General features: G+C 44.2%; 90 protein-coding genes, 1 tRNA gene and 1 riboswitch (1 of these 92 running past the window's edge). Of the genes, 38 read left to right on the forward strand and 53 right to left on the reverse strand.

Going from position 1 to position 115,343, the window contains the following annotated elements; all coding sequences use genetic code 11:
* On the reverse strand, window positions 1-2,884 hold a 2,884-nt coding region (locus tag POW22_RS00005; RefSeq protein ID WP_272830284.1), incomplete at its 3' end, for a choice-of-anchor L domain-containing protein.
* A 346-nt stretch (window positions 2,885-3,230) separates the two neighbouring features.
* On the opposite strand from POW22_RS00005, the gene POW22_RS00010 reads away from it, so the two are divergent.
* The 3 genes from POW22_RS00010 (at window position 3,231) to POW22_RS00020 (ending at window position 6,624) form a co-directional block, all read left to right on the forward strand.
* Window positions 3,231-4,136 carry a NifU family protein gene (locus tag POW22_RS00010; protein WP_272830286.1) on the forward strand — a complete coding sequence of 302 codons (906 nt, stop codon included), beginning with the start codon at window positions 3,231-3,233 and terminating at the stop codon, window positions 4,134-4,136.
* 108 nt (window positions 4,137-4,244) lie between these two features.
* Complete coding sequence (locus tag POW22_RS00015) at window positions 4,245-4,445, forward strand: dodecin family protein (protein ID WP_272830288.1); 201 nt, start codon at window positions 4,245-4,247, stop codon at window positions 4,443-4,445.
* 64 nt (window positions 4,446-4,509) lie between these two features.
* Window positions 4,510-6,624, forward strand: coding sequence for a thioredoxin domain-containing protein (locus POW22_RS00020; RefSeq protein WP_272830289.1), 2,115 nt, complete (start codon window positions 4,510-4,512; stop codon window positions 6,622-6,624).
* Here the strand turns inward: POW22_RS00020 and tsaB are convergent.
* The 15 genes from tsaB to cyoE all read right to left on the reverse strand — a co-directional run bounded on the left by tsaB (window position 6,621) and on the right by cyoE (window position 19,757).
* Window positions 6,621-7,280 (reverse strand): tRNA (adenosine(37)-N6)-threonylcarbamoyltransferase complex dimerization subunit type 1 TsaB, encoded by a 660-nt coding sequence (tsaB, locus tag POW22_RS00025; RefSeq protein WP_272830290.1) that lies wholly within the window; start codon window positions 7,278-7,280, stop codon window positions 6,621-6,623. The two genes, POW22_RS00020 and tsaB, sit on opposite strands and share 4 nt — an antisense overlap.
* A 6-nt stretch (window positions 7,281-7,286) precedes the next feature.
* A complete protein-coding gene (locus POW22_RS00030) occupies window positions 7,287-8,573 on the reverse strand; it encodes an efflux RND transporter periplasmic adaptor subunit (protein ID WP_272830292.1) in 1,287 nt (428 codons plus the stop codon).
* Between the two features lie 3 nt (window positions 8,574-8,576).
* Window positions 8,577-10,019: a TolC family protein gene (locus POW22_RS00035; RefSeq protein WP_272830294.1), complete on the reverse strand. Its 1,443-nt coding sequence runs from the start codon at window positions 10,017-10,019 to the stop codon at window positions 8,577-8,579.
* Between the two features lie 63 nt (window positions 10,020-10,082).
* Window positions 10,083-11,243: an efflux RND transporter periplasmic adaptor subunit gene (locus tag POW22_RS00040; RefSeq protein WP_272830295.1), complete on the reverse strand. Its 1,161-nt coding sequence runs from the start codon at window positions 11,241-11,243 to the stop codon at window positions 10,083-10,085.
* 30 nt (window positions 11,244-11,273) lie between these two features.
* A complete protein-coding gene (locus POW22_RS00045; RefSeq protein WP_272830296.1) occupies window positions 11,274-12,533 on the reverse strand; it encodes an ABC transporter permease in 1,260 nt (419 codons plus the stop codon).
* A gap of 1 nt (window position 12,534) precedes the next feature.
* A complete protein-coding gene (locus tag POW22_RS00050; RefSeq protein ID WP_272830297.1) occupies window positions 12,535-13,779 on the reverse strand; it encodes an ABC transporter permease in 1,245 nt (414 codons plus the stop codon).
* A complete protein-coding gene (locus POW22_RS00055) occupies window positions 13,772-14,479 on the reverse strand; it encodes an ABC transporter ATP-binding protein (RefSeq protein WP_272830298.1) in 708 nt (235 codons plus the stop codon). Before POW22_RS00055 ends, POW22_RS00050 begins: the two co-directional genes overlap by 8 nt.
* 117 nt (window positions 14,480-14,596) lie before the next feature.
* Complete coding sequence (locus POW22_RS00060) at window positions 14,597-14,824, reverse strand: hypothetical protein (protein ID WP_272830299.1); 228 nt, start codon at window positions 14,822-14,824, stop codon at window positions 14,597-14,599.
* Window positions 14,824-15,357, reverse strand: a complete 534-nt coding sequence (locus tag POW22_RS00065; RefSeq protein WP_272830300.1) for a DUF420 domain-containing protein — start codon at window positions 15,355-15,357, stop codon at window positions 14,824-14,826. Before POW22_RS00065 ends, POW22_RS00060 begins: the two co-directional genes overlap by 1 nt.
* Window positions 15,354-15,983 carry an SCO family protein gene (locus POW22_RS00070; protein ID WP_272830302.1) on the reverse strand — a complete coding sequence of 210 codons (630 nt, stop codon included), beginning with the start codon at window positions 15,981-15,983 and terminating at the stop codon, window positions 15,354-15,356. Before POW22_RS00070 ends, POW22_RS00065 begins: the two co-directional genes overlap by 4 nt.
* A 3-nt stretch (window positions 15,984-15,986) precedes the next feature.
* Window positions 15,987-16,640, reverse strand: coding sequence for a hypothetical protein (locus POW22_RS00075; RefSeq protein ID WP_272830304.1), 654 nt, complete (start codon window positions 16,638-16,640; stop codon window positions 15,987-15,989).
* A gap of 202 nt (window positions 16,641-16,842) precedes the next feature.
* Entirely contained in the window at window positions 16,843-17,226 is a 384-nt protein-coding gene (locus tag POW22_RS00080; RefSeq protein WP_272830306.1) for a cytochrome C oxidase subunit IV family protein, read from the reverse strand.
* Window positions 17,227-17,244: 18 nt separating this feature from the next.
* Window positions 17,245-18,222, reverse strand: a complete 978-nt coding sequence (locus POW22_RS00085; RefSeq protein WP_272830307.1) for a cytochrome c oxidase subunit 3 — start codon at window positions 18,220-18,222, stop codon at window positions 17,245-17,247.
* A 45-nt stretch (window positions 18,223-18,267) separates the two neighbouring features.
* Complete coding sequence (locus POW22_RS00090) at window positions 18,268-18,852, reverse strand: cytochrome c oxidase subunit 3 (protein WP_272830308.1); 585 nt, start codon at window positions 18,850-18,852, stop codon at window positions 18,268-18,270.
* Complete coding sequence (gene cyoE, locus POW22_RS00095; protein WP_272830310.1) at window positions 18,849-19,757, reverse strand: heme o synthase; 909 nt, start codon at window positions 19,755-19,757, stop codon at window positions 18,849-18,851. Before cyoE ends, POW22_RS00090 begins: the two co-directional genes overlap by 4 nt.
* Window positions 19,758-19,882: 125 nt before the next feature.
* Here cyoE and POW22_RS00100 point away from each other — a divergent pair, with 125 nt between their 5' ends.
* Window positions 19,883-20,773 (forward strand): MBL fold metallo-hydrolase, encoded by an 891-nt coding sequence (locus tag POW22_RS00100; RefSeq protein WP_272830312.1) that lies wholly within the window; start codon window positions 19,883-19,885, stop codon window positions 20,771-20,773.
* Here the strand turns inward: POW22_RS00100 and POW22_RS00105 are convergent.
* The 11 genes from POW22_RS00105 to ruvB all read right to left on the reverse strand — a co-directional run bounded on the left by POW22_RS00105 (window position 20,770) and on the right by ruvB (window position 39,208).
* On the reverse strand, window positions 20,770-22,893 hold the full coding sequence (locus POW22_RS00105) for a gliding motility protein RemB (RefSeq protein WP_272830313.1): 2,124 nt from the start codon (window positions 22,891-22,893) through the stop codon (window positions 20,770-20,772). The genes POW22_RS00100 and POW22_RS00105 overlap by 4 nt on opposite strands.
* A gap of 81 nt (window positions 22,894-22,974) precedes the next feature.
* The gene (locus POW22_RS00110; RefSeq protein WP_272830316.1) at window positions 22,975-23,760 is read right to left on the reverse strand and encodes an energy transducer TonB; all 786 of its coding nucleotides are present in this window, start codon (window positions 23,758-23,760) and stop codon (window positions 22,975-22,977) included.
* A 145-nt stretch (window positions 23,761-23,905) separates the two neighbouring features.
* The gene (locus POW22_RS00115) at window positions 23,906-24,628 is read right to left on the reverse strand and encodes an energy transducer TonB (protein ID WP_272830317.1); all 723 of its coding nucleotides are present in this window, start codon (window positions 24,626-24,628) and stop codon (window positions 23,906-23,908) included.
* Between the two features lie 55 nt (window positions 24,629-24,683).
* Complete coding sequence (locus POW22_RS15420; RefSeq protein WP_419180987.1) at window positions 24,684-25,094, reverse strand: VanZ family protein; 411 nt, start codon at window positions 25,092-25,094, stop codon at window positions 24,684-24,686.
* Window positions 25,063-25,443 carry a glycine cleavage system protein GcvH gene (gcvH, locus tag POW22_RS00120; protein ID WP_272830318.1) on the reverse strand — a complete coding sequence of 127 codons (381 nt, stop codon included), beginning with the start codon at window positions 25,441-25,443 and terminating at the stop codon, window positions 25,063-25,065. The genes POW22_RS15420 and gcvH overlap by 32 nt, the downstream gene beginning before the upstream one ends.
* A gap of 27 nt (window positions 25,444-25,470) precedes the next feature.
* Entirely contained in the window at window positions 25,471-32,850 is a 7,380-nt protein-coding gene (sov, locus tag POW22_RS00125; protein ID WP_419180988.1) for a T9SS outer membrane translocon Sov/SprA, read from the reverse strand.
* 3 nt (window positions 32,851-32,853) lie between these two features.
* Window positions 32,854-33,435 carry a Holliday junction branch migration protein RuvA gene (ruvA, locus tag POW22_RS00130; RefSeq protein WP_272830320.1) on the reverse strand — a complete coding sequence of 194 codons (582 nt, stop codon included), beginning with the start codon at window positions 33,433-33,435 and terminating at the stop codon, window positions 32,854-32,856.
* Window positions 33,436-33,521: 86 nt separating this feature from the next.
* Window positions 33,522-35,816, reverse strand: a complete 2,295-nt coding sequence (locus POW22_RS00135; protein ID WP_272830321.1) for an NADP-dependent malic enzyme — start codon at window positions 35,814-35,816, stop codon at window positions 33,522-33,524.
* Between the two features lie 86 nt (window positions 35,817-35,902).
* Window positions 35,903-36,844 carry a tRNA epoxyqueuosine(34) reductase QueG gene (gene queG / locus POW22_RS00140; protein ID WP_272830322.1) on the reverse strand — a complete coding sequence of 314 codons (942 nt, stop codon included), beginning with the start codon at window positions 36,842-36,844 and terminating at the stop codon, window positions 35,903-35,905.
* Window position 36,845: 1 nt separating this feature from the next.
* On the reverse strand, window positions 36,846-38,186 hold the full coding sequence (locus POW22_RS00145; protein ID WP_272830324.1) for a cytochrome P450: 1,341 nt from the start codon (window positions 38,184-38,186) through the stop codon (window positions 36,846-36,848).
* Window positions 38,186-39,208 (reverse strand): Holliday junction branch migration DNA helicase RuvB, encoded by a 1,023-nt coding sequence (ruvB, locus tag POW22_RS00150; protein ID WP_272830325.1) that lies wholly within the window; start codon window positions 39,206-39,208, stop codon window positions 38,186-38,188. Before ruvB ends, POW22_RS00145 begins: the two co-directional genes overlap by 1 nt.
* Window positions 39,209-39,339: 131 nt before the next feature.
* On the opposite strand from ruvB, the gene POW22_RS00155 reads away from it, so the two are divergent.
* The gene (locus tag POW22_RS00155; protein ID WP_272830327.1) at window positions 39,340-41,535 is read left to right on the forward strand and encodes a DUF5916 domain-containing protein; all 2,196 of its coding nucleotides are present in this window, start codon (window positions 39,340-39,342) and stop codon (window positions 41,533-41,535) included.
* On the opposite strand, the gene POW22_RS00160 is transcribed toward POW22_RS00155, so the two are convergent.
* From POW22_RS00160 to POW22_RS00200, 9 genes are all read right to left on the reverse strand, one after another.
* Window positions 41,532-42,938: an MATE family efflux transporter gene (locus tag POW22_RS00160; RefSeq protein ID WP_272830329.1), complete on the reverse strand. Its 1,407-nt coding sequence runs from the start codon at window positions 42,936-42,938 to the stop codon at window positions 41,532-41,534. The genes POW22_RS00155 and POW22_RS00160 overlap by 4 nt on opposite strands.
* A gap of 89 nt (window positions 42,939-43,027) precedes the next feature.
* Window positions 43,028-44,851, reverse strand: a complete 1,824-nt coding sequence (locus POW22_RS00165; RefSeq protein WP_272830330.1) for a cytochrome c oxidase subunit I — start codon at window positions 44,849-44,851, stop codon at window positions 43,028-43,030.
* An 18-nt stretch (window positions 44,852-44,869) separates the two neighbouring features.
* Window positions 44,870-45,934, reverse strand: a complete 1,065-nt coding sequence (locus POW22_RS00170; RefSeq protein ID WP_272830331.1) for a cytochrome c oxidase subunit II — start codon at window positions 45,932-45,934, stop codon at window positions 44,870-44,872.
* Between the two features lie 30 nt (window positions 45,935-45,964).
* Window positions 45,965-47,317 (reverse strand): quinol:cytochrome C oxidoreductase, encoded by a 1,353-nt coding sequence (locus POW22_RS00175; protein WP_272830332.1) that lies wholly within the window; start codon window positions 47,315-47,317, stop codon window positions 45,965-45,967.
* Between the two features lie 26 nt (window positions 47,318-47,343).
* Entirely contained in the window at window positions 47,344-48,015 is a 672-nt protein-coding gene (locus POW22_RS00180) for a c-type cytochrome (protein WP_272830333.1), read from the reverse strand.
* Between the two features lie 4 nt (window positions 48,016-48,019).
* Window positions 48,020-48,556: a DUF3341 domain-containing protein gene (locus tag POW22_RS00185; RefSeq protein WP_272830334.1), complete on the reverse strand. Its 537-nt coding sequence runs from the start codon at window positions 48,554-48,556 to the stop codon at window positions 48,020-48,022.
* Between the two features lie 3 nt (window positions 48,557-48,559).
* Window positions 48,560-50,293, reverse strand: a complete 1,734-nt coding sequence (nrfD, locus tag POW22_RS00190; RefSeq protein WP_272830336.1) for an NrfD/PsrC family molybdoenzyme membrane anchor subunit — start codon at window positions 50,291-50,293, stop codon at window positions 48,560-48,562.
* Between the two features lie 25 nt (window positions 50,294-50,318).
* The gene (locus tag POW22_RS00195) at window positions 50,319-53,384 is read right to left on the reverse strand and encodes a TAT-variant-translocated molybdopterin oxidoreductase (RefSeq protein WP_272830337.1); all 3,066 of its coding nucleotides are present in this window, start codon (window positions 53,382-53,384) and stop codon (window positions 50,319-50,321) included.
* A gap of 27 nt (window positions 53,385-53,411) precedes the next feature.
* On the reverse strand, window positions 53,412-54,749 hold the full coding sequence (locus POW22_RS00200) for a c-type cytochrome (protein WP_272830339.1): 1,338 nt from the start codon (window positions 54,747-54,749) through the stop codon (window positions 53,412-53,414).
* A gap of 290 nt (window positions 54,750-55,039) precedes the next feature.
* On the opposite strand from POW22_RS00200, the gene POW22_RS00205 reads away from it, so the two are divergent.
* Window positions 55,040-55,381: an SPOR domain-containing protein gene (locus POW22_RS00205; RefSeq protein WP_272830340.1), complete on the forward strand. Its 342-nt coding sequence runs from the start codon at window positions 55,040-55,042 to the stop codon at window positions 55,379-55,381.
* A 53-nt stretch (window positions 55,382-55,434) separates the two neighbouring features.
* Here the strand turns inward: POW22_RS00205 and infB are convergent, their stop codons facing one another.
* The 3 genes from infB to rimP are packed head-to-tail and all read right to left on the reverse strand — an operon-like array spanning window position 55,435 to window position 59,870.
* The gene (infB, locus tag POW22_RS00210; RefSeq protein ID WP_272830341.1) at window positions 55,435-58,113 is read right to left on the reverse strand and encodes a translation initiation factor IF-2; all 2,679 of its coding nucleotides are present in this window, start codon (window positions 58,111-58,113) and stop codon (window positions 55,435-55,437) included.
* A gap of 45 nt (window positions 58,114-58,158) precedes the next feature.
* Window positions 58,159-59,391: a transcription termination factor NusA gene (gene nusA / locus POW22_RS00215; protein WP_272830344.1), complete on the reverse strand. Its 1,233-nt coding sequence runs from the start codon at window positions 59,389-59,391 to the stop codon at window positions 58,159-58,161.
* Between the two features lie 14 nt (window positions 59,392-59,405).
* Window positions 59,406-59,870 (reverse strand): ribosome assembly cofactor RimP, encoded by a 465-nt coding sequence (rimP, locus tag POW22_RS00220; RefSeq protein WP_272830346.1) that lies wholly within the window; start codon window positions 59,868-59,870, stop codon window positions 59,406-59,408.
* A 148-nt stretch (window positions 59,871-60,018) separates the two neighbouring features.
* Between rimP and POW22_RS00225 the strand changes: the two genes are divergently transcribed.
* The gene (locus POW22_RS00225) at window positions 60,019-60,840 is read left to right on the forward strand and encodes a universal stress protein (RefSeq protein WP_272830347.1); all 822 of its coding nucleotides are present in this window, start codon (window positions 60,019-60,021) and stop codon (window positions 60,838-60,840) included.
* Window positions 60,841-60,898: 58 nt separating this feature from the next.
* Here the strand turns inward: POW22_RS00225 and POW22_RS00230 are convergent, their stop codons facing one another.
* Both POW22_RS00230 and POW22_RS00235 read right to left on the reverse strand, forming a co-directional pair.
* Window positions 60,899-61,120 (reverse strand): hypothetical protein, encoded by a 222-nt coding sequence (locus POW22_RS00230; protein ID WP_272830348.1) that lies wholly within the window; start codon window positions 61,118-61,120, stop codon window positions 60,899-60,901.
* A gap of 133 nt (window positions 61,121-61,253) precedes the next feature.
* Window positions 61,254-61,790: a mechanosensitive ion channel domain-containing protein gene (locus POW22_RS00235; RefSeq protein WP_272830349.1), complete on the reverse strand. Its 537-nt coding sequence runs from the start codon at window positions 61,788-61,790 to the stop codon at window positions 61,254-61,256.
* Window positions 61,791-62,213: 423 nt separating this feature from the next.
* Between POW22_RS00235 and POW22_RS00240 the strand changes: the two genes are divergently transcribed.
* From POW22_RS00240 to POW22_RS00270, 7 genes are all read left to right on the forward strand, one after another.
* Complete coding sequence (locus tag POW22_RS00240) at window positions 62,214-63,668, forward strand: type III PLP-dependent enzyme domain-containing protein (RefSeq protein WP_272830350.1); 1,455 nt, start codon at window positions 62,214-62,216, stop codon at window positions 63,666-63,668.
* A 2-nt stretch (window positions 63,669-63,670) separates the two neighbouring features.
* Complete coding sequence (gene speB, locus POW22_RS00245; protein WP_272830351.1) at window positions 63,671-64,612, forward strand: agmatinase; 942 nt, start codon at window positions 63,671-63,673, stop codon at window positions 64,610-64,612.
* A complete protein-coding gene (locus POW22_RS00250) occupies window positions 64,593-65,576 on the forward strand; it encodes a deoxyhypusine synthase family protein (RefSeq protein WP_272830352.1) in 984 nt (327 codons plus the stop codon). The genes speB and POW22_RS00250 overlap by 20 nt, the downstream gene beginning before the upstream one ends.
* A 25-nt stretch (window positions 65,577-65,601) precedes the next feature.
* Entirely contained in the window at window positions 65,602-65,898 is a 297-nt protein-coding gene (locus POW22_RS00255) for a hypothetical protein (RefSeq protein WP_272830353.1), read from the forward strand.
* Complete coding sequence (locus tag POW22_RS00260) at window positions 65,879-66,700, forward strand: RMD1 family protein (protein ID WP_272830355.1); 822 nt, start codon at window positions 65,879-65,881, stop codon at window positions 66,698-66,700. The genes POW22_RS00255 and POW22_RS00260 overlap by 20 nt, the downstream gene beginning before the upstream one ends.
* A gap of 125 nt (window positions 66,701-66,825) precedes the next feature.
* Window positions 66,826-67,692, forward strand: coding sequence for a sigma-70 family RNA polymerase sigma factor (locus tag POW22_RS00265; RefSeq protein ID WP_272830358.1), 867 nt, complete (start codon window positions 66,826-66,828; stop codon window positions 67,690-67,692).
* Window positions 67,693-68,111: 419 nt separating this feature from the next.
* Window positions 68,112-68,465, forward strand: a complete 354-nt coding sequence (locus POW22_RS00270; protein WP_336407693.1) for a DUF6686 family protein — start codon at window positions 68,112-68,114, stop codon at window positions 68,463-68,465.
* 471 nt (window positions 68,466-68,936) lie between these two features.
* Here the strand turns inward: POW22_RS00270 and POW22_RS00275 are convergent, their stop codons facing one another.
* On the reverse strand, window positions 68,937-69,323 hold the full coding sequence (locus POW22_RS00275; protein ID WP_272830360.1) for a MerC domain-containing protein: 387 nt from the start codon (window positions 69,321-69,323) through the stop codon (window positions 68,937-68,939).
* A 198-nt stretch (window positions 69,324-69,521) separates the two neighbouring features.
* Window positions 69,522-69,827 (reverse strand): hypothetical protein, encoded by a 306-nt coding sequence (locus POW22_RS00280; RefSeq protein WP_272830361.1) that lies wholly within the window; start codon window positions 69,825-69,827, stop codon window positions 69,522-69,524.
* 200 nt (window positions 69,828-70,027) lie between these two features.
* Window positions 70,028-70,132: riboswitch (SAM riboswitch) on the forward strand.
* Window positions 70,133-70,181: 49 nt separating this feature from the next.
* Here POW22_RS00280 and POW22_RS00285 point away from each other — a divergent pair.
* The 3 genes from POW22_RS00285 to metF all read left to right on the forward strand — a co-directional run bounded on the left by POW22_RS00285 (window position 70,182) and on the right by metF (window position 74,903).
* Window positions 70,182-71,177 (forward strand): homocysteine S-methyltransferase family protein, encoded by a 996-nt coding sequence (locus POW22_RS00285; RefSeq protein ID WP_272830362.1) that lies wholly within the window; start codon window positions 70,182-70,184, stop codon window positions 71,175-71,177.
* Window positions 71,174-73,855: a methionine synthase gene (gene metH / locus POW22_RS00290; protein ID WP_272830363.1), complete on the forward strand. Its 2,682-nt coding sequence runs from the start codon at window positions 71,174-71,176 to the stop codon at window positions 73,853-73,855. The genes POW22_RS00285 and metH overlap by 4 nt, the downstream gene beginning before the upstream one ends.
* Before the next feature lie 91 nt (window positions 73,856-73,946).
* Entirely contained in the window at window positions 73,947-74,903 is a 957-nt protein-coding gene (gene metF / locus POW22_RS00295; RefSeq protein WP_272830364.1) for a methylenetetrahydrofolate reductase [NAD(P)H], read from the forward strand.
* Between the two features lie 141 nt (window positions 74,904-75,044).
* Here metF and POW22_RS00300 read toward each other — a convergent pair.
* A tRNA-Gln gene (locus POW22_RS00300) sits at window positions 75,045-75,117 on the reverse strand.
* Window positions 75,118-75,285: 168 nt separating this feature from the next.
* Between POW22_RS00300 and POW22_RS00305 the strand changes: the two genes are divergently transcribed.
* Window positions 75,286-78,600 (forward strand): glycosyltransferase family 117 protein, encoded by a 3,315-nt coding sequence (locus tag POW22_RS00305; protein ID WP_272830366.1) that lies wholly within the window; start codon window positions 75,286-75,288, stop codon window positions 78,598-78,600.
* Window positions 78,601-78,604: 4 nt separating this feature from the next.
* Window positions 78,605-79,246 (forward strand): polysaccharide deacetylase family protein, encoded by a 642-nt coding sequence (locus POW22_RS00310; RefSeq protein WP_272830367.1) that lies wholly within the window; start codon window positions 78,605-78,607, stop codon window positions 79,244-79,246.
* Here POW22_RS00310 and POW22_RS00315 read toward each other — a convergent pair.
* Both POW22_RS00315 and POW22_RS00320 read right to left on the reverse strand, forming a co-directional pair.
* Window positions 79,230-79,526, reverse strand: coding sequence for a thioredoxin family protein (locus tag POW22_RS00315; RefSeq protein WP_087523466.1), 297 nt, complete (start codon window positions 79,524-79,526; stop codon window positions 79,230-79,232). The genes POW22_RS00310 and POW22_RS00315 overlap by 17 nt on opposite strands.
* 55 nt (window positions 79,527-79,581) lie before the next feature.
* Window positions 79,582-80,817, reverse strand: coding sequence for a metallophosphoesterase (locus POW22_RS00320; protein ID WP_272830369.1), 1,236 nt, complete (start codon window positions 80,815-80,817; stop codon window positions 79,582-79,584).
* An 88-nt stretch (window positions 80,818-80,905) separates the two neighbouring features.
* Here POW22_RS00320 and POW22_RS00325 point away from each other — a divergent pair, with 88 nt between their 5' ends.
* The 7 genes from POW22_RS00325 (at window position 80,906) to polA (ending at window position 96,048) form a co-directional block, all read left to right on the forward strand.
* The gene (locus POW22_RS00325; RefSeq protein ID WP_272830370.1) at window positions 80,906-83,824 is read left to right on the forward strand and encodes a GH92 family glycosyl hydrolase; all 2,919 of its coding nucleotides are present in this window, start codon (window positions 80,906-80,908) and stop codon (window positions 83,822-83,824) included.
* Window positions 83,825-83,833: 9 nt separating this feature from the next.
* The gene (locus POW22_RS00330) at window positions 83,834-84,829 is read left to right on the forward strand and encodes an isoaspartyl peptidase/L-asparaginase family protein (RefSeq protein ID WP_272830371.1); all 996 of its coding nucleotides are present in this window, start codon (window positions 83,834-83,836) and stop codon (window positions 84,827-84,829) included.
* 326 nt (window positions 84,830-85,155) lie between these two features.
* Window positions 85,156-85,845 carry a LytR/AlgR family response regulator transcription factor gene (locus POW22_RS00335; RefSeq protein ID WP_272830373.1) on the forward strand — a complete coding sequence of 230 codons (690 nt, stop codon included), beginning with the start codon at window positions 85,156-85,158 and terminating at the stop codon, window positions 85,843-85,845.
* A complete protein-coding gene (locus POW22_RS00340) occupies window positions 85,846-87,753 on the forward strand; it encodes a sensor histidine kinase (RefSeq protein ID WP_272830374.1) in 1,908 nt (635 codons plus the stop codon). It abuts the gene before it with no gap.
* A gap of 148 nt (window positions 87,754-87,901) precedes the next feature.
* The gene (locus tag POW22_RS00345) at window positions 87,902-90,400 is read left to right on the forward strand and encodes a tail fiber domain-containing protein (RefSeq protein WP_272830375.1); all 2,499 of its coding nucleotides are present in this window, start codon (window positions 87,902-87,904) and stop codon (window positions 90,398-90,400) included.
* 120 nt (window positions 90,401-90,520) lie between these two features.
* Window positions 90,521-93,043 carry a tail fiber domain-containing protein gene (locus POW22_RS00350; protein WP_272830376.1) on the forward strand — a complete coding sequence of 841 codons (2,523 nt, stop codon included), beginning with the start codon at window positions 90,521-90,523 and terminating at the stop codon, window positions 93,041-93,043.
* A gap of 167 nt (window positions 93,044-93,210) precedes the next feature.
* Window positions 93,211-96,048 (forward strand): DNA polymerase I, encoded by a 2,838-nt coding sequence (gene polA / locus POW22_RS00355; RefSeq protein WP_272830377.1) that lies wholly within the window; start codon window positions 93,211-93,213, stop codon window positions 96,046-96,048.
* 3 nt (window positions 96,049-96,051) lie between these two features.
* Here polA and POW22_RS00360 read toward each other — a convergent pair whose 3' ends face one another.
* Window positions 96,052-98,709 carry a DUF5916 domain-containing protein gene (locus POW22_RS00360; protein ID WP_272830378.1) on the reverse strand — a complete coding sequence of 886 codons (2,658 nt, stop codon included), beginning with the start codon at window positions 98,707-98,709 and terminating at the stop codon, window positions 96,052-96,054.
* A 150-nt stretch (window positions 98,710-98,859) separates the two neighbouring features.
* On the opposite strand from POW22_RS00360, the gene POW22_RS00365 reads away from it, so the two are divergent.
* From POW22_RS00365 to tsf, 5 genes are all read left to right on the forward strand, one after another.
* Entirely contained in the window at window positions 98,860-100,293 is a 1,434-nt protein-coding gene (locus tag POW22_RS00365) for a T9SS C-terminal target domain-containing protein (RefSeq protein WP_272830379.1), read from the forward strand.
* A 214-nt stretch (window positions 100,294-100,507) separates the two neighbouring features.
* Window positions 100,508-100,951 (forward strand): 50S ribosomal protein L13, encoded by a 444-nt coding sequence (gene rplM / locus POW22_RS00370; RefSeq protein WP_272830380.1) that lies wholly within the window; start codon window positions 100,508-100,510, stop codon window positions 100,949-100,951.
* Between the two features lie 9 nt (window positions 100,952-100,960).
* A complete protein-coding gene (gene rpsI / locus POW22_RS00375; RefSeq protein WP_272830382.1) occupies window positions 100,961-101,341 on the forward strand; it encodes a 30S ribosomal protein S9 in 381 nt (126 codons plus the stop codon).
* 150 nt (window positions 101,342-101,491) lie between these two features.
* The gene (gene rpsB / locus POW22_RS00380; protein ID WP_272830383.1) at window positions 101,492-102,286 is read left to right on the forward strand and encodes a 30S ribosomal protein S2; all 795 of its coding nucleotides are present in this window, start codon (window positions 101,492-101,494) and stop codon (window positions 102,284-102,286) included.
* Window positions 102,287-102,339: 53 nt separating this feature from the next.
* Window positions 102,340-103,161, forward strand: coding sequence for a translation elongation factor Ts (gene tsf / locus POW22_RS00385; RefSeq protein ID WP_272830385.1), 822 nt, complete (start codon window positions 102,340-102,342; stop codon window positions 103,159-103,161).
* A 72-nt stretch (window positions 103,162-103,233) separates the two neighbouring features.
* Here tsf and POW22_RS00390 read toward each other — a convergent pair whose 3' ends face one another.
* Window positions 103,234-103,941, reverse strand: a complete 708-nt coding sequence (locus POW22_RS00390; RefSeq protein WP_272830386.1) for a spondin domain-containing protein — start codon at window positions 103,939-103,941, stop codon at window positions 103,234-103,236.
* A gap of 143 nt (window positions 103,942-104,084) precedes the next feature.
* Here POW22_RS00390 and pyrH point away from each other — a divergent pair, with 143 nt between their 5' ends.
* The 7 genes from pyrH to POW22_RS00425 all read left to right on the forward strand — a co-directional run bounded on the left by pyrH (window position 104,085) and on the right by POW22_RS00425 (window position 112,812).
* Window positions 104,085-104,792: a UMP kinase gene (pyrH, locus tag POW22_RS00395; protein ID WP_272830387.1), complete on the forward strand. Its 708-nt coding sequence runs from the start codon at window positions 104,085-104,087 to the stop codon at window positions 104,790-104,792.
* 47 nt (window positions 104,793-104,839) lie between these two features.
* Window positions 104,840-105,394: a ribosome recycling factor gene (gene frr / locus POW22_RS00400; RefSeq protein WP_272830388.1), complete on the forward strand. Its 555-nt coding sequence runs from the start codon at window positions 104,840-104,842 to the stop codon at window positions 105,392-105,394.
* Window positions 105,395-105,472: 78 nt separating this feature from the next.
* Complete coding sequence (locus POW22_RS00405) at window positions 105,473-106,699, forward strand: hypothetical protein (protein WP_272830389.1); 1,227 nt, start codon at window positions 105,473-105,475, stop codon at window positions 106,697-106,699.
* Window positions 106,700-106,766: 67 nt separating this feature from the next.
* The gene (locus tag POW22_RS00410) at window positions 106,767-109,169 is read left to right on the forward strand and encodes an efflux RND transporter permease subunit (protein ID WP_272830390.1); all 2,403 of its coding nucleotides are present in this window, start codon (window positions 106,767-106,769) and stop codon (window positions 109,167-109,169) included.
* A 59-nt stretch (window positions 109,170-109,228) separates the two neighbouring features.
* Entirely contained in the window at window positions 109,229-110,671 is a 1,443-nt protein-coding gene (gene asnS, locus POW22_RS00415; protein ID WP_272830391.1) for an asparagine--tRNA ligase, read from the forward strand.
* 81 nt (window positions 110,672-110,752) lie between these two features.
* The gene (gene rpoN / locus POW22_RS00420; protein ID WP_272830392.1) at window positions 110,753-112,207 is read left to right on the forward strand and encodes an RNA polymerase factor sigma-54; all 1,455 of its coding nucleotides are present in this window, start codon (window positions 110,753-110,755) and stop codon (window positions 112,205-112,207) included.
* Entirely contained in the window at window positions 112,207-112,812 is a 606-nt protein-coding gene (locus tag POW22_RS00425) for a hypothetical protein (protein WP_272830394.1), read from the forward strand. Before rpoN ends, POW22_RS00425 begins: the two co-directional genes overlap by 1 nt.
* Here POW22_RS00425 and POW22_RS00430 read toward each other — a convergent pair.
* From POW22_RS00430 to POW22_RS00450, 5 genes are all read right to left on the reverse strand, one after another.
* Window positions 112,807-113,472, reverse strand: coding sequence for an outer membrane beta-barrel protein (locus tag POW22_RS00430; protein WP_272830396.1), 666 nt, complete (start codon window positions 113,470-113,472; stop codon window positions 112,807-112,809). The two genes, POW22_RS00425 and POW22_RS00430, sit on opposite strands and share 6 nt — an antisense overlap.
* Before the next feature lie 124 nt (window positions 113,473-113,596).
* Window positions 113,597-114,091, reverse strand: a complete 495-nt coding sequence (locus tag POW22_RS00435; protein ID WP_272830397.1) for an ExbD/TolR family protein — start codon at window positions 114,089-114,091, stop codon at window positions 113,597-113,599.
* A gap of 27 nt (window positions 114,092-114,118) precedes the next feature.
* Window positions 114,119-114,727, reverse strand: a complete 609-nt coding sequence (locus POW22_RS00440; RefSeq protein WP_272830399.1) for an ExbD/TolR family protein — start codon at window positions 114,725-114,727, stop codon at window positions 114,119-114,121.
* A gap of 9 nt (window positions 114,728-114,736) precedes the next feature.
* Entirely contained in the window at window positions 114,737-115,177 is a 441-nt protein-coding gene (locus POW22_RS00445; RefSeq protein WP_272830400.1) for a hypothetical protein, read from the reverse strand.
* Between the two features lie 20 nt (window positions 115,178-115,197).
* A protein-coding gene (locus POW22_RS00450; protein WP_272830401.1) for a MotA/TolQ/ExbB proton channel family protein crosses the window boundary here: on the reverse strand, window positions 115,198-115,343 show its end. 655 nt of this gene lie beyond the right edge of the window; 146 of the gene's 801 nt are visible here — the last part of the coding sequence; its start codon lies off the right edge, out of view; its stop codon occupies window positions 115,198-115,200.

Below are 115,343 nucleotides of genomic sequence, written 5' to 3' on the forward strand. Positions count from 1 at the left end.
TGACAAAGATCGGTAGTGGAAGTACTTCCAACTCAAAAAGACCAATGGTCACACAGCCGTCGGAGTTTACTACCCGGACGTAGATCGTCTGTGGGTTACTCGTATTGGTATAGGCGTCTGCCGGAGTAATGGCAGGAGTTCCTGCCGAGGCATCTGCAGCCGTCTCGTGATAGGTGATGTCCAGACCTGTCGGGTCTGCAGCGATCTCAAAATCCCAAAGCGTGAGATCAAAGACTGTAAAGCCGTCCGCTACATCGTCGTCACACAGCTCGTAGGTGGGTAGCGGTGTAGCCAGAATCACGATCAGTTCCAGCTCCGTAATGTCAAAACAGCCTGTCAAGGTGTTTTCAATTCGTGCGTAAACCGTCTGTGGACTCGTTACGTTGGTATACGGACTGGCCAGTGCTGTGGCGGGATCGCCGATCTCGGCCTCCGCAAAACTGAAGTAGTAGTTCACAAACACCCCCGTCTGACCACCAATGATATCTGCATCGGCCTGAGTCAGATCAAACTCATCAAAACCATCCGTGTCCGTATCACATTCCTTAAGCGAGACCGGAGGGTTAGCAAATGGCGTGTCTAACACCACCAAATCAAAACTCTCGATCACAAAACAGCCCGTGGCCGTAACTTCTATACGCGTCCAAAGGGTCTGTGGATTGCTCGTGTTGGTATACAGCAAAGGAAGCGTTGGAGTGCCAGCCTCTGCATCTGCTAAAGAAACAAAGTAGTTCACCGTAAGCAGCGGATCGTCACCAGTCATCGCCGTGGTCACCGTGCTTAGATCAAACTCCGTAGTGTCATCCAAAGTGCCGTCGTAATCACAAAGCTCGTAAGCTACCGGTGGGGTGTAGACGGGTAATGGATCAATGATCAAGTCAAATTGACCAACAATACTACAACCATCGCTATTCTCTAAACGGACATAAATGGTCTGTGGATTGGATGTATTGGTGTAAGCGTCTGCAGGCGTGATCGGTGAGGTATCGGCATCTGCATCTGCCAAGGTTTCGTAATAATTAATAACCAATCCTGTCGGATCAGCAGTAACATTAGTATCCCAAGTGGTAAGATCAAAAACAAAGAGTTCATCAGCATCATCATCACAAACAACAAAATCCGGAATTGGATCCGCTAGTACAGGAGTGTCATAAACGATCAATTCCAACTCCACTATACTAAAACAACGCGTAATATCATTTTCAAGCCTTGCATAAATGATCTGCGGATTTGAGGTATTGGTGTATGGACTAGCAAGTCCAGGGCCACCACCCTCTGCACCAGCTAGGGTTTCATAATAACGAACATTCACCCCTGTTGCTCCGTCAATGATCTGGGCGTCGGCATCGGTGAGGGTAAATTCTGCAAAACCGTCGTTGTCTCGGTCACAAATGGTCAATGGATCTGGAGTTCCAGGAATAGGTGCCGGGAAAAACTCGACTAAAACCTCATCGCCTACCGTACAACCGGAGGAAAATATAGCCTCCAAGCGATACAAGCCAGGGGTGTCAATAATAATAGTAGGAGAAGTTTCTCCAGGAATTGCTTCAAACATGCCTGTGGCATCATTGAAAACGTACCATTGGTAAGTTGCTCCTGGGGATCCACCACCAGAACTCAAGGCTATTGTTTCTCCTTCACAAGGTGCAGAACCATCAGAAACTAAAATATCATCCCCTAAATTGATGTCAATATCAAAACTCCCTGCTTCAATGAATACAGCCGCGTCATAAAGGTCATCTTGGTTGTCTGCGATTACCAATTTAATGTTGTAAGGGTCTCCAGGGGTAACCATTCCCATTGCAGTAAGTACCGTAGTTTGACCATTAAAATCGATCGGCGCGGTGGTCTCATCTGCAAAAGGCAAAAAGTTATAGGTGTCAAAGTAGATCTCATTGACCGCTCCACATTGTCCTGGAACTTCTGGACGGATGTTCGTCACTTGAATAGGAATGGCCGTACCGGGCAGCACCGCCAAGTTTTCCACTGTACCCGTAGCCGTATTGGTCAAAATAAAGGCGAAGGAATCAGAGAAGCTACATTCAAAGTTCTGGTTGTATTCCTCTGAAGCAAAAATAAAGTCAAAGGCAATCTCTGGAATCGATGGAACAAAATCAAACTGTATATAGGAAGCATTGTTCAAATCACCAGGAGCAATTCCTAGGATAGCGGCAAGGTCTGCATCACCTGGCCAACCACCGGCTCCTAAAATTTCATCATTCGGGCCTTCTGCTGCCTCTGCAGATCCTGTGGTAAGGATAACACCTTCTGCAAACGGGAAACCACTCCCCTCAGCATTGAAATAACCAATACCATTAACATCACCAAAGTCCACTCCCGTACTTGAAGTATAATTGGAGCTTTCTGCACAGGGGCTATCGATCAAAATATCTTCTACCAACTCTTGGACCGTATAGGTGGTGGTGTCTACATCAATAAAGGGCGACAAAGGAATGTCCGTAGGAAGTATACAACTAATAGTTGCCTCCCAACCCGCACCAAATACCACAGTATTTGATTGGAACCTCAAAGTTAAACAACCTGTTGTGGTTGCCGGTGAGGTGTAAACCGTTCCGGGAGAGGTAGGACCACTGAAAGAACCAATGATTGGCGCTGTGGTGTCTGGTCCGTCATATATGGTAAGAATGTCTCCACCCGTCTCTGTAGCAAATACTGTAAAATCCAAACTAACGGCCATGCCCGCGGTATCTGGGCAAAAGGTGATTGTAAAGTCTTCACCATTAGCATAAGGCCCTGCAGTCCCGCCAGAATCTACAAAAGTTCCTGCGCAGGCATTGAAAGTACCATCCTGCATGACTATGGTCTGCGAGAAACCATAGGTACATGCCAAGAGGAAAAAGAGGGATAGTAATTGCTTTTTCATCGGTTTGGTCGGTTGTTGGTTATATGCTTAAAGCCTTGCCCTAAGTACGTTAGAGCCTTACAAGAAACTGAGATATTCTGACAATCGCAATTAATTCAGGGCCTAATACTGGGTGTAAAGTAGAATGTTCTTAAACCTACTTTGGCATAAACAGTACTTATACAACAGTTTAAAAGCAAAAAACCCGAATTATTTGCCAAAATTTTACAAAACACAAGAGATTGACAGCCATAGACTTCACATTAAAGGCCGAAGGGAAAAATTAACCTAAAAATGAACCAGAATTGCCCAAAAATACTTGAGTAACCCCGGCGGCATTTTGTAATTTTGCATAAAATTTATTCGCATGGAAAATCGTCGTGTCACCGTAGAGCCAACTTCACAGCCTGCAATTGTAAAATTCGTTACAGATACTTTCTTGACCCAATCAGAAAGTTTTGAATTTGCCAATATTGATGAGGCCGGTCGCAGTCCATTGGCTAAAGAGCTGTTCTTTTTACCTTTCGTAAAGACCGTTTACATCTCTCAAAATTTTGTGGCCATTGAGCGCTACAATATTGTGGAGTGGACCGACGTACAGGATCAAGTGGCCGATCAGATCGCAGAATATCTCGATTCTGGCAAACCTGTGATCACAGCTGCGGAGGCCCCAAAGAATGTTCCGGTTTCTGTGTATGCAGAAGTAACTCCTAACCCGGCGGTGATGAAGTTTGTTGCCAATAAGACCTTGGTGAACGACACTTATGAATTCAAAACCTTAGAATCGGCAAAGAACGCTCCATTAGCCTTGCGCTTGTTCCGCTTTCCTTTTGTGAAGGAAGTCTTTATGAGCGGAAACTATATTTCCATTATGAAATTAGAGGGAATTGAATGGCAAGAGGTCACCCAAGAACTTCGTGATTTTATCACCCAATACGTAGCTCAAGGCAAGACAATCTTGGACGATGCCATCTTGACGGAGGAACGTACTCCTGAAGCTCAAGTGGTGCCTATAAAACCACAAGAGCTCGAAGGGATTTCCAAGGAGATCGTTGAGATCTTGGATGAATACGTGAAGCCTGCGGTTGCTGGTGACGGTGGAAATATTGCCTTTGACTCATATGACGCTAACACTAAAACCGTAAAAGTAATTCTTCAAGGTGCCTGCAGCGGTTGTCCTTCAAGTACGGTGACTCTAAAGAACGGTATAGAGACCATGTTGCGCGAAATGCTGCAAGGCAAGGTGTCTTATGTAGAGGCGATCAACGGTTAAACACCTCTTTTTTCGATTAAATACATCTGGCTTAAAAATACACACTTCCCCTGCCTGATTGGCTCTGGGTAATACTACTTTGGTGCTGTAATACTAAACAAAAGAGTTATGGCAGTTTTAAAAGTTATCGAGGTTTTATCTAATTCTAATGAAAGTTGGGAAGATGCAACGAAGAACGCGGTAAAGCAAGCGGGTAAAAGTGTAAAGCACATTCGTTCGGTATATGTCCAAGAGCAGAGTGCTATTGTAGACGGAGATGAGGTTACTGAATTCCGTGTGAATGTTAAAATCACTTTCGAGGTTAAATAGACTTTGAAATTCGCTAAATTTATGCGCCATATCCTCACGGGTATGGCGCATTTTAATTCTACCCATGTTCAAGTCATTTCTCTTGTCGATCCTTGCCGGTTTGTTACTGCTTGCCTGCAACTCAAATCCTAATGCTGTGGAAGATTACGCTTACACCAATTCGCTGATCAACGAGACCAGCCCGTATTTGTTGCAACACGCTCACAATCCAGTGGACTGGTATGCCTGGAACGACTCTACGCTAGCCAAGGCAAAACAAGAGAATAAACTCATGCTTATAAGCGTGGGATATGCCGCTTGTCACTGGTGTCATGTAATGGAACGCGAATCCTTTGAAGATACCGCTGTAGCGGCAGTGATGAACGCGAACTTCATCAACATAAAGGTAGATCGTGAAGAACGTCCCGACGTTGATCAAATCTATATGAATGCCATTCAGCTTATGAAAGGTCGAGGGGGCTGGCCGCTTAATGTCATCGCCTTACCAGATGGTCGTCCGGTTTGGGCTGAAACCTATGTAGCGAAAGAAGAATGGAAGCGTGCCCTCTCACAGATACAAACCCTATATGAGGACAGTCCAGAGCGATTGGTGGATTATGCCGCACGCTTGGAAGCGGGCATTAAATCATTAGACCTAGTGCAGATCAATCGTGATGAGATTGACTTTTCAAGCCTCAAAACAGACAGCATAGTTACCGCGTGGAGCAGTCGATTTGACGAGAAGGACGGAGGGATTGCTCAAGCGCCTAAATTCATGATGCCCAACAACTATCATTTCCTGTTGCGTTATGCTGTGGAAACTAAAGACCAAGATCTTTTAGAGTTTGTAAAGCTAACACTCAAGAAAATGGCCTTTGGCGGCGTTTTTGACCATGTTGGAGGTGGTTTTGCGCGCTATTCTACGGATATGCGCTGGCACATTCCCCATTTTGAAAAGATGCTCTATGACAATGGGCAATTGGTGAGCCTGTATAGCGATGCTTATTTGGTAGATCCGAATCCGCTTTACAAAGAAGTGGTTTATGAGACCTTGAATTATATAGAAGCTGAAATGACTCATGAATCGGGTGCGTTTTATTCGTCCTTAGATGCCGATAGCAAGAGTCCAGAGGGTGAATTAGAAGAAGGTGCCTATTATGTCTATACCGAGGCAGAGATCGATTCGCTAATCACAGACCGCCCAGAGCTGTTTAAGTCGTATTACAACATCAACGATTATGGCAAATGGGAAGAAGAAGGCTCTTATGTGTTGATCCGTCAAGAAACAGATGAAGAATTCACAGCGGCTAACAACTTGAGTCAAGCAGAACTCAATGGTCTTAAATCCCTCTGGAAAGAAAGACTAGGAGCTTATAGAGACACTCGTCCAAGACCAGGTTTGGATGATAAGAGCCTCACCTCTTGGAATGGACTCATGCTCAAAGGGTATTTAGATGCCTATCGCGTTTTTGGAGAACCAAACTTTTTGCAAGCTGCGACTAAGAATGCCAACTTTATCAAAGACCAGCAGATCAAAGCAGACGGAGGACTATGGCACAGCTATAAAGACGGTAAGAGCACCATTAACGGCTACCTAGAGGACTATGCAGCCGTTATTGATGGCTTTATTGCCATGTATGAGATCACTTTTGATCAGCAGTGGTTGGACCTTTCTAAACAACTGATGGAGTATGCTCAAAATCACTTTGGTTATACAGATTCTCGCTTGTTTTATTTCACTTCTGACCAGGACGCTCAACTGGTAAGTAGAAGTATTGAGTATCGAGATAATGTGATCCCGGCCTCTAATTCTATTATGGCGCATAATCTTTTGAAATTGGGGCATTATTTTGACCAACCCGATTGGATCAAAGACGCGCAGACCATGTTGCATAATGTATTGCCAGAAGTAGCCGCCTATCCAAGCAGTTTTAGCAATTGGCTACAATTAGGGCGCAATTTCCAAAATGAGTTCTACGAATTGGTTGTTGTTGGCCCAGAGGCCGATGCTGTTTTGGCAGAGATCAACAAGACTTATATTCCCAACAAAATGATTGCAGCAAGCAGTAGCAGCAGTGATGCGCCGCTTTTGAAAAATCGTTTTATAGAGGGAGAGACCTTTGTCTACGTTTGCGTAAACAACACATGTAAATTACCCGTAAGAACTGCAGCAGAAGCCTTACCGTTAATGGGTTATTAACCTGGCTGGAAAGCCTTTAGGTAATCGGGCTCAAAATAAGCGAGATCGGCAAAATCTCCAGCTTCAAATTTGGCTTGAGCTAAAGCGATCAACTCCTTAGCAGAAGGTAATTTCCCATTGACAAATCGAGCATTTTCATGGGTACAGATCTCCGAAAATTTCTCATTCGCCGTTCCAATAAACACAACAGGACCTCGCTTTAAAAACTCAGAAAAACTATCCGAATTCAAAAGCTGGGGCTGCATGGGACTAAACACTTTATAGGTGTGATCATAAACGGCGGTATAGGCTTCCATACGGCGTGCATCCAACATAGCCACTAAATAACCCTGATCCGCATATAATTGGCGCACCAAACTGTCTAAGGTGCCAATGGTGATCAAGGGAATGTCCAAGGCAAAACACAAACCTTTGGCTGCAGAAACTCCAATTCTGAGTCCTGTATAAGACCCCGGGCCCGCACTCACGGCAACTGCCTCTAGATCATTCTGAGTGAGACCAGCTTCTTTAAGGATCTCATCAATATATACGTGCAACTTTTCTCCATGGGAGTATTTGGAGCCATAGTCTTCTTTGACTAGGACCTCACCCTTGGAATCGACAACAGCCACCGAACAATTCGTGGTGGCTGTTTCTAATGCCAGTATTACTGCCATAATTGTTTATTCTTCGCTTTCTCCTTCTTCTGGAGTGTCTGATTCTTCTTTGATCGCGTCACCGCACTTAAGCAGTTTGGTAACTGTATTGTACGGTCCCGTAACCACTACGTCACCTTCTTGCAGACCCGAAATGATCTCAATATTGGAATCATCTTGGATACCGGTCTCTACCACGCGCAGTTTAGCTTCTTCACCAGACTTTACGTATACGGTTTCAAATTTTTCTTGATCTCCAGACTGCGTTGTACGCACTGTTGGACCTTTAGTACAGGTGGTATCGGTCTTAACCACAATAGCACTGATCGGCACTCCAATGGCCTTCTCACGTTTGTTGGTAATGATATCAACCGTGGCGGTCATCCCTGGACGGAAAGGCGAAAAGAAATCAGGCTTGCCTTCCAAAAGATCTTGATACGAACTCGGAAGGATACGCACCTTTACTTTAAAGTTGGTCACCTGATCTGCAGTCAAGGTACTTTCTGCAGAGTTCGCGATCTCTGTAACGATCCCTTTGAACTCACGCTTTAAATAAGCGTCAACCTCAACTATAGTAGAGTCTCCAAGTGAAACTTTTACAATATCGTTCTCATTTACGTCTACCTCAACTTCCATATTGGAAAGATCAGCCACACGTAAGATCTCCGTACCTGCCATTTGCGCGGTACCTACTACGCGCTCTCCCAGTTCCGCGTCCAATTTAGAGATGGTCCCGTCCATAGGAGCGTAAATAGTAGTTCTGCCCAAATTGTCACGACTCTGCTTTACAGAAGCCGCAGCACTTTGCACGTTGTAAAAAGCAGATTGCTTGTTGGCCTGAGCCACCTCGTATTCCTGAACGGAACGGTCCCAATCTTGCTTAGAGATCACTCCTTTTTCAAAAAGTGATTTGTTTCTGTTGTAGTTCAACTCAGCATTCTTAAGGCTTGCTTCTGCCTGTGCCAAGTTTGCACGAACACTCTGCAAGCTAGCTTGAGTTTGATTTAAGGCTGCCTGAATAAGGTCTGGATTGATGCGAAGCAACAAATCTCCTTTATTGACCTGCTGACCTTCTTTTACCAAAAGTTCGATGATCTCACCAGATACCTCAGAAGAGATCATTACCTCTACCTCTGGTTGGATCTTTCCCGTAGCTGCCACCGTTTCAACGATGTCAATAGGTTCAATTTCGGTGAGTTCTACCTTACGGTAATCGCCATCACCACCAATAGTACCCGATTTGCGTAGCATTATCAAAGCGGCTAGTCCAAGGACCAGTACGGCAACAATGATGATTAGTGTTCTTTTACTCATGGTTTAGTATTTTAGCTCTGTAGCTGGGATTCCGAAGTAAAGTTCCAGAACCTTCAGCCTAAAAATATAATCGTATTTAGAACGGTTGACCTCAATCTGCGCGTTGTCATAACGCAACTTTGATTGACTGAAATCAAACGCATTGGTAATTCCTACGTCGTAGCGATCCTTAGCGTATTGATACGCCAATTCCTGCGATTCCAAGGCAACAATTGCCGCCTCATAAGCTTTCTTAGAACCTTCTGCATCTACATAAGCCTGGTATACATTAGACTCCAGATCGAGTTTAGCTTGCTCTAACAAGAACTCTTGACGCTTCAAGTTCACCTTACGGCGCTTCACGTTGTTACGCGTAGAAAAGCCGTTAAAGATAGGTACATTCATCTGTATACCGTACGAAATACCATCATTTAAGTACAATTGATCAACAAACGAACGCGGTGGTAATTCCTGAAGAATAGTGTTAGGCACAATTGCAGATACCGTTTGCCCGGTCTCGTTCACAAAACCGATCTCTTGGGTACGGGTCGGATCATTTGGATCGACAATTTGAGAAAATCGCGACAGATCAGACTCACGCGTATTGTAGTTAAAGAAGGCGTTGATTGAAGGATAATAGTTACTTCTAGCGATCTGCAAATCTTTTTGTGCAAGGTCTACATTGGCTTGTGCGATCTTCACCTCACTGCGATTCTCCGTAGCGGCCTGAAAGATCTCAGAAGCAGATTTTTCAATGATACCTTCATCAACTAGGCTATAACCTTCATCCTCAATGTCAAAGCTGGCGTAATCATCCAATAGTAAAAGCTGCGCCAAACTGATCAAAGAGATCTTTACGGCATTCTCTGCTACTACAATGTTCTGAAGTTCTGTAGCATTGGTCGCTTGGATCTCCAAAAGATCACCTTTAGGCAGAATACCACCGTCAACCAATTCTTGCGTTTGCGCAATAGATTGTTGGGTGACTAGATTCTGAGCCTTTAAAGCATTTACATTCGCTTTGTTCAAAAGGATCTGCAAATAGCTATTGGCAACCAATAAGGAGATATCATCCTTCATGCGGGACAGACCGTAATCAGCCGCAAGTTTAGCGATCTTAGCACGTTGCATGGTGCGCAAGTTTTGCAAACCAGCAAACACACGAACTCCCGCATTCACTCCCAATGAGAAGTTTCGAGAGGTCTGGGTCTCTAAGATACCTGTAGTAATATTTTGAGAAAGACCTGTGTTCCAGAAATTGGAAGCATTACCGTTCAAAGTGGGTAAGTAATTTCCAAAAGCGTCAACTTTATCTATTGCCGCATTCTCTATATCGAGCATACTTTGCTTGATGGAAATGTTGTTTTCCAAAGCATAGGTTACACATTCTTTTAACGTCCATTTTTTCTGACCAAAGGCCAAAGTGCTTACAAAAAGCGAAAGGAACAGGACAACAAGCTGCTTCATAATCAGTGTTAATTGTTGAATAAGTCTATGGATAGTCAAATGTGTTACACAAAGGTAACGAAATTAGCGGCCGCCAAACTGAGCAACCGGCTTGAGTTGATTCCAAACTTTGATTTTATCTTCTTTAGTGATTCCGGATTTTACTTCTACTTGGATGCCATCGCTAACACCCAACTCAAGATCTCTACGCTCAAATTGCTGATCTCCTGTTTCTACTTCAACAAAAGGCAATTGCGTTTTAGGATCGTATTGAACCAAGGCTTCTTTTACAGCCATTACACTGTCTGCACGTGCAAGGATAATAGAGGCGTTGGCACTCAATCCTGCACGAATAAATGTAGAGTCTACCTTGGCTAAGGTTCCTTTGATCTCAAACTGAATGGCACCATTCTCTGCTACTCCTTTAGGCGCGATATAATCCAATACGGCATCAAAAGTGGCATTTTCAATAGCTCCCACCGTGATTTCTAGCGGAAGGTCTTCCTTGATCTTCCCTACTTCACTTTCATCTACCTTCCCTTCAAAGATCATCTTCTCAACATCAGCAAGAGTAGCGATGGTGGTTCCGTCATTGAAGTTATTGGCCTCAATCACTTGATTTCCGGTTTTCACAGGAACGTCCAATACCATACCCGAAACCGTAGCGCGGATCTCGGTATTGGCTGCAGTTCCCAAACCAGCTGTAGTACCGGTTTTAATGATGTCAAAATTTTGACGGGCTGCATTCACGTTCACTTGTTCAGCGCGGTAACGCTGTTCTGCTTGGTTGTAGGAAATTTGCGCATTGTCAAACTCGTTTGCGGAGATCACCCCTTTGTCAAAAAGACTTTTTTGACGTTCGTAGATGTTCTTCTGATTCTCATAGGCCAAACGTGCTCCATCCAGCTGCGTTTGAGCAGATCGGATGCTGTTCTGAGCGGAGTTCAATGCAGAAACGTTAGGAACTACTTTCACCTTGGCGATTAGGTCTCCAGCGGCGACGAAATCTCCAGCTTCCACAAAGATCTCATCAATGATCCCGGAGATGTTCGGCTTAATTAATACTTCCTCTTTGGGAACTATGCTCCCTGTAGCGACAGTTTTCTTAACAATACTCGCAGTAGTGGCTTGTTCGGTCTTATATACTACCGGATCTTGCTTGTCCTTTAGATAGATATAACGAACACCGAATATAAATCCGACCAATATCAGTCCGAGTATTATGATGGTTCCTTTTCGTTTCATGATTTTTGAATTATTGTCTTGGTATTACGGTTATTCAATGCGCAAGGCATCTACTGGTTTCATTTGAGTGGCGCGTGTTGCGGGGATCAATCCGGCTAAGAGTCCAGAGATGATCAAAATGCTCAACGCGATTATAATTACGCCGATCCCTACACTTGGATTGGCAAAGTTTTCTACAGGGCCTACACTGTCTAATATGGTATTCATGATCCAGATGATTCCGGAGGCAAAGGAGATTCCGATCATTCCAGAAATGATGGTAAGTACCAATGATTCTTGCAACACTTGAGAGCGAATGTTCCATGGAGAGGCTCCTAAGGCGCGTCTCACCCCAATTTCTTTGGTGCGTTCTTTTACTACGATCAACATGATATTGCTGATCCCAATCACTCCGGAGAGCAATACTAAGGCTCCCACAAAATAGCCTACAACCGTCAGGATATTAAACAAGCCGGTGATCTTGGCAAACTCCTCTGCCAAGTCAAAATGCCCGATTGCACGCTTGTCATCTGGGTGTACCGTTCGCAGCTCGCGCATCATAGTCATAATACGTGGTTTCACACTGGTAATGCTTACATCATCGTGTGCGGTTATGGCCATCCAGCCAACATTATCGGCTCTGTTAAAGGCCTGAGAAAAAGTGGTAAATGGTACATAGATCGTATTAGCCTCTTGTTCGTTATCGCCTTGTGAGTTTGCGTTTTTGAAGGTTCCGACCACTAAGAAATTGATTCCGTTGATCTTGATGTAGCTTCCAATGACCTCTTCTCCTTTATCATAAAGAGAGCGGATCACATCTTGCCCAATTACGGCAATTTTACGTTTGGCTTCAATGTCTGAATAGCTCAGAAAACGCCCTTCCATAATGTCTAGGGGTTGCTGGTTGATAAACTCCGGATAGTCTCCGTAGATATCAAAAGCACCTGTCTTTTCATTGCGCGTAACATTATTGGAGCCTCTAAACCCACCCAATTGATTCCGCGGAGAAACATATTTAAGCTCTGGAATATTGTCTTTTAAGGCTTGAACATCGCTCAGCTTAAAATTGAAGTATCTGCCCTTGGGCAAACCTTTATAAGGCATAGACGTTCCTTGTGACCACATGAAGATGGAGTTGGTCGCAAAGTTTCCAAAGTCTGCTTGCACACCGTTCTTTAGGCCATTGGTTAAAGCCAACAGCAGCACCAAGATGAAGATCCCCCAAAACACACCAAAGGCGGTCAAGAAAGTTCTGAATCTATTGGCATTTAGAGCCTCTAATATTTCGTTCCAACGATCTCTATTAAACATCTTATTCGTCTCTTAAGGCTTCTATAGGTTTGATATTGGCTGCGCGTCTAGCCGGAATGAATCCAGCCAAGGCACCTGCTCCAATCAACACAAAAACGGTGGTGATGGAGGTATTGAAATCTACTTGAGGAGATTTGATAAAGTCCGTCTCCGCATAAGGAGCAACAAGTTCTAATAGGCCAACTCCCGCAAAGAGACCGATAAAACCAGCGATAGCGGTGATGAAGATCGCTTCTTGCATGATCATCCCAATGATGGATCCTGGCAAAGCCCCAATGGCTTTACGAATCCCGATCTCCTTAGTACGTTCTTTCACTACGATAAGCATAATGTTGCTTACCCCTACTACCCCAGCAATAATGGTTCCGATCCCGATGAACCAGAAAACCGCTCTAATGGTATCGATAAGGCCATAGATCTTTTTAGCTTCTTCTAAGGTGTTGAATACGCGAACCGCGCTGCGATCATCTGGAGCCACGGAGTGTCTGGCTTTTAAGTCTGACTCTAAACTCTCTGCCATGGCCGTAGATAGGGCAACAGCCTGGTCAAAATCTTCTGACATTTGCACCGTATAGGCAATGGAACGCAAACGGTCTCCAGCGTTGAAAACGCCTTGTGCTGTGGTCACTGGAATAAACACGCGGTTCTCTTCACGGCTTCCGCCCGGATCAGAAAACACACCGACCACTAAAAAGTTAATCCCAAAGATCTTGATCTGTTTCCCAACAGCGTCTTCTCCTTTAAAGAGATCGAGTTGGATCTGATTTCCGATCACCGCGATCTTGGCCACTTGATCCAGGTCGCTTTTATTGATGAAGCGTCCGGAAACCATTGTTTCATTTTCTATGAACTGCTGATCTGGATCTGAGCCTTCAATGCGGTAGTTACCAGATTCCTTACCGTAGGTAACCTGCCCGCCCCAAAGCGAGTATAAGGACGTACGGTATTCTATCTGTTCTTCGTATTTCTGATTGAGACTTTGATAATCTTCATTGCGCAGTTGCACATAACGGCCCGGATTTAGGCCCTTGTGTTCTTTAGAGGTCACTCCCGTCCAAATGGAGATACGATTGGTCGCGTCTTCTTCAAAAGCTGCACGTACTCCATTGGAAATTCCGGAATTGAATCCTAATAGGATTACCAGAATAAAGATACCGGAGGCTACCGATAGCCCCGTGAGGAAGGTTCGCAATTTATTCTTACGAATGGTTTCAAATATTTCTTCCCAGCGTTCTAGATTAAACATGAGCTGGAGTTTTGGCGCGTACCTGTTCTACTGTTTTATCGTCTAAGATCTTTCCATCCTTTAAATGGACGATACGCTTACACATATGGGCAATATCTTCTTCGTGAGTTACGACGAGTATGGTCTTCCCTTCATCATTAATCCCTTGAATGAGCTCCATAACCTCATAAGAAGTTTTGGTATCCAAAGCTCCCGTAGGCTCATCGGCTAGTAGAACTTTTGGGTCACTGGCCAAAGCCCTGGCAATGGCTACACGCTGCTTTTGACCTCCACTGAGTTCACTGGGAAGGTGAGTCGCCCAATCTGCCAAACCTACCTTTTCTAAATAGTGCATGGCCTTTTCTGTGCGCACAGAACGTTTCACTCCTTGATAATACAAGGGCATAGAAACATTGTCTAAAGCACTTTTGTAGGTGATCAGGTTGAAACTTTGAAAGATGAAGCCAAGGAATTGATTGCGATAGCGTGCCGCAACTTTCTCATTGAGATTTTTAATGGGGACATTGTCCAAATGATAGGAGCCTAGATCGGCCTCATCGAGCATTCCCAAGATATTCAAGAAAGTAGACTTTCCAGATCCTGAGGAACCCATTATGGCGATCATCTCGCCTTCATTCGCTTCGAAATTAATGCCTTTGAGCACATGCAGGGAATTATTCCCCATGTGATAGGACTTATGCAGATCTTTGATGGCTATCATAGCAAAGCACCTTAAGGTGTTGATTAATGAAGCCGCCTTGTTGTTGGTTACTTGACGGTCTTGGTAAATAGACCGCTAAATAAAAGTTTTGTTACAGGGAAGAATATTAAGGTCTTGTTAATTTTTAGTTTCCTGTGTTTTTCTTCGGCTGCGATAGATCGCATAACCGAGTCCGCCCATCAGAATATAAGGTATAGCCATCAGGTAAACGATCCCGTTGTTGATCCCGCGGGCAGCACTCTGAGTCTCTTCACTTTCCAAGACCGCACGACACATGGCACACTGCGCATTTGCATCCGCAGAAAAAAGTAACAGCAATACTAAAAGGAGAATCAACTTACGCATTAGGCTGGATAATAAGGAGAGATCATAAAATAAACAATAACACCCGTAACCGCTACGTAGAGCCAGATCGGGAAAGTAATCTTGGCTAATTTTCGGTGTTTGTCAAATTGCTCCGACAAGGCGCGCACATAGGTGAACAACACCAAGGGAATGATCCCTATGGAAAGCGTAATATGACTTATAAGGATAAAGAAATACAAATAACGCATAGCTCCTTCGCCTCCGTAGGCAACACTGTCTGAAGTCATATGATAAGCCACATACATCACTAAAAAGAGTGCAGATAAGCCAATGGCCGTCTTCATGAGTGTTTCATGAGCTTTTCTGTTTCCGTTTTTAATTTGAATTACCGCCAGGATAAGCACTATGGCTGTAATACCATTAATACCTGCATAGATCGGTGGTAAAAAGCCTAAACGCTCTACCCCAGGAATTCTTATCCCGAAAAGCACAGCCACAGCCACAGGAATAGCAATGGATAGTGCCCAGATTAATTTTTTGTATTTGAGTTCTGAGTTCGCGGAGGTGCTCATTGGTCTAAAAGTTGTTTAATATCATCTTTGAGCAATTGGATTTGCTCCAAATCAGTGCCGTTGTAGTATACAATTGGGTTGCCGTACTCATCAATACGAGAGCGAATATTTCCTTCTTGGTCAATCAATGCAAAAAATCCGGAATGCTCAAAGCCGCCTTCTGCGGTATCGTCTTGATTTACGTAGAGATTGAACCCGTTATTGGCCAATTTGTGAATCTCAAGTTTATCACCCGTCATCAAATGCCAGTTGGGATTGGTAATCCCATAGCTCTCCGCATAAGACTGTAATACCTCTGGGGTGTCATAGGTAGGATCTATACTGAAGGAAGCCACTCCAAAATTCGGATTGCCAAAAAATTCATCCTGTAACTTGACCATGTTTCTGCTCATGATTGGACAGATGGTAGGACAGGTCGTGAAAAAGAAATCAACCACATAAACCTTTCCTTCATAGTTGGCATTGGTAATGGTTTCACCGCGTTGATTGGTGAATTCAAATTGTGGAACCGGGCCAATAGTTGCGAGTTCTTGTTGATTCACACTCCCGACGATTTTAGGCACAGCCCAAATTCCGAAGATGAGAATGATAAAAGAGATCCCTATGTAAGAGTAGGATTTATTCATAGCTTAAAGCTGCTTGCGCTTGTATTTATCGTTCTTTTTAAGGGCTCTGCGGTACTCTGCCAAGATCACTTGAATGTCGTCGTCCATCTTGTCGTCCAACTCAGCCACATTGCTGGCATTGTATCCATAAAGCGTGCCCACATCCTCATCATCATTTCTACCGCGCAGGCGCTTGTCCTTATCCAAAATATAAACATAGTCAGAGCCGAGATCATCGTCTAACTTATAAGGGGAACCGAGCTCAGCTTTTAGCTTTATGATCTGCTCATCGGACAAGACCACAAATTGCCACTTCTCTGTTTCTTTGATCTTGCTGAGTTTTTCTTCAAGATCTGGAATAGTACCTTCTGCACCTTCTGGGATCAACCAAACAAATTGCAGGTCGTAAAATTCAGAATAGGGAGTATAGATCTTGTGTGCCAGATTGAACACATGGCCGTAACGGCTCTTAGCATCTTTACCAAGAAACCCCATAACGGTTATATTACTATCAAAAATAATGGAATCTCCACGCAAGCTTTTGGTTCCTTGTGGAAGCTCAGACACGGGCTCACCCAAGGTGGGAAGCATAGAGAAGTTGTGATCTGCAGCCGCAAAGAACATATAGGCTACCAAAGGCAAGATGAATAAAAATCCTAAAACAAAAAACTTCTTCATATCCAATTTAATAAAGAAGTGATTGAGACTTTTCTAAGTAGGTCGTTAAACACGAATCATCGGTGCTACGGTGCTGTAAAAAGACAAGGAGCTAATGCAAAAAAACGGGCTTAACCTGTAATTAAAAGTCTAAAGCACTTTCAAGTACAAAAATACAAAAAAGCCCCGCTAAAAGCGAGGCTTGGATTCGTTAATTCAACTGTTAAAAGTTGAATTTGATGTGGTTATTCTTGTAGACCTCAAAGATATAATCTCCTTCTAAAAGTACGATCAATACCAAGTAACAGATCAAGAATACAGCGGTCCAAACAACAGCGCGTCTCAATCCTTTGGTCTCATCACGCATGTGCATGAAGTCCCAAGTAATATAGTATGCTTTGAATAATGTCAAGATGATGAAGATCCAGTTTAGATACTTCATGGCTAAAAAGCGCCCTTCTACTAAGAAGGCCGGTTTATAGATACCTAAGGCAACTTCGATTATTGTAACAATAGAAAGTACAATGAATACACCCCAGATCTTGGAAACGTTGGACTTGAATTTAAGAAGTCCTCTGAATATCTCTAATTTATGCTCGTGTCCCATAATGCTTTATAATCGAATTTATACCAGATAGAAGAAGGTAAATACAAATACCCATACTAAATCTACAAAGTGCCAGTAAAGACCAACTTTCTCTACCATCTCGTAATGACCGCGGCGCTCGTAAGTTCCGATGATCACGTTGAAGAAAATAATGATGTTGATCACAACTCCGGAGAATACGTGGAATCCGTGGAAACCAGTAATGAAGAAGAAGAAATCAGCAAAGAGCGGTGATCCGTATTCATTGCGAATCAAGTTAGCTCCCTCTACAATCAGCTTTCCGTCTTTGTTTAGTTTGGCAATGGATTCCTCGCGGCTCAAAACAGTCTTTTCGCCTTCTTCTGTGAGGTATTGCGTTCTAATTAGCAAGTTATCGTTAGCTGCAAATCCAGCTTTTACGTCGTCTAGTGTGTAGGTTGATAAGGTTTCCTCATCCGTCTCATACCAAATACCGTTACTGCGTGTATGCTCAGCGCGCTGGGTAGATTCTCCAGCGATTTCTGATATAGCCACTCGGTTTCCGTCTGTATCTACAAACTGTAGTAGACGTCCACCATTGGTTTCAACAGCACCGTAGTCTCCTTTAATGAAGGTCTTCCATTCCCAAGCCTGAGAACCAACGAAGATCAAACCACCAATGATGGTCAGAAACATATAAAGAATGACCTTGTTCTTCTTCATTTGGTGACCAGCGTCTACCGCTAGTACCATCGTAACCGAAGAAAAGATCAAAACAAACGTCATGAAGGCCACGTAGTACATCGGGAAGTTTCCGTGTACAAAAGGAACGTGGGTAAACACTTCATCAGCGATTGGCCAAGAATCGATGAATTTGAATCGTGAGAAGCCGTAAGCGGCCAAAAATCCGGAGAAAGTAAGGGCATCAGAAACGATGAAGAACCACATCATCATTTTCCCATAACTGGCTTTTAGTGGTCGGTTACCACCACCCCAGACTTTCCCTTCAGTACCTGTTTCAACAACAGTAGTTTCCATATAAAGAAGTTGACGTTATGATTGAGGCAAAAATAATCAATTTTCTTATCTAACGAAATATAAAAAGCAAAACAAATAGATCCATAGTAAGTCTACGAAATGCCAGAAAGTACCTGCCAATTCTACCCCTAGCATATTGTCTTTATTATATCGCTGTTTAGAATGCTTATAAATCACTACTCCCAAGGCAATCAATGCCGCAAAAATGTGCAATAAATGCACAAAGGCAATAAGGAAGACATAGGTGTAGGTAATATTGCTCGATTCTCCTGTGAAATAGTATCCCAGGTCATAGGTGATCTGTCTAAAGCCGTAATACTGCAGACTAGCAAAGACCACTCCGAGAATAAAGGTGCTCACCAAGAAGAGCATTCCTTGACTGCGTTTTTCTTCGCGAATATTTCGCACGGCCAGCCACATAGTTATACTGCTCAAGATGATCACGGGAGTGCTCAAAAAGAAGGCATTCGGCATTTGAAAGTCCGCGATCCAATCGTCGCGTTCACTACTAACAATAAAGGCCGAGGTAAATGCCGCAAAACTCATCAATAAACTGATGATCCCAAACCAGAGCATCATGCGCTTGGCACGTCTGGCCTTATCCAATTCATACTGTTCTACTTCCGTCATACATTTAGGAATTTATCGACTACGTAAATTATCTGTAATAGGGTGATATAACTCACACTGGTGAGCATTAATCGTTTGGCAGTCTTAGCGTCTTGTTTGCGATACAGTTTTATGGCAGCAAGCAAGAACCATACGCCTAATAAGCCAATGATCACTGCAGCTACTGGGCTCACATAAAACAATCCTGTGATCCCCAAAGCCGGTATCAATGAACAGAGCACGGTCCATAAGGTGTACAAAACCACCTGAGTCGCCGTTCCTTTATCACGTTTTCCGTTAGGCAGCATATAAAATCCACCTTTTTTATAATCTTCATAGAGGAACCATCCTATCGCCCAAAAATGTGGGAACTGCCAGAAGAACTGAATCATAAACAGAGTTCCCGCCTCAATGCCAAATTCGTTAGTAGCAGCAACCCATCCTAACATGAATGGAATAGCTCCTGGGAAAGCACCAACAAAGACAGAAAGCGGTGTTTTGGTCTTTAGCGGTGTGTACAAACTCACATACATAAAGATGGAGATGGCTCCAAACAGCGCAGTCTTCGGGTTGATCACATAAAGTGTCCCTATTCCCAAGATGGTGAATAAAGTAGCAATGATGAAGGCCGTCTGAATACTCATGCGACCGGCAGGGATAGGTCTATTCTTGGTGCGATCCATGAGCGCATCGAGATCGCGCTCAATAATCTGGTTGTAAGCGTTAGAAGCTCCAACCATAAAATAGCCCCCTAAAGCGAGCATCAACAGTACTTTGAAATCAATAGCCGGCGCACCCAAAAGATAACCCGCTACGGATGAAAACACCACAGAAACCGAGAGTCTCACCTTGGTGATCTCGGCAAAATCGCGCAAGAGCGATGTTTTTTGTATGGTAACTTCTTGTGGCTCCAAAACCGATTGCATTCCGCTTTATTTTGCTCGTGCAAAGATACTCCATAAACTGCTGCCAGCCAATGCATGCTGAAAGGAAATTCCATTTTAACAGACTACCCTCAATGTTGCGTATCTTTAATCCAAAACCAAAAAACATGAAAATGCGGATCCGACAGTATTTCTTAGTGTGCTTTATGGCCATGAGCGCTTTAAGTTTTGGCCAAGACATGGCCGATGTAACTATCAAAACAATTCCTGTAAATGGACCGGTTTATATGTTAGAAGGTCGCGGTGGAAACATTGGAGTTTCTATTGGAGCCGATGGGGTCTTTGTAATTGACGATCAGTTTGCGCCTTTATCAGAAAAAATCTTGGCCGCCATTAAAGCCCTTAGCGATGCACCGCTGCAATATGTTGCCAACACGCACTATCACGGAGATCATTCGGGCGGGAACGCTAATATGCAACGCGCTGGCGCCACCATAGTTGCTCATAAAAATGTTCGTAAGCGCCTTGAACAACCAGATAGAAACGGGAACGATAGACCACAGGAAGCTCTACCAGTGATCACTTATAAAACGCAGATGTCTATTTATATCAATGGAGAAGAAGTGGTGATCCTTCACGTGGGTAATGCACATACCGATGGAGATTCCCTACTCTACTTTACGCAAAGCAATGTTCTGCACACCGGCGATACCTTTTTCAACGGACGCTATCCGTATATCGATTTGAATTCCGGCGGATCTGTAGAAGGTTATCTCGCAGCAGTAAAACGCGGTATGATGCTGGTAGACGAGGACACCAAGATCATTCCGGGTCACGGTCCTTTAGCCACCCGAGCAGACTATATGGCCTTTATGAAAATGCTAGAAGGGCTCAAAGAGAATTCGCTTAGAGCCATCAATGCCGGAATGAGCTTTGAAGAATTTGTGGCTGATGAAAGCATCACCGCCGAATACGACGCTCAGGGCTTTGGTAGTGGATTCATCAATCCACAGCGCATGCGCGAAACGCTTTATAAAAGCCTGAAAAAACAGCCTTAGAAGTCAAAGTACCAATTGAAGAGGTCTGTACGGATCCCAAGGTTAAACCAAGTGGAACTTGAAGCGAACTCCGTAGCCGTATCCACATCTGGAGTAAAATCACGGAACAAAAGCGAAGCATAGACTTTTAGGTTGGTAGCCGGATTGATCAAATATCCGCCTTGAAATTCTCCGATAAAAACCGAGGTCGTATTCCCTTGCCCGATCTCAATACCCGTGTCAAAAGGTCGGTCGGCCTCATCACGGTAAATATCGCCTCCATAGTAAAAGGAATCCTCTGTAGTGTTGAAATCAAAACCGCGCTCCCCAAAGGTCAATTTAGCCGATCCAAACCAACGCCCGTTAAAATAACGCGCAATTAAGATCCCTTCTCTGAAGTTAGCACCCCAAAGGTGCGCCATGGGTTGATTTTGATGCCCGTAGTTGAGCACAATGGTATTGTGTGAATAAGTATAAGGACGCACTTGGTTGTATTCTGCCTGCAGATAAAGATTCTTCACCCCAAAAGCATTGTAGTACTTGGCCCCCAATTGAAAACCGAGTTTGTTCTTCCAGCTTTGATCGCCGCCAAAAACATCTCCAGAAGAGAATTCATCTATAACCACTTGGCTGTAGGCGTTGATCTGATCTGAGAACTTATATTTTCCGCTCAAACCAATAATGGCGTTTCCTCCGCGGGAACCGGTTGTAAACTCAATGGCTCTGTAAAAGATCACCGGATTCAAATAGTTGAGATCAAAGCCGCGATCGTTATCGTTTTCCCACATAACAGCTTCAAACAGACCTATATTCAAGCGTTTGGTCACATTGATACTCAAATAATGGTTGGCCATGTATTTGGTTCTAAAGGAACCGTCCAAGGTCACCTCAGAACGTACATCGCGCAGCGACATCCACGTATTGGTGTATTTGAGCTTCCAGAAATTGGTGTTCAAGCGTAAATAAGGATATGGAGAAGCGTTGTCACTCAGAAGTAAAGAGCGGTAACCATCCCCAATAAAATTCTTTCCGTGTCCCAGTTGAATGTTGAAATGCTGGCTCGGCGCATAGGACAAATAACCCTCAGCCACGGGATAATCATAAGAATCCGTTCTAAAAGGCTCGGCAATATTACGCCCGGGAATAATGGCAGGGTTCCCTCCGTCAGGACGGAGCGACTCCGCATAACGATTAAAATAACCTGCAAAACGCCCTTGACTTTCATAGACCGCCGCAAAGAAGTTCAGTTTTTTGCCCAATCCACCTTGAAAATATACCAAACGGGTATTGTTATAGGTATCCACGCCGTCTCCACGTCCTACTTGAAGATCCACTCCGGGGTCAATGGTGAACCAATAGTCTTCACCCTTTACAATTCCCATATGCTCATTCCACCATTTTCTACCCAGCCAAGAGGACTTCTTTTTGAGTAGCTTCTGATTGGCAGCTTCAAAATTGTAGTATTTATTCACCTCCTCATACACATAAGGTTTCTGAGCGGTGTGGTTGTTTATGCCGACTTGATTCATGGCTGGATCAAACATGGCGTAATTCTGATGGGAAAGCGGAATGTTCAGCTGACTGGTGTACTCTTCATTCTGATAAGGAAAACTTTTGATATCCTCATATTCTGTATTGAACTGATCTTGCACTACCACAAGACTGGTATCATCTGAATCTGTAGTGCCTGTATTTGACGCAGATGCAGTGGTCTGTGTGATCTGCGGAGCTTGTAATGGAAGGTTTACACTAAACTGGAATTGTACATAGGTGGGTTTAGCGTTGTAAGTAGCCGGTTCAATTTTTGGCAATTCACCAAAGACGCGTTTTACCTCGTCCTTCAATTCCTGATAGGCCGCCTCTGTGTACAAAACCTTGAACTCACCTTCTGCAGTAACCTCTAAAAGAGAGACCATTACTCCTGAGTAATTCTCCTCACCAATTATCTCTGGTGTTTTGAAATTTTCGTAAAAGAACTGTTGCAATGTGGCGTTGAAACAATCGGCCAATGCAGCACCACTTTGTCCTTCACAAGACTCAAAGACGGGATACTTTTCAATATCTGATAGCGCTTCTTGCGCCTTTAGCGAATATGTAGTTAACAGCAGTAAAACGAGGAGTGAGCGCAGCGGTAAATTCATAAAACGTAGATAGGCTGTCGAAAGATACGTTTTTTTGAGAATCCTAAAAGTAGAAATCCCGCCAAGGAGGCGGGACTTCAATTAATCTTGTATCTGAAAGATGATCGGCAGTGAAAAGATCACGGGGACACTTTTTCCCTGATGCATCCCTGGATTCATCTGGGGCAGCTTTTTGATGACCTTAATGGCTTCATCACGCAAAGCGTCATTTGCTGTCCTGACCTTAATATCGGTAACCACACCATCTGGACCGATGGTGAACTGACACGCAATTCGAACCTTCCCAGAAAGGTTCTCTTCGGCACCGATATCATAATCAAAGCGGCGTTGCACAAATTTGTGGGTCATACGCGTAAAGCATTCCAATTGCTCTTCACGATCCGCGCCAGCATCACAACCTGGAAAGGTTGGGATCTGCATTACATTGTTGATGTAGATCGGTGTTGGTGGTTCCTCCTTAGGGGGATCCCCTTTGACCAAATTGGCTCCCGGGCTCACCTCTACAACAGGCGGATCCGTACTGATGTTTGGCGTTACGGTAGTGGCCACATCATTTTTGACCACCTCAATAACGTCGCGGACCTGTTTAGGCGGCTCTACTTTGGCCACAGGTTCTACCTTAGGTTTTACAGTTTCTACAATAAAATCCGTCATAGTAAACACCTCATCATCCGAATCATCGGTATACGTGATGGGTATCTCCTTAATTTCAATACGAACTGTTTCGACCACAAAAAGGACAAACAGCAAGCTAAAGATCAGACCAAATTGAAAATTTCGCGTGTGGTTCCAACGCAAATTTACCTGGCGTTTTTTTTGGATGGAAGTCAGTTGGTTAGTGTCTGTGTTTTTGGCATTTTGTTTCATGACTACTGACTTTTAGAAACACTGAGCTGAATCGGCTAGTACTTAGCCCAGCATTGATATGTTAAAGTTTTTAACATACAAGATTGATGCCAAAAAAAAATCCCGCTGGCAGAGCGGGATCTATTTGGTTGAAACTTTTTAGAAATTAATCCTGTACGGCAAAAAGAATCGGTAGTGAGTACAATACCCCTACAGCTTTTCCACGCTGCTTTCCTGGGGTCATTTTTGGAAGTCCTTGTACTACTTTGATAGCTTCTTGCTCCAGTCTTGGGTGTGGTGCACGAGCACGCACATTTACAACGTTTCCGTTGCGGTCAATCTTAAACTGTACTGCGATACGCTGACGTCCTGAAAGACCAAGTTCTCCTGCTAGTTCGGTATCGAACTTCTTGTTTACGAACTTGCTGATCTTTTCAGACATACATTTTTTCTTCGCATCATTGTTTCCAGCGTTTTCACAACCTGGATAAATTGGTACGTTTTCAATTACTGCAAAAGGAACGTCTGCGATAACTTCCTCCTCTACTTCTTCGATCTCTTCGATCTCAACGATCTCTTCTTCCTGATCTGTTTCAGTAGATTCAATTACCGTCTCCTCTACGTCTTCTTCATCTTCTACGATGTCGATAACCTCTGGTGCCGGTGGTGGCGGTGGAGGTGGTGGAGGTTGGTTCTGAATTTCAGTCACTGGTACTTCCTCTTCGAATTCTTCGTCGAGTTCCAGTTGATCTAGAGCCAAGGCGTCTTTGTCGTAAGTCTTATACTCTATGGCCTGCCATGCCAGTAAAAGCATTACAATCATTCCGATCTGAAAGAAGTAGATACTTCTTTTACGTAAATCTGCTTTAGGATTTTTCTTCGGTTCCATTGCGTTTCTGAATTAATATGCACGCTAAAATATAGAATTTCTAGCGCAAAAAAAATTAAACTTTGTTATTTAACCCGACTTTTGATCGCAAATAAAAAATTGCAGTCGCGCCAATGAACATTCCCACGGTATTTGCTACTACATCATAAGGATCAGCGCTTCTACTTTGGGTGATCTGTGCCTGTAAAAACTCAATTATTGTACCATAAATAAAAGAGCTGATTAAAAGGACCAAAAGGTAGGGCTTCCAAAAGCTCGGTGTGCTTCTGCGCAACCAATAGGCACCCCAGAGCACGGCCAGGCCAGCGTAAGCAACAAAATGCGCCACTTTATCTTGAAATGGAAACATGGGAACCTTTGGAAGATCCGTCTTTTCCAGAATAGAGACTAGCGTTAGAAAGGCTGAATAAATCAGTGCAAGCGCGAGTAGAAATCTAGGCGTCAACCAAGGCTTTATATCCGGCATCGTCAAGCAATTCTTCTACTTCTGACGTGTCACTGATCTTTACCTTGATCATCCACCCGTCTCCGTAAGGATCTGAATTCACCGTTTCTGGAGCATCCTCCAAGGATTCGTTGAACTCAATGATCTCACCAGAAAGTGGCAAGAAAAGGTCAGATACAGTCTTCACTGCCTCTACCGTACCGAAAACCTCATCTTTATCTAAGGTTTCGTCTACTGTTTCTACTTCTACATAAACAATGTCCCCAAGCTCTCCCTGGGCAAAGTCAGTAATCCCAACGGTGGCAACGTCTCCTTCAATTGAAACCCACTCGTGATCTTTAGTGTATTTGAGATTGGCTGGTATGTTCATTTCAACAATGGTATTATTTGATAGTATTTAGTTTCCAAAATTATAACGCAAGGTCAAACCTGTTCTGATCGTCGTCTGTGGGAAGGCGGTAGAAATCGCGTATTCCGAGAAGGTGTGATCGTAGTAGAACAAGGCGGTCAAATTCTTGCTCAAGGCGTAATCCGCAGTAAATTGTAAACCGTAAATGGTCTGTCCCGCAGTTACTTGGTTGTTTGCAATATCCAGGTAACGAATGATTGTTTTATTGTCGCGAATAGAAGCGTCTAGCTTGAAGTTCAAATCACTCTTAAGGATCTTCTTCTTGCCACCAAAATTGGTTCCAATGCGTAAATCCTTGATGCGGTATCCAAGCCCTACAATGTATTCTGTTCCTTGGATCTCTGTCAATAAGTTGTTTGCAAAGCTCAAAGATAATGCACGATCCGTTCGAACCTCAGCCAAAACTTTCACCGAGTTCTTCATCTCAAAATCTAGCTTGATCAATGGACTGAACTGCTCAGTAAGGTTTACGTTAGAAAGGATCAATCGGTTTTTAAAGTTTCCTGCTTGATCTACCTCCGTTGGATTGGCCTCATTGAAGTCCAAGTTGCTTTGGAACTGGTTTACTGTATATCCGGCGCGATATCCGTGCTGGATAGAGAAACGCTTAAAGTTCTTTTTGAACCATTTTAAACGCATCAGACCGGTGTACTTAATATCCCAGTTTGGCAGAGGCACATCTCTAAAGAGTCCTTTACGAACGTCATTGGCGTCTTGACCCGTATAAGCCGATAAGAACGCCGGTAAGAGTACTTCTTGATTGTTTCTTCCGAATCCAACAGGGAAGCCTGTAGACGGATCGGTTGGGAAATCATCGGTGCCGTAGAAATCACGAGCCAAACGGTTGGCCACAATTAGACGATTGCTTCTAAATTGATCAAAGGTCTGAGAGTTGAATTCATCGCTGCTTTGGAAAGCCGTTCGGATCAACATGGTTGAAATGTTGAAGTTTCCAAAAGTATTCGGCGTCAACGAACGGTAAAGTCCGTCTTCAATAATATAGTTCTCCGCATAAGACTCAGACAGGGTACGATTACCATTAAGATCGATCTTAAGGTCTGGCAAGAACTCAAAAGTCATCTGGTAGTCCAGTTGATTGTTCTTGGTGGTCGTATACTGCTGGTTAAATTCTGGGAAGATGGTTAACCATCCTTTACGAGCCGCAAGTGCTCGAACATCTGCCTGTCCACCAAATACGAATCCAGTGGTTGGCTTTAATGTTCCAATGAACCCAATAGACTGTAAATATCCAGGAAGGAAGGTACCGCGGTTCTCCTGATAGTTGAACTGCGCGCGTTTCAATCCTGTCACAATACCAATTACCGTATTCAAGGCCTGATCTCCTGCAGACAATCTAGACTTTGGTTTAGCAGCGTCTGGGTCTGCCCCTCCAGCTCCTGGAGGTGCTCCGGCCACTCCGCCTCCAGCATTGCCGCCTTTTCCTCCTCCATTACTGAACACAGAGGGATTCGCGCCGCCTTTGCTATCATCATCAGATGGAGCCTGCTTTTTCTTGATCCCTAAATAACGGTAAAAACTCGTGAAATCAAGCGTTGAATTGATTCGGTGCGTACTTGCATTCTGAATAGAGTTACCTAAGTTGTACGTGTCTTGAACCCCGTCAGAAGTAGTAATGGTAATATTATCAAACAAGTCCGATCCGTCTTGCCATTGATAATCCCCGGTATAGGAATAGGTTGCCCTAATGAATTCCAAGAATGGGAACTTATTGAACGGCAGATCGTAATTGAGCTGCAAGGATTGAAAATGTCGGTTGGGTTCTCCTAAGTCAAAGAAGCCGTCCCAGACGCCGGCATCCGGATCGTCTATGAGCCCTCCATCGTTCAAGAAATTATTGACAAAGTTGTTGCGGTTCGAGTTGAAATTGAAACGCAAAGATTTAGTCAGATTATAATTCAAAGTGAATTGGAAATCAAAGGTGTAATTACGCTGATACAATACGGGCAATTCAATGTTTCCATCGTCTTGGGCTCCAATGACCTCTCTAAACTTCTGCGAGTTGAACTGACGCATGAAGTTGGAGTTCACCGTAAGACTGGTCGGCAGATAATTTACGTTGAGATCTTTTAGGAATCTCCAGTATCGGCCTCTAAAGAGCGAATCGCTCTTCTTAAACGGTTCAAAGCTTTTTTGCGGGAAATTGAAATTATAGGTACCTCCCAAATTCACATTCTGACTCAAGGCCTCCTCGACCTCAAAGTCGCGGTGATTCTCTTCGTTATAACTGTAGGAGAAGGTAAAGTTCTCTACATCATAAGGCATTGGCGTCTTATCAGTGGTTCGGTCTTTACGCACCCCGATAAAGTTGATACTCTCTCTTTTGGTGTATTCTGTCGATTGACGCTTTCTCGCATCGGGATCATCAGCATTTTCAATACTGGTATCCAACTCTACATCCAAGAATTGCGGGTCATACTTTGGCGTAACCAATTGTTCGGATCTTCCGTAGTTGAATGGCAACTGGATTCCCCAAGTATTCGGCAACAGTTGTCCCAGGTTCACATTCGTAACTAAATCGTATGACTGAACATCTTCTAGGCTACGCTCTAAAGGTCCTTGTTCTAGGGATCCAAATCCAATGGTTGAACGTTGTCCGCTTGCGCTAACCGTTGCAAAATCAGCAATATTGGCGTCCATATTGGCAATAGCAGCCCAACCTCCACTGTTTTCTAGGTCTGAAAGGCGCAGTTCATTAAACCAAACTTCCCCTGCGATCTCGCGGTTGGATTGGTTTTTCAAACCGAGCATGATGGTACGTACCGCACCGAAACTCGGATTACCTTTAATACCAATACGCATCTCGTTCTCTGGTCCAACATCACCGCCCAATTCGCTCTCGGTAAAGAAGATCTCATCTGCTGCAGAGGTTCTCAACTCATTTGCACGAGCTTTTACTTCTTGCAGTAAGGTCAACGGAAGGTTCAAACGGTTTTCAATAGGCCAAATAGCTTCTGGATCTGATGTCCCGAAGGAAGTCGTATTCAGCGGAATCTGAATCTCGTAATAGTTCTGCGAAAGGTCATTACCCATTCGCATGAAGGCTACCATTTCACCGTCGGCCAGTGGAGTCTCCGTTTGGATGGATTCAGCGTGCAAGAACATCTCTAAGTTCTTGTACTGACGCATATCTACATTGAAATTCTTGTAGACCGCACGACCGTCATCAGGTTCGAGCCCCACTACCCTAATGGAAAGCGACTGCTCATTCTGACGAATATTGTTGTTGTTATTGACCAATTCTTCACGTTGTACTCCCGGAGGCAATACGTATGGAATCGGCACACGATTCTCGTTTTGTTCGATACTAACAGCCTCAGTTTCAAAGAGGGTGTCATCACCTTCATTAGGCTCGCCATCGGCTTGTAGGGTTTCTAAATAACGACGGTAGTCTCCGCGAACCAAGTCTAAGGTTCCAAAACGCAGTACGGTGTTCTCTTGGAAATCCGATAGAAACATACGCATGAATCGGATCGATCTGAAATCTGCAATACCATTGATCGCTCGGTCTGGAGCGCTAATTGGAATCTTATACTGGATCCAACGCACTGGAATGTCCGTGTTGTTCTCCAGGGTTACGGTCAGTTCTTTAACGTCGGTAATGAAATCCTGAGAAGCACCGTTAGTACCCGTATTATTCTCCACACTCATTCCAGGATAGATCGGTACTTCATACTCGAAGTAACTGTCTACCGTGTTCATGGTGTTATCTCGGTTGATATCTTCCACATCCGGTTGCGGTGTGGCACCTCGGTTGGTATTGGTTACGGTCTCTGGTGAGTTTCCTTCGTTACCGTTGTATTGTTTGTAGCGATCAATGATGTTCCCTTCTGCTTGCAGGAAGAATACATAGTTGTCATTCGCAGGATCTTCTAAACTGGCAAAAGCTGGGAAATTTGCGGCCTCCCCGGCATCGTTAATACCGTCATATCCAATATCCTGATTTTCGCGATCCGGCCCTGTTGTATCAAAGGTATAGATCAATGATTGTTGCGAAGGCACCTTACCGTAAACCGTTGGAATGGTATTGGCTGTTCCTCCATCTGCCGGAAGTCCGTTCTCGTATTGCTTGCGTCCATCTTTCAAGATATCTTCGGAAATATTCCCCAAGTTGAAGGTCAAAGTTCCGCGATCCGAAAGTGTTTCGTCATGCGCATACGGGTCCATCAACCAAAACTGAATGTACTCCACATTGGTACGTTCAAAATCGGTAGAGGTCAATTGACGGGAAATACCTCCAAAACGGCTTCCCGGATCAGGAAGTGTATTGGTTCCTCCCGCTACCGGGTTGTAGTTATACGGCCCACGTTCTGACGGGAAGTACGCCAAGTCCAATGAGAACAAAGCCTGAGTTTGCCCTTGTACAATATCAACCTCTGGAAAGATCTCGTCAATAAAAACACGACGGGTTGCAAAGCTAGAAAGGTCGTCATCGGTAATTCCATCCGGACGCTGACGGCTGTAAAAGACCGGGTCAATGGTATACCAAGCTAATTTTGCTCTGTTGTAGTTGTATGCTAGATCTCCGTTTGGCAATTCTCCACCAAAACCAACTGGCGTACTGGAAAGGAACCAGCTCAATGGCGTTTTGATATCTAAAGCCGTTTGTGCGCCTTCAAAGTCATCTACATAGGTAGTGACTGTTCCTCCAAAGTTGCTCACTTTAGGTGCCCCTGCAAAGAGGTAGGCGAATTCACCACGAAGCGAAACATTAGACTCTACGTCTGTGTCAATGTTTGGCAGGTGATTGACCATTCGTGTTAGGAATGGAACCTGGGTGGAGTAGTTCGCGTTAAGCCCTACAATGGTATTGTTGATCGGCTCGTAGCTGTAATTCGCTTTTTGAGTAATTGGCCGCTCGTTCAAATTCAAATAGGTAGCTCCAACCAAGAAGTTCTCGTTGAATTGGTGCTCAATATTCAATCCCGTAAAACGACGAGTTTGTTGTCCAAAGACGGAGTTGTTCTCCGTAGTGATCTCAATTGGGGTGTTGCTATTCAACAAGGCCTGATCCAAGATCTGTACACGTCCCAATTGATAGTTTACCGTATAGTCAACACCTTCAACCAAAACGCGACCTCCAGCAGTTACAGTAACTGATCCCTGTGGAATATTGAACCCTCCAATTGGGATCCCATCACCTGCTGACGACTTGTAGCGTCCTTTAAGTTGGAATTTGTTCTTCTCACTCGCATTCTGCTCAGCAAAGGTCTTTGTAGAGGCATAAAGCTCTCTAAATACATACTGATTCTGGTTGGCGTTATAGGTAGACTCCACATCATAGTTCTCTGGAGAACCCGGAGATTCCTTCAACTCGTTAAAGAGGTATTCCCCAAAAGGTTCCACCTTGGTAAAGATGATGGTTCCGTTTTGTTGATCCACGGTAAGTCCAGGCACAAAGTCAAAGAATCCGTCACCGCCTTGAACCGGGTCATTGTTGTAGTTCAACTGATCCAGATCAAATACTCTTAAAAGTGTAGTTTGATTGAGGTCTTCTGGGAAGATCCCTTCACCTCCTGGCGCTGGAGTAATGTAGTTCAGCGGAGAAGGATCCGTATATAAAATGTTCATTCTAAAGTCATCGCGCTCCAATTGGAAAGCACCAAGACTATAGATGTTTTTCATCATCAGATCCCAGGTAGGGGTTTCTACATTGATGATATTACTCTTCAAAAGTTTTAGGATCAAATTCTGCGGAGAACCTTCTGCAAAGACAATATTATCATCAATACCATCTACGTTCACATCATTCCCACCAGTCTGATCCACGTCGCTAGTATCGTTGATTCCGTCTCCGTCACTATCGGTTCCGTTGTCATCCACCCCATCGCCGTTGATGTCCACATCGGCAATGTTTGGAATCCCGTCCATATCGTCATCAGGATTAGTACCTGTAGAGTTCACCCCGTCGTTGGAGAATTCCCCAACCTGATAAACACGTCCGTTAATGGTGTACTGGAAAGCAACAGCCAAAACCTCATCGTTACTCAAGCGCTGGCTCAATGATACATAACCGAGCTTTGGGTGTAAGGTATATTCGTTTGGTTGCAGTTTACGAGCATTCTCTTGCTTGGCGTAATCAATTCCTTCACGCACCGGCAAACCTCCAAATCCAGCTTCCACAGAAGCTACATCACGAATCGCATCGTTTAAAATGCTCTCCTCCGGTCCGTTAATTCCAAAAGGATTGAAATCGTTGTTGGAGTTGTCTGGAAATGCTGTTGGCCCGGCATTGATAAAGCTTGGTGGCACAGTCAATAAACCGATCTTATCCGGATCTGATTCTCCCAGATCCTGAAGCGCAACAATGTTTCTTACGTTCTCTGTATTCTGTGTACGGTTGGTTACCCAAACTTCTGCACGCGTGATCTGAATCTGCGTGTTGATGAACGGATACTGTTCCAAGTTCGCGTCGTATCGATCTCTAAAGTATTGCGAAAGGAAGAAGTGACGATCCTCGTCATAGTCCAAAGCAAAGATCTCAAAGTCGGTCACGGTAGCACCACCTTCTGCAACTACAGTTCGAGTTTCAGACTGCTGTTCTGAGAATACTCCAGTGATTCGGGTTTTACCGAATTGCAATTCGGTCTTCACACCAAAAAGCGATTGTGCTCCAGTGATCAAACTGGTATTTAAAGGCAAAGCCACGTTACCCACCTCAATTTTGCGAACAATATCATCTTCTGTTGGAGTGTATTCTAACTTAATCTGATTTTGGAAATCAAAGGTCGATTCTGTGTCGTAATTCGCCGTTACTTGCAGACGCTTACCTACTTTACCCAGCAAGCTCAGGGAAATGCGCTGGTCAAAATCAAAGGTGAGATTGCTTCTGTTTCTCGGAGAGAACGCAGGATTATCCTGCTTGGTGAACAAGAGTCCGAGATCCATCTCTATCGAACCCTGTGGAATTACTTCTATGGTGTTGCCTCCAAATACGGTCTCAAAAAAGTTTGAGTTCACGTAAAAGTTGGGCAATAAATTCTTTTGGTCCTCTTCTGAACCTTCTTTTTTACCGTCTGCCGCGTCGATCTTGGTTTTGAAATAATCACGCATGGACTCTTGCAGTACCAAATCGTGATATTCCTCTGGTGTTAAAATGGTTGGATAGGTGATATTAAAAGAACCAACCTTTTGCGTGTAGATATATCGATCTGTAATTGGGTCGTAAGTGTAGGAGTCCTCCACGCTATTGGTGGGCAGCTCCATACGTCCCATGACAAAACCTGTTTTTGTAGAGTCCGTAACAGTCTCTGTTGGGTCCTGTGCCAGTGAGGTCGCGGTGGTTAGTATGCTAAAAAGGAATATCAGGCCCTTAAGCAGCCGTGCCTTGCGGTAATTTTCCCTGTTCAATTGTTATAAGTTTTTTAAAGCTAGTTTGATGATGGATTCAACGCTCGCATTTGGATCCTCTTGGACGATCTTAGACAGCACCTTATCGGTCTGTTTCCGACTAAAACCAAGAGTCTCTAAAGCAGATAACGCTTCATCTCTATTCGTATTGCTCGAAAAGTCCGAAACATCTTCCATTGCAAATACTTTCAAGATCTTGTCCTTCAAATCCAGGATGACACGTTGTGCCGTTTTTGCGCCAATTCCTTTAACGCCTTGGATAACCGCTACGTTACCCGTGGCAATGGCTTCCTGAACTTGTTTAGGGGGCAGCGAGGACAGCATGGTTCTTGCTGTACTGGCTCCAACGCCTGAAACAGAGATCAAAAGTTTGAAGATTTCGCGTTCCGAAGGTTCGAAAAATCCGTAGAGCGTATGCGAATCTTCCCGCACCATCATGTGGGTATAGAGCTTTACATTTTCCGATTCAGGGAGTAAAGAAAAGGTGTGTAGTGAGATATGAGCCTCATAGCCTACACCGTTGCATTCCACAACAACAGCGGTAGGGGATTTTTCTACTAGTCTTCCCTTGAGATGGGTGATCATTCGCTAACTCTGATAAAAACCCAAATATAGCATAATTATTCACATTGACTAGCGCGAATTTCCGTTAAAAATACAGGGGTTTTGGACTACTTTTTAGCCTGCTCTTTTGCCCGCTTTTCCTTTTGCTGAGCATCAATTACAACAACGGCGACCATATTGACAATTTCCTCCACGGTAGCACCCAATTGAAGGATGTGGGCAGGCTTCTTTAAACCGAGCATAATTGGACCGATGGAATCGGCATCGTCAAACTCTTTGAGCAGTTTGTAATTGCTGTTGGCAGCATCCAAATTAGGGAAGATCAAAGCGTTGACCTTTTTCTTGCCCAATTTAGAGAACGGATACTTATCCCCTCTCATTTCTGGATTGAGCGCAAAGTCTGTTTGCAATCCTCCATCTACGCAAAGTTGCGGCACATCTCTGTGCAAGATCTCCACGGCCTTTCTCACCTTTTCTGAGGAAGGATGTTTGGAAGTTCCGAAGTTGTTGTAAGACACCATGGCCATGGTTGGATTGACACCAAACATTTTCATGGTATACGCCGTCATATGAGCGATCTTGGCCAGATCTTCTGCAGACGGATCAATGTTGATCGCTGTATCTGAGATGAACAGCGGTCCGCGTTTGGTCAGCATCAAGTTGGTGGTGGCTACCTTGTCCACACCATCAAAACGGCCAATGGTCTCAATCACCGGGCGCACTACAGAGGAGTATGCTCTGGAATAACCAGAGATCAAACCTTCTGCATCGCCTTCATTGACCATCATGCAAGCAAAGTAGTTGCGCTCACGCATCAGCTTTTCAGCATCGTAAAGCGTGATACCGTTTCTGCGTCGCTTTTGCCAAAAGGTCTTGGCGTAGGACTTTAAAAGCGGCAAGGCATCATCTGCTTTTGGATCAATGATATCCACCTCAGCTTCAAAACCTATCTCTGCCATCAGTTCTTTGATCGTTGCCTTTCGCCCTAAGAGGATCGGGGTGGCAATTCCTTCTTCAAAAACAATTTGTGCAGCTTTCAAGACGTCTAAGTGATCAGCTTCTGCAAAGACGATCTTTTTAGGATTGGTTCGCGCACGATTCAATAGCAAACGAGTGATCTTGTTATCGTTCCCCATTCGGGCCAACAATTCATCTTCATAAGCTTGCCAATCATCAATTGGCGCAGTAGCCACTCCACTCTCCATTGCTGCTTTGGCTACAGCCGGAGGAATAGCGGTAATGAGTCTTGGATCAAATGGTTTTGGTATGATGTAGTCCTTTCCGAAGTTCAATCGCGTCTCGCCATAAGCGATATTCACCTGCTCCGGAACCGGTTGCTTGGTGAGTTCGGCCAAGGCTAAAGCTGCAGCCATCTTCATTTCTTCGTTGATCTTTGTAGCGCGAACATCCAAAGCTCCCCTAAAGATGAATGGGAATCCGAGCACGTTATTTACTTGATTCGGATGATCACTACGACCGGTAGCCATAATGATATCATCTCTGGTTTTGCAAGCCAAGTCATAGGCGATCTCTGGATCCGGATTGGCCAGGGCAAATACGATCGGCTTTGCGGCCATGGTTTGCAGCATCTCTGGGCTTACAATGTTTCCAATAGAAAGTCCCACAAACACATCAGCGTCTACAAGCGCCTCATCCAAAGTATCTATTTTGCGTGCTGTAGCGAACTCCTTCTTTTCTTTGGTGAGTCCTTCGCGATCTTGTCGGATCACCCCTTTAGAGTCAAGCATCACAATATTCTCTGGCTTAACACCGCAGGCAATATACATTCGCGTGCAACTTACCGCAGCAGCACCAGCTCCCGAGATCACTATTCGCACTTCACCAATTTCTTTCTCCGCAATCTCTAAAGCGTTTAGCAAAGCGGCCGTAGAAATGATGGCCGTTCCGTGCTGATCGTCATGCATGATTGGAATATCCAATTCCTCTTTGAGACGCGCCTCAATCTCAAAGGCCTCTGGAGCCTTAATGTCTTCTAAGTTGATCCCACCAAAGGTTGGCGAAATACGTTTTACCGTATCGATGAATTCATCGATGTTCTCGGTGTCAATTTCAATATCAAAAACGTCAATCCCCGCAAAAATCTTAAAGAGCAAGCCCTTCCCTTCCATAACAGGTTTAGAGGCCTCGGGACCAATATTCCCTAAACCTAATACGGCTGTACCGTTGGAGATCACCGCTACTAAGTTTCCTTTATTGGTGTATTTGTAGTTGTTGGCTTTGTCCTTTTCAATCTCCATACAAGGTTCAGCGACTCCAGGAGAATAGGCCAACGACAGATCGCGTTGGGTGCTGTATTTTTTGGTGGGGATTACTTCTATTTTACCGGGTTGTGGTTTGGCGTGGTAGTTTAGCGCTTCTTGGCGCTTTGTGGCTTTACTCATCCCAGAGGGGTTTTTTACAATGAAATTGAAGTTACAAATTTACCAATCCTCTAGGCAAATACGTTGAATTTGAAGGGATTTTTGATCTATTGCTGAGATTGCTGTGAGCTTAAGAAGGCAATGTTGCGCTGAAGGCCAGAGAACTTGGTACGTTTCACGGCGCTTTTCTTAAAGATTTCTCCAAAGACCTCCTCGGTAAGTTCCTTCCAAGCTGCTCTATCATTTTGAAGCAATTGAGGTTTGGGTTTAAACCTCGGTTCATTATGCGCTTTACTGAAGCGATTCCACGGGCAGACGTCTTGGCAAACATCACATCCAAACATCCAATCGTCCATTTGCCCTGAGAAATCTGACGGAATGGAATCTTTGAGTTCAATGGTGGCATAAGAAATACATTTGCTGCCGTCCACTACGTAAGGTTTGATGATCGCTTGGGTTGGGCAAGCATCAATACAAGCGGTGCAGGATCCGCAGTGATCGGTCACAGGGTGATCATAGGTCAACTCCAAGTCAATGATCAATTCAGCTACAAAAAAGAAACTTCCTGTTTTCTTGCTGAGCAGGTTGCTGTGCTTTCCAATCCATCCCAAACCGCTTTTAGCCGCCCAAGCCTTATCCAGAACTGGTGCAGAATCCACAAAGACACGCCCACCGACCTCACCGATCTCCTCTTGGATACAATGCATCAATTCTTTGAGTTTGTCTTTGACCACATAATGATAGTCTTCGCCATAGGCGTATTTAGAGATCTTAAAAGAATCTTTGCGTTGCTCCTCTTCTGGATAGTAATTGAACAGCAAAGAAACCACACTTTTGGCACCGAGAACCAATAGACTTGGGTCCAAACGCTTGTCAAAATGGTTCTCCATATAGGCCATTTTGCCGTGCATACCATCGCGTAGCCATTTTTCTAAGCGAGGCGCCTCGGCTTCAAGAAATTCAGCCTTGCTAATACCACAGCTCAAAAAGCCCAATCGTTTAGCGTGGGTTTTTATAATGTCCGCGTATGTATTTTGCTTGTTGTCCAATCTAAGATGCTCGAAATACTAAGATAGCATCTTTTGGTTTTAAAGTGATGAGCGGCCTAATGTCGATGGGCGACTTTTTGTGTTCGATGGTATGTTGGCTGAAAAGCTGGATCAGCGCCAAGATCATCTCATACATGGCAAAGTTATTCCCAATACACATTCTGGGACCGGCTCCAAAAGGAAAATAGTAATCACTGTGTTGTCTGGGTTGCTGTGGATCAAATCGATCTGGATCAAACTCCAAAGGACGTTCCCAATAAGTCTCGGAACGGTGAATCTCGTAAACAGAAAAGAGCACTGTAGAATCCTTAGGCAATCGATAGGCTCCGAGCTGATCTTCCTCATAATTTACACGATCAATAAAATAGGCAGGAGGATACAAGCGCATGGATTCTTGCAGCACTTGTTGGATATAGGTAGCGCCTTTTAGCATACTCATAATATCTTCACCAGAACTACTCAGTCGCACAGCCTCTTCTCGCACTTTCTTCAATGCCTCTGGATGTCTGGCCAAAAGCTCACAGGTAAAAGTCAATGCATTGGAGGTAGTCTCATGCCCGGCCACAAATAGAATTAGGATCTCATCAATAAGTTGCTCTTCCGCGATCTCCGTTCCATCCTCGTAACGCGCATCCAAAAGCATATCCAAGAGATCATCATATCGTTTACCGCTTTCGCGACGCTGGTTAACAAGTCCTTTGAGCATATCACGCGCTTCACCTACGGCGTCTAAATGCTTTTGAATTTTACCACTGCTCTTAAACCACCAAACCAGAAAGGGTTGGCGCAGCTCTTTGACCATCATTTGCTGAGCTTCTTCTGTGGTGCGCTGCAATTGGGCAATCTGCTCCGAGGTCACTCCGCCACTGAAAAGTGTTTTGATCACGGTTTGAAAAGCCAAGTCATTGAAAACACCGTGAATGTTTGCCGCTTGATTCAATTGAATATTCTGAAGCTCTTTAGCGATTACCGTTTGCATGGTGTCTAACAAATACTGCAATTGCTTTTTGTGAAAAGCGGGTTGAATTAATTTGCGTTGCCGCTGCCAATGATCACCCTCTGCAGTTAACAACCCACGACCCACGTACTTGGCGAGATCCTTAGTTTGGATCTTACTTTTGGTATAATTCCTTTGGTTTTTTTGAAGCGTATACCTCAAATACTCCGCATTCTTGGAAAATATGACCGTTGCTTTAGGACCGATCTTAAGCTCAAAGGAATCGCCCAAGCGTTTGAAGTTGGCATTGTGAAACGGAAGTGGATTCTTTACAATATTGGAAGCATGTCTTAAGAATCTTAAGAAGCTTACGGTTGGAAACTCTTTGAGACCCGTTTGTTTCATCAAAATAATCCGCCTTGAGTAGCGCCGCGCTCACGGCCCAAGTGTTTGTAAGCAGCTTCTGTAACTTCTCGGCCTCGCGGGGTTCTGACAATAAATCCTTGTTGGATCAAGAAAGGCTCGTAGACCTCTTCAATAGTTTCTCCAGATTCTGATACTGCCGTGGCCAAAGTGGTGATCCCCACAGGACCTCCCTTGAATTTATCAATGATGGTTGCCAAGATCTTATTGTCCATTTCATCCAAGCCATGAGCATCTACATTCAAGGCTTCTAAGGCGTATTTGGCAATTTTTATGTCGATGGTACCGTTGCCTTTGATCTGCGCAAAGTCACGCACGCGACGCAAAAGAGCATTGGCAATTCGCGGAGTCCCACGACTACGTCCTGCGATCTCAATTGCCGCTTCCATGGTGATGGGGACTTTCAAAATACCTGCACTGCGCTCAATAATGGTGGTAAGCAATTCGGTCTTGTAGTATTCCAGGCGAGAAGAGATCCCGAAACGCGCACGCATGGGAGCTGTTAACAAGCCGGAACGAGTGGTGGCACCAACAAGGGTAAAAGGATTCAAATTGATCTGTACCGTTCTAGCATTGGGACCAGTCTCGATCATGATATCGATCTTATAATCCTCCATTGCAGAATAGAGATACTCTTCCACAATGGGGCTTAGACGGTGAATCTCGTCTATAAATAGTACATCGCGTTCATCCAGATTGGTCAGCAGCCCTGCAAGATCTCCAGGTTTATCCAAAACAGGTCCAGAGGTTACCGTAATGCTTACGTCCAACTCATTGGCCAAAATATGAGCCAAGGTGGTTTTACCCAGTCCTGGAGGTCCGTGAAACAAGGTGTGATCCAAGGCTTCATCGCGCAGATTTGCCGCCTCAACAAAGATCTTTAAGTTGTCGAGTACCTGAGATTGGCCTGTAAAGTCATCAAAGGCCAGCGGCCGCAATTTGCGTTCTACATCTTGTTCTTCTGGAGTAAAATGTTCCCCGCTTGGGTCCAGGTGCTCGTTCATATAACAAATATACGAACTTGGGTTTTGCGAAGCACGTGGCGGAGGCCTTAATTTGAAATCACAAAGGACTGTTAATACCTCGGTTTGAGGGAATATTATTTGGTAATTTCGCTCCACAACCGACCATTAACATGCGAAGTAATCTAATTACCACTTACATCGCGCTTTTGACTGTATTTCAAACTGTGGCCCAAACCAAGGATGTCACGGTCAAATACATTTCCGAAGAAATTACCGTAGACGCCGTGCTGGATGAACCGGCCTGGCAAACTGCGGAGCCAGCGACCAATTTCTGGCAATATTTCCCAACCGACAGCATTCAAGCCCGCAACCAAACCGAGATCAAGTTTATGTTTGATGACCGCAAACTCTATGTGGGCATCAAAGTAGAAGCCATTGGAGACGATTATATAGTTCCTTCACTGCGACGTGACTTTAGAGCTGGAGGTAGTGATAATATCACCTTGATGTTTGACACCTTTAACGACGGAGTCAACGCCTTTTTATTCGGTTCAAACCCGGAAGGCGTATTGCGCGAAGCTTTAGTTTCTGGAGGCGGTACGGAATTGCGTGGGTTTACCACGAGCTGGGATACCAAATGGGTTGGTGAAACTAAAAAATACGACGGCTATTACATCTGTGAGTGGGCCATTCCACTATCGGCATTTAAATACAACGAGGGTGAAACCCGTTGGCGTTTTAATTCTTATATGTTCGACACGCAAGATAATGAGCGTACCACCTGGATCAGAATACCGCAAAATCAATTCATTTTTAACCTTGCCTATATGGGTGATATGATCTTTGAGAAGCCTCTTGGAAACTCAAAGAGTCCAATTTCTATCATTCCTTATGTAAACGGTTTAGTCGGCAAGGATTATGACATTGACGATCCTTTTAGCGAGTTTAAAGTGGGTGGTGATGCGCGTTTTACGCTTTGGAACAGTCTGAATTTAGACGTGACCATTAATCCTGACTTCTCTCAAGTGGAAGTGGATCAACAGGTCACTAACCTATCGCGTTTTGAGGTGAACTTACCGGAGCGCAGACAATTCTTTATTGAAAATAACGACCTCTTTGCCGACTTTGGAGATTCCAGAGACGCCAATCCATTCTTCTCCAGACGTATCGGAATTGCACGAGATCTGGATGACAACACCATCCAAAACGATATCATTGCCGGAACGCGACTCAGCGGAAAAGTCAATAACGATTTTAGAATTGGTTTCCTCAATATGCAAACTGCTGCAGACGAAGCCAACGAGATCTCTGGTAACAACAATATGGTGGTGGCGCTACAGCACAGGGTGTTTAGCCGATCAAACATCAGCGCGTTATTTATAAACAGACAAGCCACAGGCGACGAGGCTTTTTTAGATCCTGAAGACGAATACAACCGCGTTGTAGGTCTGGATTACAACTTGGCTAATGTAGACAACAGTTGGAGTGGAAAATTTTTCACTCACAAATCCTTTAAACGCAATACCGGAGATGACGACTACTCTGCCGGAGCTCGTATTCAATACAACTCTCGCAAATGGCGCATAAGAGCTAGTGGGGTTTTTGTTGGGGAAGACTTTAATTCTGACCTTGGATTCGTTAGACGAAAGGACATCTTTAAAATTAATCCACAAATTGAACATTTGTGGTTTCCTAAAAAAGGGGCCATCAATAGACACATCTTTAGCTTTACCCCCGTAGTGATCTGGCGACCGAATCTGGATTTCCAGTTGGCCGATTATTTTCTGATCTCGCGCTGGGAAGCTGAACTGAAGAATACCTCAAACATTCAGGCTACCATGCGTAACCAATACGTGTTTCTCTTTGATGAATTTGACCCATCATTGGCAGATGGGGTTCCCTTGCCTGCGAATTCTGAATACGAATACACCTCTTTTGATCTGGAATATAGATCCGACAATAGAAAGTCCTTTTTCTTTAATGTGAGAAGTACTTTTGGAGGCTTCTTTAACGGATCGATCTACACCCAGCGCTTGGATCTAAACCTGCGCTTGCAACCCTATTTGACCTTATCAGCAGAAGGACGCTATGATAAGATCAACCTGCCGGAGCCGTATTCAGATAACGAGCTTTGGCTTATTGGACCTAGGATTGACGTGACCTTTAACAAATCGCTTTTCTGGGCGACCTTTATTCAATACAATTCCAATCAAGGGAATTTAGGGATCAACTCCCGTTTACAGTGGCGCTTTGCTCCACTCTCGGATCTGTTCTTGGTTTATAACGACAACTACTTTACCGATGATGTCTTTGCACCGCGCTTTAGAACCATCAACCTAAAGTTGACCTACTGGTTGTACCTCTAAACCTTTACTTGCTTCCACTTTCCTTTTCGGAACCAAATGACTCCCACTGCAGCAATCAAAACCTCCGCGAGTGTAATGGCCAACAATACGCCTAATGGGCCCATCTCAAAATAAAGAGCAGCCGCATAGGCAAAAGGCAACTGAAACAACCAAAAACAAAAGAAATTGATCACCGTTGGAGTTTGGGTGTCTCCTGCCCCATTAAAAGCCTGAATAACCACCATTCCATAAGCATAGCACACATAACCAGCAGCAATGATGCGCAAACTTAAGGCACCATTAGCGATCACTTCTGGATCCTCACTAAAGATCTTTAGGATCCATTCGGCAAAAATCAAATAGAAGATAGAAACAAAGACCATAAAAACGGCATTGTACTTTCCGGTCTTCCAAACAGATTTAGCCGCCCGCTCCGGATTACCAGCTCCTAAGTTTTGACCTACCAAGGTCGCGGCGGCATTACTCATTCCCCAAGAAGGCATGAGTGTAAACATTAAAACGCGAATTGCTATGGTGTAACCCGCAAGTACTTCTGCACCGAATTCTGCCATGATGCGCATCAGAAATACCCAACTAGAGGTGCCAATAATAAATTGCCCAATGCCGCCTAAAGACACTTTGACCAGATTGATCATTTCTGAACCTCGAATCATTAGGTCCTTAAAGCCGACTTTAATTCGACTCCATCCATAGAAGAGGATCAATAATTGAAAGATCACCGCACTTCCGCGACCGATTGTGGTTGCAATGGCCGCACCTTGTACCCCAAAGCCGGGAACAGGCCCCCAACCAAATATCAGTAGCGGATCCAAAATAATATTCAAGACATTGGAAAAGATCAGCACACGCATGGCAACAGCAGCATCTCCTGCGCCTCTAAAGACCGCATTGATCAAGAACAGCAGCATGATGGTGACGTTACCACCCAAAAGGATCTGCGTGAAACGGTAGCCTTCTTCTACCAGGTCTGGCGCTCCGCCCATCAGCCTTAAAATATCCTTAGGAAAAAGTATACCAATGGCACTGATAAGCGCGGCAACGAGCACTCCGAGCATGATGGCCTGAACAGCAGTTCTTCGTGCTCCTTCTACTTGCTTTTCACCAATTCGACGAGCTACAATGGCTGTAACTCCCATACTGAGTCCAATAGCTATGGCATAGACCAAAGTGAGTACAGACTCGGTCAATCCTACGGTAGCAATAGCGTTTGCACCTAAACTCGACACAAAATAGGCATCCACCAAAAAGAAGATAGACTCCATCATCATTTCCAATACCATAGGTACGGAAAGCATAAAGATCGCTTTGCGAATACTGCCAGTTGTAAAGTCTTGTTGACTGCCCTTTACAGCTTCGCCCAGGAGCTTAAAATAGTACCCCAGGCCTTTTTTGGCGGTCTCCATAATGTTGTGTTAGTTGGTTGAAGGAGGTTAAATATAACAAAAAACCCTTCCGGAGTGGAAGGGTTTTAAGATTACTAAGGATACTTATCTTAGTGATTCATTTCTTCTTCATTGTCTTGAAGTGGAATGTGCTGCGGCGCGAAGTCTTGTCCTGGGATCACGTAATCTGACTCGTCTTTGTTCAGTTTACTGTAATCGTAAGCCCAACGGTGTACTTCTGGAATTGGTCCATCCCAGTTACCGTGAATGTGCTTCACTTCTGCAGTCCATTCTAGTGTGTTAGAGTTCCATGGGTTCTTAGGTCCTTTCTTACCGTAGAACATGGAGTGGATAAAGTTGTACAAGAATACCAACTGCGCAGCTCCTGTGATAAAGGCAAAGATGGAGATCACTACGTTTACGTCTGCCAAGTCGTCAAAGTATGGGAAAGCAGAGTTCGTGTAGTAACGTCTTGGTAGTCCCGCCATACCGATAAAGTGCATTGGGAAGAATACCCCATAAGCTCCAATTGCGGTAATCCAGAAGTGGACATAACCCAAGTTCTTGTTCATCATGCGGCCTTCGAACATCTTAGGGAACCAGTGGTAAACCCCAGCAAATAGTCCGTAGAGTGCAGAGATACCCATTACTAAGTGGAAGTGAGCTACCACAAAGTAAGTATCGTGTACGTTAATATCTAGTGCAGAGTCACCCAAGATGATACCGGTCAAACCTCCAGTGATGAAAGTAGATACCAATCCAATGGAGAATAGCATCGCCGGGTTGAGCTGCAAATTACCCTTCCAGAGGGTCGTGATATAGTTAAATGCTTTTACTGCGGATGGAATCGCGATAAGCAAGGTTGTAAAGGTAAATACCGATCCTAGGAATGGATTCATCCCTGAGATAAACATGTGGTGACCCCATACAATCGTTGATAAGAATGCGATAGCCAAAATCGAAGCAACCATGGCACGGTAACCGAAGATCGGTTTACGAGCGTTGGTCGCAATTACTTCCGAAGTGATACCCAAGGCCGGTAGCAGTACAATATATACCTCTGGGTGGCCTAGGAACCAGAACAAGTGCTCAAACAATACTGGAGAACCTCCTTGATTGTGTAACACCTCTCCTGCAATATAGATATCCGACAGGAAGAATGAAGTTCCGAAGCTTCTGTCCATCACCATCATAAGTCCAGCAGAAAGTAATACTGGGAAAGAGATAACACCGATGATCGCAGTTACAAAGAAAGCCCAGATGGTCAACGGCAAACGAGTCATTGACATACCTTTTGTTCTGAGGTTAAGTACCGTTACGATATAGTTCAGTGAACCTAATAGTGAGGAAGCGATGAAGATCGTCATGGATACCAACCATAAAGTCATCCCTGCACCAGAACCTGGAATGGCCTGTGGCAAAGCAGAAAGTGGTGGGTATACCGTCCATCCTGCAGATGCTGGTCCAGCTTCTACAAAAAGAGACATTACCATGATGACACTCGAAATAAAGAATAACCAGTATGAAACCATGTTCAGGAATCCGGAGGCCATATCTCGGGCCCCGATCTGTAATGGAATCAAAAGGTTGGAGAATGTACCACTCAATCCAGCCGTTAGTACGAAGAATACCATGATGGTACCGTGGATCGTAACTAATGCTAAGTATACTGAGGGGTCCATAATTCCGTCCTCTCCCCATTTACCAAGAAGTACTTCATAAATGGTGAATTGTTTATCTGGCCAAGCCAACTGCAAACGGAAGATCAATGACATTGCTATACCAATGATTCCCATAAACAGCCCTGTAATCAAGTACTGCTTAGAGATCATCTTGTGATCCGTACTGAAGATGTACTTGGTTATAAAGGTTTCTTTGTGATGATGCTCGTGCTCATCATGTGTGACCGGGTGTGCGTATCCTTGTGCTGACATACCTGTAAAAATTCTTTTTTAATTTTTCATAGTTGTGGCGAAGTTGTCTTGAGTCGAAAGCCATTCATTGAATTCGTCTTCCGTCTCTACAACGATCTTCATTTGCATATTGTAATGCGTGTTACCACAGATCTTGTTACAAAGCAATAAATAATCAAACTCATACAACTCTAAAGGCTCTTCGCCTGCAATTGCACGAGCTACGTTCTTTTCAGAGCGAATGGAGTTGATGTGCTCAACCTTCGCAATGATTTCATCGTCTAAACGCATCTCCTCGGTGGTCTTGGTAGGAGTAAACGAAAACTGAGTTACCATTCCTGGTACACAGTTCATTTGAGCTCTAAAATGCGGCATATAGGCCGAGTGTAGTACGTCCTGAGAACGCATTTTAAAGAGGATCTTTCTGCCTACTGGCAGGTGTAATTCATTAACAACGATATCATCCTGAGCATCCGGATCGGAAGCGTCAAGACCCAACTGGTTCACTCCTTCAATAAGGCGAACGTTAGCGTCTCCTAGAATGTTATCATCGCCTGCATAACGGGCACGCCAGTCAAACTGGTAAGCGTAAAGCTCAATCACTAGTGGATCGTCCTCGGTGTCAACATTCATGATGTCTGACCAGGTGAACAATCCGTAGATGATCAATCCCGCCAATACGATAACTGGAATAACAGTCCAGATAAATTCCAAACGGTCATTATCTGCATAAAAAGTAGCGCGTTGTCCTTTTTTACCACTGTACTTGAATGCAAAATAGTGCAACAACCACTGAGTGATAATCCCTACAATAAAGATGATAATCATGGAGATCAACCATAGTTGGTCAATGTCAACCCCGTGCTCTGAAGCAGAGTCTGGAAGCAGTACATCAGACCACTTGTAGAATGAAATGAACGCCAATACGTAGATAAAGATTACAAAGCCTAACATCAACTTACCGTTGATCTTATTGTCTTTATCATTAGCGATCTGAGAAGTGCTACTGTCCTCTCCTGCTTTAGACATGGAAAGGATCTTGCTCATCTGCCATACACTGACAGCGAAAAGGATGATTACTACTAAATATAAAAATGCGGTCATCGTTATAACTCTTCTTTAATAGTTTACTTATTAATAATGGAACTGTTTACTTTCTTTCAATAATGGGTTGGCCTTGGCCAATAATGGCGCCTTGGTCAGTGCAGTGAACACTACAAAGACGAACAACCCGAAGAAGAACATCATAGCTCCGATCTCTGGCATTCCGATATACCAAGATGTACCTACTGCTGATGGCATAACCATAACAAATACATCAATGTAGTGACCCGCCAGAATAATAATACCTGCCATGATCACAAACAAGTTAACTCGCTTGTAATCACTGTTCATAAGGATAAGGAGCGGGAACACAAAGTTCATAGCAACCATACCGAAGAACAAAATGTTGAAATCTTCAATTCGCGTAACGAAATACGTTACCTCTTCCGGAATGTTGGAGTACCAGATCAGCATGAACTGGGAGAACCATAGATAGGTCCAGAAAATACTGAATCCAAACATAAACTTCGCCAAATCGTGGATGTGGCTGTCGTTTACGAACTCTAAATATCCTTGAGATTTTAGCACCATGGTTATCATAGCGATCACGGTAATGGCACAAACCATCATACCCGCAAACACATACCATCCAAACAAGGTAGAGAACCAGTGTGGGTCAAAACTCATGATCCAGTCCCAAGACATCATCGATTCTGTCACGATGAAGAATACTAGGAATCCGGCAGAGAATTTAAATAGCTTTTTAAAGTAAGCTGGATCGTTGGTCTCGTCTAATTTCAAAGAATACTTTCTAGAGATCGCGCGATACAGGTTCCATCCTAGGATGAAGATCCCTGCGCGGATCAAGAAGAAAGGCGTATTCAAGAAACCGGATTTACCAGCGATGATCTTGTCAAATTTGTCGCTATCTGGATTTACTAGATCACCATCCATCCAGTGGAAAAGGTGATTGAAATGCAAAGCAGAAAGCAATAGCAGTACAAACAGAATAACTGTTCCTACCGGCAGATAAGCCGTGATTCCTTCCATCACTCTAAAGAGTACAGGAGACCAACCAGCTTGTGCTGCATATTGTATCGCGTAAAAGGCCAATGCTCCAAGAGCAATCATCATAAAGAAGAAAGCTGCAACATAAACAGCCGCCCATGGACGGTTTTGCAACTGTCCTAAAACGTGCTCGTAGTGGGCATCGCCCGAATGAGCACCTTCCTCACCGTGAGCTCCGGCAGCGCCGTGATCTCCTCCGTGAGCAGCAGTAGCATCTCCATGACCTCCGCCATGACCGTCATCGTGACTGGCCATCATGGTCTTTACCTCTTCTACATTTGAAGGAACCGCTAGGAATCCTCCAATCATACCCAAGGCACCAACCACCATAAAAATAATAGCGAAAAGTTTTAGTTTGTTAGGTAGCGTATACATATCGTAAATATCTCTTTTGTCTATTATTAATGTGATTCGTCTGTTGAATCGTGAGAATCGTCTGCATGAGACTCATCAACCATTGCATCCATAGAATCCATAGAATCCATTGCATCCTCCATTGGTTCTACCACTGTTAATGGCTCCCCTCCAGTTAAGGCTGCAGTAAGGTTTCTTACGTGCATGGTGATCTGCCAACGCTCCAACTCATTGGTTTGAGAAGCGTAAGATCCCATAGAGTTCAATCCGTACATCATTACGTGATAAACGTTTCCGTCTGTTACCACACGGTCTGCGTAAGAAGGAATTCCTAAGAACACTTCATTTTTCATAAGGATCCCTTGACCATCACCTTTGGTTCCGTGACATACTGCACAGTAAATATCATAAAGCTCTTTTCCTTTGTCCAAGTTCTCTTGAGTCACTGGATGTGGATTAGTAAGCTCCGCAGATGCCATTTCTTTTCCTTCTAAAGTGTTTGGATAGTCATACGGCATCCAACCACGTGGAATTGACCCCGGTGCTGGCAATAAGGCCGACTGACCATTCTCAAAGATCTCGTATTCCCCGTAGGTCTCGTAACCTATTGGTTCATACATATTGGGCATGTATTGGTAGTTTGGCTTGCTTTCGTCAAAACAACCCACCAACGACAATGCCGCTGCAAAAATTAAGGATAGGTTTAATAAACGCTTCATAGGTCTAGTGGTCTGATTCCTTTTCTACTATTTTAAGTTCTGTTGCTCCAGTTCCAGATAAGAACTTAGAGACTTCCTCCGCACTGTGTCCACCTAAATCAACTTCCATCAAGAAGTGATCATCTGTGGTACGCAAATCTGGATTTTCTGCTTTCTTAAACGGCCAAAGCTTAGAGCGCATATAAAAGGTAATTACCATAAGGTGCGCTGCAAAGAATACCGTCATCTCAAACATGATCGGTACAAAGGCCGGCATGTTCTCGATATAACTAAAACTTGGCTTACCCCCAATGTTCTGTGGCCAATCTTCAATCATGATGAAGTTCATCATCGTAACCGCTACAGAAAGTCCAACCAGTCCATACATGAAAGCACAGATGGCAAGTCGCGTGTCAGCAAGACCCATTGCTTTCTCTAGTCCGTGAACTGGGAAAGGGGTGTACACTTCTTCAATGTGATAGTGTGCCTTACGGGTCTCCTTAACGGCATTCAGCAGAATGTCGTCGTCAGTGTAAAGTGCATGAATTACTTTTGAAGCCATCCGTTATTGATTTTTAAGTTCGTTAGCTTGACCAGCCCAATCGTCGCGCTTAGCACGGCCAGGGAACTCGCCAATAATGCTGTCTAATAGATCGTATTCTGCATCGGTCATCTTGCTTACTTGATCAAAAGTATAGATACCGAGTTCGTGTAGTTTTCCTTCCATTTTAGGACCAACTCCAGAGATCTTCTTAAGGTCATCTGCAGTATCCGTGTCTGGATTAAAGCTTCCGAGTTTGCTCATCAGCGTGCTTATACCTGCTGCCTTATCTTCTTCTGATAAATCTGCTGCAGGAGCTGCTTCTACTTGAGCGGCAGCTGTATCTGGCATGGTGTAATGCGGAGCATCATCACCTTGTTCAGCTCTGAGGTTCTTATAGCGATCTCCAGAAGATTTGAGGATCGACTTCACCTCTGCTTGTGCAATTACTGGGAAGGTTCTAGCGTAGAGTAAGAACAATACGAAGAAGAATCCGATGGTTCCGATAAAGATCCCGATATCAACAAAGGTTGGTGAGAACATGGTCCAAGATGATGGCAAGTAGTCACGGTGCAATGAAGTTACGATGATCACGAAACGCTCAAACCACATTCCGATGTTTACCACGATCGAGATGAAGAAAGAGAACATGATACTTCTTCTGAGTTTTGGGAACCACATGAACTGTGGCGAGAACACGTTACAGGTCATCATTGCCCAATATGCCCACCAGTAAGGTCCGGTAGCACGGTTGAGGAATGCGTACTGTTCGTATTCAACTCCAGAGTACCAAGCAATGAAAAGCTCAGTGATATAAGCCACACCAACGATAGAACCCGTGATCATGATCACAATGTTCATAAGCTCGATGTGCTGAATAGTAATGTAGTTCTCCAAGTTAGACACCTTACGCATAATGATCAGTAGGGTGTTTACCATCGCGAATCCAGAGAAGATCGCCCCAGCAACGAAGTACGGTGGGAAGATCGTGGTGTGCCATCCAGGAATTACCGAGGTAGCAAAGTCAAAGGATACAATGGTGTGTACAGAAAGTACAAGAGGTGTTGCCAAACCAGCCAATACCAAAGATACTTCTTCAAAACGCTGCCAGTCTTTAGCGCGTCCAGACCATCCAAAGGAAAGGATGCTGTAAATTCTTTTAGTAAAAGGAGTAATCGCTCTATCGCGGATCATCGCGAAATCAGGCAAAAGTCCTGTCCACCAGAATACCAAAGAAACCGATAGATAGGTAGAGATCGCGAATACGTCCCAAAGTAGTGGTGAGTTAAAGTTTACCCATAGTGAACCGAATTGGTTTGGAATAGGTAATACCCAGTACGCCAACCAAGGACGTCCCATGTGGATAATTGGGAACAAACCAGCCTGAATTACCGAGAAGATGGTCATCGCCTCTGCAGATCGGTTAATTGCCATTCTCCATTTTTGACGGAATAAGAGCAGTACCGCAGAGATCAGCGTTCCCGCGTGACCAATACCTACCCACCAAACGAAGTTGGTGATATCCCAGGCCCAACCTACGGTCTTGTTAAGACCCCAAGTTCCAACTCCTGTAGAAACGGTGTAAACGATACATCCTATTCCCCATAAAAATGCAACCAGTGCAATGGAAAAAACTATCCACCATTGCTTGTTGGCAGTCCCTTCAACAGGTGCAGCTACGTCACGAGTGACGTCACTGTATGTTTTGTTACCTGTTACTAAAGGTCTTCTAATGGGTGCTTCGTAATGCGATGCCATATCCTTTGCTAAAATTATTTAGTAGTTACGATTCTTTAGTATTTCTCACCTTCGTTTGGTACATCACGTTTGGCTCAGTACCTACAGCTTCTAATAGGTGATACATACGACTGTCTTTTTTCTTCTTGTAGATCTCACTGCTGTGATCGTTGATATCTCCAAAGGTGATTGCTCCTGCAGAACATGCATTAGAACAAGCTGTTTGGAATTCACCGTCTTTAACAGGACGTCCGTCGCGCTTAGCATCAAGAATGGTCTTCTGTGTCATTTGAATACACATAGAACATTTCTCCATAACCCCGCGAGAACGTACTACAACGTCTGGGTTCAATACCATACGACCAAGGTCGTTGTTCATGTGGTAGTTGAACTCGTCATTCTCGTTGTACAAGAACCAGTTGAAGCGACGTACTTTATAAGGACAGTTGTTTGCACAGTAACGCGTACCCACGCAACGGTTATAAGCCATGTGGTTTTGACCTTGACGTCCGTGAGATGATGCAGCTACCGGACACACAGTCTCACAAGGAGCGTGGTTACAGTGCTGACACATCACTGGCATAAAGGCCACTTGCGGATTCTCTGCAGGATCTTCCATTTCTCCGAATCCTCCAAGAGAACCATTGTCTCCAAAGAGTCCAGACATATCGTCTTTCTTCTTTGTATCTGCCGCGAAGTCTTCTTCTGACGAGTAGTAGCGGTCAATTCTCAACCAGTGCATATCGCGGCTGCGACGTACTTCTGATTTACCTACTACAGGTACGTTGTTCTCTGCGTGACAGGCAATAACACAAGCCCCACAACCCGTACATGCGTTCAGGTCAATGGACATGTTAAAGTGGTGACCGATAGATCTGTCAAACGGATCCCAAAGGTCAGCGTCTGGAGAGGTCACAGGAATTTCCTGGTGATCCTTAGACACTTCTGGAATTGGGTTCCAATCGTGTACATCTCCGTCCTTATATACATCTAGAGTGGTCTCGCGAATGATATCGCGACCCATCATAGTATTGTGCAATTGTACACAAGCGAATTCGTGTTCTCCAGAGGTTTTCTCTACCTGAACACCTGCTTGCATCAAGTTGAATCCGTTGTAAAGCGCATAAGCGTTTACTCCGGTTTGCATTTCTTTCTGAATCGCGTTGGTCTGCCCGTAACCTAAAGCAAGTCCAACAGTACCTTTTGCTTGTCCTGGTTGGATATACACAGGTACTTTTTCAAGAGTAACATCACCTAAAGTAACTTTGGCGTAAGAACCGTTCAAAGCACCGTTAGCAACGTTCTCGTTGATGATTCCTTTGGCCGCAGCATCGGCTGCAGACATGGTTAAGTAGTTGTCCCAAGATGCACGAGTGATTGGATCTGGCATTTCTTGCAACCAAGGGTTGTTTGCCTGACGTCCATCACCAATTGCAGTGTTGGTATATAAAAGAAGTTCCATTCCGCTAGAAGCTCCATCTTGAGCTCCGTTAGAAGTGGCATCTTCTAAAGTAGTATCTACGTTCTCTGAACCAGCTACGTCCATAGCTACTTCAGCATCGCTCATAAAGACACCGTCTTGAAGCGCTTGATTCCAAGAAGTTCCTCCAAGGATAGACGCCCAAGTGTCCTTAATATAATCGTAATACGTTTGCTCACTCTCCATCCAAGCCAACAAAGTGTCTTGGAAAGAACGTGTGTCAAATAAAGGTCTGATGGTTGGTTGCTGCAAACTGAAGTATCCCTTCTTGATCTGCGCATCACCCCAAGACTCTAAATAGTGTGGTGTAGCCCCTACAAACTGAGAAGCCGCAGCCGTTGCATTGGCTTTCATAGCGAACGTTGCGCTCAACTCCAGGTTAGCGAATGCCTCAGCAAATCCTTTCCCAGGGAAAGCATAAACCGGATCCACACCTACAGCGATCAGTCCTTTTACAGAACCGTTCATCACGCCGTTCATTACTTTAAGCACCTCAGCTTTATTACCCTGACGTACCATACGAGGCTTGGCAGTGTCCATTACTACAGAGTTGGCATTCATTTCCAACACCATAGCTTGGCAAGCTACATCCTCAGCACCACAAACCACTACTCCGTTTGCACCGGCAGCGTTTAGTTGTGCTTTTGCATTCTTAACAGCCTCTGCTACTTTGTCTGAAAGTCCAGAAGTAGATCCGCCGTTCAATGCGTTCATTATCTTTTTAAGGTCTGATGGCTTAACAGCAACACGTTTGTCTGCGTTAGCACCAGATAAGGTCATGTTTGATTCAAACTGAATGTGACGAGACATCTTTCCGTTCTTAGGAACACGTCCAGCAGAATATCCAGAATCGTATCCACCACCTTGCCAGTCACCTAGAATGTCAGCCCCAACAGAAACGATAACCTCAGCTTTAGAGAAATCGTAATCAGCTAAAGCGCGAACTCCGAATTTGTTTTGGAAGGCATCCAAAGCCTCAGAGCTCGAAACTGTATCATAAACAACGTGCTTAACGTTAGGATACTTTGCCGTAAACTCAGCGATCAATTTAGAAGTAGAAGGACTTGCAAAGGTTTGTGTCAAAAGGACCACTTCCTTTCCAGCCATTCCGTTTAGCTTAGCAGCCATTTGGCTATCAAAGTCAGCCCAAGAAGCTGCTTCTCCACCAATCATTGGTCCAGCCAAACGCTGTGTGTCATACATAGACAACACAGAAGCATGTACACGAGCGTTAACGCTACCGTTGTGCATGGCCATGTCGTTAGACTCTACTTTAATCGGTCGTCCTTCACGAGTTTTGATCAATACGTTTGCAAAATCAAAACCGTCTGCAATGGTGGTCGCATAGTAGTTCGCGACCCCAGGAACGATCTCATCAGGAGCGTTTACGTAAGGAATAGATTTGATTACTGGACCTTCACAGGCAGCCAAGGTAGCTGCAGCTGTAGAGAATCCAACAAACTTTAAGAAGTCACGTCTAGAAGTCGAAGAATTTTCCATGGTCTGCTCGTCCCCTAGGAACTCATCAGTCGGAATCGCTTCAACGAATTCGTTTTGTCGTAGCGTCTCAAGAATAGGGCTGTGATCTTTCAGCTCCTCAACACTTTTCCAGTATTTCTTATTCGATGCCATATATAATCGAAATTTGCCTTTAATGAATTAGTAGTGACATTTTCCACATTCCAAACCACCGTTCTGTGCAGCGGTAAGTGTAGGGAAGTCATACTCTTTAGAAAGCGACTCGTGAATTTTCGCGTAGTACTCGTTACTTTCTAGTTTAACATTGGTTTCGCGGTGACAGTTGATACACCATCCCATAGTAAGGGAAGAATATTGATACATGATCTCCATCTCCTCCACAGGACCGTGACAGGTCTGACACTCAACACCCGCAACAGTTACGTGCTGGGAGTGGTTGAAGTATGCGAAATCCGGAAGGTTGTGGATTCTCACCCACTTAACCGGCTTGGTCTCTCCTGTGTAACGCTGGTTGTCTCTATCCCAACCTACTGCGTCGTATAATTTTTGAATCTCTTTGTTGTAGTCGATCTGGTACTCAGAAATACCCTCTTGGTAGGTCTTGTCTCCTACTTGAGCAATGTTCTTGTGACAGTTCATACACACATTCAAAGAAGGAATTCCAGAGTGCTTACTCTTGCGAGCAGAACTGTGACAGTACTTACAGTCAATCTGGTTAGTACCGGCGTGGATTCTGTGCGAGTAGTGAATTGGTTGTACCGGAGCATATCCTTGATCCACCCCTACTTGCATCATCCATCCGTAAGCGAAGTATCCACTAGCTAGCAGCAAGAAGATAGCGCTTACTAAAACTAAGAACTGGTTCTGCGCAAAAGCCTTCCAAATTGGCAAACGCTCAGCGCGCTCCTTGTCTTCATATTCAACACCGTTAGCAACGGCAATTCTTTTCAAAGTCTTGTTAACCAAGTAAAGCATGATGGCCAACATCAGGAACACTAAGGCGAGAACCGCCAAAATGATGTCGCTGGAGATTCCTCCTCCACCACCACCTGCAGCGTCTGCAGTCGCACCAGTTGGAACAACTGGCGGCGGTTTTGGCGTGTAGGTGTAAGCAATGATGTTGTCAATGTCCTCGTTGGAGAGTGCCGGGAAGGCATTCATCACAGCTCCGTTGTACTCCGTAGAGATTGCAACGGCTCTGGCATCACCAGATTTGATCAGCTCTTGAGAATTGCGGATCCATTTGTAAAGCCACTCTTTCTCGTATTTGTCTCCAACTCCAAAAAGAGCAGGACCCGTTGCTTTGGCATAGAGCTTGTGACAAGATGCACAGTTGGCGTTGAACAATGTTTTTCCAGCAGCAGGGTCTCCTCCGAGATCAGCAGCGGGAGCAGCATCGGCAACAGCATCAGCAGCAGCTGGCTCTTGACCAAAAGTTAAGGTTGAAAACGATAGCAGTAATGCTAGTAAAGTGAGTGATAATCTGGTAGTTAACGAACGGTGTGTCACCTTTTTCATACTTCAGGTTAATTATCGTCTTTTAAGCGGCTCTAAATCGGCGTTTTTAGTTAGTCAAAAAAGGCTATTTTAGGAGCCATAAATAACACGGCAAAACTACGACATAAAGTCGATTTTAAAAAGTGTGAACGGATTGTTAATCTACAATTTATAACGATTCTAAATAATAAAAAATAAAAGTAGTGAGTTATAAAGCTATACCTTTGCCAACACAGTGATTTACTAAGATGAAGAGTACAAAAAATAAATTGTTGATTTTGGGTCTGATAGCCCTGTTTTCGATCCAAAATATGACCGCCCAACAGGGACAGGTCACGGTCAATGAAGATCCGCAGATCGCGGAACTCTTAGACCTGAAAAAATCCATGGAGAAGAACAACAAATTGGCGGATGGATACACCATTCAACTCTATTATGGAGAGCTAAACACCGCTAATAAGACCTTGCGCCATTACAAGAATAGTTTTGCCGAATGGCCCGCAAACATTGAATATGAGACACCTAATTACAAGGTGTGGGTGGGTAATTTTAGCACACGTCTAGAGGCCGATCAGGCGCTAGTTAAAATACAAGAGAAGTTCCCGGCAGCCTTCCCGATCAAACGGAGTCGGGCTAAGAAAAAGGACGAATAAAGCACAAAAAAAGCGACCAAATGGTCGCTTTTTTTATTTATATGCTACTGTAATTACAGCTTCTTCTTAACAGCTACTTCTTGGAATGCCTCTATAATGTCACCCTCTTTGATGTCGTTATAGTTTTTGACTTGCATACCGCAATCGTAACCTTTAGATACTTCTTTTACATCGTCTTTGAAACGCTTCAAGGAAGCCAATTCTCCTGTAAAGATCACCACTCCTTCGCGGATCAGGCGAATACCTGAATTGCGATAGATCTTTCCGTTGGTCACCATACAACCTGCAATGGTACCGATCTTGGAGATCTTGAAAGTTTCGCGGATCTCTGCAGTTCCGGTGATCTCTTCCTTCATTTCTGGAGAAAGCATTCCTTCCATCGCATCTTTGAGATCGTTGATCGCATCGTAGATGATTGAATAGGTTCTGATATCGATTTCTTCCTTATCAGCTACCTGACGGGCATTACCCATTGGTCGTACGTTAAATCCGATGATGATCGCATCAGAAGCAGACGCCAAAAGTACATCGCTCTCGGTGATCGCTCCTACACCTTTGTGTAAGATGTTCACTTGAATCTCTTCTGTAGAGAGTTTCTGGAACGAATCGGTCAAGGCTTCCACAGAACCATCCACATCCCCTTTAAGGATAATGTTAAGCTCTTTAAAGTCTCCAAGTGCAATACGACGTCCAATCTCATCCAACGTAATGTGACGCTGTGTTCTAACAGATTGTTCACGCTGCAGTTGCGTACGCTTAGCAGCAATAGCCTTAGCTTCACGCTCGTCTTCAAAGACGTTGAATTTATCACCTGCCTGAGGCGCTCCATCCAAACCTAAGATAGACACCGGAGTCGCCGGCCCTGCCTTTTTGATGGATTTACCGCGCTCATCCTGCATGGCTTTTACCTTACCAGAGTGTTGTCCGGCAAGTACGTAGTCTCCAATTTCAAGGGTACCGGCTTGTACCAAAATAGTGGATACATAACCTCTACCTTTATCCAAGAAGGCTTCAATCACACTACCTACAGCCGCCTTGTCTGGGTTGGCTTTCAATTCTAGAAGCTCAGCTTCTAACAACACCTTTTCTAAGAGTTCATTCACTCCTTGACCCGTTTTGGCCGAGATGTCGTGTGACTGAATCTTACCACCCCAATCCTCTACCAAGAGATTCATTTGAGCAAGACCTTCTTTAATCTTATCTGGATTTGCCGTTGGCTTATCTACCTTATTAATAGCAAAGACGATTGGCACTCCCGCTGCTTGGGCGTGAGAGATCGCTTCTTTGGTCTGAGGCATGATGTCATCATCCGCAGCAACCACAATAATTACCAAGTCAGTTACTTGAGTACCTCTAGCACGCATCGCGGTAAAGGCCTCGTGACCAGGAGTATCAAGGAAAGTGATCTTTTGACCGCTCTCTAAGGTTACCCCGTAGGCTCCAATGTGCTGGGTGATCCCTCCGGATTCTCCAGCGATCACGTTCGCATCACGAATATAATCCAGCAAAGAGGTCTTACCGTGGTCTACGTGACCCATAACCGTTACGATCGGCGCACGTGGTACGAGATCCTCTGGTTTATCCTCAACCTCTTGAATTGCTTCTTCAATATCTGCAGTGACAAATTCTACCTCAAATCCGAATTCATCGGCAACAATAGAAAGAGTTTCTGCGTCTAGACGCTGGTTCATGGTCACCATCATTCCCAAAGACATACAAGCAGAGATGATCTGTGTCACGGACACGTCCATCATGGTTGCAACCTCACTAACGGTAACAAATTCTGTTACGCGCAGTGTTTTGCTTTCCGCTTCTGCTGCTGCCAGTTCTTTCTCCGTCTTTTCACGGTGAGAATCACGCTTCTCACGACGGTACTTGGCACCTTTTCCTTTGCTGCTCTTCCCTTGAAGCTTTTCAAGAGTTTCGCGCACTTGTCTTTGCACTTCTTCCTCAGACGGCTCCTCCTTTACAATTGGAGAACGTCTGTTTCCGCCGCGTCTATTATCACGACCTCCAGATGGTTCTTTACTGATACGACGGCGCTTACCGCGTTTCTCTCTGTTAGGCCCACCTTTCTTGTCGTCCTTGTTATCGGAATCTTTCTTTTTACGCTCTGGCTTCTTGAATTTGTCCAGATCGATCTTTTGTCCTGTGAAGTTAGGACCGTCCAGCTTTTTGTACTGGGTTTTTACCTTATCCGGTTTACCTGGCTCTGTTGGAGCCTCTTCTTTCTTGGCTTCTACTGGAGCAGCTTTCTTCTTCTCCTCTTTTTTCTCAGGAGCTTTAGGTGCTTTTGGGGCTTCCTTTTCAACTTTAGGAGCCTCCTGCTCTTTAACCGGTTCTGGCTGTGGCTCAGGCTCTGGGGCAGGGGTTTCCTTTTTAGGCTCTAGGTCAATCTTACCTACTGCCTTTGGCCCATCGAGCTGCGCTTTGGCTTTGATCACTTTGGAAGTCTCGCGTTGCTGCTTTTCTTCCAGTTCGCGTTCACGAGCCAAACGGAGTTCTTCTTTCTCCTTGCGCTTTTCTTCACCAACTTCTTTTGAGGCTACCTTTTTGCTCTTATCTGTTTGAAACTCGTCAAACAGAATTTGATATTCCTCTCCCGTGATCTTGGTGGTAGGGCGTGCCTCCACCTCGAATCCGTTTTCCTTTAAAAAGTCAACGGCACGATCAAGCGAAATATTAAACTCTCGCAAAACTTTACTAAGCCTCATTGTTTTTACTTCAGCCATAAAAATGCTTCTCTCTTAGCTAATTAAGAATCCGCAAGTTACAATTTACTCCTCGAATTCTTCTTTTAAAATATTCATTACTTCGACGATGGTTTCTTCTTCCAGATCGGTCATTTTCACCAAATCGCCAACTTCTTTTTCCAAGATACTCTTGGCGGTATCTAAACCTATTTTGCTGAATTCTGCGATGATCCAATCTTCGATCTCATCAGAGAATTCTCTTAATTCTACGTCTTCTTCTGCACCTTCACGGAACACATCGATCTCGTAGCCAGTCAATTGACCCGCCAAGCGAATGTTATGTCCTCCACGTCCGATGGCTTTAGAAACCTCCTCAGGACGCAAGATAACCTCAGCGCGCTTGTTCTCCTCATCCAATTTCATAGAAGTGATCTTGGCTGGGCTCAACGCACGAGAGATGAACAGTTGCAGGTTGTTGGTGTAATTGATCACGTCAATGTTCTCATTACCCAACTCGCGCACGATTCCGTGAATTCGCGATCCTTTCATACCCACACAGGCACCAACAGGATCAATACGGTCATCATAAGAGTCTACAGCCACTTTGGCCTTCTCTCCAGGAATACGCACTACTTTCTTAACAGTGATCAAACCGTCAAATACTTCTGGAATCTCTTGCTCAAAGAGTTTTTCCAAAAACAATGGGTTTGCACGAGACATGATGATCGCAGGCTTGTTGCCTTTGAGCTCCACGCTCTCAATGATTCCACGAACGTTCTCTCCTTTGCGGAAGAAGTCTGATGGAATTTGACGATCCTTTGGCAAAATGATCTCATTGCCTTCATCGTCCAACAAAATTACTGCACGGTGACGTATGTGGTGCACCTCTGCCGTATAAATCTCACCTTCAAGCTCTTTAAATTGCTTGTAGATGTTGGTATTGTCATGCTCGTGGATCTTAGAGATCAAGTTTTGACGCAGGGCCAAAATACTTCTGCGTCCAAGATCAATGAGCTTTACTTCTTCGGATACATCCTCGCCAACTTCAAAGTCAGGCTCAATCTTACGAGCTTCTGTCAATGAAATTTCCTGGTTCTCGTCTTCAACTTCGCCATCGGCTACAACGATTCGGTTGCGCCAGATCTCCAAATCCCCTTTATCAGGGTTAATGATAATATCGAAGTTATCGTCATCTCCGTACTTTTTCTTTAAAGCACTTCTGAATACATCTTCCAAAATCGCCATCAGGGTTACACGATCGATCAGCTTGTCGTCCTTAAACTCTGAAAATGATTCGATTAATGCGAGATTTTCCATCTGCTTATTCTTAATTAAAATTTGATCATCACTTTAGCTTCGGCAATATCGGCATAAGCCAAAGTCGCCTCTTTCTGCACAGTCACCTTTCCCTTTCCAACAGGTTTAGGCTCTCGGGTCTTCCAACTCAGGGTACACCCTGAATCGTCTGCAGCGGTTAGATCGCCTTCCAGTTTTTCTCCTTCGGCAGTCTTAACAACTAATTTGCGACCGATGTTCTTGACGTATTGTCTGGGCAATTCCAAAGGCGCCGTAGCACCTGCAGAAGTCACCTCCAACGAAAAATCCGTTTCTTCTCGATCCAAGTTGTGCTCTACCGCGCGGCTCATGGCAATGCAGTCTTCAACGCGCACCCCTTGGTCTCCGTCTATCACAATCTTGATCTGATTGGCCTCACCAATGTGCAGGTCTATCAAAAAAAGATCTGGGCGCTCCTCAAGCGCTGCTGAGACAAGATCGGTTACTTTTTCTTTGAACATGGTCTATAAAAAGAGGGGACTTTGTGTCCCCTCATAGTTCGTTATTCCCTATAAATGCGCTGCAAATATAGCAATAATATTTGAGACTTAAAAGCCATTAGCGCATGGGTTTATTTCGTATTTTCAATCGTAGATAAAAACCACAAACATGCAACGAATCTTAGTGCCCACAGACTTTTCTGAACAAGCAGAGTACGCATTAAAAGTAGCTGCGGACCTAGCCAGAAAACACGATGGAGAAATTTACCTCCTTCATATTTTAGAATTACCCATTCATCTAGCCAACTCCGGCAGCAGTGAACATCTGCCTGAATCCCTGTTTTTCATCAAGCTTGCCGAGAAGAATTTCAAAGAAATGGAGAACAAACCCTATTTGGAAGGTTTGCGGGTTCATCAGGAAGTAGCCTATAACGAGATCTACGCAGGTATTCAAGACGCGATCAAGGTCAATGAAATTGATCTCATTGTGATGGGGTCTCACGGAGCCAGTGGCTTTAAAGAGATGTTCATTGGCAGCAACACAGAAAAGGTGGTGAGGACTTCTGATAAACCCGTGTTGGTGATCAAGAACGATCACGAGGATTTTGACATCAAAGATTTTGTATTTGCCACAGACTTCTCGGAAGAATGCAGACTTCCTTTAGATAAGGCTTATAAGTTTGCGCAAAGTATGAATGCAAAACTACACTTGCTTTTTGTGAACACCGTAAGTGATTTTAAAACTTCTGATGAAGCCCTGACAATGATGCGTACCTTTATTAAAGGGATGGGATTGGAAGATTACAGCTTGAACATTTATAACGATCACTCTGTAGAGAAAGGTATTTTGAATTTCGCCAAAGAGACCAACGCACAATTGGTAGGAATGTCAACGCACGGACGCAAAGGATTATCTCACTTCTTTAATGGAAGTATTAGTGAAGACCTGGTAAACCACGCACAGCGCCCGGTGATTACCTTTAAAATATAAAAAAAGGGATCACCCTCACGCAATCCCTTTTTACCAAAGTGTTTGTATCACAATAAGTTTAAACTGTAGGAACGTGATATAAACGTTTTTCTATTTTTCTCTTTTTCACAGTGATGGTCTTCATCAAGTCCATGATGGAAGCGTCTTTACTCTGCTTGTAGATCTCATTGAGTCCAAGTACCAAGGCCTTAGCTTCTCTTGAAGCTTTTACCCGATCACTTGTAGACATGTGGCTCATCTTTCTGCTGAGAAACTCTTGGGCTTTATCAAATAGGCTCATAGCTTAAAATTTTAGTTGAGTAAAACTAACTATTGTTCGCCTTGAAAACTAGAATTTTAGCTTTTGTTTAACTTATTAGGATAAAAACTAAACATAACTAAATCTTATACCAACTATTGCCTGTGTTTATAAGCTATTCCAATAGCGCAGCATCTTCCTGATTATCAGGCTCTTCTATAGGGTGTTCTGGAAGTAATTCGATCCCTTTTTGTAGCACTAAATTGTTGGGCAGGGTAAGGTATTCTCCAGAGTCTGTGGTCATGTATAGGTAAAAACCCGTAATATCGGTGACCACACCTGTCCAATTGTAGTCTTTATCGATCACTTTTATACGATGACCAATACGTACCGGATGATTAAAAAACAAGATCACACTAGCCGTTAAATTGGACAGTATTGACCACTGCGCAAAAAAGCCAACACCTAAGACAGCCAAAATGGAACTGATAAATACGGTGAAATCTTCCAGCTTCAGTCCCCAGACCACGGCTAAAACAATGGCTGCTAGACTGTAGACCAATATATAATGTAGATTCAAGACCACTTTACGGCGGTTACCGTCTAAATTCCGCAGTACAGAAAATCTACGCAGAAACAAGCGTCCTAAGACGATAGCTATGAACATGGCTACCAATACTATAGCGGTCCAAATGAGTTGATGTGTCAACATAGTGGTTGTTTTAGCGCTCAAAATTACCTAATAGAAGGATTCAATCGGTGATGTTTTTTCTTACTTTGATACAAAGTATTGATTTACATGCTTTTATGGTGAGTTAATTTTTTCAAAAAAAATTTCTAAAATGTTTTTTGGATTTGATTTTTGATTTTATTTGTACCCAGATTTCGTCATCATAGCGAGATCATTAGTCAAACATTATGTACCGTGTTTTCAAACTCGGGCTTTTGAAAATTAGGAAGTCAAATTCAAAAGCCGCTTTACGGATAAAGCAACGAGTTTTAGGGCTAACTTCCGTTGAACCTATTTTAAGACCGCAAGCCATTTCTCCTGCGGCCGTTCATCTTTTTTACATACGGGTGTGAGTGCATTATAGACCTCTGAAGTTTATAATTATCAATTGCATTTAACATCACAATGAAAACAAAATACATCGATCTGATCGATCAAACCTATGTATTCCCTCAAAAGGAATTTCAATTAAAAGAGAATCAGCTTCAATTCCACGGAATTGACCTTATGAAGATTGTGGCAGAACACGGCGCACCGCTCAAGTTCACTTATCTCCCTAAGATCTCTGAGAATATCAACTTGGCCAAAAGTTGGTTTGCCAAAGCCATGGACAAACACAACTATGCCGGGAAATATTATTACAGCTACTGTACTAAGAGTTCACACTTTAAGCACGTCTTGGACGAAGCACTTAAGAATGATATCCACATAGAGACCTCATCGGCCTTTGATATGGACATTGTTAAACACTTAAAGGCAGAAAAGAAGATCCGCAGCAAGACCTTTGTGCTTTGCAATGGCTTTAAGCGTGACCAGTACATTCAAAATATCGCTGATTTCATCAATAGCGGGCACGAGAATTGCATTCCGATCATTGACAACTTTGAGGAAACTAAGTTGCTCTCTGAGGCTATCAATTCAAAGTATAAAATTGGTATCCGCATTGCGTCAGAAGAAGAACCCAAGTTTGAGTTCTATACTTCTCGCCTTGGTATTGGCTACAAGAATATTGTTCCTTTTTACGAGCAGGTCATCAAGCAAGATCCAAAGGTGGAGCTGAAAATGCTGCACTTTTTTATCAACACGGGAATTCGCGATACGGCTTACTACTGGAACGAGCTGCTAAAATGCCTCAAGGTGTATATCGCCCTCAAGAAGGTATGCCCAACTTTGGACAGCTTGAACATTGGTGGAGGCTTCCCTATCAAGAACTCTTTGGCCTTTGAGTACGACTACGCTTATATGGTGGATGAGATCGTCCATCAGATCAAAGCTGCTTGTGCTGAGGCTGGAGTAGCGGTTCCAAACCTTTTTACAGAATTCGGCAGTTTCACTGTGGGTGAAAGCGGAGGCGCGATCTATGAAGTGCTTTACCAGAAGCAGCAGAACGATCGCGAGAAATGGAATATGATCAACTCGTCTTTCATCACTACGCTACCTGATACTTGGGCTATAAACAAGCGTTTTATCATGTTGCCTTTAAACCGTTGGAATGATAGTTATGAGCGTGTTCTTTTAGGCGGATTGACCTGTGACAGCGACGACTATTACAACTCAGAACAACACTTGAACGCCATTTACTTGCCTAAATACAGCAAGTTAAGACCGCTCTACATTGGATTTTTCAATACCGGCGCGTATCAAGAGAGCATTGGTGGCTTTGGCGGATTGCAACACTGTTTGATTCCCCAGCCTAAGCATCTTTTGTTGCAGCGCAATGAAAAAGGAGCATTAGAAATCTCTGTGTTTAAAGAACAACAAAACTCAGAAGACTTTATGAGTTTGCTCGGCTACAAGAAAGCCACAGAAAAAAATAATTCAACGACTTCAGATAGACTCTGGACTCACCTCTATTCTTAATCATGAAAACAAAGAAGACCTTTGCCGGAATCCCGGCAGAATTTGCCGGATACGACGCGGCGAAGATTGTGTTATTACCCGTGCCTTACGACGGCACCAGCAGTTGGATCAAAGGCGCAGACAAAGGCCCACAAGCATTTTTGTCTGCAGCAGAGAACATGGAACTCTACGATATTGAAACAGATTCTGAAGTGTACAAACAAGGAATCTATCTGCACGAGTCTCTAGAAGGTTTTAACCGTGTAGACGATATGGTTTTACAAGTGTATCAAACCACTAAAAAGCAGCTACACAAGAACAAGTTTGTGACCCTAATGGGTGGCGAACATAGCATCTCTATTGGAGCCATGCGTGCCTTTAACGAGCACTTTGAAGATCTGACTGTACTGCAATTGGATGCTCATGCAGATCTGCGAGCGACTTATGAAGGCAGTCCTTTCAACCACGCTTGTGCTATGCATGAGATCAATCAAATGGCCAATTTGGTTCAAGTTGGGATTCGCAGCATGGACAGTTCTGAAAAATCAGAGATGATCGAGGATAACGTATTCTTTGCTCATGATATGGCTAACGATGACTTTTGGATGGAAGAAGCCCTAGCTCGTATGAGTGATAATGTTTATATCACTGTGGATCTGGACGCTTTTGACCCTTCTATCCTACCGGCAACAGGAACACCAGAACCTGGTGGACTTTTATGGTATGAGACTTTAGAATTTCTGCAGAAAGTATTTAAGAACAAGAACGTAGTTGGTTTTGACTTGGTAGAACTTTGCCCGATGCCTGGACAACAGGCTTCAGAATTCCTGGCGGCAAAACTCTACTACAAAATGCTGAGTTACCAATTTGCCGATACTCCAGCTGACGATCAAGAAGAAGGCGGCTATTACCAAGAAGAGAAAAAACATCAAAACGCATTTGACGATGACTACGACGAATACTAAAGGAGCTGTTCGCCAATTTATCGAACAAAACTATTTGCACTTTAACGCTGCGGCTTTGGTAGACGCCGCAAAGGGTTATGAACAACAATTGACTGACGGTCATAAGATGTTGGTCTCCTTAGCGGGTGCCATGAGCACTGCGGAACTAGGCAAGAGCCTTGCCCCAATGATCCGTGCAGATAAGATCCATTTTATTTCCTGTACCGGGGCCAACTTGGAAGAGGATGTGATGAACTTAGTAGCACACAGCCACTACCAACGCGTTCCCAATTACCGCGACCTTACTCCAGAGGACGAGTGGGCGCTTTTGGAAAAAGGACTTAACCGCGTAACGGATACTTGCATCCCAGAAGAGGAAGCCTTTAGACGCATTCAAAAGCACATCGTTGAATTGTGGAAAGAAGCCGAAGCTAAGGGCGAGCGTTTGTTCCCGCATGAGTTCCTATACCGACTGCTGCTCTCTGGTGTTATGGAGCAATACTATGAGATTGACGCAAAAGACTCTTGGATGCTGGCAGCCGCCAAAGCTAATCTGCCTATGGTTGTTCCGGGTTGGGAAGACTCTACCCTTGGGAACATCTTTGCCAGCTATGTAATGAAAGGTGAGCTCAGAGCCAGCACCGTAAAATCTGGGATCGAGTATATGACCTTTTTGGCCGATTGGTATACCCAACAAGGCGATAAAGGCGTGGGCTTCTTTCAAATAGGTGGTGGAATCGCTGGAGACTTCCCAATTTGCGTAGTACCGATGCTGTATCAAGATATGGAACAGACTGAGACTCCTTTTTGGAGCTACTTCTGTCAGATCAGTGATTCTACTACCAGTTATGGCTCCTATTCTGGCGCTGTACCTAATGAGAAGATCACTTGGGGTAAACTCGGCATAGATACCCCGAAGTTCATCATAGAGAGTGACGCCACCATTGTGGCTCCGCTCATCTTTGCATACTTATTAAACCAATAATTCCAACAACGTAAAAACTACAAACATGCAACGCGTTATTGTTGATTATCAAAAAATGAAGCAAGAGGTTATGGATCTCTTGCTCTCCCAATACCCTGATGGTTATGACACGGATCAATTGATCCAATTCAAAAACAGCCAAGGACAATGGGTCTATTGCTTGGAGGTACTCTCTGAAGAGACCATTTATTTAGTAAAGGTGAGTCGAAAACTAGACGAGGCCATAGACCGTGCTTTGGCTGAGGATGACGACGACTATTACGACAACTCCGAGCAGCAAACGGATTACTCAGATTACAGCGATGATTTCGAATACGCTTAAGCAATGGGCGGCTCGAGCCGTAGTTGAAAAGCACACCGCCTTTGCCTGCCATATGGCTTTGGGATTCAATCTCAAAGAACTCCAAAAGAAATGGGCAGACAAGGTTTTGCACAGTGATGCTGATGGCATTCTGTTAGGGTTTGACACCGGTTACGCCGCTGTGTTTCGATACGGCGTTGTAGTGCATTGGAAGCTCAGTCCTCGCAGACGCGAGATCTTAGAATCCTATCTAAAAGCGCATAGCAGAGGTCTTATGCCAGCCAAAAATTGGCGTAAAGACCAACTGTTGTTGGCCGTAAATGAACCCAATATCTCCGTCAATTATGAAGAGGTTGTATTGGATAACAGCAGTACCGAGATGGTACACTTGGTACTGCTTCATTTGGCGCAATCTGTTGCTTTGGACAGTTTTTCATATTGGTCTGAGAAACTCCTAGAGGACACGCGCAGACACACCACGGAGTTGGAACTCAAAGGTAAGATCAGCCTAAAAGGGACTAAGCTTAAAAAGTATATCGGGAAAGTACTCAACTTGAGAAACAAGGTCTCTGAGAACCTGTATATCATAGATGCCCCGGATCTGGTATGGGACGATCCCGCTTTGGAAGCCTTGCACAAAAAGCTCGTGCTTCGTTTTGATCTCAAGGACCGTTACAGAAGCATACAAGAACAGCTCAGTATTGTCAAGGAGAATCTAGACCTGTTCAAAGAGCTTAGCTTTCACCGCGAAAGCAGCACCTTGGAATGGATCATCATACTGCTCATCCTCATTGAGGTGATCGATATGTTCATTATGAAATAAAAATGGAGCGCTCAAAATCAAAAATTCACGATTTTGAGCGTTTTTTCGTTAAAATGGACCCAAAATTGATCATTTTCTTGCTTTTTTGATCTATTTTCTTATGTTTTTATTCAAAATTGTATTGAATGAGACAACTCAAAATTACCAAACAAGTCACCCTAAGGGACTCAAAAGCCGTTACGGCTTATCTCAATGAAGTAAGCAAGATACCGATGATCACTGCAGATGAAGAAGCAGAACTTGCTGTCCGTATCAAAAACGGTGATCAACAAGCTTTAGACAAATTGGTGCGAGCCAATTTGCGCTTTGTGGTTTCTGTTGCCAAGCAGTATCAAGGTCAAGGCATGAACCTCTCAGATTTGATCAATGAAGGAAATTTGGGATTGGTAAAGGCTGCCAAGAGATTTGACGAAACCCGTGGATTCAAATTTATCTCCTATGCAGTATGGTGGATCCGTCAATCGATCATTAGCGCCATCTCTAACCGTGGACGCATGATCCGTCTTCCCAGCAACAAAATAGGAGCCTTGAAAAAGATCTATCGCGCTTATTCACATTTAGAACAAAATTATGAGCGACCTCCTACAGCGGCAGAAATTGCCAATGAGATCGACATGAATGTTGAGGACGTAAAACTCAGCATGAAGAACTCCGGAAGACACCTATCCATGGACGCTCCAATTAAAGAAGGTGAGTCTACCGATCGCTACGAACTCACCAAATCAAAGGACAGTCTAAAACCAGACGAGTCCTTAATGCAGGAAGCCTTGCAGACAGATATGGAAATGGTCTTGGATGAGCTCCCAGGAAGACAAAGCGATATCCTAAAGATGTATTACGGACTGGGCAATACGCGAGCTGTAAGCATGGGTGAGATCGGAGAGATCTTTGGTATAACCAGAGAGCGCGTAAGACAGATCAAAGACCGCGCTATTCGCAACTTACGCCGCAAATCCAGCACTGCGACTGTGCTTCAAGGCTATTTAGGATAGTCCATCAAACAGAAAGAAAACTCAATAATAATTCATAAAACAAGCATGATTAAAGAAAACAATGCAACTCCCCTATCAGATCAAAAACCAATTACAAATAACCTTTCCAACAGCCTAGGTGCACGAGTAGGACGCAGAAGACCTGCAAGACCCGCTCTTAAAACCTTATCAAGGCTGACCAAATCTGCTATGATCTAGCAACTGGCTCCCCAATATATCGAAACCCCGATACCTTGTATTCGGGGTTTTTTTTGATCCCTATTGGAAGGAAATATCGGATTGCTCACGCAGCAGGTTAAAAACTAGAATTTTAACATCTATTTTTATTTAGATTTATTTTAAATAACAAATTTCTGGTGTACATTTGTCCTGTAGAAATTCACAGACATTTACAGATCCATATCTAAACCCAAAGCACTATGTGTCATTCAGTCAAGGTACTTACTAAAAATGTTAACGGAGAGCTCGCTTATTGCGAAAATTGTAGAAAGTTTCAGCTTACCTTCAACAACCTTTATATGGAATTCAACGATGAAGAATTGTTGAATTTTGAGACGTACTTGACCAACATCAATGTGGATTATTGGGATTGTCAATATGAAAACAGCACCCGAAAACGCATCATTCCTATACATACCATGCAGAAGAATCTGTCGCTAGTATTTAGCAAACAAGAGTTTGATGCGCTACAAGAATTGGTATGCCTAAAAAACAAAGAACCGCAAGATTCACTTACGGTTCTGGATATAGATTATACGCTTTTACTAAACTAAGCGCTCACGTGTTCTGGCGCCCAAGAAGAGCATAACACGCCTGATTTTGCTTGAGACGGATGCGCGCATGCAGAGTTTCCAAACTTTGCACAGGAATCGCAACTCGCGTCATTATTGAGAGACGCTTTCATTTCGAAACGCTCGCAAGTATAATTTTGTCCTACTTGTACTCCGTGTACTTTACAGTTATCATTAAGCACTAAATTCGCGCAATTAATGCAACTGTGTCCTAGTGTTATAGCCATCTTTTTTCAGTGTTGATTTATTCAAACTTACAAAGAGCAGCCTTTAGATTGAATTTAAATAACTGATTTTGTGCTATTTCTGTTTAGACTGATTTAAGATAAGGGGTGTTTTCTTCATTCAATCAGTATCAACAAAAGTATTTAATTGAAAAACCCGGGCTCTCGCCCGGGTCCGCAGTGGAGCCCATTCACCTGCTCCACACACTAAATCAAAAAATACGAACACTCAATTTTCACTAACTATACTGCGTTCGTATGCTTTAAATGCGTTTATGTTTCGGGCATGACTTAGAATTAAGAATAAGCTGCCCAAAACGGTCATGACCACTTCTAAGGTCTCCCCGATCTCAAATCGGCTGACCACCAACAAAACAATACCGATAATCGCCATACGGATTGGCGTGTGATTTTTATGCTTCAAAGCGCTTCTGCCCAAAGAGAATACCGCCAAAAAAATCCCAACGGCAATGAATCCCATTTCAATCATTGGGTTCTCTAAAAAGCGCAAGCCAGCCAAAGCGGTTATTCCTAGCAAAAGAGGCACTAGTGCGCAGTGTAAGGCACAACAGATGGAGGTGGTGATTGCGAGTTTGTCTATGGTATGTTTGTTCATGTATCTTCGGCTCAAACCAGTTGGTATTATTAATTAAATCACGAGATGATTGAACTCAGAACTACTTTATAAAAAAGACAGTTGAGATTTAAAGGAAGTATGGATTGCCTCAACAACAGTGATAGGTTGTAGTAAACCTATAGGCCTGACCAAGGAATATACCTTGCATGCAAATTTATTTAGTTGTAAAGCTTATCCTTAAAGGACAGGTGGTGGCCTATTGCGGAGTCTGTCGGGAATGACATAACGATAAACAGGAGCAGCATAATCGCTGTTTAGATCGTCCGAGACGGCCTCTATTGTTTGTGGTAAAGGGATTTCAACAGTCGCAGGAAGATCCAGATCATTGGAATCTTCTGTGACTTGAATGAGCTCACAAAGTTCACATTGGTGAAGATCGGCATCATCAGCAAGGTGTGTAACCGCATGTGCATTGCCTACTCTCAGTAATAAGAAAGCAGATAGAAAGAGTAGACTGATGATATTTTTAGCTCTTAAACTCACTTACAGTAAAAGTAAGCATTCTGAGAAAAGGAGAATAAAAGTTGTGTTAATTTTCTTGAGATGATGATTAAGCATAAGCAAGCGGCCAATGAAAGCTCGCCTGCAATAAGATTGTTTTGGCAATGCCAAAGTTCATTTCATTTTTTATTTGACGGCCTACTTTTTTGATTATATTTACCCCCAATGTTCTAAGACAAACTGTGTTATCACGAAAGGTGGAGGGAATAGACCCTATGAAACCTTAGCAACCCTTTGCCCAGCAAAGAAGGTGCTAAATTCTACTGCTTATGCAGAACAGATAACGGAAAATAAACTTTCCTCTTTCCTGATGACCTTAACTAGAAACAATCAGGAATGCCAGACATTTTTAACGAACTACAACAACGAATACTCGTGCTTGACGGAGCCATGGGTACCATGTTGCAACGCTATGAGTTTTCTGAAGAAGACTTTCGGGGAGCGCGATTCAAAGACTACCCCACTCCACTAAAAGGAAACAACGACCTACTTTCCTTGACCCAACCTCACGCTATTGCAGAAGTTCACAGTCAATACTTGGAAGCTGGGGCCGATATCATCTTGACCAACACCTTTTCATCCACCACGGTGGCCATGGCCGATTATCAGATGGAAGAGCTGGTCTATGAACTCAATTTTAAAGCTGCAGAGATTGCCAAAAAAGTTGCTAGAGAGTTTAGTTTAAAAGACCCAACTAAGCCCAGATACGTGGCTGGGTCTCTAGGACCGACCAACAAAACGGCAAGCATGTCTCCTGATGTCAATGACCCCGGATATAGGGCCATTAATTTTCAAGAGCTTTTTGAGGCCTATAAACAGCAGACAGAGGCCTTGTTAGACGGCGGAGTTGATCTTTTAATCGTGGAAACCATTTTTGATACCCTTAATGCAAAGGCGGCTCTTTTTGCCATTTCTGAAGTTAAGGAAGAACGCAATCTAAAAACGCCCGTAATGGTTAGCGGTACCATTACCGATGCCTCCGGACGTACTCTTTCTGGCCAAACCGCCGAGGCTTTTCTGATCTCCATAGCCCATGCAGATCTGCTATCCGTTGGATTTAATTGTTCCCTGGGCGCCTCTAAACTACAGCCTTATTTAGAGTCAATAGCCGCAAAAACCAACTTGGCTATTTCTGCCTATCCAAACGCGGGTTTACCCAATGCCTTTGGTCAATACGACGAGACCGCAGAAAAAATGGCAGCGCAAATACAGTCTTATTTGGATAACAAATTGGTCAACATTGTTGGCGGCTGCTGTGGGACAACTCCCGAACACATTAAAGCAATAGCCCAACTCACCCAAGGCCGCGAACCAAGACCCCTAATATCATGACAGAAACTGCTCCAAAGTACTTAAAGCTCGCTGGGCTTGAGCCCTTGATCATTACCCCAGAAAGTAATTTCATCAATGTCGGGGAACGCACCAATGTTGCCGGTTCTCGTAAATTCCTGCGTTTGATCAAAGCCGGGGAATTCCAGGAAGCCGTTGAGATTGCACGCCATCAAGTAGAAGGCGGTGCACAGATCATAGACGTAAATATGGATGACGGCCTTATCGACGGCAAAACGGCCATGGTGACCTTTTTAAATCTGATCGCTGCGGAACCAGACATTGCCCGAGTTCCGGTAATGATAGACAGCTCCAAATGGGAGATCATTGAAGCCGGCCTCCAGGTGATTCAAGGCAAAGGTGTGGTAAACTCCATAAGTCTTAAAGAGGGCGAAGCTGAATTTATGACCCAGGCTAAAAAGATCAAAAGATACGGAGCGGCCGTCATTATCATGGCCTTTGATGAAGTTGGACAAGCGGACAACTTTGAGCGCAGAATTGAGATCGCAAAACGTTCCTATGACCTCTTGGTAGATCGCGTTAAATTTCCTCCTCAAGACATTATTTTTGACTTGAACATCTTCCCAGTGGCCACAGGGATGGAAGAACACCGCAGAAATGCGGTGGATTTTATTGAAGCCACCCGTTGGGTCAAAGAGAACCTACCCCATGTTAGTGTAAGCGGCGGGGTGAGTAATGTGTCCTTTTCCTTTAGAGGGAACAATACGGTTCGAGAGGCCATGCATTCGGTATTCTTGTTTCACGCTATACAGGCAGGGATGAATATCGGTATTGTGAACCCGGCCTTATTAGAGGTTTATGATAGTATTCCTGAGGATCTTTTGGAGCATGTAGAGGATGTTATTTTGGATCGACGTGACAATGCCACAGAACGCCTTTTAGCCTTTGCAGAGACTGTTCAGGGCACAAAAAAGACCAAAACGGTGGATCTTGAGTGGCGCAAACAGAATCTTCAGGAGCGCATAACCCATGCCTTGGTCAAAGGGATCGATGCCTTCATTGTGGAAGATGTAGAAGAAGCTCGCCTACTCAGTCAGCGCCCCTTAGATGTAATAGAAGGACAATTAATGACCGGAATGGGCGTAGTTGGCGATCTGTTCGGTTCTGGTAAAATGTTCCTGCCTCAGGTGGTCAAATCTGCCCGAGTCATGAAAAAAGCCGTGGCCTATTTGAATCCTTTTATAGAAGAGGAGAAAAGTGAGAAACAGCAGTCGCTTGGAAAAATTTTAATGGCTACGGTAAAAGGTGATGTACACGATATAGGCAAAAACATAGTCTCCGTGGTCTTGGGTTGCAACAATTACGAGATCATTGATCTGGGCGTGATGGTACCGCCGGAGAAGATCATTGAAACTGCCATTGAGCAGCAGGTTGACGCCATTGGACTTTCTGGTTTAATTACCCCTTCCTTGGACGAAATGGTCTTCCTGGCTAAAGAAATGGAGCGTCATAATTTGGCCATTCCGCTATTGATTGGAGGTGCCACAACATCTAAAGCACATACCGCCGTTAAAATAGATACGCAATATAAACACGCTGTTGTGCACGTCAATGATGCTTCAAGAGCAGTAACTGTGGTTGGCGATTTGCTCAATGAAAGATCGGCTGAAAGTTACACAGCCAATCTCAAGGAGGAATATGAAAGCTTCCGAACCAAGTTTTTAAATCGAGGGAAACAGAAGAGCTACATTTCCTTAGACGAGGCACGCGACAAAAAATACAAGATTGATTGGAGCACTTTTAAGCCTGAGGCTCCAAACTTTGTTGGGATCAAAAAGATCACCTCCACTACCCTAACTGATTTACTGCCATTCATTGATTGGAGTCCCTTTGTTAGAAGTTGGGATCTTCACGGTAAGTTTCCGGACATCTTAACGGATGATATTGTTGGTCAAGAAGCCCAACAACTCTATGCAGATGCTCAGGAAATGATTACTCAACTAATAGCAGATCAAAGCTTGGAAGCTCGGGCGGTCTTTGGAATTTTTCAGGCCAACTCTATAGATCACGATGACATTATAGTGCGCGAGCAAGAGCAAGAATTGGCACGATTCAGAACCTTGAGGCAGCAACTTAAAAAACGAGACGGCGTCCCCAATTTGGCGCTCGCTGATTTTATTGCTCCGCAAGACTGTGGAATCACCGATCATATTGGCGCATTCTGTGTGAGTATTTTTGGTGCTCAGGATCTGGCAGATCGCTACAAGCGTGAGCATGACGATTACAACGCGATCATGGTCCAAGCCTTAGCCGATCGTTTTGCGGAGGCCTACGCAGAATACCTGCACCGAGAAGTACGCAGGAAGCACTGGGGATATGCCGCAGGGGAAGATCTGGATAACCAAGGACTCATCCAGGAGGCGTATCGGGGGATTAGGCCTGCGCCCGGCTATCCGGCCTGTCCAGATCATTTGGAAAAAGAGACGCTTTGGTCGCTTTTAAAAGTTGAAGATAACATTGGAGTGAGCTTAACGGAGAGTTTGGCTATGTGGCCAGCGGCCTCTGTATCTGGCTATTATTTTGCGCATCCGGAATCCAAATATTTTGGTTTAGGTAAAATAACCGAAGATCAACTCATCAATTACGCCCAACGCAAAGGAATACCGCTAGAAAAAGCAGAAAAATGGTTGCACCCCAACCTCGCCATTGGGTCGCGTTAGCGATTGCAGCGGAAAGCCCACAGCTTGCGAGGACTTGCAGCGAAAAGCGCGACCTGCCAACGGCAAGGGAACGCCAAAACAAAAATAGAACATGAAAGTAACTGACCATATAGCCAATGCCAAAGGGAACCCACAGTTCACCTTTGAAATTTTACCGCCCTTGAAAGGGCAAAGTATTGATGCGATCTTTGAGAGCATTGAACCTTTGATGGAGTTTAAACCGCCGTTTATTGACGTGACCTACCATAGGGAAGAGTACGTTTATATTCCTTTGGAAGATGGCCTTCTCAAGCGACAAGTGGTGAAAAAGCGCCCCGGAACCGTGGGAATTTGTGCCGCGATACAGAACAAATATCAAGTAGATGCAATTCCGCACATTCTCTGCGGGGGCTTTACCAAAGAAGACACGGAGAACTTTTTGATAGACTTGGACTTTTTAGAAATTGACAATGTGGTGGCCTTGCGAGGCGATGCCGTAAAAAATGAGACCTATTTCTCACCAGAAAAAGACGGACACACCTATGCGGTGGATTTGGTGAAACAGATTGATCAGCTCAATCACGGGTCCTATTTGGACGTGGAACTCCAAAATTCTGCCTGTACAAACTTTTGCATTGGTGTGGCGGGTTACCCGGAAAAGCATATGGAGGCTCCGAATTTAGAAAGCGACCTGCACTTTTTAAAGAAGAAGGTAGAAGCCGGAGCCCAGTACATTGTGACTCAGATGTTTTTTGACAATGAAAAGTATTTTGATTTTGTAAAACGCTGCCGAGCAGCCGGAATTGAGGTGCCTATCATTCCAGGGCTAAAACCTTTGGCCACTAAAAAACAGCTCAACTTGATTCCGCACCGTTTTCATGTAGACCTGCCTGAGGCGTTGATCAAAGAAGCTATAAAATGCAAAGACAATGCTGCTGTGCGGCAATTGGGCATTGAATGGTGTAGCGCTCAAAGTAAAGAGCTAGTCGATCACGGAGTCCCAGTGCTCCATTACTACTCCATGGGTAAAAGCGATAACATTCGGCAGATCGCGGAGCGGGTTTTTTGATTGGAGGCGTCCGAGCGAAAACAGCAAAGTCCAGTGGACTTTGCCAGCGAGGAGCGTGACTGCCGCGCTGGAGTGAGAGCCCACGTTGATACAATTAAAGAAAGGCCTTAAACTTGCGTTTAAGACCTTTCTTGAAATATGTTGGCCCACTAGGGCTCGAACCTAGACTCTTCTGAACCAAAATCAGACGTGTTGCCAGTTACACCATGGGCCAATTCCATAATGAGTGCGCAAATTTAAGACAAGTTTTGTCTTCTACAAACAAAAACTGGAAAATTTAGCCTCTTAAAGATACGCTAAAGTTCTTGTGAAACCTTAGGGTAAATATTTCCAAGAGTATAAATATTATTACCTTCGCTGGGAGTTTAAAAACCACAGGTTTATGCAAGAGGCAGCTTTTAAAAAATGGAATCTATTGTTGGGCTGGGGCGTTTTTGGCGTTTCGCTTATCGTTTACATCTTGACCTTAGAACCCACTGCCAGTTTCTGGGATGCCGGAGAATACATTACTACAGCTTCTAATTTAGAGATCGGTCACCCGCCTGGAGCGCCGCTTTATCAAATGTTAGGGGCCTTCTTTTCTTGGTTTGCCATGGAACCGGCCAATATTGCCTACACCATCAACCTGATGTCTGCCTTTGCCAGTGCCTTTACCATTGGATTGATGTTTTGGTCACTGACCATCCTGCTAGTCAATGTTATCGGCAAGGAAAAACTCAGCACTAGCGGCACTGCTGTCGCGGTATTGGGGAGTGCAGCCGTTGGTTCACTAGCCTTTGCTTTTACCGATAGTTTTTGGTTCAATGCCGTGGAAGCCGAGGTGTACGCCATGGCCAATTTGATTTTGGCCGTCCTGTTTTACTGCGGATTGCGTTGGGAACGTGAAATGAACAAACCAGGCGGAGATCGTTGGGTGATACTCATTTCACTCATTGTGGGGCTTTCCTTTGGAGTTCACTTTATGGGACTATTGACCATCCCGGCCATTGGTTTCCTGTACTATTTTAAGAATACCAAGAAGATTACGGTTAAGAATTTCATCTTAGCTAATGTGGTGGTTGTGGCAATTTTACTGTTCATCTTTAAGCTGCTTTTACCTTTGAGTATGAAGCTCTTTAGTGGTTTTGAGATCTTCTTTGTCAATCAAATTGGATTGCCGTTTAACTCTGGAACCATCATTGCGGCATTGCTTTACATCGGGATCTTTTACTACATCCTGAAGTTTACTCGTAAAAAAGGATACGCCAAACTCAACACTTTAGCGCTTTGTGTGCTTTTCATTTTTGTTGGATTCTCTAGCTGGCTGATGTTGCCCATCCGTGCCAATGCCGGAACAGTGATCAACGAGAACAACCCGAACAACGCTCGCGAGCTATTGGCTTATTACAATCGTGAGCAATATCCGGAGACGCACCTGTTCTACGGGCCGCAGTTCACTGAAGACTATGCCGGTTTAGACCCAATCACTCCTTACGTGGATGACAAGCCTAAGTATGAAAAGAACGAGGAACTAGGCCGCTATGAGATTGTAAACAATTACAAACTCGCCAAACAAAATACAGACGATCGTCACAAATCCATCTTCCCGAGAATGTGGAGTATAGAGCACAGCGCCAATTACTTGGCCTATACAGACGGTCTTGATTTTAGCATTAAACGCGAATACCTCAGTGAGGAGGTGATCCGTCAAGAAGTAGCTCAGTTCAAGGAAGCATACCGCTTGGGCTACGTAGATGCTGAAGGTTATCACCGCTTCCTCAAAGAATTTGCTGGTGTATTGGATATTGAAAAACCGAGCTTTAGTGACAATTTGCAGTTCATGTTCTCCTACCAGTTCGGCTATATGTACGGCCGCTATTTTATGTGGAATTTTGCCGGACGACAAGACGACATTCAAGGCCAAGGAACGGTCTTGCACGGAAACTGGATCAGCGGTATTAAATTTATAGACGAATGGCGTCTAGGTCCACAAGACAACCTACCCAGCGATGCTTTAAACAACAAAGGTAGAAACACCTACTTCTTCCTCCCGCTTTTGCTTGGACTCCTAGGGATCTTCTTTATTGCAAGTAAAAACCCAAAGTATTTCTGGGTGCTTTTGGTGTTCTTCCTCTTTACGGGAATCGCCCTTAAAGTGTACCTGAATGAAAGGCCTTTTGAGCCGCGTGAGCGTGATTACGCCTTGGTAGGCTCCTTCTATATGTTTGCTATGTGGATAGGCTTTGGTGTCTACGCTCTTTTTGATCTGATCAAGGAGTACAGCACGCCTAGAATTGTTGCGCCTTTGGTAGTGGTTATTGGAATGTTGGCAGCGCCCGCCCTGTTGATCTCTCAAAACTGGGATGATCACGACCGTTCAAACCGTTACACAGCTAACTCCATGGCGAAGATGTATCTGGATTCCTGTGATGAGAATTCCATACTCTTTACCATTGGTGATAATGACACCTTTGCGCTTTGGTACGCCCAAGGAATAGAAGGATACAGGCAGGATATACGTACGGTCAATACGAGTCTGTTCCAAACGGATTGGTATATAGACGATATGAAAAAGGCCGCCTACACTAGTGCCCCGATACCGTCACAAATGACCCATGCTCAATACAGAACAGGAACCCGTGATTTTGTCTTTGCACAAGAAGTAACTGAAGAGCCTGTCAATATCAAAGAATGGTTGAATTGGATTGTCTCTGATGATCCGCGTACCATGGTGACGCTACCCGATAACAATCAGAAGATAAGTACCTTCCCGTCAAAGACGGTGCGTATTCCAGTAGACAAAGAAACCGTGCTGCGCAACGGTATTGTTGATCCTAAGGATGCCGACTTGATAGTACCTTATATTGACATTAAGCTCAACGGTGATGTGCTTTACAAGAATCGTTTATTGATGCTTGATATCATTGCCAACAACAACTGGGAACGTCCTATTTACTTTACCGGTGGTAGCTTTGGTGATGACGATTATCTGTGGATGAAGGATTACCTGCAGTTAGATGGTGTGACCTATAAATTGGTTCCTATCAAAACTCCACGTGACCCTGAGAACCCTTATGAAATGGGACGCATCAATACCGATAAGATGTATGATATTGTCACCAAATGGGATTGGGGTAATAGCGGCAGTGAAGACATTTACCACGACCCAGAAACCCGCAGAAATGCTTTGACCTACCGTTCAAACATCTCGCGCTTGGCAGACAGCCTCATAGTAGAAGGCAAGAATGACAAAGCCAAAGTGGTGCTGGATCTGGCCATGGAAAAAATGCCCGTAGAGAAGTTTGGCTTCTACACCATGCTAGACCCATACATTAGAGCATATTACGCTATTGGAGAAAATGAAAAAGCACGAGAGATCTTTAAGCAAGTCTCCGAGAAATATCAGGAGCAATTGATCTTCTTTGATCAGTTCAGCCCAAGAGAACAAGACCGATTGGTCTCTGAGATCCTCACTAATGTGGAGCGATACAGAGCCTTAGTGTATCAATTGAACGTTCCCGGTGAAGATGAGGACTTTGTGGAGCAAGAGTTCATGACCTTCAATTCTTATCTAGAGAAATTCAAGGCCTTGTATATCCGTCAAGGTTTATTTGATGATGATACAGACGATCTTGACCTCTATGAGGATGAAGATCCATTGCTTATGCCGGCAGACACTTCAGGCCTCGACAGCCTTGACGCAGAAAGCGAGCAATAACACAATGAAATATACAGTCAAATCTCCAAAGGTGCTTCAGATGCTTTATCCGAAGCGCCTTTGGCGTTTAGACCCCACAGAGAAAGTCATTTATTTGACCTTTGATGACGGACCGATCCCAGAGATCACTCCGTGGGTCATGAACACTCTGGAAGCTTTTGATGCTAAAGCGACCTTCTTTTGTATTGGAGATAATGTCCGCAAACATCCTGAGGTATATACAGACCTACTCCAAAAAGGACACCGTGTAGCCAATCACACCATGCACCACGTTAAGGGTTGGAAAACACCCTTGCTGGATTATTTAAGAGAAACCGAGAGCTGTCATAATCTCATGGAAGCAGCAAGCGGTGATGCTGAAGTAAGCAAACTGTTTAGACCTCCCTACGGACAGCTGCGCTCCAATCAATCCAAGGCGCTACAAAAGAAAGGATACAAAATTGTGATGTGGGACGTGCTCTCTGCGGATTTTGACCTGAATCTATCCCCAGAAAAGTGTGCGGAAAATGTTATCAAACATGCAAAAGCGGGCAGTATTGTTGTGTTTCACGACAGCCTAAAAGCGGCACCGAGGCTCCAAGTGGCCTTGCCAGCGGTTTTAAAAGAATTTAGTAAGCGGGGGTTTGCGTTTAAATGTATTCCTTAACCAGTCCGATCAAGGTATTTGCGTCTTGCTCACCGCTTTGACGCCATTTCATTTCGCCGTTCTTGTAAATCATCAAGGTTGGGAGGCCTTTAACGCGCAGGGCGTCAGCCAATTCCTTGTTCTTGTCCACATCGATCTTGATCACTCTAGCCTTATCGCCTAGAGCCGCTGCAACATCGCGCAGCACCGGATGCATGGCCGTAGAGGGCTCGTTCCATTCGGTATAAAAATCGAGGAGTACAGGAATGTCGGCTTCTATTAATTCTCCAAATTTTGACATATGATTCCCGTATGAGATTGGTGATCAGTATTACAAATATAGTGTTTTAGGGCAACTATGCTGTTTTAGGCCCTTTTTTAAGGGTTATCACAGAGACTTCTGGCCAGATTCCAACGCGCCCTGGATAGCCAATATATCCAAATCCACGGTTCACATTGATGAACTGTCCAGCCTCTTCATAAATGCCTGCCCATTCGTCATAGCGCCACTTTACTGGACTCCAACGCACCCATCCTGGAATCTCAATACCAAACTGCATCCCGTGGGTATGTCCGCTTAGAGTCAGGTGAAAGTGATTCTCATGCGGAATGACCTCAGCACGCCAATGAGATGGATCGTGACTCATCAAGATCTTAAAGTCGTCGGCACCAACTGCAGCTACGGCCTTTTGCAGATCTCCTGCCTTTTTGAATCCGCCTTTACCCCAATTCTCAACCCCAATAAGGGCCAAGCGCTGTCCGTCGCGCTCCAAGAATCGGTGCTCGTTCAAAAGCAGGTCCCAACCCATTTCTGCTTGGATGTTTTTGAGCTCTTCCAAGTTCTTCTTTTTATCCTCTGCATTGGGCCAGTTGTAGTAATCTCCATAATCGTGATTACCCAAAACAGAATAGACACCATCTTTAGCCGTCAGTGTGCTAAATACTTTTTTCCACGGACGCATTTCTGCGGCCAAATCATTGACCAGATCCCCAGTAAAGAGAATGACATCACTCTTTTGCTGATTGACCAAATCAACTGCATACTGAACCTTCTCAGCATTACTAAAACTACCCGAATGAATATCACTGATCTGAGTAATGGTGTAGCCATCAAAGGCTTCTGGCAGGTCTTCAAAGGTCATTTCATATTTCAAGACCTTATAATTATATCGCCCTTTAAACATTCCGTAGAGCAAGGCCCCAAAAGGAATGGCAGCCGCACCTAAGGCTATGGTGCTGATGAATTTACGCCTGGAAGGCATGTAGAAACTACCTTCTTGACTCGCGAATTTAGAATATAAGCCCACCGCAATCCGCACCAAGTCCTCTCCTAGCAGCGCGATAACCAAAACAAAAAGCTTGGGCATAAAGACCGCAATGAAAGTTCCAAAGCTATACATTCTAAGCGGTGTCATGATCCGATTGCCAGACATGGCCGTGATCTGATAAATGAAAAGCCCTAAGATTATTAGAGAAACCCCGAAGTAAGCTATGTGGATCCAGCGGTTGCTGGTAACGGTTTTAATGGCTTGAAAAGTGTATACGTCAACCGCCAGATAAATGGCGATAAAGATGATCCATCCTATATTCATAAAAACAAAGATACTGGCTTTGAGGCCCTTGTTAAAAGGCTTCACTTTTTTTTAACGGTTTTCGTAACTTCACGTGCAAAACTACCGCATGTACCGATCACTGCTTGGATACTTCCTGCTGGCCTTCATTATTGGCTGCACCCCTCAAGGTCCAGAGCCCGCTAAACAAGAGCAAAAACTAACTTCTTACGTCAACCCTTTTATTGGAACAGGCGGCCACGGACACACCTACCCTGGAGCCACCCTGCCCTTTGGAATGATGCAACTAAGCCCAGACACGCGCCTAGATGGTTGGGACGGTTGTAGTGGATATCACTATTCAGACGATTATATCTACGGCTTCTCTCACACCCACCTCAGTGGGACCGGAGTTAGTGACTATGGAGATCTCTTGTTGTCCCCAACCAATTCATTGAACTTTAATAATGGTGCCAACGGATTGGCTGGCTACGGTTCCAAATTTTCTCATGAGAATGAGATCGCTTCTCCAGGTTTTTACCAAGTAAGACTGGATGACACCAAGGTTACCGTGAGTCTAACCACCAGCGAACGCGCGGGTATGCACAAATACGAGTTTGACAAAGACGTGCGTCAATTCATTGTGATTGATCTAGATCACAGAGATAAACTTCTAGAATTTGACATGGAGCAAATCTCCACTACGGAGTTCAGTGGGTATCGATTCTCTGAGGCCTGGGCCACAGACCAGCGCCTGTTCTTTTATATTAAATTCTCCAAGCCGGTTAAGCAATCTACCTATTTGAGAAACGGGTTGAAAAAGCGCAAAGCCGCTCTAGAGTTTGACAAAAATGATGAAGAACCCCTTTATGTGACCGTAGGAATCTCTGCGGTGGATGAGGAAGGGGCAAAAGCCAATGCCGAGGCCGAAGTAGGTGAACTCACCTTTGATCAACTCCGCGCTCGAGCAGAAGCTAAATGGGAAGCACAACTGCAAAAGATCGTGGTTGAAAATCAAGACGAAGAAGCGCTTTTCAACTTTTACACCTCGCTTTACCACAGTATGCTCGCACCTAATTTGTATCAAGATGTGGACGGCCGTTATCGCGGGATGGATTTAGAGGTTCATCAAGCAGATTTCAATTATTATACGGTTTTCTCCTTATGGGATACCTACCGCGCCGCGCATCCGCTTTATACCATAATCGAGCAAGAGCGCACCAACGATTTTGTGAAGACCATGTTGGCCAAATACCAAGAAGGCGGGATCATCCCCATTTGGGATCTGAGCGCCAATTACACAGGCTGTATGATCGGCTATCACGGAGTTCCCGTCATTGCAGACGCCTACATGAAAGGATTACGTGATTATGACACCGATTTGGCTCTAGAAGCCATGAAACACAGTGCTACCCGTGATCATTTGGGCCTTGAGGGTTACAAAGAGTTTGGTTATGTCCCGATGGAGCAAGAGAGTGAATCTGTGTCCAAGACGCTAGAATACGCCTATGACGACTGGACCATTGCGCAAATGGCCAAGGCCATGGGCAAGAAGAATGATTACAACTATTACATCCGCAGGGCTCAGAATTATAAAAATGTGTTCAACCCTGAGACTGGTTTTATGCAAGGCCGATTCAGAAATCAATGGTTCACTCCTTTTGATCCTTATGAGGTCAACTTCAATTATACCGAGGCCAATGCGTGGCAGTACAGCCTGTATGTCCCTCAAGACATTAATGGTTTGATTCAGCTTATGGGTGGCCCTGAGGCTTTTGAAGACCATTTGGATCAGCTCTTCACAGCCAAAACAGAAACTTCAGGGCGTGATCAGGCAGACATTACAGGTCTTATTGGTCAATATGCACACGGAAATGAACCGAGTCATCATATGGCCTACCTCTATAATTTTGTCGGCAAGCCTGAGAAGACTCAGAAGTACGTCCAAGAGATAGGTACTACCCTTTACACCAACACGCCAGATGGAATTTCCGGCAATGAAGACTGCGGACAGATGAGCGCTTGGTATGTATTTAGCGCTTTGGGATTTTATCCCGTCACCCCGGCGAGCAATCAGTATATCATTGGGACTCCGCTTATGGAGAAAGCGACGATCAACTTGGAAAGCAGTAAAAGTTTTACGGTCATTGCCAACAATTTTTCTAAAGACAACCCATATATCCAAGCGGTTCGTTTGAACGGAAAACCTTTAGATCGATCCTATCTATGGCATGAAGAATTGACCGATGGCGGTTGGATTGAATTTGATATGGGACCACAGCCAGGAACTTGGGGCACCACACCGCAGGAGCTCCCTATAGCTAAAATCGATGATCAATTAGTCGTTACACCACCGTTTATCTCCGCAGGTGACATCGCCTTTAAAAATCAAACAGAAGTTAGCTTGCAGAATATCAATGATGAGGCAGTGATCTTCTATAGACTCAATGAGGCGGATTTTGCTGAGTATACCACACCTTTTACTGTTAGTGAAGATGCGGTTTTAGAAACCTACGCGAATTTAAACGGACAGGAAAGTCCAGTGCTGAGAACGCCTTTTTACAAGGTAGATCCCAGCCGAAGCATTAAGTTAGAATCTGAATTTGCCAATCAATACAATGCCGGTGGCAATGACGCCTTGATTGACGGCATTAGAGGAAGCGAAGACTTCCGTACAGGTGCGTGGCAGGGCTACCAAGATCAAGATGTGATCGCAATTGTAGATCTGGGCAGTGTAAAAGCCATTGATTCTATCAAAGTAGGCTTTTTGCAAGACCAAGGCAGTTGGATCTTTTTACCAACGGAGGTGGAATGTTATGTCTCTGACAATCCCAACAGCTTCAATAAAAACCTACCGCCTGTAAAATTTGATTCCGCTACACGTAACGACGAGAGCGAAATCGCGTCGGCAGCATTTAGCATGAACGGCTACAGCGCGAGATACGTAAAGATTGTAGCCAAGAATTTGGGCGATCTACCCGAATGGCATCTCGGAGCGCCTTACCAGGGAAAAGCTTGGATATTTGTAGATGAAATAGCAATTGATTAAACAACCACTATGAAACGCAGAACCTTTTTAAAGAACACCTCCTTAGGAAGTTTAGCCTTGGGAATTCCAGCCGCGGCAATGAGCTGTGCAGACAACACCCAAGAAGCCCAAGCAACAGAAACCGGACCGGGCGGCCCCTTGGTTTTAGCCACTTGGAATGTCAACAATGCTACAAAAGCCGCTTGGGAAAGCCTGAGTGCTGGAAACTCTGCCTTAGACGCTGTAGAGGCGGGTTGTAAAATTGAAGAGGCCGATGTAAAGAATTCCTCTGTCGGCAAAGGTGGCCTACCTGATCGGGATGGCAATGTGACCTTAGATGCTTGTATCATGGATCACACCGGCAATTGTGGCTCTGTGGTCTTTCTCAAAAACACTACCCACGCCATTACCGTGGCACGTTCTGTAATGGAAGATACTCCGCACGTTATGCTTGCAGGAGAAGGTGCAGAGATGCACGCCAGAGCTATTGGACTGGAAGCTGAAGATCTGCTCACTCCAGAATCTCGTGCCGCCTGGGAGAAATGGAAGGAAACCTCTCAATACAAACCCATAATCAATATTGAGAACCACGACACCATTGGCATGTTGGTCATGGACAAGGACGGAACCCTTGCTGGAGGATGTACCACCAGTGGTCTGGCTTATAAAATGCAAGGCCGTGTGGGAGACAGCCCTATTATTGGCTCCGGACTCTTTGTGGATAATGAAGTTGGAGCTGCCGTAGCTACTGGATTGGGTGAAGAAGTAGTAAAAACTGTTGGAAGTTTTTTGATCGTGGAGCTGATGCGCCAAGGGAAATCTCCCCAAGAAGCTTGTGAAGAGGCCATAAAGCGAATCGTTTCAAAACCCGGAAGTAACTATAAAGACTTCCAAGTGGGTTATATTGCAATGAATAAAAAAGGTGAGACGGGTTACTACGCAATCCACAAAGGTTTTTGGGCTACTGAGCACAACGCTACCGAAAATAAAAACTTTGAGTCCGACTACTTTAATAAAGAAGCCTAAGACCAGACTTTAAAACAATCGCAGAAATTAGACCGCAGTGTCTTCCTACTTTTAGAAAAGGTAAAACCCTGTATTTCAAATAGAAGTCAAAAATTTATTACGGTTTAGCCGTAATAATTTATTATCTTTGAGTTACATAAGTAGGTTGATACCTTCGGGTAATCGATCAAATTTGGGGCGAAAAGCTGTCATTTATGGCAGCTTTTCTATTTTCTGCATTCATCCCCAGTATTTCCAGGTGCATTCACTAAAAAAACAGCCGCACTAACTAAAAAATTAGGCCCAAACGAATTAGTTTCAGTAGCTTAACGCGAGTTTTAGAAGATATGTCACTTAAAATTCTAATTGTAGAGGACGAACCGCTCATTGCGGTGACCATAGAAACGGCACTGGAAAAACAGGGCTATTTGGTCATTGGAGATGCAGATAGTTATGAGACTGCCGAAGAGATCTTATTAAAAAATTCGGTAGATCTGGTCCTTTTAGACATTCAATTAGACGGCGAAAAGGATGGGATCGATCTTGCAGCTCATTTGGATCAGCACAATATCCCTTATTTATTTCTCACTTCTCAAACCGACCCAAACACCATTGATCGTATCAAAGAGGTACACCCATTAGGTTTTATTGCCAAGCCATTTACAGAATCTGGCTTGAGAAGTAATATTGAACTGGCCTGGCATCAGCTTAAAAAGAAAACGCCACCCGCGCCTTTGATCATAAGGGTCAATGGCCGTACGCACAAGGTCGCCAAAGAAAACATTAAGTACCTCAAGGCCTATGACAATTACTGCTATATCATTACCGAGCATGAGACCTATTTGTTACCGCATACCCTAAAAAAACAAATGCAAGGTCTCACAGATGATCGTTTTGTTCGCATTCACCGTTCTTATGTGGTGAATATTGATCAGGTCACCGCGGTGACCAAAGACAGCGTATTACTGGGTGAAGAAGACTTACCCATGAGCGCTAAAAACCGTGCAGAAGTAGAAACTTTGATGAGTCAACGTTAAATGAAATTTACCACTACCCCCAAGACGCTTATCACATTGCATTTCATACTGATCCTGTTTACAGGTTTAGGGTATGCGCAATCGGTAAGTCCAGAAAGATTAAAACAGCAAATAGACAGTATCCTTGAGCTTCCCCAAGAGCAGATCTCAGACGCCTCTTACGCTTTATCACGATCCTACATCCGCAGTAAAGATCCAATACGAGTACATCAAATCATGGACTCCATTACGGACCGGCCAGGGATCATGATCAATACCAATTTAAATTTTGCGCCTTTTTATTTGCGCAAAGGAGATGTGGGAGCTTCTTTAACATTGCGAAAGCAAAGTCTTGCAATGTCTGAATCTTATGGTGAGCCAGCATTGATCTTTGACTGTTTATCCTCCTTGACCGCTCACTACATCAACGTTGCCAAGGCAGATTCTGCTTCTTTGTACAACAATAGAGCAGAAAATATCCTAGCCCAATATCAAGACATTCCGAGAGATCTCTATGAGGTGGTGTATCGCATGCGCTCTGATATAGAGCATATTTTGGGTAATTATCAGGCCCAAGGGGAATACTTAGAAAAGGCGTGGAGTGCCATTGCCGATATTCCCAAGCATGGAAGAAGAGGTTTTTTGTTATTTCTGATGGTGGACTTTTACAAGCAAGTGGATCAAGTGGACCGCTTGGCTTATTTCACGGAGCAGCTTTCCGCCTACTATAAAGAAAAGACGTTTAACACCCCAGACTATCATTTACCCATAGATCAAGTATTGCTCAACGACTCCTCTGAGAAGGCCATTGCTAACTTGGAGAACATCATTAAGGTATCTGACAGCCTTTCCAACTACAATGCACTTTCTGTTTGCACCATTGCCTTGTCTCGTGCCCTTTTAAAAGCCGGACAGCCAGAGCGAGCCCTGCCCTATCTAAATAACACTATTGAAAAACTCAATGCTGCCAACTATTTATACGGCAATACCAGCGAGCGCCAAATGCTGCAACGCGTGTATTTAGCCATGAACGATTATAAAGGCGCCTACAACATACTTTTAGATCAAAAAGCTATGGAGGACAGCCTTAGAAACTCTGAGGTTCTGGCTAAGATCGCTGACTACGAGGTAAAATATCAAACTCAAGAAAAAGAGCTTGAACTGCAACGCACCGAGGCGAATAAGAAGTTTTTGACCGCCCTTCTTTGGGCGGGCGGGATCGTGCTGTTGCTGGTCCTCTACTTCTTTTTCAAGAACCGTCAAAAGAACAAGATACTAGCGCGTCAAAAATCACTTTTGGAAACCACTTTGGATGAAAAGAATGTCTTACTCAAAGAAATTCATCACCGTGTGAAGAACAGCTTTCAAATTGTGTCTTCTCTGCTGTATCTGCAATCAGAAAACATTCAAGACAAAGAAGCGCAACTCGCCATAAAAGAAGCACAAAACAGAGTGCGTTCTATGGTACTTATTCATCAGAAGCTCTACAACAAGGATCAATTGGTAGGCATCAATACCAAAGAGTATTTTGAAGACTTGACCCGTGATATCTTTGAATCCCATCAGTTTAAAAGTAAACCCATCAAATACGCCACAGACATCAAACCTATGGTGCTGGACATTGAAACCATCACACCAATTGGCTTGATCTTGAACGAGCTCATCACTAATGTGCTCAAACATGCCTTTCCTGAGGTAAACGATACCAGCGAGATGCAGCTGCGTTTTGATCAAAAAGGCGATGCGCTAGTATTAGAACTGCAAGACAACGGTCAAGGCATGCCAGAAGAAGTTGCAGAAAGTTCCTTTGGAATTAAGCTGATGAAAGCACTTTCTAAGAAGCTGAAGGCCAATTTAACCTTTAGCCCAGGACCTAATCAAGGTACGCTTGCCAGCCTGGAAATTACCAAATTCAACTTGCTAAGCTAGTTTCACTAAAAATTTGACGGCCTTCACTAAAAATTATTGGGTAAGGCACTAAGCGACATTACTTTAGGTATCAGAAAAGGTCATCCCCACCTTTTTTTGCCCTACCTACCCCTGCTTTTGCTACGGTAAACATTCAAAACACAATCGCATGAAACGAATTTTACCCTTAGTGATCCTTGCCTTTGCGGCTCTTGATCTTCACGCCCAAGTTGGGATCAACAACATCTCACCAAACGCCAGTTTAGACATAACTGCAAGTAATCAAGCTACACCAGCGAATACGGACGGATTATTAATTCCTCGGATCGATGCCTTCCCATCTTCAGATCCAGCCACAGCGCAACACGGCATGTTGGTTTATCTCACAACTACAGACGGGGGAAATCCACCAGGATTCTACTTTTGGAACAACGGCACCACCTCTTGGGACAGTATTTCCGGCAGTGGAGCCGAACAGATCAATGAACTCACAGATGGTATTGCTGATGGTTCCTCTTTGTACTTAGGTGCGAGTTCTGGTTTGAATGATGACGGAGCTAACTCCAATGTAGGGGTTGGACTCTTTAGTCTTTCCAACAATACCTCTGGGAATTCCAATACCGCCGTTGGATCGCTGGCAATGATCAATAACACCACAGGTTTTGGAAATACAGCAGTCGGAAGACAGTCACTCCCCACCAACACTACTGGAAACGACAATACCATGATCGGGTTTCAAGCCGGTCTAAGCAGCACAACAGGAAGTCAAAACGTTGGTGTGGGTTCTTTTAGTTTGGATGCCAACACAACAGGAATAAATAATACAGCTATTGGTTATGCTAGTTTAAGCCAAAACAACACCGGAACACTAAATACTGCCATTGGTAGCACTGCACTTGCTGGAAATACGGACGGCACTCAAAATGTGGGAATTGGCAGCGGTGCGCTGACCGCTAATATCAGCGGGGACTTCAATGTTGCTTTAGGAAATAATGCGCTTTCTGGACTTGTCAATTCAGACTATAATATTGCCATTGGGCGCTCTGCAATGTCTGCCAGTTCTACCTCAACAGACGCTGATCATAACGTCGCTATTGGTTACAGGGGCTTGGCTAATTTGACCGAAGGAGAACAGAATGTCGGAATTGGTGATTACGTCATGGAATCCGTTACGAGTGGAAGTTTCAATGTGGCTACTGGCGCATCTGCTCTTCGTGATATAACCACTGGGCAACGCAATATGGTTTATGGATATTCTGCTGGAAGAAATATCACCTCAGGAAGCAACAACACCTTTATGGGAAATCAGGCTGGAACAGCAAATGAAACTGGAACTTTTAACACCATGCTGGGTAGTTTCGCTGGACTTACAAATCTAGGTTCAAATAATGTTTTCCTAGGAGGTTCAGCCGGAGGATCGAACGTTTCTGGATCTGGCAATGTCTTTATTGGAACTGCCGCAGGTTCCAATGAAACTGGGTCCAACTTATTGTACATAGACAATTCAGGGATAGTGGACCCTTTGATTTGGGGGGACTTTATATCCAACGATCTCCGCATAAATGGTCAACTTCAAGTAGGGAACCCATCCGGGACGGGGTATGAATTACCCAATACTGATGGTACCGCTGGCCAAGTATTGAGAACCAATGGTTCCGGGAGCATTTCTTGGGCTGACTTTAGCGCGTCAACTACAAACGGCTTATCAACGATCAGTTCAAGCGTTGGCCTAGGAGGAACTTTAGCACAGAATACCACCATCAATCAAGGGTTTTATGATCTAGAATTTAATCTGAATTCATCTGGAAGTTTTATTATATCAGATTCGGGAATTGATCATTTTGAGATGGACGGACTTGGAAATATGTATGTCGGAGGGGAAACCTATTGGCGCAACACCACCACAAGTGGAACTAATGTGGCAAGAATGTACAGTTCGAGCGGCTCCGGCACCTTGGACCTGTATGGAACTGGCTCAATAAGCACCAGAATTTCCTCTAATAGCAGCTCTTTCTTCAATGGAGGTAATGTTGGGATAGGAACTTTTTCTCCGAACGAATTATTGGATGTAGATGGCGCAGATGCCAACGGTTTTATCGCCGAGATTTACAACAGAAGCTCATCAACCAATGCTGATGGTTTAGCAATACGAATCAATAATACCTCGGTGTCGACCAGTAATTTCTTTATCGCATTCTATAGTTCAGGCAGCACAATAAGAGGACGCGTAACGGGGAATGGCCTTGGAGGCCTCTTATACAGCACGACCTCGGATGCGCGTTTAAAAACAAATTTCAAAAATGTTGAAGGAGCCCTAGCCATGATTTCTAGAATGAATCCACAGTGGTACGAATACAAGAACCATTTAGGACATCAAGAAATGGGCTTTTTGGCGCAAGAACTTCAAAAGGTATACCCAAATGCTGTAGCCGGCAGTCCCGACAGTGATCCTGAAACGGAACCCATGATGGTAGACTACGCCAAGATAACTCCAATACTCACCGCAGGTATCAAAGAACTCAATGAAAAGGTACAAGCACTTGAAGCAGAGAATGCCCAATTAAAGGCACAGTTGAATCAATATGCAGCACTTGAAGCGCGAATTGCGGCTCTTGAAGGAAGTGATAATTCCAACAAGACTGACGCTCCTGCGGTTTCAGAAGAATAGTCAACAATAGTGCTCATGCATTGTTGTGTTTTGAGAAGAAAAGCCGCCGTGGGGAGCGGCTTTTTTTTATTTTGATGTTAACCTTTTGAGTTTGACGATAACCAAAGGAAAACCGTCGACATGAAATCATTATTAAGCCTTCTAGGCCTTTTCCTGTTTGCCACCTCCCTTTACGGGCAAGTAGGAATAAACAATGTTTCCCCAAACGCCAGTTTAGATATTTCAGCTTCTGATGCGACCGATCCATCCAACACCGATGGGATCTTGATTCCTCGCATTGATCAGTTTCCAACTACAGATCCTGGAGCCGCCCAAAACGGTATGCTCATTTATTTGACCACTGCAGACGGCGGTAATCTCCCGGGCTTTTACTTCTGGAATAATGGAACCACCACTTGGGAAGCCGTCGGTGACGGTGCAGGCCAGATCAATGAACTCTCAGATGGAGTTAATGACGGTTCTTCTTTGTTTTTAGGAAATGGTGCTGGTGCTAATGATGAGGGTGGCAATAACAATGTGGGAATTGGCGAGCAAAGCTTAAGCGCTGTGAACACCGGAATCAACAATACTGCTGTAGGCTTTGGGAGTCTGCGAGCAGATACTTGGGGAAGACGAAACACTGCGATCGGGTTTTCGTCAATGATCACCAATACAACTGGAGGTAGCAATACGGCTATAGGCTCTCAATCTATGTTCTCCAATACTACGGGTACTGTTAATATAGCAATTGGTACAAATGCACTTTACTATAATGATGTAGGTGCTTGGAACGTAGGTATTGGAGGAAACTCTATGTTCAATATTTCTGGATCATCCTTATATAATATATCAATAGGCGGAAATTCACTTGTTGGTGCTAATGCTGGCGTTTCGACCTCGAGAAATATTGCGATTGGTTTCGAAAGTTCAAGAAACATCGATACGGGTGCGGACAATATAGCTATAGGCTATCAAGCGCTTAGAACTAACTCCACGGGTAGCTTCAATGTAGGTATTGGTAACGGAGTTTTACGAAATAGTACAACAGCCAATTTTAATACGGCCATTGGTTATAATGCAATGAACGGTAATACCACTGGAAGATTAAATGCAGCTGTGGGCTATAACGCTCTGACTTCTAACACTACTGGGATAACAAATGCAGCCTTTGGGTATCAGGCAATGGTAAATAACACCACAGGAAGCTCTAATACAGCTTTCGGGTCGCATTCATTAGACGGAATAACAACAGGTGGAAATAATACCGCTGTTGGATACGCTAGCGGTTCCTCAAATATTCTCGGTATTAACAATACCTACTTAGGATCAGGTTCTGGTTCCAATACAAATACGGGCTCAAGGAACACTTATTTGGGTGCATTCACGGGAAGCGAAGCACCGGGAGATGGAAATGTCTTTATTGGTTACAGTGCCGGATATTTTGAAACAGGATCCAACCAATTACACATTAGTAATTCAATTACATCAACTCCTCTAGTGTTGGGAGATTTTACCCTTGGAACATTTAGAATCAATGGTACACTTACAGTAGGTAATCCCGGCAACGGGTATGAATTTCCTTCAATAGATGGAACACCAAATCAAATTTTGAAAAGCACTGGTGTAGGATCTCTCATTTGGACAACCGCCGCCAGTGCTGTCTCCCCTAGAAACGGAGTTGTGGGAATTGGTTCTGGAATTGGCTTAGGCGGAACACTAACACAAACTACAAGTATAGATCACGGCATTTATGATTTGACTCACGATTTAACTTCATCGGGTGACTTTGCTGTTGCGGCCAGCGGCACGCGCTTTTTTGAAGCAACCGCAGGCTCGTTATTAAATATAGGCGGAGACACTTACTGGAGAAACGGATCCACTACCGCAACGGTTACCGGACGTTATTACGATTCCAGCGGAGCAGGGATCTTAGACCTTTACAACAGTAGTGTGCGCACAAGGATCAATAGTAATGGAGATTCCTTTTTTAACGGCGGAGAAGTTGGTATCGGGATGACCAGTCCAAACAACCAATTGGACGTAACGGACAATACCACCACCTATGTGGGTGATTTTTACAATACAAACACAGGAGTTTCTTCTGACGGGATCAGCGTGCGCTTAGCCGCTTCGTTGCCTACCACTGGAGCCTATTATGTAGGCTTCTTTAGAAACGTCGGGGTGACTGTTGCCGGACGCGTTGCAGGAACCTCATCGGGAATCGGGGTGCAGTACGTGACTACTTCAGACGCACGTCTTAAAACCAACTTCCAAGAGGTAGACGGCGCTTTGAGTATGATCTCAGAGATCAATCCGCTTTGGTATGAGTTTAAATCCAACCGAGGCTATCAAGAAATGGGCTTTTTGGCGCAGGAACTCAATACCGTTTATCCCTATGCAGTTTCAGGTGAGGAAGACAGCGATCCAGAAACCAACCCTATGATGGTAGACTACGGGAGAATCACTCCTCTACTAACGGCAGGAATTCAAGAGCTGGAAGAAAAGGTCATCAACTTAGAGGAAAATGTGGCTCAGTTGCAAGCTGAGAATGATGCGCTAAAGGCATCGATTGCGCAATATCAAGCTTTAGAAGCGCGCATCGCAGCATTAGAAGGAAACACCTTAGAAAAAAATAATCAGGCCTCAATCAGTGCCGAAAAATAAACCACAACGTACAATGGGATGAACGTTGTGTGTTCGTAGAAAAGTCGCCATGGGGAGCGGCTTTTCTTCTTTTTAGTCCCTTTGGTTTCCAAGCATAATGGTTCATAACTTTTACAGGTACAACGCCTCGGTTTTTGTACCTTTAAACGCAACAACGAACCACAATTATGTCCGATTCCAAAAGACTGTTCTTAGTCGATGCTTACGCCCTGATCTTTAGGGGATATTACGCCTTCATCAAAAATCCACGTGTGAACTCCAAAGGAGAGAATACCTCTGCCATAATGGGCTTTATGAATTCACTTTTGGATGTGATCAAGCGCGAACGCCCGGACCATTTGGCGGTTTGTTTTGACAAAGGCGGTAGTGACGTCCGCAATGAAATGTTTGCAGACTACAAGGCCAATCGGGATGAAACTCCAGAACCTATTCTATTTGCAGTTCCCTATATCTATAAGATCCTAGAGGCCATGCACATTCCCATCATGGTCAAGGCGGGATTTGAGGCTGACGATGTCATTGGAACCCTGGCCAAAAAAGCAGAAAAAGAAGGCTATCAGACCTTTATGGTGACCCCAGATAAGGACTTTGCCCAATTGGTAAGTGAGAACATTTTTATGTACCGCCCAGTTTTTGGTGGCGGATATGAGACTTGGGGTGTAGAAGAAGTTAAAGCCAAATTTGAAGTTGATGATCCCTTACAGGTCATTGATTATTTGGGGATGATGGGAGACAGTGCAGACAACATTCCTGGGCTTCCCGGAGTGGGTGACAAAACAGCCAAGAAATTTATCAAGCAATTCGGCTCTATGGAGGGGCTTCTGGCCAATACCGATCAGCTTAAAGGAAAGATGAAAGAAAAGGTTGAAGGCGCCAAAGAATTAGGCCTCATGTCTAAAGAACTCGCCAAGATCTTATTGGATGTTCCTGTGGAATTTGACGCAGAAGACTTTGAGATGTCAGAACCGGATACCGAAGCGGTCAAGGCAATTTTTGAAGAGCTGGAATTCAGACGCTTGATCGATAATTTTCTAAAGACCTTCAATCAGCAAGCCTCAGAAACTTCTTCTAGTTCAGAGCAACCGAAGCCTGCTGCTTCTGCGGGTGCTACCAAAACTGCGGGTGCTGGTCAGTTTTCCCTTTTTGATGCTCAAGGCGATACTCCAGCAGCGGCTGCGACGAGCTCCAGCAGACAAACTGCTGCAGTGGCGGATCACTTTTACCAAAGTGTGGATACAGCATTAGGAGTTACACTTTTGATAGACAAACTCCTCAAGCAAAGCAGCGTTTGTTTTGATACCGAAACCACTGGTTTAGATCCTTTGGTTGCCGAATTGGTTGGAATTGCTTTCTCTTGGGAGGTGGGCAAGGGCTATTATGTTCCTTTCCCTGCTGACCAAACAGAATGTCAAGATTTGTTGGAGCGATTCCGTCCGTTTTTTGAATCCGAAGGGATAGAAAAGATCGGGCAAAACTTAAAATACGACATCAAAGTGCTGGCCAAATATGACATGCCTGTATTAGGACCACTCTTTGACACCATGCTCGCGCATTATTTGATCAATCCAGACATGCGCCACAATATGGATGTGCTGTCTGAGACCTATTTAAACTACACGCCGATCAAGATCGAAGAGCTCATCGGCAAAAAAGGAAAGAATCAACTTTCTATGCGAGACGTTCCTCTGAGCAAACAAACTGAATACGCCGTAGAGGATGCCGATATCACCCTCCAACTCAAACAACATTTTGTTCAAGAGTTGGATGAGGCCAATACCCAAAAGCTCTTTAAAGAGATCGAACTGCCGTTACTGCGCGTGCTCGCTTCTATGGAACTGGAAGGAATCAACTTGAACAAAGAGTTTTTAGCCGAACTTTCATCGGCCTTAGATACTGATATCAAAAAATTAGAGGCCGACATTTACGAGGCTGCTGGGGAAGAATTCAACATTGCCTCGCCCCGTCAATTGGGTGAGATCCTCTTTGGAAAGATGCAATTGGTAGACAAACCCAAAAAGACCAAAACTGGTCAGTATTCTACCGCAGAAGACGTACTTTCTTACCTGGCCAAGGATCACAAGATCATTCGTGATGTTTTGAGCTATCGCGGACTCACCAAACTCAAAAGCACTTATGTAGATGCACTGCCGCTACAAGTTTCTGAGGTAAGCGGAAGGGTTCATACTGATTATATGCAAACTGTGGCCGCTACCGGTCGTCTGAGCAGTAACAATCCCAATCTGCAAAACATTCCGATCCGTACCGAACGCGGACGCGAAGTGAGAAAGGCGTTTGTCCCTAGAGATGAAGAGCACGTTTTACTCGCGGCGGATTACTCGCAAATTGAACTGAGAATCATCGCTGCCTTGAGTGAAGAAGACAATATGATTGAGGCCTTTAATAAAGGTGAGGACATTCACACCTCAACAGCTGCCAAGGTGTTTGGTGTTGATCCTAGTGAAGTGACACGTGAGCAACGTTCCAACGCCAAGACGGTCAACTTTGGAATCATCTATGGAGTTTCTGCTTTTGGTTTGAGCAATCAAACCGATCTCAACAGGACAGAAGCTAAAGAGCTCATTGAAACCTATTACAAGACCTACCCGAAGCTCAGAGACTATATGGGCGCCCAAGTGGATTTTGCACGCGACAACGGCTATGTACAAACGGTTTTAGGCCGACGTAGATACCTAAAGGACATCAACAGCCGCAACGCCGTGGTTCGCGGGGCTGCTGAGCGTAACGCAGTGAACGCACCTATTCAAGGAAGTGCAGCGGATATCATCAAAATAGCGATGATCAACATCCACAAAAAACTAGAAGCAGACAATTACAAAACAAAAATGCTGCTTCAAGTGCATGATGAATTGGTGTTTGATGTATACAAACCCGAACTGGAAAAGGTCAGTGCTATGATCCGCACAGAAATGGAAGCTGCTTATAAATTGGCAGTTCCTTTAGTTGTGGATATGGGCCTCGGCCAAAACTGGCTCGAAGCCCACTAATTCTTAAAGTACAAAGCGGTAGGTCGCTTTGATCAAAAAGGTGTTCTGCGGTCTCTGTTGCAGCAGTTGATTGTCAATAATGGTATTGAAATCATTGCTCGGATCACCCAAGCCCGTTATCCCTTGTGACCAGACTAAAAAGATCTCAGAGCCCGGAATATACTCCCAACGCAATACCAGGTTAGATCTAAACTGTACAAAGGCAAAGTCGGGATCGCCAAAGGCGTAATCTGTAGTGCCGTCTCGGTCCTCATCCACAGAATACAAGCCATCAGCAAAGGAGATCTGCTGCTCGTCAAACCAAGTCACTCGCTGGCTGAGTTCTTCTGCAGTAGCATCGTTTACATAGTTAAAATTCGTAAAGCTCGCTTTGAATATAAACGGCTGTCCGTAGTACTGTATCGTCAAGTTTGGATTGATGTTGTAATTCACTCTTAAGGTTGTGCTCAAAGACTCATTATCAATCTCTCCAAGAATATAACGCGGCGTTTCACCAAAGGATGTTTGGGTTACGTATTGCGTTTTATTCGGATTCTGCTCGTACTCCACATTCAAAGACGCGCTGAGCGAGTTAATGGGCTGATAGCGCAAGCGCAAAACGTATCTTCTAAACTGGAAATCCAGATTGTCTGCATCAGAATGCACATAACCTAAGGTTCCGCTGAGTCGTTTACGCTGATCGGTTCCGGAGAAAACAAAGAAGAAGTTCTCATCAGAAAAACGCCAGCGTGGACCTCCACGTAAAAAGGTATTCGTGTAAATCCGCGGCTTGTGGGCAGCACCTATTTCTGTAAACCAGTTGTTCTTCCAGTTCACAAAACCGTTGATCTCGTATTGGATGCGGTTGTAATTCCCCTCAAAATCATAAGAAGTGAATTGATTGACTCCCACATTCGCTTCGCGAAACCAAGAGGTAGGTCGGTTCCAAAAGCGGCGAACGTTCGCGTATTGGCGAATATCATCTGCTTGCCGCAAAAACCCAATGTCATTCAGCTCCAGTTCCGGGGAGCGGAAGTTTCCACCAAAATTATAACGCCAGTCCCCACTTTGACGCCCAATCTCAAATCGACCTGAAGTTCCACTCAGGCTGGTTCTCGTGGTATCCACCGCCACGTGCCCTGCATCTACACGTTGAAAAAGGTGGGTCAAGGAGCGCTGGGTTCTGGTTATGGCTTCTTTGCTTCCACGCACCGTACTCATCACGGCGCTTCCTTCTACATAATACTTTCTGTCCTTCCAATTGTGCTTAAAATCCAAGCCGCCTGAATAGGCATGAGAATGCAGGAAATTCAATCGGTCTTCCATATTGCGATGCGTCGCAGTAAAGATTCCACCGATATACGAGTTACGATCATTAAAGTCCTTCTGTACGCGACCTACAAAATAATTGGTCAAAGGTTCCACGACCTCTTCCCGCTCCTCTCCAAGCTCGTCAATACTGGCCAAAACGTCCTCATCATCTGTTAAGGTGATCTCTGCCACCGAGCGAGCAGTTACACTTTCCAAAACTCCAATAGCCCAACCGTCTTTGGTCTTCCCACTGAACTTGGCAGCACCTAGAATGGTTGAATTGATCGGCACATCGGCAAATTCTCCTCTGGAGGCTCTCGCAGTTGTTCCACCCTGCGGGCTGCGCCCAATTCGGCGGGAGAAAAACACATTGTCTGCTCCACCACCCAATCTAAAATCAAAGACGTTCTTGTTCTCTACAAAGAAAGGTCTGCGCTCTTGAAAGAAGATCTCAAATCCATCTAGGGCAATAGCCCCAGGATCTGCGTCTACTTGACCGAAGTCTGGATTGATGGTAAGGTCTAAGGTAAGATCATTGGTCACCCCGATCTTGGCATCCAATCCCCCGGTAAACTTGGTGTCTTGACCATCTCTAAATGGGTTTCCTTGCACGGGCTCATAGGTATCTAACTGTGCAAGCGTATAAGGTTGTATTTCTAATTGTTTCTGCGGAGTGAGTCCGATAAGGCCTCGTAACTCTCCAAACTCACTCACCCAGCCGGGCGGGTTTGCCGGTAGTGGCTGCCATAGGGAACGCTCTTCATTATTAAAATAGCGACGCGTAGATTGAAGGCCCCATACCTGTTCATAATCGTTTCCAAAGCGAAGCTGACTCAGCGGGATGCGGATCTCTGCCGTCCACCCTTCATCATCAACATTAACATCGGTATACCAAATAGGGTTCCAACTGTCGTCAAAATTACCATTCTCTGAAATGAACTCATCCCCTTTCACGCCACTGGCAGAAATGGTAAAACTGAATCCGGAGCGATCATCTCCAAAACTGTCTAAATTGATCTCCACCCAATCTCCTGGGAAGTCGTCACGACGTCCCATTCGACGCTCAATGGTAGCAGGATCTTCTTGATAACACTTAAAGGCTACATATAAGTTCTTCTGATCGTAAATGATCTTCATCTTGGTTTGCTCGGTAGGCGGTGTGCCTACATCCGGTTGGAATTCCACATAATCTGTAGTCCACTCTACCAGATCCCAAGCCAGATCATCTATCAGTCCGTCAATTTTGGGAGCGGCGGTATCTCCAATGGAAGTAGTCGTGTAGGAGCGTTTTGGATAAGTAGTGTCCTGCGCAAAAAGAGCGCTTACAGCCAATAGAGAAAGGGCTGCGGTTAGTGAAAGGGTACGCAACATTGTTAGTTAGTTTGACTAAAGGACATCCAATAGTCAGGAACGTGACAGTTTTTAAGATTTTTTTAATAGAAGTTTAACGATTCGACCTGTTTTTCGACCTCGCTACGCAACCATTTGGGAGGTGCTGTACAATATAAGTAAACACACCCTATGAAAAAATACACTTCATTAAAGCTTAAATATTTTCCAACTTTTTTAATTCTGATCGCCTTCAGCGTAATGACTTCTTGTTCGGATAACGATGATGTGCTACCGGATGATCCTCAAAATGAACAAACCGAAGATGACGACCCAGAAGCGGTTTCCTGTATTGAGTTTCAAGTAGCCATAGGTGGGAATGACGCAGACATAGTAAATCAAACAATAACCACCTCAGACGGTAATTATTTGCTAATTGGTGCTTCTAAATCAAACATTTCGGGAGACAAATCAGAAGCCTCTCGCGGCGACCTAGATTTCTGGGTCGTAAAAATGAATGGGAATGGCGACGTATTGTGGGACAAGACCATTGGTGGGGATGCTGCTGATGTTGCCTACGCAGGATTAGAAACTCCAGACGGCGGTTTTTTAATTGGCGGTTACTCCCGTTCGGGAACCTCGGGTGATAAAGCTGAGCCCAATCTCGGTGAGCCAGACCTTTGGTTAGTGAAATTGAGCAGCAGCGGTAGTTTGGAATGGGAAGAAGCCTATGGCGGCAGTGGTTATGAAGAAATTCGAGCCCTGGGATTGGCTGCCGATGGAAACTATATCATCGGATCCTCATCAAACTCTCCTGCGTCATCGGATAAAGCAGAAGACTCCCTTGGAGATATTGAATCTCTAGACTTTTGGCTCTTAAAGGTAGACACCGATGGCAACATTCTTTGGGAGAACACCATTGGCGCCAATAAGACGGATCGTCTGTACGATATGGCTGTAACTGCAGAGAACGAAATTTTGATGGTAGGCAGTTCCATCTCTGATGCTGGTTTTGATAAAACAGAACCTTCACAAGGAGTCTCTGATTATTGGATCGTCAAAGCTGCTGCCAACGGTACACCCATCTGGGATGAAACCTTCGGAGGTACAGAGAATGAATTGGTCAGCCGTCTTTTGTTGCTTGCTGACGGGAGCTTTGTGGTTAGCGGCAGTACCTTCTCCAATACCTCTGGAGACATTACCCAAGACAACAACGGGGAAATAGATTATTTCGCTGCAGCCTTCTCTTCTAGCGGAAGCCCGCTTTGGCAGAATACACTCGGGACGGAATTCTCCGATCAAACTTTGACGGTGAATCAATTGAGCGATGGAAGTTTCATTCTAGGAGGATACTCTTCTGCTGGGATCTCTGGAGATAAAACCCAAGAGAATCAAGGGTTCTTTGATATCTGGCTTACAGCCTTGGACGCTAATGGCGAATTGATTAACGAATTAAGCCTCGGAGCTCTTGGTAATGATTACGTGAGTGACATTGTGCCCACTGCAGATGGCAGCTTCTTGGTAATTGGTCATTCTACGGGCGACATTAGCGGAGATAAAACCGTCGCCAACCTTGGCGCAGAAGACTTTTGGATACTTAAACTAGGCTGCTTAGACGCAGACTAGACGTCATACCATCGGCGTAAAGCAAAGCGATTTATTCCTCCGGGATTGAATCGCTTTTTTGCTGGAGTTCTAAATCAAAAAATAGAATCTCTAGTGGTGAGTTCTATCCGCAGTTCAAAATTAGCCTTGCCGCCTTGTTATTCAAATAAATAATAGTACATTTGCACCCCGATTTTGTCCAAATAAGGAATGTTTAATACAAAAAATTAAAAGGGTGGATACATTAAGTTATAAAACAGCATCTGCAAACAAAAGCACTGTAAAAAAAGAGTGGTTGCACGTTGATGCTGAAGGACAGACGTTAGGTCGTTTGGCTTCTGAAGTTGCAAAATTGCTACGAGGAAAGCACAAGCCTAGCTACACCCCTCACGTGGATTGTGGTGACAACGTGATCATCACCAACGCAGAAAAGGTAGTACTTACTGGAAACAAATGGGCCGATAAAACGTATATCCGTCATACGGGTTATCCAGGTGGACAGCGTTCACTAACTGCTCAAGAGTTGAAAGAAAAGAATCCTGCAGGTGTTGTTGAGAAAGCTGTAAAAGGCATGCTCCCAAAAAATAAATTAGGTGCTCAATTATTTAGAAACCTAAAAGTTTACGCAGGAGCTGAACACGGACAGGAAGCACAAAAACCAAAAACAATTAATCTTTAACGAAAAGTAATGGAAGTTATTCACAAGATTGGTAGAAGAAAGACTGCCGTTGCTCGCGTTTATGTTTCTCAAGGAAAAGGAAACATCACTGTAAACAAGCGTTCATTGAATGAATACTTTACTACAGACGCACTACGTTACAAAGTGAACCAACCGTTCATGTTAACTGACAACGAAGGAAGCTACGATGTTAACGTATACGGAGGTGGAATCACCGGACAAGCAGAAGCTGTTCGTTTGGCGATCTCAAGAGCTTTGTGCGAAGTGAACGAGGAGTACCGTGCAAATCTGAAACCAGAAGGCTTGTTGACTAGAGATCCAAGAATGGTAGAGCGCAAGAAATTCGGACAGAAGAAAGCGCGTAAGAAATTCCAGTTCTCTAAACGTTAATTGGCCGCACTTGCCGCTTGAGGCAAGTGCCATCCGTTCATTTATTATTGAAACAGCTGTTATTTCTGCCTAAGGGCAGGAAGTTAGTTTAGCATCTAAACCACCCCAAAGGGTGCGTTGCTATCTAGACAGAACGTAAACTAAAACAAAATGGCAAAGAAAATCGAAGTAAAAGAATTACTCGACGCCGGGGTGCACTTTGGGCACCTCACCCGTAAATGGAATCCAAACATGGCTCCTTATATCTATATGGAGCGCAACGGAATCCACATCATCAACCTTTACAAGACTGCTGCAAAAATTGACGAAGCTAACGAGGCGCTTAAAAAGATCGCCGCTAGCGGACGCAAGATTTTGTTCGTAGCTACTAAGAAGCAAGCGAAAGATATCGTTGCTGACAAAGCGAGCAAAGCAAACATGCCTTACATCACTGAGCGTTGGCCAGGTGGTATGTTGACCAACTTCGTAACTATCCGTAAGGCAGTTAAGAAGATGTCATCTATTGATCGTATGAAGCAAGACGGTACTTTTGACTCTCTTTCTAAGAAAGAAAAGCTTCAAGTAAACCGTCTACGTGCTAAGTTAGAAAAGAACTTAGGTTCTATCTCTGACATGAGCCGTTTGCCAGGTGCATTGTTCATCGTGGATACGACTCGTGAGCACATCGCCGTAAAAGAGGCACAAAAATTGAACATCCCGATTTTCGCTATGGTTGATACCAACAGTGATCCTCGTGAAGTTGATTACGTAATTCCATCTAATGACGATGCTTCTAAGAGTATCGAAAAGATCGTTGCTCAGGTTTCTGACGCGATCATTGAAGGATTGGAAGAGCGTAAAGCCTCTAAAGAAGGAGAAGCTAAAGCAGCTCCAAAGGCTGAAGCAGCTCCGAAAGCAGCACCAGCTCCAAAAGCTGAGCCAGCTGCAAAACAAGAAGAAGAATAAATGTATTCGAGCGGAATTCCGCTTGAGTTTTTCAACACTTAAAACACAAAAAAATGGCAAATATCACAGCCGCAGATGTAAACAAATTGCGTAAAGCAACTGGAGCGGGGATGATGGATTGTAAAAAAGCTTTGGTTGAGGCCGATGGTGACTTCGACAAGGCGATTGAGATCCTTCGTAAAAAAGGTCAGAAAGTAGCTGCAAAGCGTGCTGATCGTGACTCTAGCGAAGGAGCTGTTATTGCAAAGGTAAACGATGGTGCTTCTAAAGGAGTGATCGTTTCTTTGAACTGTGAAACTGACTTCGTAGCGAAGAACGATTCTTTCGTTTCTTTGGCTCATGACCTAGCTGAATTGGCTTTGGCAAGCAGCTCTAAAGAAGAGTTCTTGGCTGCAGATTTTAACGGTATCTCTGTTCAAGACAAATTGACTGAGCAAACTGGAGTTATCGGTGAGAAGATCGAGATCGGTGATTTCCGTGTATTGGAAGCTCCTTTTGTAGGTTCTTACATCCATGCAGGGAACAAGATCGCTGTTCTTACAGGTCTTTCTGCTGATGTTGACGGTGCTGATGTTGTAGCAAAAGATGTTGCAATGCAGGCCGCTGCAATGAACCCTGTTGCTCTAGACGAGTCTGGAGTTGATCAGGCAACCATTGAAAAGGAAATCGAGATCGCTAAAGATCAATTGCGTCAAGAAGGAAAGCCAGAAGAGATGTTAGACAACATCGCTAAAGGAAAACTAAAGCGTTTCTTTAAAGACAACACTTTGGTTAACCAAGCTTTCATCAAAGACAACAAACAAAGCGTTAGCCAGTACGTTAAGACTATTGGTGATGTGAATGTTGTTTCTTTTGAGCGCGTTGCTCTTGCATAAGCATTCAACGATATAAAATAAAAAACCCGCTTCATTAGAAGCGGGTTTTTTTATGGTCTTTTTTTTGGGTGCTTACAAATCAGTACGCGTAATGGTGATTGATCCGATAGCTGGCGTCAATCCTCCAGAGGTTCCAATTGGAGGCGTATTCACAACAGTAATATTGCCTTGTGGACTCGTTGGATTGTCTGCAGCGTTGTAAGTGTCTCCGCTGTCGGTTCCAGCGTCAAGCACAGAAAGTGTCAAGGTCTCCTCGCTCACCAAAGCATCGCTTGGCAAAACAATAGAGAAACCGTCAACTCCTGCAAACCAGTCCGGACTCGGCGTCAAGGAAACCACAAAACTAATCGAAGTCTTTTCAGGATCTACTGTTACGTTTACAGATTGTGCTGCTGTTGGTCCTGCTCCAGCAGCAGAAGAAGTCACGAAGAAATCCACGCTGTCTTCAGAACCTGAACTGGTCAATTCCGTGGCCAAAGCACTACTGTCTCCAGTCTCCGCAAATACCTGCAATCCGGCACTTGCTTGTTGACCCAACCTGAAAACATTGTTACCCGGTGCGTGAACCGCTACCAAAATATTAGAGAATGCAGCATTAGCTGGATAATCTGTTGGGAACTGATCTTCAGTCCAATTCGGGTTAAAGGTGACGCGGTAAGTGGCAGTTACCGGATTGTCCCCTTCTCCTCCGCCATCGTCAGTGTTGTTGTTGTCGTCGTCGCTCGAGCAGCCTGTAAAAACTAGAGCTGCTAATAGAGCTAGAGATAGAAACTTTTGCATAATTAATTTTTTCTAAAGATAGTATTATTTGATTTGATGAATTTAATCTCCCGATTTTTTTCATCGGAGGTCAAGTATACGAACGTTCAACAAAATAAAAAATTACTTTTTCTGACTATATTTGCACAAACCCGCGCTAAGGCATGAAATACAACAGAATTTTACTCAAATTATCCGGAGAAGCCCTTATGGGAAATCGCCAATATGGTATCGATCCAGAGCGTTTAGACGACTACGCCAGAGAGATCAAAAAAATAACGGATTTAGGGGTACAAGTAGCTATCGTGATTGGTGGCGGAAACATCTTTAGAGGTGTTGCGGGAGCTTCCCGAGGCATGGATCGTGTTCAAGGTGACCATATGGGTATGCTGGCCACAGTGATCAATGGTTTGGCGCTACAAAGTGCTCTAGAAGACAATAAAGTTCCGACGCGTTTACAAAGTGCGATAAAAATAAATGAGGTGGCCGAACCGTTTATTCGTAGAAAGGCGATCCGTCATTTGGAAAAAGGACGTGTAGTAATTTTTGGTGGAGGGACCGGAAACCCTTACTTCACCACAGATTCAGCGGCCGTTTTACGAGCTATTGAAATCGGAGCCGATGTGATCTTAAAAGGAACACGTGTGGATGGAATTTACACCAGTGATCCAGAAAAAGACTCCGACGCCACAAAATTTGACTATATTTCCTTTGACGATGTTATTAAGAAGGGCCTAAAGGTTATGGACACCACTGCTTTTACTTTGAGTCAGGAAAACGAGCTTCCAATCATTGTATTTGATATGAATACACAAGGGAATCTCTACAAAGTGATCAGCGGTGAAAAGATCGGAACTAAGGTGAATATTTAACGAATTTTTGGCCTGATATTTGACATCCCCAATATAAATTTGGTTTTATGGACGAAGAAGTAGACTTTATTATTGACGCAGCCCGTGAAGGGATGCAGAACTCTATAGATCACCTGAAAAAGAAGCTGATCAACATCCGCGCTGGAAAAGCCTCGCCGTCAATGGTGGGAAGCGTTATGGTTGAATACTACGGCACGCCTACTCCCTTGAGTCAGGTGGCTAACGTAAACACTCCAGATGGAATGACCATCTCTATTCAGCCTTGGGAGAAGTCTTTGATCCCTGAAATTGAAAAAGGGATCCAAATGGCCAACCTAGGTTTCAACCCGATGAACAACGGGGAAAGTGTGATCATCAATGTGCCGCCACTTACAGAGGAGCGCAGAAAGGAATTGGCCAAACAAGCCCGATCAGAAGCTGAAGAAGCTAAGATCGGTGTGCGTAACGATAGAAAATCAGCCAACAACGAACTTAAAGGATTAGACATCTCCGAAGATTTGAAAAAGAATCTAGAGATCGATATTCAAGAAATGACCGATAAACACATTGCCTTGATTGACCAGATCCTCGATAAGAAGGAGCAGGAGATCATGACGGTGTAAGCCCTCGTCAATATAGGCCCGCAAGGGCCTTTTTTAGTACCTCATTTGCAAAAGTCTGCCGCGTTTATACTGTTGTTTTTGCTGACCACTTCCCTGGCCATAGCTCAGCGACCCGTGGTAACCACGCAAGACAGCATTCCAGAGAAACCGCCTTCTGTCTTTAAAACAGGCTTCTACCCGCTTTCCTTTTTTGACTTTGACCTGCGCTACTTGCTCAAGTACAACAACTATGAAGGAATCCGATTAGGAATGGGTGGCACCACCAACGACAAGCTTTTTGAGAGCTTGAAGTTTGGCGGCTATTTTGCCCGTGGTTTTAAAGATCAGGCTTGGAAATTCAGTTTTGGGGGCAGTGTGCGTTTGGCAAAGGAACCTAAATCATGGCTCAGCTTGACCTATGTAGATGATATCTCAGAACTGGGTAGTTTCTTTTACTTGACCGACGCACGAGTTTACAATGTTTTTGAACCGCGCCTGGTCAACATCTCGCAATTTTACAAACACCGAACTTGGCGCACCAACTATCAGCAACAACTCACTCCAAAGATATTGGCGGAGTTCAAACTATCGCGCGCTAACATCACTCAGATTGAAGATTATCAATTTGAGATCGGCAATGAGGTCTTTTCCAATTACGTCATTGCGGAAGCTACGGCCTCTTTTAGATTTAGTCCAAAAACGAACTTCTTTTTAAGTGAAGACGGTGAGATTGAATACTTTGACGGGTTCCCAAAGATAACCGCACAAGTGTCGCAAGGACTGCGGAGTTTCTTTGATGGAGATTTTGAGTACATCAAACTAGGGCTCAAACTAGACTACTATATTAAAAGGACCGATCTGTCCAGCACCAATATTCTCTTGGAAGGGAAATTGGGAATTGGTGATATTCCCCTCACCCACCTTTTCCATGCCTTCCCGAACAGTCCTACCCGGGATCGGATCTTGCAACGTTTCTCTGTTGCAGGTAGACAGAGTTTTGAGACCATGTATTTTGGGGAGTTCTTTTCAGATAAATTGATCTCATTGCAAGTACGTCATGCGCTACGTCGTTTTTATATTTCGGATAGAATGAAACCCGAATTGGTCTTTATAACACGGCATGCCTTGGGGTCTCTGGTACAACGTGAAAGACACCTCGGTTTGGACTTTGACACTTTAGAGCAAGGTTACAATGAGCTCGGCATGGAACTCAACAAAATTTTCTCTGGTTTTGGACTGAGTTTTGCCTATCGATATGGTGCCTACCACCTGCCTGAATTAGAAGACAACCTTTCCTTTAAATTCACCTTCTACCTTAGTATTTAATTAACCCGGCAAATCCTCCGCTTTGCCTGTTATTTTAGTACCTTTGCGCGCATTGTAAGCTGTTGTAGTGGATAAACTTTTCAGTATAGGATTTTGGGGCGCCGTGGCCCGTTTCATTTTGCGCAATCGCCTGCTCATGTTATTGGTGATCGCAGGGATGACGGTCTTTATGGGACTGCAATGGAAACATATGCGTTTCACCTATACAGAGGCCAACCTACTCCCGGACGAACATGAGGTCAATCTAGCCTACAACAATTTCTTGGAAACCTTTGGAGAAGAAGGGAATTTGATCGTGATCGGTGTAAAAGACACGGCGATCTTCCAACCCGAGAACTTTTTGGCGTGGGATGCACTTTCCAAAAAAATTGGACAGTACCCAGAAATTGAACTGACCCTGTCCGTAGGAGATCTGCAGGTATTGAACAAGAACGATGATCAGGAGCGTTTTGACCTGGAACCTTTCATCACAGATTCTATCCCTACGGCAGAACAACTCGCCTGGTACAAATACCGTCTTTTTGAAAAACTGCCTTTTTACAAAGGGCTTTTATACAGTCCGAACAAGCAATCCATAAGAACTGGGATCTATCTCAAAAAAGAGTTGGTAAATACACCCGCTCGACGAGATTTTATCATCAACGATCTGATTCCAGAGATCGAGAAGTTTGAGAACACTTACGACATCACCGTTTACACCTCGGGGATGCCTTATATCCGCACCCTGAACTCACAGAATATCATTGACGAGATTGGATTGTTCATTGGGGCCGCGCTACTAGTGACCTCTTTGATCTTTTTCTTTTTCTTCAGATCCTTTAGAGCGACCTTCATTTCCATGATCACCGTGATCATTGGAGTAATGTGGGCCTTTGGTATTTTAGGCTTGCTGCATTATGAAATTACTGTGCTTACCGCGCTGATCCCACCTTTGATCATTGTGATAGGAATCCCGAATTGCATCTTTTTGATCAATAAATATCAGCAGGAAATAAAATCCCACGGGAATCAAGCCAAATCGCTACAACGAGTGATCACCAAGGTTGGAAACGCCACCTTGATGACCAACGTGACCACGGCTTCAGGTTTTGCGACTTTTATTTTAACCAAAAGCCAATTGCTTAAGGAGTTTGGTACGGTGGCTTCGATCTGTATCATCGCGATATTTTTACTCTGTCTGTTTATCATTCCGATTGTCTACAGTTATATGGCGATCCCGAAATACAAGCACTTAAAGCACTTGAACAAGCGCTGGATAGGCAGCTTTGTATCTTGGATGGAAAACATGGTGAAGCATCACCGCGTAGCCATCTATGCCGTTTCTGTGATTCTTTTAACGGCGAGCATCATTGGGATCTACAAGATTGAGATCTCCGGAAGTATCATTGAAGACATGCCTAAAAGCGCGGACTTCTTTAAAGACATCCGCTTTTATGAAAAGGAATATGAAGGCTTGATGCCTTTGGAGATCCTCATTGACACCAAACGTAAAGAAGGCGTAATGAAGCTGGCTACCATAAAACGAATGGATAAGCTTCATACCATTATTGAGGAAATCCCTGAATTTTCAAACCCGATCTCTGTGGTCAACTTGGTGAAGTATTCCAAGCAGGCTTATTACAATAACAATCCGGAGTTCTATCAGTTGCCCAACTCCCAAGAGCGCACCTTTATTCTGTCCTTCGCCAAAAACTCTTCAGAAAGCACAGATCTGATGAAAAGTTATGTGGACACCACAGGGCAATATGCGCGGATCACAACCTTTATCAAAGACACGCCAACGGAGCGGATGAATGAAATTGAAAGCGACTTACTGGAGGAAATTGGAAAGATCTTCCCAGAAGAACGCTACGAAGTCACTTTAACCGGAAAGGCTTTAGTATTCCAAAAAGGAACGAGCTATTTGGTGCGCAACCTGATTATTTCTTTATCCCTAGCGATCTTGTTGATTGCAATTTTTATGGCTTGGATGTTCCGTAGCGTGAAGATGATCCTGGTGTCTTTATTACCAAACCTATTACCCCTATTAGTGACAGCCGGAATGATGGGATTCATTGGTATTCCTATCAAACCCTCAACCATTTTGGTATTCAGTATTGCCTTTGGTATTTCTGTGGATGACACCATTCACTTTTTGGCCAAGTACAGGCAGGAACTCATCGCCAAAAAATGGAAGATCTCCAGATCAGTTTATGCAGCGCTCCGTGAAACCGGTGTGAGTATGTTTTACACCTCCATTGTGCTGTTCTTTGGTTTTTCAGTATTTATGATCTCCAGCTTTGGAGGTACAGTGGCTTTAGGCGGATTGGTTTCGGCCACTTTACTCTTTGCCATGCTGTCAAACCTCATGTTACTCCCCTCCTTGTTGCTTTCTTTGGAACGCAGCATTGCCAACCAGGATACGATGCGAAAACCATCGCTTAGAATCATCTTGGACAAAGAAGAAATTGAATCCCTAAAGGATAAGTAAACAGGGGCTTGTCGGTGTCTTGACGAACATCTATATTTGCCCCGTATAAAGCGAAAGTTATGAGCTATAAAGAAGTATTAGAGTTGCTCCAAAGCGAGCCTTCCTTACAAGAATTTACTGTACGCGGTTGGGTGAAATCCTTCCGTTCTAACCGCTTTATTGCCCTGAATGATGGGTCTACTATTAAAAATATTCAATGCGTCGTTGATTTTGAGAATTTTGACGAGGCATTACTCAAGCGCATTACCACTGGATCTGCGATTGCAGTAACCGGAACTCTAGTGGCCAGTCAAGGAAGCGGACAAGCCGTTGAAGTAGCTGTTTCTAAAGTAGAGATCTTAGGAGATGCTGATCCGGAAGAGGTTAAGCTCACCGTACTGTCTCCAAAGCGTCACACCTTAGAGAAGCTACGCGAGCAAGCACATTTGCGTGTGCGCACCAATACCTTTGGTGCGGTCATGCGTTTGCGCTCTAAGCTGGCTTTCGCAGTGCACGAGTATTTCCAAACCAACGGTTATTACTATATGCACGCCCCGATCATTACCGGGAGTGATGCAGAAGGAGCGGGAGAAATGTTCCGCGTAAGCACTTTGGACCCTAAGAATCCGCCACTAACTGAGGATGGTGATGTGGATTATAAAGAAGACTTTTTTGGCAAGGAATCTAACTTGACCGTGAGTGGTCAATTGGAAGCAGAAACCTATGCCATGGGCTTAAGCAAAGTGTATACTTTTGGCCCGACCTTTAGAGCAGAGAATTCAAATACTTCGCGTCACTTGGCCGAATTCTGGATGATTGAGCCAGAGGTTGCTTTCTGTGATTTGGATGGCAATATGGATCTGGCAGAGGACTTTATCAAATACGTTATCAAGTATGCCGTTGAGCATTGTCAAGACGATTTGGCTTTCCTAGAAGAGCGATTGACCAAAGAAGAATCCAGCAAACCGGCAGATCAACGCAGCCCAATGCCGCTACGCGAGAAATTGGATTTTGTATTGAACAACCAATTTAAGCGCGTAAGCTATACGGAGGCCATTGACATTTTAAAGAATTCCAAGCCTAACAAAAAGAAGAAGTTTCAATACCCGATTGATGAATGGGGAGCAGATCTGCAAAGTGAGCACGAGCGCTATTTGGTAGAGAAGCATTTTAAATGCCCAGTGATCTTGTTTGATTACCCAGCAAACATCAAGGCATTTTACATGCGTCTAAACGAAGATGAGAAAACCGTTCGCGCTATGGATGTGTTGTTCCCAGGAATTGGAGAGATCGTTGGAGGATCGCAGCGTGAGGAGCGCTATGATGTACTCAAACAAAAGATCGCTGATCTTGGAATTGATGAAAAGGAACTTTGGTGGTATTTAGACCTACGTAAGTTTGGTACTGCAGTTCACTCCGGATTTGGATTGGGCTTTGAACGTCTGGTTCAGTTTGTTACGGGAATGGGGAACATTAGAGATGTGATTCCTTACCCTAGAACACCGAAGAACGCGGAATTTTAGACCCAGAAAAAGCCAATAGAAAACGATCTTAATTACCTTTTTAAGATCGTTTTTTTATAACTTTATGTACAACTCGTTTAGATGTTAAAACAACAACTCAATTTTAAACTCTCTCAAAAGCTATCTCCGCAGCAGATCCAGCTGATGAAGCTTATTCAATTGCCTACTCAGGCTTTCGAACAGCGCATTGCTCAAGAGATGCAAGAAAACCCAGCACTAGAAGGCGGAAAGGATCGTACTGAAGAGCGGGAAGATTCCTATGAGGGAGAGCAAGAATACGAGTCCGACGCAGAGAAGATTGAAACAGACATCAATATTGATGACTATCTGAGCGATGACGAGATACCGTCCTACAAGCTCTCTGCAAACAACTACAGCAGTGATGACGAGGACAAACAGGTACCTTATGCCTCTGGAACTTCCTTTACTCAGTTTTTAATGACGCAGCTCAATACCTTTCGTTTGGATGAAGAGCAGTCAGAGATCGCTGAATTTTTAGTGGGAAGTGTAGATGAGAGTGGCTACATCAGACGTCCTGTGATTGACATTATGGATGATCTGGCCTTTACCCAAAACGTATACACTACAGAAGAGAAGATTGAAGAGGTTCTGGAACTGGTACAACAGCTAGATCCAGCAGGAGTAGGCGCGAGAAACCTGCAAGAATGCCTGCTGTTACAATTGGAACGCAAATCTCCTACAGCAGAAGTGCAATTGGCAATAGATATCATTGAGGATGCCTTTGAACTCTTCAGCAAAAAACATTACAGCAAGCTGCAGCACAAATTCAATATCACTGAAGACGAGCTGCGAAACGCCATACATGAAATAGAAGGTCTCAATCCAAAACCCGGAGGCACCTATTCCTCCAGCACGCGAATGGTGGAGCACGTAGTTCCAGATTTCACCATCCGAATTGTTGATGGCGAATTGGAACTTTCACTCAACGGTCGCAACGCGCCAGAGTTACACGTGTCCAAAGAGTATTCAGACATGCTTAAAGGGTATAAGGCCTCCAAAGAAAAGACGAAGTCTCAAAAGGATGCGGTACTTTTTATAAAGCAGAAACTAGATGCCGCCAAATGGTTTATAGAGGCCATTAGACAGCGACAACAGACCTTGCTGGTCACTATGAATGCCATTATGCATTATCAGCATGAATACTTCCTCAGCGGCGATGAGCGCAAACTGCGCCCAATGATCCTGAAGGACATCGCAGATACCATTGGTATGGATGTCTCTACGGTTTCTCGAGTTGCTAACAGCAAATATGTAGACACACCCTATGGAACTAAATTGATCAAGGAGTTCTTCTCAGAATCCATGAAGAATGATCAAGGCGAAGACGTTTCCACAAGAGAGATCAAAAAGATCTTAGAGATCACCATATCAGAAGAAGATAAAAAGAAACCCCTCACCGACGATAAACTGGCCAAGATCCTTAAAGAAAAGGGATATCCAATTGCCAGACGCACCGTTGCCAAGTACAGAGAACAATTAGACCTGCCTGTTGCGCGTTTACGCAAAGAGATCTAATGGGTATATTCTTACGCATAGCGGCTTATTTGTTTCACCCCTTGTTCATGCCAATGCTTGGGGCTTTTGTGTATTATATGGTGACCCGACGGTTTTTTGAACCCGAGATCATCCAAACCAAGCTAGTAGCCTTACTTATTGTGACGGTTTGTATACCCGTAGTTTGCTTTTATTTGCTTCGGAATTTAGGGTGGATCTCCTCCATGAGTTTAGAGACGGTTCGCGAGCGCAAAGCACCGCTAATGATCCAGTGTGTCTTGCTATTGTTGGTCCTAAAAATGGTCTACAACCCCTATGACACTCCAGAGCTGTACTTCTTCTTTGTCGGGGTCTTATTTGCCACTTTAGCGGCCTTTATATTGGCAGTTTTAGAATTTAAAGCCAGCCTTCATATGATGGGTGTAGCTGGTGTGACCTTCTTTGTCTTTGGCCTCAGCGTACACTTTTCCACCAATATGCTCTTAGCATTGGGATTATTGTTCTTCATAAACGGATGGGTAGCCAGTTCCAGACTCTATACCCGATCACATACTGCTCCAGAGTTATTGGCCGGAGCGTTCTTAGGCGTTATGCCACAGCTGATCCTTTTGGGTTATTGGCTATAGGAAATAAAAGAGAATACCGAGCTTAAGCGGTCTAAAATTGAGTACGTTGTCCTCCAGTTTTGCTTCTTGATCAAAGAAGGCGGTAAAATTATAGGCCGCGTAGAAATTGATGGTGTTGTATCCTAATAACAGAAAAGCCTCTGCCTGAAAGGGATTAAAGGTCTCAACATTATTGAGCTTAAATCGTGTGCCATCTTGGACAAAGGTAGCCCGATTCCAATAGGCATAACTAAAGATCACACCCGTGTGTACACGGTAGAATTTGAACTGTTTAGGCGAACTGCTCCTCCATCTAAACTCCAAGGGTACCTCAACGTGATAAACACTAAAGCGATTGCTCTCAAAGTTGGTCTCCTCATTAAGGACCTGAAACTGTAATTGGTTGTTATCATCTTCTGAGATGGCCAGGGTGTTTCCGTAGCGATTGAATCCCAAACCTGCACCCAATCCAATGGATAGGGTTCTGCTGGCATTTACAGGCATATCACGTACAAACCCAAAACGGGCACCACCGGTAAAACCGCGGATCTTAACATCGGGAGGTGTATCGGTAAGCAAATTATAGGTCACCCCAAAATAGAACTGATCCTCTCGGTATTTTTCATCTAAAGGGACACTGTCCTTAACGGTCTCAGTATCATCCAAAGACTGCCCTAACATCAGTGGAGAACTGATTAAAAACAGGCCGAAAAACAGGAATCTGGATAACATCATTTTAAATATACCGAATAAAAAAACACCTCCAATAATCATGGAGGTGTTTTTAAAGATTAACTAAAAACCTTTAGTTCATATTCTCGAAAACCTGGGCTTGATCCACGGCTTTACGTGTGGTGTAGTTGATCTTGTAAGCTTCTACTTTACGCAGTTCTTGCTTGATGTCACTAACCAATCCCATATTGGTTTCGCTGTCTACCTTAAGTGCTGTTGTCAAGAAAGGAATAAGTGCTTCGTTCTTCTTAGCACGCTCAGACTCAATATAGAGTTTGATATCCTTTACATCAGCAAACTTGTCTCCCAGCTGAATGCGCGCTTCCTGTCCAAATGTAGACTGGTAACGCTCACTAGGCTTCCCGGCATAGATATAGATGATACGGTCTTTCTTATCAAGCTTCTCCAATTGGTTTGCCGTTGGCAAAGTGTTTTGGATTTTAAGCGTGTTTTGACGCATCACAGTAGCCACCATAAAAAAGAACAGTAGCATAAATACAATATCCGGTAGCGAGGCCGTTGAAATTGCCGGTAGATCGCCTCCTTTTTTCTTTTTGAATTTACTCATAGTTTGTTTGAGTTTAGGGTTAAACGTCTACTTTTTTGGTTCGGCTTCGGAAAGTTTTTGTGGAAACAACAACTTTACTTGTTCTATTTGCTCCTTTAGCTTTTCTTTATCACCAGTATAGTTACTTCCGTCTTTTACATCGATCTCCATCTGAATAAAGCTCTTGTTAAAGAGACGCTGGGCCTCACGCTCACGAAGCGCGGTGTACGCGGCTACCAACTCGTTCTGTACTGCGATATAAGCTTTGTAGCTGGTAAAACGGTCATTCTGTAAGGAAATGATCGCCTTATCAGGGTTGTCAGATGATGCTGGATCTTTCTTACCACGGCAATAGTCACAGCCTTCTTCGCCTGTTCCTCCACCGTTGTCCAAGAACGCCATAGCGGCCTCCTTAAGGTCTTTAATTTCCATCACTTCATCTTCTACCAGAAGCAAATCGTCTTTATTAATAAGAACAGTAAAAATGTTCTTTTGCTTAATAATCGGAGGGTCTTCAACATCCTCTATAGGAGGCAATTTACGACTGATACCGCTGTCTACTTCGATCGTGGTTGTTACCAGGAAGAAGATCAATAGTAGGAAGGCGATGTCCGCCATAGACCCTGCGTTTACTTCGGGTGCAGATCTTTTTGCCATACCTTATAATTATTTAGCAATTAATTTCTTGATTCCACTAAAGAGCATAGTACCAATGGCTACGAAAGCCAAGATATAAAAGGTTCTTAGACCAGCTCCTACCCAGCGTGCGCCGCTAGCAGAAAGCACCTCACCGTCCTTCATTGGAGTCTCAACTCCTTCAGAAATACCGTAAGAAATGGCAACAACCAATACGAATGCTCCTATTGAAATCAGGGTCTTCTTAATGTCCCCTGCAAAGATTCCTTTAACTACGTAGAAGAGTACTAACACCAATACAATGGCGAGCACTACATAGGCTACGAACATGAAAGGATCTACTACGCTCCCCTGAATGGCAGCGTCACTCTTGATAGCCTCGTCCCCTGTGGCAATCACGCGTCCTAATAGAATTAGGCCAACGACTCCCAGAGCTAAGGCTACGTATTTTAAAATTTTATGTAAACCCATAATTTAAATTGGTGTGATTATTACTTCTTGTTTTTGTAGTCAACTAACATATCGATAAGTGTGATCGATGCATCTTCCATATTGTTAACGATGCTGTCAATCTTAGCGATGATGTAGTTGTAGAAGATCTGAAGGATAATCGCAACAATAAGACCAAATACTGTGG

It is taken from the genome of Gilvibacter sediminis (assembly GCF_028561565.1).
GTDB classification, from domain to species: Bacteria; Bacteroidota; Bacteroidia; order Flavobacteriales; family Flavobacteriaceae; genus Gilvibacter; species Gilvibacter sediminis.

Coding starts and splice junctions, on each gene's coding strand:
- POW22_RS00010 (WP_272830286.1), top strand. CDS start 3,231: ATGGAAAATCGTCGTGTCACCGTAGAGCCAACTTCACAGCCTGCAATT.
- POW22_RS00015 (WP_272830288.1), top strand. CDS start 4,245: ATGGCAGTTTTAAAAGTTATCGAGGTTTTATCTAATTCTAATGAAAGT.
- POW22_RS00020 (WP_272830289.1), top strand. CDS start 4,510: ATGTTCAAGTCATTTCTCTTGTCGATCCTTGCCGGTTTGTTACTGCTT.
- tsaB (WP_272830290.1), bottom strand. CDS start 7,280: ATGGCAGTAATACTGGCATTAGAAACAGCCACCACGAATTGTTCGGTG.
- POW22_RS00030 (WP_272830292.1), bottom strand. CDS start 8,573: ATGAGTAAAAGAACACTAATCATCATTGTTGCCGTACTGGTCCTTGGA.
- POW22_RS00035 (WP_272830294.1), bottom strand. CDS start 10,019: ATGAAGCAGCTTGTTGTCCTGTTCCTTTCGCTTTTTGTAAGCACTTTG.
- POW22_RS00040 (WP_272830295.1), bottom strand. CDS start 11,243: ATGAAACGAAAAGGAACCATCATAATACTCGGACTGATATTGGTCGGA.
- POW22_RS00045 (WP_272830296.1), bottom strand. CDS start 12,533: ATGTTTAATAGAGATCGTTGGAACGAAATATTAGAGGCTCTAAATGCC.
- POW22_RS00050 (WP_272830297.1), bottom strand. CDS start 13,779: ATGTTTAATCTAGAACGCTGGGAAGAAATATTTGAAACCATTCGTAAG.
- POW22_RS00055 (WP_272830298.1), bottom strand. CDS start 14,479: ATGATAGCCATCAAAGATCTGCATAAGTCCTATCACATGGGGAATAAT.
- POW22_RS00060 (WP_272830299.1), bottom strand. CDS start 14,824: ATGCGTAAGTTGATTCTCCTTTTAGTATTGCTGTTACTTTTTTCTGCG.
- POW22_RS00065 (WP_272830300.1), bottom strand. CDS start 15,357: ATGAGCACCTCCGCGAACTCAGAACTCAAATACAAAAAATTAATCTGG.
- POW22_RS00070 (WP_272830302.1), bottom strand. CDS start 15,983: ATGAATAAATCCTACTCTTACATAGGGATCTCTTTTATCATTCTCATC.
- POW22_RS00075 (WP_272830304.1), bottom strand. CDS start 16,640: ATGAAGAAGTTTTTTGTTTTAGGATTTTTATTCATCTTGCCTTTGGTA.
- POW22_RS00080 (WP_272830306.1), bottom strand. CDS start 17,226: ATGGGACACGAGCATAAATTAGAGATATTCAGAGGACTTCTTAAATTC.
- POW22_RS00085 (WP_272830307.1), bottom strand. CDS start 18,222: ATGGAAACTACTGTTGTTGAAACAGGTACTGAAGGGAAAGTCTGGGGT.
- POW22_RS00090 (WP_272830308.1), bottom strand. CDS start 18,852: ATGACGGAAGTAGAACAGTATGAATTGGATAAGGCCAGACGTGCCAAG.
- cyoE (WP_272830310.1), bottom strand. CDS start 19,757: ATGCAATCGGTTTTGGAGCCACAAGAAGTTACCATACAAAAAACATCG.
- POW22_RS00100 (WP_272830312.1), top strand. CDS start 19,883: ATGAAAATGCGGATCCGACAGTATTTCTTAGTGTGCTTTATGGCCATG.
- POW22_RS00105 (WP_272830313.1), bottom strand. CDS start 22,893: ATGAATTTACCGCTGCGCTCACTCCTCGTTTTACTGCTGTTAACTACA.
- POW22_RS00110 (WP_272830316.1), bottom strand. CDS start 23,760: ATGAAACAAAATGCCAAAAACACAGACACTAACCAACTGACTTCCATC.
- POW22_RS00115 (WP_272830317.1), bottom strand. CDS start 24,628: ATGGAACCGAAGAAAAATCCTAAAGCAGATTTACGTAAAAGAAGTATC.
- POW22_RS15420 (WP_419180987.1), bottom strand. CDS start 25,094: ATGCCGGATATAAAGCCTTGGTTGACGCCTAGATTTCTACTCGCGCTT.
- gcvH (WP_272830318.1), bottom strand. CDS start 25,443: ATGAACATACCAGCCAATCTCAAATACACTAAAGATCACGAGTGGGTT.
- ruvA (WP_272830320.1), bottom strand. CDS start 33,435: ATGATCACCCATCTCAAGGGAAGACTAGTAGAAAAATCCCCTACCGCT.
- POW22_RS00135 (WP_272830321.1), bottom strand. CDS start 35,816: ATGAGTAAAGCCACAAAGCGCCAAGAAGCGCTAAACTACCACGCCAAA.
- POW22_RS00145 (WP_272830324.1), bottom strand. CDS start 38,186: ATGAAACAAACGGGTCTCAAAGAGTTTCCAACCGTAAGCTTCTTAAGA.
- ruvB (WP_272830325.1), bottom strand. CDS start 39,208: ATGAACGAGCACCTGGACCCAAGCGGGGAACATTTTACTCCAGAAGAA.
- POW22_RS00155 (WP_272830327.1), top strand. CDS start 39,340: ATGCGAAGTAATCTAATTACCACTTACATCGCGCTTTTGACTGTATTT.
- POW22_RS00160 (WP_272830329.1), bottom strand. CDS start 42,938: ATGGAGACCGCCAAAAAAGGCCTGGGGTACTATTTTAAGCTCCTGGGC.
- POW22_RS00165 (WP_272830330.1), bottom strand. CDS start 44,851: ATGTCAGCACAAGGATACGCACACCCGGTCACACATGATGAGCACGAG.
- POW22_RS00170 (WP_272830331.1), bottom strand. CDS start 45,934: ATGACCGCATTTTTATATTTAGTAGTAATCATCCTTTTCGCTGTCAGT.
- POW22_RS00175 (WP_272830332.1), bottom strand. CDS start 47,317: ATGTATACGCTACCTAACAAACTAAAACTTTTCGCTATTATTTTTATG.
- POW22_RS00180 (WP_272830333.1), bottom strand. CDS start 48,015: ATGAAGCGTTTATTAAACCTATCCTTAATTTTTGCAGCGGCATTGTCG.
- POW22_RS00185 (WP_272830334.1), bottom strand. CDS start 48,556: ATGGCTTCAAAAGTAATTCATGCACTTTACACTGACGACGACATTCTG.
- nrfD (WP_272830336.1), bottom strand. CDS start 50,293: ATGGCATCGCATTACGAAGCACCCATTAGAAGACCTTTAGTAACAGGT.
- POW22_RS00195 (WP_272830337.1), bottom strand. CDS start 53,384: ATGGCATCGAATAAGAAATACTGGAAAAGTGTTGAGGAGCTGAAAGAT.
- POW22_RS00200 (WP_272830339.1), bottom strand. CDS start 54,749: ATGAAAAAGGTGACACACCGTTCGTTAACTACCAGATTATCACTCACT.
- POW22_RS00205 (WP_272830340.1), top strand. CDS start 55,040: ATGACCGCCCAACAGGGACAGGTCACGGTCAATGAAGATCCGCAGATC.
- infB (WP_272830341.1), bottom strand. CDS start 58,113: ATGGCTGAAGTAAAAACAATGAGGCTTAGTAAAGTTTTGCGAGAGTTT.
- nusA (WP_272830344.1), bottom strand. CDS start 59,391: ATGGAAAATCTCGCATTAATCGAATCATTTTCAGAGTTTAAGGACGAC.
- rimP (WP_272830346.1), bottom strand. CDS start 59,870: ATGTTCAAAGAAAAAGTAACCGATCTTGTCTCAGCAGCGCTTGAGGAG.
- POW22_RS00225 (WP_272830347.1), top strand. CDS start 60,019: ATGCAACGAATCTTAGTGCCCACAGACTTTTCTGAACAAGCAGAGTAC.
- POW22_RS00230 (WP_272830348.1), bottom strand. CDS start 61,120: ATGAGCCTATTTGATAAAGCCCAAGAGTTTCTCAGCAGAAAGATGAGC.
- POW22_RS00235 (WP_272830349.1), bottom strand. CDS start 61,790: ATGTTGACACATCAACTCATTTGGACCGCTATAGTATTGGTAGCCATG.
- POW22_RS00240 (WP_272830350.1), top strand. CDS start 62,214: ATGAAAACAAAATACATCGATCTGATCGATCAAACCTATGTATTCCCT.
- speB (WP_272830351.1), top strand. CDS start 63,671: ATGAAAACAAAGAAGACCTTTGCCGGAATCCCGGCAGAATTTGCCGGA.
- POW22_RS00250 (WP_272830352.1), top strand. CDS start 64,593: ATGACTACGACGAATACTAAAGGAGCTGTTCGCCAATTTATCGAACAA.
- POW22_RS00255 (WP_272830353.1), top strand. CDS start 65,602: ATGCAACGCGTTATTGTTGATTATCAAAAAATGAAGCAAGAGGTTATG.
- POW22_RS00260 (WP_272830355.1), top strand. CDS start 65,879: ATGATTTCGAATACGCTTAAGCAATGGGCGGCTCGAGCCGTAGTTGAA.
- POW22_RS00265 (WP_272830358.1), top strand. CDS start 66,826: ATGAGACAACTCAAAATTACCAAACAAGTCACCCTAAGGGACTCAAAA.
- POW22_RS00270 (WP_336407693.1), top strand. CDS start 68,112: ATGTGTCATTCAGTCAAGGTACTTACTAAAAATGTTAACGGAGAGCTC.
- POW22_RS00275 (WP_272830360.1), bottom strand. CDS start 69,323: ATGAACAAACATACCATAGACAAACTCGCAATCACCACCTCCATCTGT.
- POW22_RS00285 (WP_272830362.1), top strand. CDS start 70,182: ATGCCAGACATTTTTAACGAACTACAACAACGAATACTCGTGCTTGAC.
- metH (WP_272830363.1), top strand. CDS start 71,174: ATGACAGAAACTGCTCCAAAGTACTTAAAGCTCGCTGGGCTTGAGCCC.
- metF (WP_272830364.1), top strand. CDS start 73,947: ATGAAAGTAACTGACCATATAGCCAATGCCAAAGGGAACCCACAGTTC.
- POW22_RS00305 (WP_272830366.1), top strand. CDS start 75,286: ATGCAAGAGGCAGCTTTTAAAAAATGGAATCTATTGTTGGGCTGGGGC.
- POW22_RS00310 (WP_272830367.1), top strand. CDS start 78,605: ATGAAATATACAGTCAAATCTCCAAAGGTGCTTCAGATGCTTTATCCG.
- POW22_RS00315 (WP_087523466.1), bottom strand. CDS start 79,526: ATGTCAAAATTTGGAGAATTAATAGAAGCCGACATTCCTGTACTCCTC.
- POW22_RS00320 (WP_272830369.1), bottom strand. CDS start 80,817: ATGAATATAGGATGGATCATCTTTATCGCCATTTATCTGGCGGTTGAC.
- POW22_RS00325 (WP_272830370.1), top strand. CDS start 80,906: ATGTACCGATCACTGCTTGGATACTTCCTGCTGGCCTTCATTATTGGC.
- POW22_RS00330 (WP_272830371.1), top strand. CDS start 83,834: ATGAAACGCAGAACCTTTTTAAAGAACACCTCCTTAGGAAGTTTAGCC.
- POW22_RS00335 (WP_272830373.1), top strand. CDS start 85,156: ATGTCACTTAAAATTCTAATTGTAGAGGACGAACCGCTCATTGCGGTG.
- POW22_RS00340 (WP_272830374.1), top strand. CDS start 85,846: ATGAAATTTACCACTACCCCCAAGACGCTTATCACATTGCATTTCATA.
- POW22_RS00345 (WP_272830375.1), top strand. CDS start 87,902: ATGAAACGAATTTTACCCTTAGTGATCCTTGCCTTTGCGGCTCTTGAT.
- POW22_RS00350 (WP_272830376.1), top strand. CDS start 90,521: ATGAAATCATTATTAAGCCTTCTAGGCCTTTTCCTGTTTGCCACCTCC.
- polA (WP_272830377.1), top strand. CDS start 93,211: ATGTCCGATTCCAAAAGACTGTTCTTAGTCGATGCTTACGCCCTGATC.
- POW22_RS00360 (WP_272830378.1), bottom strand. CDS start 98,709: ATGTTGCGTACCCTTTCACTAACCGCAGCCCTTTCTCTATTGGCTGTA.
- POW22_RS00365 (WP_272830379.1), top strand. CDS start 98,860: ATGAAAAAATACACTTCATTAAAGCTTAAATATTTTCCAACTTTTTTA.
- rpsI (WP_272830382.1), top strand. CDS start 100,961: ATGGAAGTTATTCACAAGATTGGTAGAAGAAAGACTGCCGTTGCTCGC.
- rpsB (WP_272830383.1), top strand. CDS start 101,492: ATGGCAAAGAAAATCGAAGTAAAAGAATTACTCGACGCCGGGGTGCAC.
- tsf (WP_272830385.1), top strand. CDS start 102,340: ATGGCAAATATCACAGCCGCAGATGTAAACAAATTGCGTAAAGCAACT.
- POW22_RS00390 (WP_272830386.1), bottom strand. CDS start 103,941: ATGCAAAAGTTTCTATCTCTAGCTCTATTAGCAGCTCTAGTTTTTACA.
- pyrH (WP_272830387.1), top strand. CDS start 104,085: ATGAAATACAACAGAATTTTACTCAAATTATCCGGAGAAGCCCTTATG.
- frr (WP_272830388.1), top strand. CDS start 104,840: ATGGACGAAGAAGTAGACTTTATTATTGACGCAGCCCGTGAAGGGATG.
- asnS (WP_272830391.1), top strand. CDS start 109,229: ATGAGCTATAAAGAAGTATTAGAGTTGCTCCAAAGCGAGCCTTCCTTA.
- rpoN (WP_272830392.1), top strand. CDS start 110,753: ATGTTAAAACAACAACTCAATTTTAAACTCTCTCAAAAGCTATCTCCG.
- POW22_RS00425 (WP_272830394.1), top strand. CDS start 112,207: ATGGGTATATTCTTACGCATAGCGGCTTATTTGTTTCACCCCTTGTTC.
- POW22_RS00430 (WP_272830396.1), bottom strand. CDS start 113,472: ATGTTAGGGCAGTCTTTGGATGATACTGAGACCGTTAAGGACAGTGTC.
- POW22_RS00435 (WP_272830397.1), bottom strand. CDS start 114,091: ATGAGTAAATTCAAAAAGAAAAAAGGAGGCGATCTACCGGCAATTTCA.
- POW22_RS00440 (WP_272830399.1), bottom strand. CDS start 114,727: ATGGCAAAAAGATCTGCACCCGAAGTAAACGCAGGGTCTATGGCGGAC.
- POW22_RS00445 (WP_272830400.1), bottom strand. CDS start 115,177: ATGGGTTTACATAAAATTTTAAAATACGTAGCCTTAGCTCTGGGAGTC.